A 115,343-nucleotide genomic window follows, 5' to 3' on the forward strand; every position below is an offset into this window, starting at 1 on the left:
AGGAGGATCCCGGTAACCTCGTTTAATTCATTATTTTTATTGGCTTTTAATAAGAGGTTCTTCAGTGCTTTGACCGGAACATCATCACAAATATGGCTGCGGTAGAGGAGAGTAGACAGCATTGAGGATTCCATAAAATTGTTTTTATATAGACAGGATGTTGAGTGCCATGGTCTGACAGCGGTTCCAGTATAGAGGTTTTTTATTCGGATGAGAATGTTGTTCAAATTTTGACTAGCAGGTAACAGGTCAGAGAAATATAACCATGAAACGATGGAATTCTTTTCAGGCAATTAATTAAATATAATTAATACTTTCAAGAAGGTGCCGTAAATAATATTCCCGGTTTGTGCAGAATGTCTATAATGATAAAGGCACGTATAGGAAGTATCTGTATCTGCTTATTCCGGGTTTTTTGAACCCTTATCTGATGATAAAATGTTGAGTCTGGCCAGTCTGTTACGGAGGAGATGTGCAGCGCAAAGATAAAGATTATCCTTCAGAAATCTATGCGGTGATTGGCAGAGCGGTATCTGCATTGTTGGAAGCTGGCGAGCCTTTGGAAAAGAAGAATGTGTTAATCATGCTGCAAGCCCACAGCACGGCAACCCGTGATAAGCATCTACAATCTATCTATCAACAGGCTTTCCGATATCTGCTGGAAAGTTTTCATTAAACCTGAACGATAAAACCGCAATTGCTAGCAATTATTATTCACTGCTAGCAATTGATGAGTCTCTTAAGCGTCGTCTGGCGTACGGCCTACGACCACTTCCAGCGCCTGGCGGTAGATATCCAACTGAACCACATCGGACGTCGTTTCCAGCTTTTCGATTAGCTTGAGGATAATGGCCTTGTTATTAACATGCTGTCCTTTGGTGGCAATCTCGCGGATTACCATGCCGATGACAGCCGTTTCCTGCGCGAGGACATCACCTTCTGCTTGAAAAAACGAGAGGATTTGGGATTCTGTGCTTTGCTGTTGCATGTGTAAGTCCTTATAAAGTGACAAAAACTGGCGTAAAGCCAGCGTAAAATTAATTCAATGTTTTTTGCTGCCGTCTGGTGGCCCTTGATTTACAAGGGGCCGTTTCTTGTCACGATTGTGAACTTGATGACGGGGTAGTGGTGTGCCGGCAGAAGCATAGTTTCTCACTTCACTTACCGCCAGTCGGTAAGCGCGCTTTTGCCGCGGGTCTGTTTCCATTTCGGACTGAAGCCTCAGCTGCTTGATCAACGCAGCATTACTGATTGCCGCATCTTCCTTTAACAAGACCATCACTGCTTCGCCCAGAAGAATATCAACCCGTTTTTCTTCGTCGTTTTTATCCATACCAACATCTCTGAATCATTAAGACTGCGTTCAGCCCCGGCGGCCAAATAGCAGACCAATCAGTTCGTGGTAGTGTTGCTCCTGCTCAGGGCCTGAAGCCAGTTCCAGCCGGGTGAGCAGCTTAGAACAAAGTGATTTACGGTTAAGATTTTTGCCTGAACGCAAAATCTCCACCACTATCTGGCCCAATGTTTCCTGCTGAGAAGGCAACACGGCCTCATTAAAATAACGACTGATGTCATTTTCAGTCTTTGGATGCGATCCGCCCTGATGCATTAAGCTGCCCTCTCAGTCATAAAATTAAATTTTATCCACGTTTTCAGCGTTAAAGTTATACATCTAAAGCAAGCTTGTACAGAATTTCCGGGTTATCCAGGCAGGCTATTTTAGGCATAAAGTGCTAGCTATTTGTTATCAGGGAGTTACAAAGAGAAAATTTAGTGTTGCTGCGCCGACGACAGCGTGTTTTGCAGAAAATATGGATGTATTTCAAGCGGTGAGGGGATTTGGGCGGGGTGGGAAATACAGGGGGAAGGAGCAGTGCCGCCTCCCCGGATACAGGCTGTTTACTTTTCCGCTTCGTCAGACTGTGATGAGCGTGGTCGGTTATCTGCGCCACGGGATTCTGGATCGTTCTGGCTATCCGATGCCGTAACCGCATTTTTTGCAGGAGTGCCCGCGTGGTGGTTCTTTTGCGTAACCAGCCATTTTCTCGTCTGAGCGATCTGCAACAGCCTGTCGTCGTCGTCTTCATCAACGGCCATTACCTGCAGTTGGTGCAGTAATGCTGCCGGACTTATTTCTTGCCTGCTGAAGATAAGACTCATCGCTGCTTCGCCAAGCATAACGTGGTGCTCCTGATCTTCGTCAGTAATAGTCAAAACGAACCTCCCTCACTGATGCTGAATAATGATTAACCACTGTTATTTTAAAACAGGATTGGCAATTTGTGAAATTGGCTCACACATTGCCAAACCCTTCCAGTCAGGACTATGTTGATGGTGTATTTTCACTTTCTTCCCCGCAATAAGGATTTGTTGATGAGAGCAGTAAAGGTGTACCCGGAAGCCTGGCCATTGCATACGCCTTTTGTGATTGCCCGTGGATCACGCAACGAGGCCGGTGTGGTGGTGGTGGAACTGGAGGAAGGGGGAATTAAAGGGGTCGGTGAATGCACGCCTTATCCCCGTTACGGAGAAACTGAAGCGTCGGTGCTGGCGCAAATTGCGGCGTTATACACCCAGCTTGAACAGGGAATGACCCGCGAACAGCTTCAGCAGGCGCTTCCTGCTGGCGCGGCGCGTAATGCCATTGACTCCGCGCTGTGGGATTTGCAGGCCAGAAAGCTGTCCACTAACCTCTGGCATCTGACCGGGACCACGCAACCCTTCATTATCGATATGGCGCAAACCGTCAGTATTGATGCGCCTGAAATGATGGCCAGCTCGGCGCTGGCGCTGTGGGAAAATGGCGCCAGGCTGCTGAAAATCAAAATGGATAATGCGTTGATCACCGAAAGGCTGGTGGCGATCAGAACCGCCGTGCCGCAGGCAACGCTGATTGTTGATGCTAACGAATCCTGGCACAGTGAAGGACTGGCTGCGCGCTGTCAGCTGCTGGCTGACCTTGGCGTGGCGATGCTGGAGCAACCGCTGCCGGCGGGCGATGACGCCTCGCTGGCAAACTTCATCCATCCGTTGCCGATTTGTGCCGATGAGAGTTGCCACACCCGTGAAAGTCTGGCGGGGTTGAAAGGTCACTATGAGATGGTGAATATCAAACTGGATAAAACCGGCGGTCTGACTGAAGCGCTGTCCCTGGCGCAGGAAGCCCGAGCGGCCGGTTTTGAGATCATGCTGGGATGTATGCTTTGTACGTCACGTGCTATCGCCGCCGCGCTACCGTTGGTTAATTCGGCCCGTTTCATCGATCTGGACGGGCCCACCTGGCTGGCGGTGGATGTGGATCCGGCGCTGCCTTTCAGCTGCGGCCGGATCGCTTTTTAAGGCTGCCAGCTGAGGAGATCGACCATGGCGCCGAGATATTTCTCCGTGGATTCGTCGGCGGAGATCGGCGGCAATTCAGCGGTGATCACCGGCAGGCTCAGGTCGGCACACCAGCTGCCAAAAGAACCCGGCGTGGCATAACCGACGCTGGTAACCAGCGGCAGCTCCATCTTCTTCGCCAGCCAGTGACCTAACGGGCTGGTATCCGGATCTTCAATGCAGGCCAGCGGCTCGTGGAACGTGACGATCCAACTCGGCTTCAGCGCATGAATCAAATCACATAGGGCCTGAGTTTCAGGTTCCGATGCCGGTTTTTCGCCGGTAGACAGCACAACATCCCGCTCATCGGCCTCGCTGTTCCAGCGATAAACCGTATCGCCCGGCTGCCAGTTAGCCGCGGGGAAGTTGCGGTTCAAATCCACGCCGCGAGAATTGGCCCGCAACCCAAGCTGGCAACCGTCGGGATTCACCGCCAGCACCACATGATGTCGGCGATGCGGTTCCAGCAAGGTGCGCATCGCACAGGAGAGTGTCACCACCGCAGCCGTCTCATCACCGTGCGTTCCCGCCAGGATCAATCCGCTGTCTTCGTCAGCCGCCGGAGCCGGAAACCATAACAGCGGCGCACCGAGTACCGAGGCACCATAAACCTTACTGACTGCATCAAGCTTGCCGCGTAACGGGCGCGGATGGATCGGGGACATGATTTTACACTCCTGGATGGTATGTCTAACCTGGAAGGTTTGTCTAACCTGGACGGTTTACTTAAAACTAGCGTAAACGCGCCGGGAACAAAAGGGTTGTCAGGTCACGGTTTTCCGAACCCATGACCAATGTAGCGAAAAATGCTATTTATCTATCAACGATTTGCGCTAAAGTCGGAATATCTGCCCGTTTAATTGCCCCTACGTTGAGGTGTCCTGATGAACAATTCCTCCCGTTTCACGCTGGCTATGCTGGCGCTGGCTGTCACTGCTTCTGTCTCTGCTGCTGAGGTTCCACCCGGAACGGCACTGGCCTCACGTCAGGAAATTGTCCGTCATATAAAAGACGAGCCTGCCTCGCTCGATCCGGCAAAAGCGGTCGGCCTGCCCGAAATTCAGGTGATCCGCGATCTGTTCGAAGGCCTGACCAATCAGGATGCCAAAGGCAACATTATTCCCGGCGTGGCAACGCAGTGGCAGACCACCGATAACAAAACCTGGATTTTCACCCTGCGTAAGGACGCCAAATGGTCGAATGGCGATCCGGTCACCGCCAATGATTTCGTTTACAGCTGGCGCAGGTTAGTCGACCCGAAAATCGGCTCTACGTTTGCCTGGTTTGCGGAGCTGGCCGGCATCCAGAACGCCGGGGCGATCACCAAAGGGCAGATGACGCCGGATAAGCTTGGCGTCACCGCACTGGACAATCACCGTCTTAAGGTCACGCTGGATAAACCGGTACCGTATTTCGTCAGCCTGACCGCCAACTTCAGCCTCTATCCGGTACCGGAAAAGGTGATTGAGAAAGCAGGGAAAGACTGGGTGCAGCCGGGCATGTTGGTCGGCAACGGTGCGTATACGCTGCAGGAGCGCGTGGTCAATGAAAAGCTGGTGCTGGTGCGCAATGACCGCTATTGGGATAACGCCCACAGCGTGCTGACCAAAGTGACCTTTGTGCCGATCAACGAAGAATCCAGCGCCACCAAACGCTACCGCGCTGATGATATTGATATCACCGAATCCTTCCCGAAAAATATGTACAGTATGTTGAAGAAAGATCTGCTGGGCCAGGTCTACACCCCGGATCAGCTGGGCACCTATTACTATGCGTTTAATACCACCAAAGGACCCACGGCCGACGTGCGCGTGCGTAAGGCGCTTTCGTGGAGCATCGACCGCAAAATCATCGCCGAGAAAGTATTGGGAACCGGCGAGAAACCCGCCTGGCACTTTACGGCTGATGTGACGGCGGGCTTCAAACCAAAACCCGGTTTTCTGCAGCAGCACTCGCAGGAAGAGCTGAACGCACAGGCAAAAGCGTTGCTGGCCGCAGCGGGCTATGGCCCAACCCATCCGCTGGATTTGACCTTACTGTATAACAGCTCGGAAAATAACCAGAAGGTGGCCATCGCTGTTGCCTCCATGTGGAAAAAGAATCTTGGGGTGTCGGTTAAGCTGCAAAATCAGGAATGGAAAACCTATATCGACAGCCGTAACACCGGCAACTTTGATGTGATCCGCGCGTCCTGGGTGGGGGATTACAACGAGCCTTCAACGTTCCTGAGCCTGCTGACGTCTACTCACAGCGGCAATATTGCTAAGTTTAACAGCCCGGAATACGATGCGCTGATCGATAAAGCCAGCCGGGAAACTAACAGCGACGCGCGTAACGACGATTACAACCGTGCCGAGCAGATCATTGCCGATCGGTCGCCGATTGCGCCAATTTATCAGTACACCAATGGACGTCTTATTAAGCCATGGGTGAAAGGCTATCCCATCACCAACCCGGAAGATGTGGCCTACAGCCGCACCATGTACATCATTAAGCACTGATGACCGGCCGGCGCGGGGCTTTCGCTACCGCGCCGGAAAGATGATTGTGTAATAAGCCAGCAAATTAGCCAATTGTTCATGGCATCGGATGAGATGTTGATAACGGATACTGTTCCGGTCAACGTTGTTCTTCAACCCGGATCAGGTACTTTATGCTGAAGTCAGTTTGCTTACTTACTGCGTCTCTGTTGCTGTCAGGCTGTGCCCTGAAGCAATATCCTTCCTCACCTCCCGTCAGTAACGTTCAGGCGACCACGCTGGACTGCACCGGCATCGAGTCACAAATTGCCTCGCAGCAACAAACCCAGGCAAAAATCGATAAAACCGGCGAGTTCGATGGTCTTACGGTGCTCGGATTTATCGGTGATTTTGGCATCGGTAATGGGGTGGCAAAAAGTCTGGCACAAAAGCATGCTGACCAGCGCATGACCCAGCTGAAAGCGCTGGAGCAAACCAAGTGTCAGAACCGCGCTCAAAGCTGACAGCTTCTGCCAGCCATTACTCAATATCTCCCTTTCGCTGCTCGGGTTCCCGGGCAAGCGCGGGTTTATTCGCATATTGACATGCTTTTTAACGCTCCCAGGAATATGGTCGTTTTGCAACGACGAGCGGGCAGGCTAGACTGTATCGTATTGATTATGCTTAATGCGGAGCAGTTGTGGACGTTATTGAAGGCAAGGCGTTACAGATATCGGATGCCATAATTTCCTGCCAGCTGGATGGTAAGGGCGGGTTAATTCCCATTGACGACAAAGATGTGATTCATTGCGACAGGCCCTGCTGGTTGCACTTGAATTACACCCATCGTGAGAGTGCCGACTGGCTGGTCTCCACGCCGCTGTTGCCCGACTCGGTACGCGATGCCCTCGGCGGCGACAGTATGCGGCCCCGGGTAAACCGCCTGGGCGATGGCACGATGATCACGCTGCGCAGCGTCAATCTGAACAGCGAATCCCGCCCCGATCAGCTGGTGGTCATTCGGGTGTTTATTAATGACAAGCTGATCGTCTCTACCCGTCAGCGCAAGGTATTCGCCATCGATGAAGTGCTGACCGATCTGCAAAACGGTAACGGTCCGTTAAACGGCGGCGGCTGGCTGGTGGACGTGTGTGATGCGTTAACCGATCACACCAGTGAATTTATTGAAGAACTGCACGATAAAATTATCGACCTGGAAGACGCGGTGGTCGATCAACAGATCCCACCCCGTGGTGAACTGGCGTTAATTCGTAAACAGCTGATTATCATGCGGCGCTATATGTCGCCGCAACGTGATGTGTTTTCCCGCATCGCCAGCGAGCGTCTGCCGTGGATGAGCGACGACGACCGCCGCAGAATGCAGGATATCGCAGACAGGTTAGGGCGCGGGCTGGACGATCTGGATGCCAGCGTGTCGAGAACCGCGGTATTATCGGACGAAATCAGCACGGTGATGGCAGAGTCGATGAACCGCAGAACCTACACCATGTCGCTAATGGCGATGGTGTTCCTGCCAACCACCTTCCTGACCGGATTGTTTGGCGTGAACCTCGGCGGCATTCCTGGCGGAAGTTGGGGATACGGATTTGGCACCTTCTGCTTCCTGCTGGTGGTGCTGGTGCTTGGCGTTGCGTGGTGGTTAAAAAGACGTAAATGGTTGTGAGATGATGAAAAAATCAGCCTGAAAAAGATGAAAAAGGACGCTCAAAACTGACCCAAATCAATATTCACCGGCCAGCGTTGGGGCAAACTCTTTCCCGCAGGTGAATGCAACGTCAAGCGATGGGCGTTGCGCTCCATATTGTCTTACTTCCTTTTTATTTGAATTACTGCATAGCACATTGATTCGTACAAGCCGGGGATTCCCGGCTTTTTTTTGTCCATTTGCCAGCTCAGGCTAGGGTGCCTATGCTTTACGTACATGCCACGACTGAGGAGGAAGACATGTTACTCAACACTATGGACACTCCACACGCATCCGATCCCATTCCGACCGACCCGGTCCCGATCCCTGAACCGATCCCAACCCCGCAGCCGATGCCGGATCCGCCGATCGATCCCGATCCGATTTTAGATCCGCCACCGTATGCCTGATGGCGATGCCTGCCCCTCACCGGGCAGGTTGGCTGACAGGGACGTCTCCTTATCTTCTGGCGCTGCCCGCCGCCAGGATTATTTAAACCTGCACTAAAAACCCGTATACTCCCCGCCAGAAAAGTGTCCAACCAGGAAATCGACCGTCGACCCGCTTCGACGTTATGAGAAGTCGCTATGAATCAAACAGATACAAGAAAAGAATCGCTCGAATACAACAAGTTGCAGAAACGTCTGCGCAGAAACGTTGGCAACGCCATCATCGACTACAACATGATTGAAGAAAATGATGTGGTGATGGCCTGTATGAGCGGCGGCAAAGATTCATTCGCCATGTTGGATATCCTGCTGAATTTAAAAAAGGTTGCCCCTATCCATTTCGACGTGGTTGCGGTTAACCTTGATCAAAAACAACCCGGTTTCCCCGAGCACATTTTGCCCGAGTATTTCGATAAACTGGATATTCCTTATTACATCGTTGATAAGGACACGTATTCCGTCGTCAGAGAGAAGATCCCGGAAGGCAAAACCACCTGTGGGCTGTGTTCCCGCCTGCGCCGTGGCACGCTTTACTCATTTGCTGAGCGGATTGGCGCCACCAAAATCGCGCTGGGCCACCATATGGATGACATTGTTGAGACGCTATTCCTCAACATCTTCCACGGTGCGCGTATGAAAGCGATGCCGCCGAAACTGCGTTCAGACGACGGACGTAACGTGGTGATCCGCCCGCTGGCCTACTGCCGCGAGAAAGACCTGATTGAATACTCGGAACACAAAGCCTTCCCAATCATTCCGTGCAACCTTTGCGGGTCGCAGGAAAATCTGCAGCGTCAGGCGATCAAATCGATGCTGACCGAGTGGGACAAGAAAGAGCCTGGACGCGTGGAAAGCGTGTTTAAATCGATTCAGAACGTCAGCCCAAGCCAGCTGGCTGACCGCAATCTGTTCGACTTTGTTAACCTGCCGCTGGATCGTGAAGGCGAAAGGGAAGAGTACGCGTTTACCGAAGCGACGGTTTCTTCGACCAATATCGACAAATCCATGTTTATCGATGTGACTAATCTCTAATCTTTTTATTAAGCGGCGACGGTTGCCGCTTAATCTTCCTTAGCTGGCCGGTTACCCACCCGGCCGCCACCTGCGGGCAGGGTTTTCTGCTACACTCAGCGCCAATCCGCCCGCCGGTTTTATCAGAGAGTAATGTGTGACTTCTTTTGCAACCCTGACAGCCCTGCCAGCCAGCCAGATCGAGAATCTGAATGAGCTTGGCTACCATACGATGACCCCAGTTCAGGCGGCCGCTTTACCGGCGATCCTGGAAGGGAAGGACGTTCGCGCTCAGGCCAAAACCGGCAGCGGAAAAACGGCCGCCTTTGGCCTTGGTGTGCTGCACCGCATTGATGTGACCCAGTTTGTCACGCAATCGCTGGTGTTGTGCCCAACGCGTGAACTGGCTGACCAGGTGGCGAAAGAGCTGCGTCGTCTGGCCCGTTTCGCCGCCAATATCAAAATCCTGACGTTGTGTGGCGGTCAGCCAATGGGTGCTCAACGCGATTCGCTGGTGCATGCGCCGCACATTGTGGTCGGTACGCCAGGCCGTATCCTTGATCACCTTAAGCGTGAAACGCTGAAACTGGATCAGATCGCCACCCTGGTGCTGGATGAAGCGGACCGGATGCTGGAAATGGGCTTCCGCGAAGATATTGAAGAAATCATCAAATACTGTCCGGCATCGCGCCAGACGCTGCTGTTCTCGGCAACCTGGCCGCAGGATATCGCGCGTATCAGCCAGAATATTCAGCGTGAGCCGGTCGCGGTTGAAACCGACGTGGTATCTGATTTACCGACCATCGACCAGCGCTTTTATGAAGCCGGTGCGCGTGAAAAGTTAACCGCGCTGATCGGTCTGTTAAGCGATCAAAAACCCAGCTCCTGCGTGGTGTTCTGTAACACCAAGCGCGAATGTGATGACGTCGCCTATGCGCTGGAAAGCGCCAAAATCAGCGCGCTGGCGCTGCACGGCGATTTAGAGCAGCGCGATCGTGACCAGGTCCTGATTCAGTTCGCTAACGGCAGCTGCCGCGTGTTGGTCGCCACCGATGTTGCCGCGCGTGGGCTGGACATTAAATCGCTGGCGATGGTGGTTAACTATCAGCTCTCCTTTGACCCGGAAGTGCATGTCCACCGTATTGGCCGTACCGCACGTGCCGGCGCAGAAGGGTGCGCAATCAGCTTTGTCGCGCCAGATGAGATGGTGCGAGCCCATGCGCTGGAGGATTTCCTGCAGATGAAGCTGAGCTGGCATAAGGTGTCCGAGCTGAAATCGGTGGCCGCACAGCCGCTGCTGGCCGAAATGGCGACCCTGAGCCTGGATGGTGGCCGTAAGGCGAAAATCCGTCCTGGCGACATTCTCGGGGCATTGACCGGTGATGCCGGTCTGAGCAGCGACGTGATTGGTAAAATCGATATCGCGCCAACCCAGGCGTATGTCGCAATCCGTCAGGACACCGCGCGTCAGGCGATGAAGCAGTTACAGCAGGTGAAAATCAAAGGCAAATCTTGCCGGGCGCGCTTGCTGAAATAGCCGCTTTATCACCCGCAATAAAAAAGGCCTGAGCGAATCAGGCCTTTTTTTTCAGTCAGTAAACATCAGATTTTATGCACTTCAGGCGGTTGCGCCAGCAACGGTTCGGCGTCGGCCATCAGCGTTTTGAAGTGCGGCTGTCCGCCATGAATTTCGACCGCTTCGGCATTTTTCCAGGTTTCATGGAACAGAAACACGTTCCCGTCTTCCACACTGCGATACAGATCGTAATGGAGGCAACCCGCTTCAGCACGGGCCGGTTTCACGCCGTTATTCAGCACTTTTTTTAACTCATCCGCCTTGCCAGGCCGGGCAGTGAACTTTGCTACGATGAGGATATTTTTATCGGTCATCCACTTCTCCTTTTAGTTACCTTGCCAGTCAGGCCGGAAATCCCACCTGACCCTGTAAACTGCTGCCTTAGATACGCATTCTTTGCCATCTTCAGTCACTTTCAGGCGATGCATCAACGCATCATGCCACATTTGTCAGGCGACTACAGGCCGCGTGCGCACAGGCTGATAAATTGGCAGGCGTTTATTGCATCTCGACCGACGTCACGCCTTTAATCTCTAACAACGCGTCATAAATCTGATGCGGAGCGATATTGCGTGACAATGTCACGTCGATTGTCATTTCACACAGTCCGGTTTCAACATCCCGGTTAACCACCGATACCTGACCGGTGCGAACGCGCTCCTTTTCTAACGCGATTAGCACCAACGGCACGCTTTTGGGCTTAAGGTGGAAGATCAGGGTGTGGTGGCGGCCAATAAGCCAGTGGCTGATGCGGCGAAAGGTCTCCAGCACAATCAGTGCCAGCAGGGTGCCATAAATGCCAATTTCATACAGTCCGCTACCAATCACCAGACCGATGGCGGCGGTAACCCACAGCCCTGCCGCGGTGGTCAGGCCTTTGACCACCTGCTTTTGAATAATGATGGTGCCGGCACCGAGGAAGCCCATGCCGCTGACGACCTGAGCGGCGATACGGCTGGGATCCAGACCAATATGCGTCTGAGCAATAATGTCATCAAATCCGTACTTAGAGACGATCATAAACATCGCGCTGCCAATGCCGACGAGAATATGGGTGCGTAAACCAGCCTCTTTAGCGCGGAGCTGGCGCTCAAGGCCGATTAACCCTCCCAACGCTCCCGCTAAGGCGATACGCAGCAGCAGATCCATTAACATAGATTATCCTTCTGATTTGTAGGCATTTGCAGTTGCTTAATTTTACCCGAGATAAAATGAGACGGCAGGCTATTGCTATTTCAGGCATTTTAATTTGGTAAATATTCGTGACAGCTATCGACCCGCCTGGGATCGTAGCTTATGCTGGCTTTCTGCATAATTACCGTTCCCCGGAGAATAAATGAAACCAGCGACCTTTCTGCTTGTTGGTTGTGCGCTGTTGCTGTCCGCTTGCAGCAGCAATGAAGCCGACAACGAACCGCCGCAACAGGCTACCAGTGCGCATGTGCCACCTCGCGTGGTGATGTCCGACTTAGCGTCCAGCACCTGTGCAAACGCCGGGGGAACCTTAGCCTTATCACGTCAGTTAGACGGCAGCTCCGTGGGCATGTGCCAGCTGGCAAATGGCCGACGCTGTGGTGAAAATGCGCTGGCAAGCGGCACCTGCGCGCGTTAATACCGGCCAGGGATCCTGACCGGTTCAGCGCATTTAGTCCGCGGTTAGCTCATTCGGGCAGGGGTGATTATTGGTCAGCTGCCTGAGGTTTTCCAGCGTGGTTTCCGCAATGCTGGTCAGCGCTTCAGCGGTCAGGAACGCCTGATGACCGGTAAACAACACGTTATGACAGGATGAGAGACGGCGGAAGATATCATCCTGAATCACGTCATTCGATTTATCTTCAAAGAACAGATCGCGCTCGTTCTCATAGACGTCCATTCCCAGCGAACCAATCTTTTGCAGCTTCAGTGCATCAATCGCCGCCTGCGAGTCAATCAGCCCGCCGCGGCTGGTGTTGATAATCATCACACCATCTTTCATTTTCTGAAATGCTGACATATCCAGCAAATGATGATTTTCTGGCGTTAACGGGCAGTGCAGGGAAATAACGTCGGATTGCTTAAACAGCGTGTCGATATCGACATATTCGGCACCCAGCTCGATGGCCAGTGGATTCGGATAGGGATCGAACGCCAGCAGCTTCATGCCAAAGCCTTTCAGGATGCGCAGCGTGGCCAGACCGATCTTACCGGTACCCACCACACCGGCGGTGCGTCCGTGCATATTGAAGCCAATCAACCCTTCCAGGGAAAAGTTAGCATCACGGGTGCGCTGATAGGCGCGGTGGATACGGCGGTTAAGCGTCATCATCATGCCGACGGCATGTTCCGCCACCGCTTCCGGGGAATAGGCCGGTACGCGGACGACCTTAATGCCCAGCTCTTTCGCCGCAGCCAGATCGACGTTATTAAAGCCGGCGCAACGCAGTGCGATAAACTTGATCCCCAGTTCGGCAAGCTCTTCCAGCACCACTCGGCTGCCGTCGTCGTTAACGAAGATGCAGATGCCATCGCAGCCCACCGCCGTTTTGGCCGTTTTCTCAGTCAGCAGAAAGTCGAAAAATTCCAGTTCATAGCCGTAGTCTTCATTGACCTGCTCAAGGTATTTCCGGTCGTACTGTTTCGTACTGTACACCGCAAGTTTCATGATCTCTCTCCTGTGACCGTAAAGGGAATAGCGCTGACAGCATAGTAACAATAATTCTCAATACGCGGCGACCCTGAGATGACGGACGGCGGATATTTGCGCTGAATGCGTTGATTATCTGTTAAAAACTTCTCCCTTGTGACATTCCGTGCCATCATTTCACCCTATGATATTCACGGATGGAGCGGAATGTTGACTGGCCTTTCGCGTGGCTGGCAGATAGCGATAGCGATCGTGCTGGTCGTTGTGCTGCTGATTGCCAGCCTGTTGCTGACTGTAACCCACTGGCTTCCCCGGCTGGCCGGGGTGTGGCTGCCTGCCAACACCGCTCTGGTTCTGGACAACAATCCCCGCTGGCAGTCCGGTAAGCTCCAGATCCCGGGCGTGCGCTACCGCGTCGGCGACTGTGAACTTGCCGCCGTTCAGGATCTGTCACTGGGCCGCGCAAACGGACGCTGGGCGGTTAATGCCGGGACGGTGCAGGTCGACAGCACCTGCGCCAGCCAGCTCCCGGCCAGTGAAACCCCTTCGGCACCGCGTTCCATCGCCGACTGGCAGGCCATGCTGCCGGGTGCCGATATCGCCATCAACAATCTGACCATCTCGCCGTGGCAAAGCTGGGGTGGAGAGCTGAAGCTCAGCCTCGACAGTGCCCGACAGCTCGTCCGCTACAGCAGTCCGAACCTCACGCTGGATGCTGAACTCAGCGGCCAGCAGCTGGCGATCCATTCGCTGACCGTTAAAGCCCCAGGCGTCCCCGACCCGATTACGATTGCCGGCACGCTGACCCTGCCAAAAATCCCTGACACCCTGCCTGATGCCGGCAAACTGACTGCCGATATGACGCTGCAGGGCATTCCTGCGCCGCTCAACGTCAATCTTGACTGGCAACAGCAGCAGGGGCAACTGGTGGTGCATCAGCAGGGCGATGATGCGCCGCTGGTGACCTTGCCCTGGGCCATCTCAGACCAACAGATCCTGATCCAGCAAGGGCTATGGCGCTGGCCTTATGCGGCGCAACCGTTGTCCGGCGGCATCACGCTGGCACTGAAAAACTGGCAGCAGGGGGTTGCGGCAACCGAGATCACCGGCCGACTTAACGTGTTGACCCAGGGAAGAGGCGGCAAAGGCAACGTGGTGCTGTCGCTGGGGCCAGGCCATCTTGACTGGAGCAACAGCCAGCTGCCATTTCGCTTAACCGGCGAAAGTAAACTGGCGCAACTGCAATTCTACGCCGGGCTACCTGGCGAGGTTCAGGGGCCGCTGCTCGATCCTACGCTGTTGTTACAGCCGGGTGCATTATTGCGAATGCGCGGACGTTTGCTTTCGACGCTGGAAGTGGATGAGGCGCGCTGGCCGCTGGCCGGGGTGAAAGTCTCATCAGCCGGCATTGACGGACGTCTGCAGGCCATTCTCACCGCGCACGATCCGCAGATGGGGCGATTTAAGCTGCATCTGGATGGACGGGCAAACGACTTCTGGCCGGATAAAGGTCAGTGGTTCTGGCGCTATTGGGGCGAGGGCTATATGGCGCCGCTGTCGGCGGAATGGGACATGAATGGCAAGGGCCGCTGGCAGGATTCGCTGATTGAGCTGACCTCGCTATCAACCGGCTTTGACCAGATCAGTTATGGCAACGTTAACGTCCGTGCGCCGCGTTTAACGCTGGCGGCGCCGGTATCGTGGCAGCGCGATGTTGCGCATCCTGCCTTTGCAGGGAAATTCCGTCTGGATGCGCAGCAAACCACCTTCAGCAGCGGCGGTTATCTGCCGCCTTCGACGCTGACCCTGGCGGTGAAAGGTCAGGATCCGGCGGCGTTCCTCTATAACGGCAGTTTGCAGGCGGAGGATATTGGCCCCGTTCGCGTTCAGGGCCGCTGGGACGGCGTTCGTTTGCGCGGTCAGGCCTGGTGGCCGCAACAATCGCTGTCGGTTTTCCAACCGCTGCTCAGTAATGACCTGAAGATGAAAATCCAGGGCGGAACGCTCAAGGCGCAGGTTGCCTTCTCCGCCGCCGCCGATCAGGGCTTCGAGGCCGGAGGTCACTGGGTGGTGAACAACGGCAGCGTTTGGATGCCGGACAACGAAATTAACGGCATCGACTTTTCGCTGCCGTTCAGGCTGAAGGCGCACCAGTGGTATTTCGGTGCCAAAGGGCCGGTGTCGCTGCGAATTAAAGAGGTGAAAAATCAGTTTGCCTTGCAGAATATCACCGCAGATTTGCAGGGCTGGTATCCATGGAGCGATCGCCAGCCGCTGCGCTTAAGTAACGTTGCGGTTGAGGTGCTGGGCGGGCAGCTCAGCATGGAAAGTCTGCAAATGCCGCAGACCGAAGCCGCGACGCTGCGCTTACGAAATATCAGCATGAGCGAACTGGTCACAGCGATGAAGCCCAAACAGATTGCCATGTCCGGTCATATTAATGGCGCACTGCCGCTGTGGCTGACCAACTCCCACTGGCTGATTAAAGACGGTTGGATTGCCAATAACGGCCCTCTGACCGTCAGGATGGATAAGGATTTTGCCGATGCCATCGCCAGCAACAATATTGCGGCCGGCGCCGCCATAGACTGGCTGCGCTATATGGAGATCACCCGCAGCTGGGCGACCGTCGATATTGATAATCTGGGGGCGATGACCATGAAGGCGCAGGTCAACGGCACCAGCCGCTTTAGCGACAAAAACCAGCGGGTGACGCTGAACTACACCCAGCGCGAAAACCTGTTCCAGCTGTGGCGCAGCCTGCGCTTTGGCGATAATTTGCAATCGTGGGTAGAGCAAAACGCTGCACTGCCGACTCAAAAGGAAACGACCGATGAAACGCATTAGCCTGCTGATGCCTGCCGGGATTTTGCTGCTTAGCGGCTGCGTCCCGCGTATTGAGGTGGCTGCGCCAAAAGAGCCGATCACCATCAATATGAACGTGAAAATTGAGCATGAGATCCATATCAAGGTCGATAAAGACGTTGAGGCGCTGTTAAAAAATCAGAGCGGACTGTTCTGAGGGGACGATGATGAAAAAGCTAAAAGCGCTGGCGCTGATGTTCCTTTTGCTGTCACCGGCAGCGATGGCCCTGACGCTGGATGAGGCCCGTCAGCAGGGGCTGGTCGGCGAAACCTTAAGCGGCTACATCGCTGCCGTTACCCAGAACGCTGACGCTCAGGCGCTGGTCGATCGTATCAACCAGGGCCGTCAGCAGCAGTATCAGGCACTGGCACTGCGCAATAATATGACCGCCGCTGAAGTCGGGCGCATCGCCGGACAAAAGCTGGTTGAGCGCGCTGCCGCCGGGCAATACGTGCGCGGCATCAACGGTCAGTGGCTGAAGAAAGGGCAATAAAAAACCGGTCCCTTGCGGTGACCGGCTTTATTCAGGCATACCCTTTACGGCAAGCTCACCACTTAAGCAGCAACAATCTGCTTGAGCACGTCTTTTGCATCGTTAGCGGCTTTGGTCGCCACTTCCGGACCGTAAGCGATGCCTTCAGCGAAGACGAACTCAACGTCTGACATGCCGAGGAAACCAAGGAACAGTTTCAGGTAAGGGGTCAGCAGATCGCTTGGGGTATCTTTATGGATGCCACCACGGCTGGAAATCACCACCACTTTCTTACCGGTAATCAGGCCTTCCGGGCCGTTTTCGCTGTAGCGGAACGTCACGCCAGCACGGGCAACCAGGTCAAAGTAGTTTTTCAGCTGCGTTGGGATGTTGAAGTTGTACATGGGGGCAGTGATCACGATGGTGTCGTGAGCCTGAATTTCAGCAATCAGTTCGTTGGACAGATCCAGTGCTTCCTGCTGACGTGGGGTCAGAGTGGCATCAGAAGGACGCAGCGCGCCAACCAGTTCGCCATCCAGTACCGGGATTGGGTTCATCGCCAGGTCACGAACGGTGATTTCGTCGCTACCGTGAGCGGCTTTCCACTCTGCAATAAAGTGATCGGCCAGCTGGTTTGACTGAGAATAACCGGCCAGAATACTGGATTTCAGAACTAAAACTTTGCTCATGATAATTTCCTGTGTGATACGTGAAAGGGATTTCACTCAATGATTTACACTCTAGGGGTAAACATCCCTCAGTGATAGTGCAATATTCTGAGGCCTATGTTCGAATTTACTGAACAAGGTTAACGGCAGAGAGTCATGGCTAAGTGGTTGTCTGTGCTACACTACGCAAAATTTTTATCCTTCGAATCATCTGTTGTTTGCCGGAGTGACGGCGATTAGCGAGTTTATACCCTTATGTCGACAACACCTCAATCTCCCCTGACCGCGCTCTTCCCACGCCTGGATTCGCTGATGCTGCGCGATCGCCAGCGTCTGCTGAAGCGCCTGCACGGGGCTAAAAAAGTCAGCAGGCCTGCGGCGATGCAGGCGATTGCTGACGAGCTGGCGGCGGACATTACCGTTGCTGAACAGCGTGTGGCCAGCCGTCGTGCGGCCACGCCGACGATTCGTTACCCGGAAAATTTGCCGGTCAGTCAGAAGAAGCAGGACATTGCCGACGCGATCCGCGACAACCAGGTAGTGATCGTCGCCGGTGAAACCGGCTCAGGTAAAACCACCCAGCTGCCGAAGATTTGTCTGGAGCTGGGGCGGGGCATTACCGGGCTGATTGGCCACACGCAGCCACGGCGTCTGGCGGCGCGTACCGTGGCCGATCGCATCGCCGACGAGTTGGAAACCAGCCTCGGCGGCTGCATTGGCTATAAGGTGCGTTTTAACGATCAGGTCAGTGAGACCACTCAGGTCAAGCTGATGACCGATGGTATCCTGCTGGCGGAGATCCAGCAGGACCGGCTGCTGTTGCAGTACGACACCATCATTATTGATGAAGCGCATGAACGCAGTCTGAACATCGACTTTTTACTCGGCTATCTGCGTGAGCTACTGCCGCGTCGCCCGGATTTAAAAGTGATCATCACCTCGGCGACCATCGATCCGCAGCGCTTCTCCAAACATTTTCACAATGCGCCGGTCATTGAAGTCTCTGGCCGCACCTATCCGGTGGAGGTTCGCTATCGTCCGGTGGTGGAAGACGCGGACGATACCGATCGCGATCAGCTGCAGGCCATTTTCGATGCGGTCGATGAGCTGGGGCAGGAGAGCCGTGGCGATATCCTGATCTTTATGAGCGGTGAACGGGAAATCCGCGACACGGCGGATGCCTTAAACCGCCGCGATCTCCCGCATACCGAAATTCTGCCGCTGTATGCGCGCCTGTCGAATGCCGAGCAGAACCGCGTGTTCCAGTCGCATACCGGTCGCCGTATCGTGCTGGCTACCAACGTGGCGGAAACCTCGCTGACCGTACCGGGCATCAAATACGTCATCGATCCCGGTACCGCGCGTATCAGCCGCTACAGCTTCCGCACCAAGGTTCAGCGTCTGCCGATTGAGCCGGTCTCGCAGGCCTCGGCCAATCAGCGTAAGGGCCGTTGCGGGCGTGTCTCTGAAGGGATCTGTATTCGTCTCTATTCAGAAGACGATTTCATTAACCGCCCGGAATTTACCGATCCGGAAATTCTGCGCACCAACCTGGCGTCAGTCATTCTGCAAATGACCGCGCTGGGGCTGGGCGATATCGCCGCGTTTCCGTTTGTCGAAGCGCCGGACAAGCGCAACATCCAGGATGGCGTCAAGCTGCTGGAAGAGCTGGGTGCCATCACTCAGAGCGAGGATCAGCATTATAAGCTAACCCCGTCGGGCCGCTCGCTGGCGCAGCTACCGGTTGATCCACGACTGGCCAAAATGGTGCTGGAAGCGCAGCGCTATGCCTGTACGCGCGAAGTAATGATTATCACCTCGGCGCTGTCCATTCAGGATCCGCGCGAGCGTCCGGCAGATAAGCAGCAGGCGTCAGACGAGAAGCATCGCCGCTTTGCCGACAAAGAGTCCGATTTCCTCTCCTTTGTGAACCTGTGGGATTACCTGCAGGAGCAGCAGAAGGCGTTGTCGTCCAGCCAGTTCCGCCGCTTATGTAAGATGGAATACCTTAACTATCTGCGCGTGCGCGAGTGGCAGGATATCTACACCCAGCTGCGTCAGGTGGTGCGTGAACAGGGGATCCCGTTAAACAGCGAACCCGCCGATTTCCGTGGCGTGCATACCGCGCTGCTGACCGGTTTGCTGTCGCATATCGGTCAGAAAGACGCCGATAAGCAGGAATATACCGGCGCGCGTAACGCCCGTTTCTCGATCTTCCCTGGCTCGGGGCTGTTTAAGAAGCCGCCGAAATGGACCATCGTCGCGGAGCTGGTGGAAACCAGCCGGTTGTGGGGCCGTATTGCCGCGCGTATCGATCCGGAGTGGATCGAGCCGGTGGCTCAGCATCTGATCAAACGCAGCTACAGCGAACCGCACTGGGAGAAGGCGCAGGGGGCGGTAATGGCCAGTGAAAAAGTCACCCTGTATGGCTTGCCGATAGTTGCCGCGCGCAAGGTGAACTACAGCCAGATCGATCCGATCCTGTCCCGTGAACTCTTTATCCGTAACGCGCTGGTGGAAGGGGAATGGCAAACGCGTCACGCGTTCTTTAAAGCCAACCTCAAGCTGCGTGAAGAAGTGGAAGAGCTGGAGCATAAGTCCCGCCGTCGCGACATTCTGGTAGATGACGAGACGCTGTTCGCCTTCTACGATATGCGCATTCCGCAGGACGTGGTGTCAGCCAGGCATTTCGATAGCTGGTGGAAGTTAACCAGCCGCGAACAGCCGGAACTGATGAACTTCGCCAAAGAGATGCTGATTAAAGAGGGCGCCAGCAACGTCAGCAAGCTGGATTATCCGAACGTCTGGCAACAGGGCAACCTTAAGCTGCGCCTGAGCTACCAGTTTGAGCCCGGCACCGAAGCTGATGGCGTGACGGTGCACGTGCCGTTACCGTTGCTGAATCAGGTTGAGGAGAACGGCTTCGAGTGGCAGATTCCGGGCGTGCGCCGCGAGTTGATTATCGCGCTGATCAAATCGCTGCCAAAACCCGTTCGCCGCAATCTGGTGCCTGCGCCCAACTATGCGGATGCCTTCCTTGGCCGGGTGACGCCAATGGAATTGCCGCTGCTGGAGTCGCTGGAACGCGAATTCCGCCGCATGACCGGGATCACCATTGACCGTGAAGCCTGGCAGTGGGATCAGGTGCCCGATCACCTGAAAATCACCTATCGGGTGGTGGATGAAAACAACCGCAAGCTGAATGAAGGCCGCGATCTCGCCGCGCTGAAGCTGGCGTTGAAAGGAAAAGTGCAGGAAACGCTGTCGCTGGTCGCTGATGACGGGCTGGAGCAGAGCGGTCTGCATATCTGGAGCTTTGGCGACCTGCCGGATCATTTCGAGCAGAAGCGCGGAAATTACAGCGTGAAGGCCTGGCCGGCGTTGGTGGATGAGAAAGACAGCGTGGCGATCCGCCTGTTTGACTCCCAGCATGAGCAGCAGAAAGCCATGTGGCGCGGCCAGCGGCGTTTGCTGTTACTGAATATTCCGTCGCCGATCAAATATCTGCATGAAAAGCTGCCGAACAAAGCCAAGCTGGGGCTCTATTTCAACCCTTATGGCAAGGTGCTGGATCTGATTGATGACTGCATCGCCTGTGGTGTTGATAAGCTGATTGATGAACACGGCGGCCCCACCTGGCAGGAAGCGGGTTACAGCAAACTGCACGATAAGGTTCGCGCCGAGCTGAACGACACGGTGGTCGACATCGCGAAAAAGGTCGAGCAGATCCTCACCGCGGTGTTCAATATTAACAAACGTCTGAAAGGGCGCGTGGATATGAGCATGGCGCTGGCGCTGTCTGACGTTAAGGCGCAGTTAGGCGGCCTGGTGTACAAAGGTTTTGTCACCCAGAACGGCTGGAAGCGACTGTCTGATACCTTGCGTTATCTGACGGCAATGGAGCGCCGGCTGGAAAAAATGCCGATCGATCCGCACAGCGATCGCGCCAGAATGCTGAAAATTGAAAAAATTCAGCAGGCCTGGTCCACCTGGTATAACAAGTTGCCCGCCGTTCGCCGCGAAGATGAAGACGTGAAGGACGTGCGTTGGATGATCGAAGAGTTGCGGGTGAGTTATTTTGCCCAGCAGCTGGGCACACCCTATCCGGTATCGGAGAAGCGTATCCAGCAGGCGATGGATGAGATCGTGATTTAACCGGGTGTGGTAAATGAAAACAGGCTGCAATGGCAGCCTGTTTTGATCGTTACCGCGCGAGCGTTTGCGCTCCCTGTCACGTTACGCCTTGTGCACCTTCAAACCTGCCAGCGTCTGACCGACTGGCATCATCTCCAGCGTATTGATATTGACGTGCTTAGGCAGATTCGCCACCCAGTATACCGCTTCGGTCACGTCTTCTGCCGTTAACGGTTCCGCGCCGTCATACACGCTGTCCGCTTTGGCATCGTCGCCCTTAAAGCGCACGTTAGAAAACTCGGTGCCGCCGACCAGGCCTGGTTCAATATTGGTGACGCGCAGCGCGGTGCCATGCAAATCGGCGCGCAGATTCAGGCTGAACTGACGCACGAAGGCTTTGGTGGCGCCATACACGTTGCCGCCGGCGTAAGGCCAGCTGCCGGCAATCGAACCGATATTGATGATGTGGCCAACATTGCGGTCAACCATGGCCGGCAACACCGCGCGGGTCATATACACCAGGCCTTTGTTATTGGTGTCGATCATCAAATCCCAGTCATCGACGTTGGCTTTATGCGCCGGCTCGATGCCCAACGCCAGACCGGCGTTGTTTACCAACACGTCGATATTGCGCCAGTCGGCGGGCAGGCTGGCCAGCGCTTCTTCAATACCGGCACGGTTGCACACGTCCAGTTGCAGGGTATAAACAGCGTCACCCAGCTCCTCTTTCAGCGCCTGTAAACGCTCCTGACGGCGGCCAGTGGCGATCACTTTGTGCCCCTGAGCGATAAAGCGGCGGGTGATATCTTCTCCGAATCCTGCGGTAGCGCCAGTAACAAATACAATCATCTCACTGTTCCTCAAGGTATTTTCAATTCCAGCCACCTTACCATTTCAAAGGTAAGCTGATAAGGACGAAAAGGTTATGATTTATTTACTTATGCGCTCTGCACACTGTTGGTGCGCTTAATCCACTAATTGCCTTTATTTAGTGCGCCTTTTTACCGCGCAGCGCCGATCGTTGCGGCGTTTAAATAATAATCCCTGGATGCAACCGTTTGCGGGGGAAAGCAACCGGTTGCGCACACGATTACCCGTCTGGCAGACATCGATTTGTCATAAATATTCATTAACCTGTTGATTCTAATTAAAAAATAGCACCATTGCGATCTGGCATAACAATTGCAATTTGAAATAAAGGTCATCACCTGCAATAACAAAAGAAAGGGTCGAACTCTTTCCCCAAGGAATCGCTATGTCAGTTACCTGTACTCAGGCTATTCGCGGAAGCTTTTTTGATATTACTGCCGTTGTGGACACGCCGACGCAGCTTCCCGAACAGGCTCGTTATATTGAAGATGGATTGCTGCTGCTGAACGGCGGTGAAATCGTATCGCTGCAGCCGTGGGAAGAAGGGCGCCTTCAGCTTGCCGACCACGTCGCCGTGCTCGACTATCGCGGCAAGCTGATCGTTCCCGGTTTTGTCGATACGCATATTCACTACCCGCAAACCGAAATGATCGGTGCCTATGGTGAGCAGCTGTTGGAATGGCTGCAGCAGTACACCTTCCCGGTGGAGAGCCAGTACCATTGCCCGCAGCACGCCGCCAAAATGTCGGCCTTCTTCCTGCACCAACTGCTGAGCAATGGCACCACCACGGCGCTGGTGTTTGGCACCGTGCATCCCGAGTCGGTCGATGCGCTGTTTACCGCCGCCGACGGGTTGGGGATGCGGCTGATTGCCGGTAAGGTAATGATGGATCGTAATGCGCCCGATTACCTGACCGAAACGCCGGAGCAGAGCTATCAACAAACGCGTGCGCTGATTGAGCGCTGGCACAACAAGGGTCGCCTTAGCTATGCGCTGACGCCACGCTTTGCGCCGACCTCTTCGCCGGAACTGCTGAGCAAGGTCAGCCAGCTTAAGGCCGAATATCCGGATACCTGGATGCATACCCACCTCAGCGAAAATCCGCAGGAAATTGCGTGGGTGAAGTCGCTGTTCCCGGCGCATAAAAACTATCTCGATGTGTACGACGCTTATCAGCTAACCGGTCGCCGCAGCGTGTTTGCGCATTGCCTGCATCTGGAAGAGGAAGAGTGGGACTGCCTGCACGAAACCGACTCCGCCGTGGCATTTTGCCCGACCTCAAACCTGTTTTTGGGCAGCGGCCTGTTCGACCTGAACACCTGCTGGCAGAAAGGGGTGAAAATGGGTATGGGTACCGATGTCGGCGCAGGGACCACCTTTAGCATGCTGCAGACGCTGGGTGAGGCCTACAAAGTGGGCCAGCTTCAGCGCTACAAGCTGGCGGCGTGTGAAGCCTTCTATCATGCCACGCTGGGCGGCGCGCATGCGCTGGATCTGGACAGCCGCATCGGCAGCTTCAGTCCCGGAAAAGAAGCCGACTTCGTGGTGCTGGATCCGGCGGTTTCCGCCTTACAACAGATGCGCCATGCCAACAGCAAAGATATCTGGGAAAAACTCTTTGTGCTGATGACGCTGGGCGACGATCGCAATATCGCTGCAACCTGGGTAAACGGGCAGTGCGTCTGGCAGACACACAGTGAGGTAAAAGCCGCATGATCCAATTTTTACTGAATCAGACGCTGGTGACCGAAGAGTCGCTGGATCCCAATCTGACCGTACTGAACTACCTGCGTCAGAATAAACGCCGTAGCGGCACCAAAGAAGGCTGTGCCTCGGGTGACTGTGGCGCCTGTACGGTCACCCTGGGCCGGGTGGAAAACGGCGAAATGGTGTATGAAACCGCCAACAGCTGCCTGACCTTTGTCAGCAGCCTGCAGGGTAAACAGCTGATCACCGTCGAGGACTTAAAGCAGGGTAATAAACTGCATTCGGTGCAGCAGGCGATGGTGGATTGCCACGCGTCACAGTGCGGGTTCTGCACGCCGGGTTTTGTGATGTCGCTGTTCACGCTGCAAAAAAACAGTGAAGGCTGGCAGCATAAGCAGGCTGAACAGGCGCTGGCGGGCAACTTATGCCGCTGCACCGGCTACCGTCCGATTGTCGATGCCGCGCGCCAGGCCTGCGAACAGCCTGAAGTTGACAGTTTCCAGTTGCAGAGTGCGGACACGGCGAAGCGCCTGAGCGCGCTGAAAAACGCGGAGCTGCAAACCCTGACCTTCAAGGGCAACCGCTGCTATGTGCCGAAAACCGTTGCACAGCTGGCGGAGTTGCTACTGGAGTCTCCGCAGGCGAAGCTGCTGGCCGGCGGCACCGATCTGGCGTTGCAGGTTACGCAGTTCTACAAGCCGTTACCGCTAATGATTGCCCTTGAGCAGATTGATGAGCTGAAAGCCTGCCAGATAGCCGAGCACGAGATTGTGCTGGGCGCCGGTGCGTCTCTGCATCATTGCTATCAGCTGCTGGCAGCGCACATTCCGCCGTTCTCCGAGATGCTGGAGCGGTTTGCCTCATTGCAGATCCGCCATCAGGGCACGCTGGGCGGCAACATCGCCAACGGTTCGCCGATCGGTGATACGCCGCCGATGTTACTGGCGCTGAATGCCTCGCTGGAACTGCAACAAGGCCAGCGCGTACGTCGTCTGCCGCTCAACGAGTTCTTCCTTTCCTATCGCAAAACCGCCTTACAGGAAGGGGAGTTTATCCGCGCGATCGTCATTCCAAAAGTGACGCCGTCACAAACCTTCGCCGCATGGAAAGTCTCCAAACGATTGGAAGATGATATCTCGGCGGTATTCGCCGCGCTGCTGGTCGACACCGACAGCAGCGGCGTGGTGACCGAAGCACGCATCGCCTTTGGCGGCATGGCCGAAATTGCCAAACGCGCCAGCCATAGCGAACAGCTGCTGACCGGTAAACCGCTGACGCTGACGTCAATCGAACAGGCCTGCGCCGCCCTTGAGCAGGACTTTAAACCGCTGAGCGATTTCCGCGCCAGTGCGGATTACCGTCTGCAAATCGCCAAAAACTTATTACGCCGTTTCTATGCTTCCCGTTCGGGTGAGCTGACGTTGTTGGAGGTATCGCGCTATGTCTCATAATCGACCGGTAGTGGCAGAAGACGTGATTGCCCGGCAATACCGGGAAGGGATCCAGAGCGGCGTGGGCAAAAGTAACAAGCACGAAAGCGCCGATAAACATGTCTCCGGTGAAGCCCTGTACATCGATGACAAGCTTGAGCTGCCGGGCATGCTGCATCTCTGCCCACGGCTGAGTGAACACGCCCATGCGCGCATTCTGCATATCAACGTTGAACCCTGCTACGCCATTCCTGGCGTGGTGCAGGTGTTAACCTGGCATCAGGTGCCGGGCGAGCTGGATATCGGCCCACTGGAGCCGGGCGATCCGCTGCTGGCGAAGGAGGTGGTGGAGTACGCCGGTCAGGTGGTGCTTGCCGTGGCGGCTGAAACGCCCGACGCGGCGCGCCAGGCCGCCGAAGCCGCCATCATCGAGTACGAGGTGCTGACGCCCATGCTCGATGTCAAGGAAGCGCTGGAAAAGCACCACTTTGTCCAACAACCGCATGTGCATCAGCGTGGTGATGCGCAGGCCGCGCTGGCGCGTGCCGCTCACCGTTTACAGGGTGAATTCCATATCGGTGGCCAGGAACATTTCTACCTCGAGACGCAGGTGGCGATGGTCATTCCCGGTGAGGACAACTCGCTGCAGGTCTTTTCTTCCACGCAAAACCCGACGGAAGTACAGAAGCTGGTGGCCTCGGTGATGGGCATCACCATGAACAAAGTCACCATTGATATGCGCCGCATGGGTGGCGGCTTCGGCGGCAAAGAGACTCAGGCAGCGGGCGTGGCCTGTTTGTGTGCCGTGGCGGCGAGGATGACCAATCGTCCGGTGAAAATGCGCCTGGCGCGGCGCGATGATATGCGCATGACCGGCAAGCGCCATCCTTTCTACGTGCGCTATGACATCGGCGTGGATGAAACCGGACGATTCTGCGGCGTGAAAATCGATCTGGCCGGAAACTGCGGCTATTCGCTCGACCTGTCCGGCTCGATTATCGATCGTGCGATGTTCCATGCGGACAACGCCTATTATCTCGGCGATGCGCTGGTGACTGGCTATCGCTGCCGGACCAATATCGCGTCGAACACCGCCTATCGCGGCTTCGGCGGTCCGCAGGGCATGGTGGCGATTGAACAGATCATGGATCACATCGCCCGTGAACTGAAACTGGACCCGCTTGAAGTGCGTAAGCGCAACTATTACGGCAAGGAAGAGCGCAATATCACCCATTATCACCAGAAGGTTGAAGACAATCTGATGGCGGAAATGACTGAACAGCTGGAAGTCAGTGCGTCTTATGCCCAGCGGCGGGAAGAGATCCGCGCCTTCAATGCGTCCAGCCCGTATCTGAAACGCGGGCTGGCGCTGACGCCGGTCAAATTCGGCATCTCCTTTACCTCAAGCTTCCTCAACCAGGCGGGCGCACTGATCCTGATCTACACCGACGGCACCGTGCAGTTAAACCATGGCGGAACCGAGATGGGCCAGGGGTTAAACACCAAGGTGGCGCAGATTGTCGCGGAAGTGCTGCAGATCGACGTCGATCAGATTCAGATCACCGCTACCGATACCGGTAAAGTGCCGAACACCTCACCGACGGCAGCCTCGAGCGGCACCGATCTCAACGGTAAAGCGGCGCAAAATGCGGCGGAAATCCTGCGTGACCGCCTGACCGAAATGCTGTGCAAGCTACACGGCTGCAGCGCCGAAGAGGTGACATTCAGCAACGGCATCGTGCGGGTGAAAGACCAGCATTTCACCTTCCCGGACGTGGCGCAAATGGCGTGGTTTAACCAGGTGCCGCTGTCGGCAACCGGCTATTACAAGGTGCCGGGCATTCATTACGATCGCCAGGCCGGGCGCGGCACGCCGTTCTATTACTTCGCCTATGGTGCGGCCTGCGCCGAGGTGATTATCGACACCCTTACCGGGGAATATCGCCTGCTGCGGGCGGACATTCTGCATGACGTTGGCGCGTCGCTGAACCCGGCGATCGACATCGGTCAGGTGGAAGGCGGTTTTGTGCAGGGCGTTGGCTGGCTGACCTGCGAAGAGCTGGTGTGGAACGACAAAGGGCGCTTAATGACCGATGGCCCGGCGAGCTACAAAATTCCCGCCATTGGCGACGTGCCGGCAGATATGCGGGTGACGCTGGTAGAAAACCGTAAGAACCCAAAAGATACGGTGTTCCATTCGAAAGCCGTGGGTGAACCGCCGTTTATGCTGGGTATTGCGGCCTGGTGCGCCTTGCAGGATGCGGTATCCAGCGTCAGCAACTACCAGCAACATCCGCTGCTGGATGCGCCCGCGACGCCGGAAAGGGTGTTCTGGGGCGCGGATAAGCTCAAAGCCGGGGTGACCGATGCGCACTGATGACTGGATTATGGTATTGGCTCAGCTGCATGAGCGGCGCGAACCCTGCGTGCTGCTCACCGTTCTGGACGAAAAAGGCTCAGTGCCGCGCGATCGCGGCAGCAAAATGGTGGTGTCTGCCAGCAAAACCTGGCTGACCATTGGCGGTGGCCATCTGGAATTTAAGTGCGTCGCCGCCGCCAGAGAGATGTTAATCGCCAGGCAGTCGCAGCCCTACAGCGAGCACTTCAATCTTGGCGCCAAGTTGGGCCAGTGCTGCGGCGGCATGACCACCGTGCTGTTTGAGCCGTTGCTGCAGATCCAGCCGCAAATCGTGGTGTTCGGTGCCGGGCACGTCGGTCAGGCGCTGGTGAATTTGCTGGCGACGTTACCCTGTAACGTATTCTGGGTGGATGAACGCCGCGAACAGTTTTCCAGCGTGCCACCAGGAGTGACGGTTTGCTGCCTTGACGATCCCACCGAGCAGGTGGATTTGATGCCGCCAGACAGCTATTTTGTGGTGATGACCCATCATCATCCGCGCGATTTAGAACTGTGTGAAGCGATCCTCAAGCGCGGCGATTATCGTTATTTTGGCGTGATTGGATCGCAAACCAAGCGTCAGCGTTTCGACTATCGCCTTGAAGGTAAAGGCTTCACCCGGCAGCAGCTGGACAGCATGCGCTGCCCGATTGGCCTGCCGGATATTACCGGCAAACTGCCGGCGGAGATTGCCGTGGCGGTGGCGGGAGAAATTATTGCCACTTATCAACGGGCTGATGCTGATTGAGTTGGCTTAGGCGGATTAACCGCCTATGCTGAAGGTCACCCATGACCAGGAGATCTGCGATGCAAGCCAATCCGTTCAGTCAGCCAAGTACACTGCCTTATCAGGCACCGCCGTTCGATCGCATTTCCGATGCCGACTACCGTCCCGCACTGGAACAGGCAATGGCCGAAAAGCGTGCGGAAGTGCAGCAGATTGCCGAAAACCCCGACGCACCGAGCTTCGAAAATACCTATGAAGCGCTGGAAAAGTGCGGGCTGATGCTGCGCCGCGTCGAGAATGTCTTTGGCGCGATGACCTCCGCCAACACCAACGCCACCTTACAGGCGCTGGACGAAGAGATGTCGCCACGGCTTGCCGCGCTGAATGATGAAATCCGGCTGAACAGCACGCTGTTTGCCCGCCTGGACAGCGTTTATCAGCAGCGGGAATCGCTGGAGCTGCCAGCCGAAGCGCTCAGGCTGGTCGAGGTGGTCTGGCAGACCTTCCAGCTGGCCGGTGCCAGCCTCAGCGACGATCAAAAAACCGCGCTAAAAGCCCTTAATCAACAATCCGCCACCTTGAGCACCCAGTTCACCAATCGCCTGCTGGCCGGCACCAAAGCCAGTGGCCTACGCCTCAGCAGCGCCGATTCCCTTGCCGGGTTAAGCGAGGCCGAGCTGACCGTGGCAGCCCAGGCCGCCGCAGAACGCGGCCTGCAGGGACAATGGTGGCTGGCGTTGCAAAACACTACACAACAGCCGGTCTTACAGGATTTGAGCGATCGTCAAACCCGCGAAAAATTATTCGATCTTGCCTGGCGTCGTACCGAGAAAGGCGATGCGAATGACACCCGCGAACCGATCGTCAAACTGGCCTCGGTCCGCGCGCAACAGGCGCAGCTGCTCGGTTTCAGTAGTTTTGCCGAATGGAAGTTGCAGGATCAGATGGCGAAAACCCCGGACGCCGCGCTGGCGTTTATGCGGGCAATCGTGCCCGCTGCCACCGCGCGCGCCAAACGCGAAGCGGCCGATATCCAGGCGGTGATTGACCAACAGCAGGGCGGGTTTGCGCTTGAGCCCTGTGACTGGTTGTTCTATGCCGAACAGGTTCGTCGGGCGAAATACGATCTCGATGAAAGCCAGATCAAGCCCTATTTTGAAGTCACCTCGGTGCTGGAAAACGGCGTGTTTTATGCCGCCACCCAGCTGTTTGGTATCACCTTTGCCCGTCGCGACGATATCCCGGTATGGCATCCCGATGTCACCGTATATGAAATTATCGACAACAATGGTTTGCCGATGGCGTTGTTCTACACCGACTTCTTTAAGCGCGAGAGCAAGGGCGGCGGTGCCTGGATGAGTAATTTTGTCGACCAGTCGAAACTGCTTGGCACCCATCCGGTGATTTACAACGTCTGCAACTACAGCAAACCGGCCGAAGGTCAACCGGCGCTGATCGCCTGGGATGATGTGATCACACTGTTCCACGAATTTGGCCATACGCTGCATGGTCTGTTTGCTGAACAGACTTATCCAACGCTGTCCGGCACCAATACGCCACGGGACTTCGTCGAGTTCCCGTCACAGATTAATGAACACTGGGCCAGCAATGAAAAAGTGTTTATGCATTACGCCCGCCATTATCAAACCGGTGAGCCGATGCCGCAGGCGCTGCGCGACAAAATTGTTAAAGCCAGCACGTTTAATAAAGGCTATGACATGACCGAACTGCTGGCGGCGGCGCTGCTGGATCTCCACTGGCACAGTCTGCGCGCGGAGGATCAGCCCGCAGACGTGGCGGCGTTTGAGCAGGAGGCGTTACAGGCGGACAACATCAATTTGCCACAGGTTCCGCCGCGCTATCGCTCAAGCTATTTCCAGCATATCTGGGGCAATGGCTATGCCGCGGGATATTACGCCTATATCTGGACGCAGATGCTGGCAGACGATGGCTTCGAATGGTTTAACGAGCAGGGCGGATTAACCGCAGAAAACGGTCAGATCTTCCGTGAGAAGATCCTGTCGAAAGGTAACAGCGAAGATTTGAAGCAGCTGTATGCTGACTGGCGCGGGCAGGATCCGGTAATTGAACCGATGCTGATTAATCGCGGCCTGAAAGAAGCCTGATAGCGGCGTTTAACCGGGGCGGGAAGGGGAAACGGCTCTCACAGTCTGAGGATGGTTTCTCCCTTGCCGCCCCTTTTTATTATCAGGCCAGCGGACCACCCTGAATGGTGTCGCACATGCCATGGATAATGCGCTCACCGGTTTCGCTCTTCAGATCGTCGTACCACTGTTGCGTGACGTCCATCTCTTTACCGTGGGTCACGTCGCAGCGTTTGCGGGCTTTCAGCACCAGATCTTTGACCCGATCCGCACGCTTAAACTGATAGCGCAGCAGCGCGTCTTCAATGCCTAATGCGTTCGTTTGCAGGCAATTCGCCAGCACCACCGCATCTTCCATCGCCGCACAGCCGCCCTGACCGATATCCGGCGTGGTGCTGTGAGCCGCATCACCCAGCAACGCCACACGACCTTTAACCAGCTCCGGGAACGGATCGATATCGTGGATCTCCACGCGGTTAGTGGTTTCCGGGTTAATCTGCCCAATCAGTTTTTGCACCGGCGCTGCCCAACCGCTGAAGTAGCGGCTGAGATCGTCACGCACGCTGCTGCGATCTTCCGCTAATCCCGCCGGTAGCGGCACGTCAAAGAAGAAGTAGAAACGGTTATTGGCCACCGGCATCAGCGACACGCGTTTACCTTCACCAACAAAGGTTGTCCACTGCTCAGCCGGCGCAATGCTTTCATCAATATCCACCAGCCCGTTCCAGTTGACGTAGCCGGCATAGCGCCGCTCAACGGTGCGGCCCAGCACGTATTTACGCACCACCGAGTGGGTGCCGTCACAGGCGATCAGCAGGTCGCCATGGGCTTCGCTGCCATCTTCAAACCAGGCGGTAACGCCGTTTTCATCCTGCTCCACGCGGGCGACGCGTTTGCCAAACTGGACTTTTTCACGACCCCAAGTGTCCAGCAGCATCGCCTGCAACTCGGCGCGGGCGACCGGATAGGGGCGTTCGCCGGAATCTGCCACCAGCGGATCGAGACTGAACTGCGTCAGCGTGGTGCCCGACTGAAAGTCGTTATACGCCATGGAACGCATCGGGCCACCCAGCATCCGCAGTGGCTCTTTCATCCCAAGGAAATTCAGGCATTTAACGCCATTCGGCCAGATTGAAATGGCAGCGCCCACCGGCTTAATCTCTTTAACAGCCTCAAAAACCTCTGCCTCAATGCCAAAACGGCCCAGGGCAATCGCTGTGCACATGCCGCCTATGCCGGCACCAATGATAATCGCTTTCATCTGTCTCTCCTTTCTGTCATAAGATTTATTAAGCAATTTCTATACCAATTTCTTATGACCGCTCAGGTGGCGTCAGCGGCGGATTTTTGCAGAAGTGAAACGATAGTTTCGCTGCAATCCTGCATTATTGTGATGCATTGCACCATGATGGTGAGTTGCGGGTGAAACGTTTGCAATTATGCCGCATGAAACGTTGGCAAATTCGGCGATCTTTGTCACAGTAATGGCAACCCTCTCCCGGAGAAACTCCCATGGCTATTATTGCCTGCCTGCATGCCGCACGAAGTAACATCGACGTATTTGAAACCGCTCTGCGTTCGCTGGATTTTGGTGATATTCAACTGCTACACCGGGTTGAGGTGGAATTATTTGAACAGGCGGTGGAAGCTAATGAGGTGACACCTGCCATCGCCGCCGCCACGCGACTGGCCATTGAGGAACTGTGCGAGCATGCCGATGCGGTGATCGTCACCTGCACCACGCTGGGCGTGGTGGCCTGGGATGCAAAGCAGTTCAGCAAGCCGGTATTGCGCGTGGATGCTACGCTGGCTAAAGTCGCCTCCCGCTATCACGGCTCGATTCTGGTGCTCTGCACCGCGCACAGTACGCTGGAAGACACCAGGCAACTTTTCGAGGCCTTTATTCCCGGCGAGCGTCTGGCCGTTGAGCTGATCCCGCGCGCCTGGGCTTACTTTAACCATGACGATATTGAAGGCTATCATCGCGAAATTGCCCACTATATTCAGCAGCGCCCCGAATGTTCGCTGGGCTGCATCGTGCTGGCACAGGCCTCTATGGCCGGGGCGGAGAAATATATCAACAGCACGCTGGCGGTGCTGACCGGGCCACAGGTCTGTCTGCAGGCCGCTATCGAAATCCTGCTGTGAAACAAAGTTAATGAAACGTTAAAAAAGTCTCAACCTGAGCCGGAAAGTGTTTTATGCTGACGGCACAACAGGTTACGCCTTACTACAGGGATTTTTTATGTTCGATCTGACGCTCTTCATTTTGCTGGTTCTGGCCGGTCTCAGCTATTTTAGTAACAACCTTACGGTGGCGATTGCGCTGCTGGTGCTGATTATTGTGCGTATGACGCCGCTGAACACCTTCTTTCCGTGGATTGAAAAACAGGGCGTGACGGTGGGGATCATCATTCTGACCATCGGCGTGATGGCACCGATTGCCAGCGGCACCATCCCCAGCACCACGTTGATGCATTCGTTCCTGCACTGGAAATCCCTGCTGGCTATCGCTATCGGGATCTTTGTTTCCTGGGTGGGCGGCCGTGGCGTCACGCTGATGAGCAGCCAGCCAAGCGTGGTTGGCGGTTTACTGATCGGCACCATCATTGGCGTATCGCTGTTCCGGGGCGTGCCGGTTGGTCCGTTAATCGCCGCAGGTCTGGTTTCATTATTTATCGGCAAAATGTAGCCAGCGTCCCGGCGGACGGTCTGCTATCATTGCGCTCTTTTTTAGATGCGAGAAACGACCGGTGAGTAATAAACAAGACAAGCGTGCGAAACGCGCCAAAACCAAAGCGAAACAGGCTAATAACAAGCGTTCGCGCGGCAAGCAGTTGGATGCCGTCGGCCGCCAGAGCTATATCGCCACGCCTGAGATGCTGGAACTGTTTGCCACGCTGCCGCCGCTGGATGAGAACGGTGAGATGCCGTTTGTTGCCGACGTTTATCGCTGGTCGGATGAAGAGTACGGCTTTGAAGGCAACGGCAGCAGTGAAGAAGACATGTTGCAGGTGGGCGCACTGTGCGTACTGTATATCCACTGGCGCACCAGCGGTCAAACCTCACTGATGCAGAACGAAATGATCGAAGCCGCTATTCGTCTGACAGAAGACAATGAGGCGTTCAAAACGCAGTATGCCGCAGCCGTTGCTGCCGCTCAGGCTGAATAAAATCACCCATCCGTAGAGGGGCAACAGGTCATGGCTTCAACTCCGACAATGACTGATATTGCCAGAGAAGCCGGCGTGGGTGTGGCAACGGTCGATCGGGTGATCAATCAACGGGCACCCGTCAAAGCCGCAACCCGTCAACGCGTGCTGGCGGCAGCCCGAACGCTGGGTTTTATCTCTGACAAAATCAGCCTCTCTGCAGATCCCTCACCATCCTGCCGCGCCACTTATATTTTGCTCGACTCCGGGGCGGTTTTTTACCGTGAGTTCAGTGAACAGCTGCTGCTGCATACTGCGCGCTGTGCTCAGCTCGCCAACGATCCCGAACTGATCTTCCTCAACGTCAATGCCACTGAAGCGATTGCCGCGACCATTGTTGCCCTGAGCGACCGGGTTGATGTGATTGGTCTGGTGGCCATCGATCATCCGCTGGTGAATCAGGCCATCAGTGTGGCCCGGGAGAAGGGTGTCCGCGTATACAGCCTGTTCAGCGAACTGACGGCCAGTGGCTGCGCCGGTTACATCGGGCTCGATAACCGTAAGGCGGGGCGTACCGCGGCCTGGGCGCTATCCCGTTTGTGCAGACAGCCGGGCAAGATTGGCATATTGCTGGGCGATCACCGCTTTCTCTGTCAGGAAACCTCCGAGATCAGTTTCCGCTCCTATTTCCGTGAAAAAACCAGCGGGTTCACGATTCTGGAACCGCTGCGTTGCCATGAAGACGATCGCCTGGCTGAACAGGCTACGCGCGAGCTGCTGGCGAACCATCCCGATCTGGTGGCGCTGTATGTGCCCAGCGGCGGCGTGGAAGGGGTGGTTAACGCCTTGCTGGCGGAAAAGCAACGCACTCACCGGTTGCTGACCGTGGTGTGCCATGGACCGATTGCCAGCGCACAGCGCGCGTTACTGGAGGGGGTGGTTGAGGTGTTTATCTGGCACCGGATGGCAACGCTGGCAGCGGGGATCACCGAAGCGATCGCGGAGGATTTTGTCAGCCAGGCGCGCGGCAATCAGCAACGCTATCTGCCGTTTGAACTGATGACCTTAGAAAACTTCTGAGGAGTCAAAGTCAGACACCGGCACGACCGGGGCTGGCCGTGGCGGTGCGCTGACACATTTAGCGGGTCCAGGCGTCGAGGCTGCTCATTGAATCCCGGGCTATCTGCCACAAATCATCTTCCCAGTGGGTAGGGCTAAGCAGTTCGGGACACCAAACGCCGTCATATCCGCTGGCTTTCACCGCGGCCACCCAACTGGCCAGATCAACGTCACCTTCTCCCGGCTGATAATCGCGCTGCACCCGTTCATCCCATTTCTCATCAGGCATCAAACGGCGTCCATCGCAAAAATGCACGCCGTAGATCAACGCCGGATCCAGCGCGGCCACTTCGTGCGGATGGGTATCGCCACCGGCATACAGGTGCCAGAAGTCGATCACCACACCAACATTATCCGCGCCAACCGCCTCTATGATCGCCAGCCCCTGTTTCAGGCTGTTAAAGGGCGTAAACGCCACCACCTCAATTTGAAATTTGATGCCATAGCGCTGACCAATTTTGGCAATGCGGCTGATATTCTCAGTCAGCACCTGACTGCGCCGATCGGCAGAAAGGTTGTCGATTTCATTCAGCGCCATAATCTGCACCACCGGACAGCCCAGCTGCTGAGCGGCATGGCAAATTTTCTCCGCCTGCACCAGCATCTGTTGCTGCGCTTCCGGCTGATGACAACCAATGCCTTTCAGCGCATTCATGCAGCTAATCTCGATCTCATACTGGCGCATCAACGCTTTATAACGTTCCAGCGTGCCGCCATGCTCCAGATAACGGAACAGATGTTCTGGTAGCAGCTCAAGGGCGGTAAAGCCGGTTTCATGCGCGATGCGCAGTTGTGTCACCGCATTGCTGTGCAACACCGAAACACCGTGTAAAGCCTTTTTCATTCTGGACTCCTTATCAGAAACCGACGCTGCGCAGGTAGTGCAGGCTGGCGGTGACATCTTTTAAGCTGCCCGCCACGTCGCGCGGATCGCGCTCCTGCTCAATAGTGATCCAACCTTTCCAGTCCAGTTCGGTGAGCAGCGCTCGCACCGCTGGGTAATCGACATCTCCACGCCCCAGAGGACACATCACGCCCGCAGCACAGGCACTGAAGAAATCCTGCTGCTGGTTGATGGCGGTTTCAAACACCGCTTTATTCACATCCTTAAAGTGCAGATAGTCGATGCGGTCGGCATATTTTCGTAACCAGCTCACCGGATCCAATCCGGCGTAATAGAGGTGGCCGGTATCGAGGCACAGTCCCGCTTCGGCCGCCGGGATATCACTGGCGATACGATCGATTTCATCACCAAACTCGATAAAGCCGCCCGCATGGGGGTGGATCACCGGACGCACGCCATATTCCTGCCAGGCAATGCGGCTTAGCTCGCGGATATGGGAGACCATTCTCTGCCAGTCGGCTTCCGGCAGGCGTTTGGCCCGATCCGACTGGCCGGCACAGCGGGCACGATCTGCGTCGCCAAAGTCGATGATCACCAGGTAAGGCGGTGGCACGTCGCTATCCGCACTGCTGACCGGAACCTTTTGCAAATTGGCGCAGATGGCATGGGTCAGTTCCACCATCTTGCTAAAGTTGGCCTCTGACATCAGGTCATCAAACAGCGTACCGGCGACCAGCGATAGCTGATGGCTTTCCAGCGCCTGTTTGAGGGCGACAGGATCGGTTGGAAGGTAGCCCCACGGACCGAGTTCGATACTGCGGTAACCTGCTTCACGGGCTTCGGTCAGCACTTTTTCCCATGGTGGCAGGAACGGGTTTTTAGGATCGTCGACGCCCCAGCTGCAGGGTGCATTAGCGATTGAATAGGTTCGTGTCATTATTCTGTCCTGTAAGGAAAAGAGTCTTAATGAAACGAGCCTATTTGATAAGGTATCAATATTCCATTTAAAGAATAAATGAAATATTAATTCTTTGAAGTTCGTCATAACTTGATAGGTTATGATGATAGTTTGATAGAAAATGATAGATTTGTTGGGTGACCGGAGCCTCTTGCCTAGCGCAGATGTGAACGTCTGAGCTGAAGCTGGTCGTGATGCTGGTATTGCCGTGGCTCGCTTTCCGGCGCGGTCAGACGGTAAACCGCTTCCTGCAACATATCGCTCAACGGCTGAGCGTAGGTTGTCAGTTGATAGCGGCTTGAGCCTGCCAGCTCGATATTGTCATAACCGACGATGCCTAAGTGATGTTCAGGCGCGGTGCTGGCCAGCGCATCCAGCACGCCAATGGCAAGGATATCGTTCTCGCAGAACATCGCCTCCGCCCAGGCCTGTTGCGGGGTTGATGTCAGATATTGACGATAAGCGTTATAGCCGCTGGCATGGTTGTAATGGTTGGCCTTCAGCAGCGTAATCCCGGCTTCGGTCACGCCAAGTTCTACCAGCCGATCGCGATAGCCTTCATAACGCAACAGCTGCGTGGATTCGGTATCCGGGCCTTTCATGTAGCTAAAGCGCTGGTAACCTTGCTGATGGAGCAGGTCGGCGGTTTGATAGCCAGCCTGATAGCCATCGGTGTTGATTATCTGGATGTAGGGGTTGTCATCGTTGCGGCACAGTTGCACCAGAGGGATGCGGTGAATATCGCGGGCGAGAGCGATCAGCTCATCGCTCAACAGCGTGCCGAGAAACAGTAAGCCATCGACCTGCAGCTGATCGGCCAGCGTCAGCACCGCTTCTTCGCTTTTTTGCGCGCTGATATTGATTAACAGCGCCATATACCCCCGCAGCTGCAGCTGCTGAGTCACCTGATCCAGCAAGGTCAGCAGGTTGGGATTGAGCATTTCATCGACCACCACGCCGATCAGATGCGAGCTTCGCTTCGACAAACTGCGCGCCAGCAGGTTAGGGCGGTAACCCAGTTCTTTCGCTGCCTGCTGCACCCGCTCCATGGCGGGTTCAGAGATCGACGCGCCATCGGTGAATGCCCGTGATACGGTCCATTTCGACACGCCGGCGCGTTTCGCCACATCGCTGGCGGTGACCTTACGTGCAGGAGGCTGTGGTGGCATTTTTTCGCTCATTGTCTCTTCTCATTTACTACCAGGACACCAGTGTAATGCACAATACGATCCGCTTTATGCACCCGGGTGCAAAATAGTTGATTACTGTGATCGGGGCTGTGAAATCATCATTCTGCCGTTTACTTCTTTCCCATCCTCCCAGAAAGTTGGGCCGTTATCTCCGCTGAGTAATCCATTTCGCACCCGGTTGCATTGCCCGTTTTGCACCCGGTTGCAAAAATCAGCCGAGAGCCACTTACCCTGTATAAACCCGATAAAAGAGGTCGTTATGTTGAATGGAGAGAAGAAAATCGCCCGTCCGCTGCGCTGGGCAATGGTTGGCGGTGGCAGATTAAGCCAGGTCGGGTACAAACACCGCTGCGGTGCGCTGCGTGATAACACCGCGTATCAGCTGGTCGCTGGCGCATTTGATATTGATGCGCCGCGCGGCCGTGATTTCGGCGTCAACATTGGCGTGGACGCCAGCCGTTGTTATGACAGCTACCCGCAAATGTTTGCCGAAGAGGCGAAGCGCGCCGATGGCATTGAAGTGGTGACCATCGCCACGCCAAACGGCACGCATTACGAGATCACCAAAGCCGCGCTGAATGCCGGGCTGCATGTGATTTGTGAAAAGCCGCTATTCTTTACCAGTGCCGAAGTAAAAGAAGTGAAGCAGCTGGCTGAAGAGAAAGGGCTAATCGTTGGCGTCACCTACGGCTATTCAGGCCATCAGATGCTGCTGCAAATGCGCAAGATGATCGCGCAGGGTGATATTGGCGACGTGCGCATGGTGGAATTGCAATATACCCACGGTTTCAGTGCCAATGACAGCGCCGACAAATTCTCCGATGCGCAGAAATGGCGGGTCGATCCGAAGATTGCCGGGCCAAGTTTTGTGTTGGGGGATCTCTCCACCCATACCTTCTATATCTCCCAGCTGGTGCTGCCGGAGCTAAAGCTGCAATCGTTGCTGTGCGACCGCCAGAGCTTTATCCCCTCCCGCGCGCCGCTGGAGGATAACGCCATGGTGCTGATGCATTATCACGGTGGCGCGGTCGGCCGCTTGTGGACCTCGGCGATTAACGCCGGTTCGATGAACAGCCAGTTTATTCGCGTGGTGGGATCGAAGGCCAGCCTGCAGTGGGGCGATTACCAGCCAAACGAACTGGTGTATGAAGTTCAGGGTCAGCCAAACCAGGTGATGCACCACGGGATGCCGTATCTGGATGAATCGGCTTTAGCCGACGATCGTCTCGGCGCGTTGCACACCGAAGGCCTGATTGAATCCTGGTCGAATATCTATCTGAAGTTTGCCGTCGCCATCGATGCGAAACAGCGTGGGGATGAGGCGGCGTTGGCTGAAATGGTCTATCCGGGTATTGATGCGGGGCTGGACGGCGTGCGTTGGGTGGAGAACTGCGTGCGCTCGGCGGACAGCGGCGCGGTGTGGGTGAACTTCGAGTAAGTAAACAGGGCGGATGACTCCGCCCTTTACGGCTTAACCTGGGTAAATTCCCCGGTCTTTACGGGCCATCAGAATGCGTTCGCAGGCGACGATATAGGCAGCGGTACGCAGGCTGCACGATTTCTCGCTGGCTTTATCCCAGACGTGGATCATCGCTTCGGTCATGATTTTATCCATGCGATCGTTGATCTCACTTTCGCTCCAGAAGAAGCTGGCCATATCCTGCACCCATTCGAAGTAACTGACCGTGACGCCGCCGGCGTTACAGATGACATCCGGCACCACGGTGACGCCGCGTGAGGTCAGCATATCGTCCGCATCCGGATAGGTCGGGCCGTTAGCGCCTTCCAGCACCAGCTTACAGCTGAGGATCTCAGCGCGCTCGCGGGTGATCTGTCCTTCCAGCGCGGCAGGGATCAGAATATCCATTTGCGTGGACCAGAACGCTTCGCTGGCAATTTCTTCCGCGCCCGGGAAGCCCGCAATGTTTTTGTTGCTGGCCTGCCACTCGCTCAGTGCGGTTAAATCGATGCCATTGGCGTTGAACAAGGTCGCGGAGTGATCCTGAATGACCACCACACGCGCACCCGCCGCCACGAACAGACGCGCAGCTTCACTGCCAACGTTACCAAAACCCTGAACGGCGATTTTCGCCCCTTCAATTTCGATGCCGGAACGGCGGGCAACTTCACGGCCGGTAATATACACACCACGGCCGGTGGCCTTTTCGCGGCCTAACGAACCGCCAAGGTGGATCGGTTTGCCGGTGACAACCCCGGTAATGGTGGTGCCGTGATTCATGGAATAGGTATCCATCATCCACGCCATCACTTTGGCGTTGGTGCCGACATCCGGCGCAGGAATGTCTTTCTGCGGCCCAATGATCAGCCCGATTTCGCTGGTATAGCGACGGGTCAGACGTTCCAGCTCACCTTCAGACAGTTTAAAAGGATCGACACGAATGCCGCCTTTGGCACCGCCATAAGGCAGGTTTACCGCAGCACACTTAATGGTCATCCACGCTGACAGCGCCATCACTTCATTCAAATCGACGTTAGGGTGATAACGCACGCCGCCTTTGCCTGGTCCGCGGGAAAGGTTGTGCTGCACGCGAAAACCTTCGAAGTGACGGATGCTGCCATCGTCCATCTGCAGCGGGATATCGACGATCAGCGCGCGTTTAGGGTGGCGGAGGGTATCAATCCAGCGGGTGAGGTCGCCGAGGTAAGGGGCGACGCGGTCGATTTGCTGCAGGTAGGTAGACCAGGCCGTTGTGCTGCCTTCTGAAACGTAAGATAGCTTATCCATAACAAACCTTTCATTAATTAGTTATATGTACTGCGAAACCAGCAAGTGGTTAGTTGATACGACTTCTTCGCGAGAGAATCTACCACTAAAACGACGTTTCCAAATCGTTAATTTAGTGTGAAATTTGTGGTTGAGGCCGGATTTGGTAGGGCTGAAGCGAATAAATACTTACCCGTCAGGGCAGTTAAACCGAGAAGGTGAGAATTATTCTCATAGTTATGCAGTAAAAGTGCATAGTCGCCGCTTTGGCTTTATTTATCAGAACTTTGAATGCGATCAAATTATGCAATTTGAGGGAAGGGCATAGAGAACACTTTGTTGGAGAAGGGCCAGGACCGCGAATGACTCAAGTAATGACACATTTCTTGTTACATTATAACAGCCATTTTTTTGCCGCTGCGTTAAACTCCGCCTTCTTTACTTTGTCTGACATTCTGCTAACGCATTTCTGTGGCAGTTTTCAGAACACTTACGCTCTGTTCCTGGCATGACATTCACCAGCATTAATGAAGAACCAGATGAAAAAACTGCATTTTCTGACCCAGCACCGGGTCTGTTGTTTTATTGCTTTATACATTGGGATCCTGCTTAACCTACCGATCTTTTTCCGCCGTTTTCACCAGCTGCAACATGACGCCATTTTGTCGACCGGCATCGAGCTGGTGGCCGCGTTTATGCTGGTCCTGTTTACCACCTTGCTGTTATCAATGACCGGGCGCTGGCTGTTCAGAATACTGACCACGCTGCTGGTGGTGTTCTCGGTGGCTGCCAGCTATTACATGATCTTCTTCAATGTTGATATCGGCTACGGCATTATCGCCTCGGTGATGGCTACCGACAGCCTGGACCTTTCGAAAGAGTCCGTTGGCTGGCACTTTATGGTGTGGGTGGTACTGGTGAGCGTCTTGCCGATATTGATGTTATGGCTGACGCCGATGCCGGAAGCCTCGTTGCGCATTAAAAACGGCAAGGCGTTTCTGCGCCGGGCTGGGGTGATGCTGGCCGCAGCTGCCTGTTGCTGGGTACCGCTGAAAGTGATGGGTGACCACCAGGATCAGCAGGATAAACAAAACAACCGCATGATGGCCAGCTATGGCGGCGTGGTTGCCGGAACCTACTCCCCGTCCAACTGGCTTTCGGGTATGGGGTTGCTGGCCTACAGCAGCTGGAGCCAGGCCGAGGACAGCCGCAATCTGTTCGACCCTGCGGCCCACTTCACCTATACGCCGCCGAAGGACGTGAAGGATCTTTACGTGGTGTTTGTGATTGGTGAAAGTGCCCGTCGCGATCATATGGGGCTTTACGGCTACGACCGGGATAACACGCCAAATCTGGATAAAGAGCCGAATCTGGCGGCATTGCAGGGCTATTCCTGCGATACCTCAACCAAACTCTCGCTGCGCTGTATGTTTGTCCGGGAAGGCGGCGCGTCTGAGGCACCTCAGCGTACGCTTAAAGAGATGAACGTGTTCTCGGTATTGAAAAAGCAGGGCTTCTCGTCAGAACTGTTCTCAATGCAGAGCGAGGCATGGTTCTACAACAAAGTGATGGCGGATGATTATGCGCTGCGCGAAACCATCCAGTCTGAGAAGCGTAACGTCGGCAAGCCGATTGATGATATGGCGCTGGTTAATGAGTTAAAAGACTCCATCGATCGCCATCCGCAGGGCAAACACCTGGTGATCCTGCACACCAAAGGCTCGCACTATCTCTATACCGAACGCTATCCACGCTCGTTCGCCCGCTACAAGCCGGAGTGCCAGGGCATTGATGACCAGTGTTCTACCGAAGAAATGGTCAATTCCTACGATAACAGCCTGCTGTACACCGACCACGTACTGGAACAGGTGTTTAACCAGCTGCGGGACAAAAACGCGATTGTGTTTTATGCCTCGGATCACGGCGAATCTATTTCGAAAAACATGCACTTCCATGGCACACCGCGTGATGTCGCGCCGATGGCACAGCGCAGCGTTCCGATTATGGTTTGGGCGTCGGATAAGTTCCTGCAGCAGCCTGACAACGCCACAGCCTTCCAGCAGTTGAAAAAGCTGGCGAAGGATAAAACCCCGGTGTTCCACGAGAAGCTGTTCGACAGCATCCTCGGGTGTATTGGTTATACCTCGCCGGACGGCGGCATCAACGAATTACGCAACTGGTGCCACGTTAACCCGTAATCTGTTAGCGTCACGTTAGTCCGTCATTTCAGGGAGGCCTTCGGGCCTCCCTGACTTTTTATCTTCTTCCATAATGTGTCTTTATCCTTTGCTATACGCTTGTCGTCACCTATCGTTGAATATTTGCTGCATGAAGAGTGAGCAAATGACGGGGCTAAACGCGATCCTTTCGCCGATAGCTTTGCCTGAACCGGCACAAGCGGGTATTCTACTGCCCATATTTACTGTGACAGTATCAATTGAGGTCGACATGATTATTAAACCACGCATCCGTGGCTTTATCTGTGTTACTGCCCATCCGGCGGGTTGCAAAGCTAACGTTGAAAAACAAATCGAGTACGTGACCAGCCACGGCAAAATTGCCAATGGTCCGAAAAAGGTACTGGTGATTGGTGCTTCAACCGGTTACGGCCTTGCTGCCCGTATCTCTGCGGCGTTCGGTTGCGAAGCCGATACGCTGGGCGTGTTCTTTGAACGTGCAGGCGAAGAAACCAAACCGGCTACCGCTGGCTGGTACAACTCTGCCGCGTTTGAAGAGCTGGCTGAAGCGAAAGGCCTGTATGCAAAAAGCATCAACGGCGACGCTTACTCTGACGCCGTGAAGCAGAAGACCATTGAGCTGATCAAACAGGACCTGGGTCAGGTTGACCTGGTGGTTTACAGCCTGGCGTCTCCACGTCGTACTCACCCTAAAACCGGTGAAGTGTTCAACTCAACGCTGAAGCCAGTGGGTAAGACCCTGACCACGCGCGGCCTGAACACCGACAAAGAAACCATCTCCGACATCACGCTGGAACCCGCAACGCAGGAAGAGATCGACGGCACTGTTGCGGTTATGGGTGGTGAAGACTGGCAGATGTGGATTGACGATCTGAAAGCAGCTGGCGTGCTGGCTGATGGCGCGAAGACCACCGCCTTCACCTACCTCGGCGAGCAGATCACCCATGACATTTACTGGAACGGCTCCATCGGTGAAGCGAAGAAGGATCTGGACAAGCGCGTTCTGACTATTCGTGACACCCTGGCGGAAAAAGGCGGCGACGCGCGCGTTTCCGTGCTGAAAGCGGTGGTGACTCAGGCGAGTTCTGCGATCCCAGTGATGCCGCTGTATCTGTCATTGCTGTTTAAAGTGATGAAAGAGAAGGGTACGCACGAAGGGTGCATTGAGCAGGTTTACGGCCTGTTCAAGGACAGTCTGTACGGCGCATCGCCAATTCTGGATGACGTCGGCCGTCTGCGCGCGGACTACAAAGAGCTGACGCCAGAAGTGCAGGATGAAGTGGTAAAACTGTGGCCAACGGTGACCAACGAAAACCTGAACGAAATCTCTGATTTTGTGGGCTACAAAACCGAATTCATGCACCTGTTCGGTTTCGGCCTGCCGGGCGTGGATTACGATGCTGACGTTAACCCAGACGTTAAGATCAAAAATCTGGTGCAGATGTAATTCCTGTTCTGCATGCATAAAAAAGCCTGTCTTCGGACAGGCTTTTTTTTTGGCTTATTGGTTTGCCCGCGTAAGCACTTCCCGATCGATTTCAAGCATGCTCGCCATCGCCTTCAGGTTTGCCGAGCCATTGCCTTTTCGCCAGATCAGCCAGATATCCAGAAGCCCGCGATCGTCGGCCACTGGCCAGGCCATCACGCTGTCTCTGCCTGGCATATTCTCCAGCATACTTTTCGGGATCATCGCCAGGCCGGCACCGGCACTGACGCACGCCACGATGCCATGATAAGACTCCATCTCGAAAATCTTGCCCGGTGCGGCGTTATCCAGTGCAAACCAGTTTTCAAACAGCCGTCGGTAAGAGCAGTTGGCGCGAAAAGCATAGATCGTCGAGCCGTTGATATCGGCTGCGCGGCTCACCGGCGGATGATTAAGGGAGGAGATCAGTACCATCTCTTCGGCGAAGGCCGCAACGCCTTCCAGCTGTGGGTGCTTCGGCGGGCCATCAATAAACACCGCGCTGAATCGGCCAGACAGCAGGCCATCGGTCATATCGCCAGACGGACCGGTAGAGAGATCCAGTTCCACCCCTGGCCACGCCTGATGATAGCGGGCGATCAGCGGAGGAAGGCGAACGGCGGCGGTGCTTTCGATGGCGCCAAGGGTGAAAATCCCGGCGGGATGCTGACTGGAGACCCGCTCACGGGCTTCCTCCGTCAGGGCAAGAATGCGGATGGCGTAATCCAGCAAGGTTCTGCCCGCATCAGTAATATGCAGGCGTAACTTCTCGCGGCTGAACAGCATTACCCCGAGTTCGTCCTCCAGCTGGCGTAATCGCGTGGAGATATTCGACGGCACGCGATGCAGTCGCTCAGCGGCAGCGGTAACGCTCCCTTCCTCCGCGATGGCGCGGAACACTTCCAGCTGGGTCAGATCCATAACATTCTCGATATGAGTAAGATATTTTCATTATTATTCATTTTTAAAGAAAGCTCCGCAAGCCTATGATGATTGCATCAACGTTAATCCCTTTGCTTCGGGCAATGTTGCCCACGGATCAGGAGAATTTTATGAACGCAACAACAGGTGCAGTTTCACGCAATCCCTTCACCGGCGATGTGTCACGTAACACGCCTTTTGCCACCGCAGACGATGTCGATACGGCGCTGCAGCAGACCTGGTCCGCTTTCCAGGACTGGCGTGTCACCGATATCTCCGCCCGCACCGCGCTGTTGCGGAATATCGCTGGCGGCCTGCGTCAACACGCCCGCGAGCTGGCAGAGATGATGACCGATGAAATGGGTAAGCCGGTGACGCAAGGTCTGGCTGAAGTCGAAAAAAGCGCGCGTCTATGCGAATGGTATGCCGAGCAGGGCCCGGAATTCCTCAACCCTGAGCCGACGCTGGTTGAGAACAATAAAGCCTTTGTACAATATCTGCCGCTGGGCCCGATTCTCGCCGTAATGCCGTGGAACTTCCCGGTCTGGCAAGTCCTGCGCGGCGCGGTCCCTATCATCCTGGCGGGCAACAGCTACCTGTTGAAACCTGCGCCAAACGTGATGGGCGCCGCGCTGCTGCTGCAATCCGTGCTGACGGAAGCCGGCGTGCCGGAAGGCTTGTTTAACGTGGTGAATGCCGATAACGACGCGGTGGCTAAAATCATTAACGATCGCCGAATTGCTGCGGTGACCTTAACGGGCAGCGTGCGGGCGGGTGCGGCAATTGCCGGTCTGGCGGGTGCGGCAATCAAGAAAAGCGTGCTGGAGCTGGGCGGTGCCGATGCCTTTATTGTGCTGGCCGATGCCGACATCGATGCGGCCGTAAAAGGGGCAATTTCAGGCCGTTTTGCCAACAGCGGACAAATCTGTATTGCCGCGAAACGCATCATCGTTGAATCTGCGGTATTCGAGGAGTTCCGTGACAAGTTTGTCGAAGCGGTAAAAGCGATGAAAGTGGGCGATCCGCGTGAAGAAGAGACCTTTATCGGTCCAATGGCGCGCTTCGATCTGCGTGATGAGCTGGATTCTCAGGTGCAGGCAACGCTGAAAGAAGGGGCGGAGTGCCTGTTAGGTGGCCATGTGATCCCAGGCGAGGCCAACTTCTATGCGCCGACCGTGTTAAGCAACGTCAAGCCGGGCATGACCAGCTTTAAGCAGGAATTGTTTGGCCCGGTCGCCTCGCTGATTGTGGCCAAAGACGCCGCTGATGCTATTGCGATGGCCAATGACTCTGAGTTCGGCCTGGGCGGCAGCCTGTGGAGCAAGGATTTGGAAAAAGCACGCGAGCTGGCGGGCCAGATTGAAACTGGCGGCGTATTTATCAACTCACCAAGCTTCTCGGATCCCCGAGTGCCAATTGGTGGCGTAAAGCACAGCGGCTTTGGTCGTGAGCTGTCCCACTTCGGCATCCGCGAGTTCACCAATGCGCAGACGGTGTGGCAGGAAGCGTAACTCCATTTGTTAACGTGATGTAAGCCGGTGGATGCCCGTTCATCGGCTTTTTTTCGGCGTTTTAATCACTTAATGTCACATTTACAAACACAAAGTCATTATGTTAACTAACCTTTTACAGTCGGGCACGTCGGCTTTTCCCTTCGCCGTGCGCATTTTGTAAAAGGAGCCTGTGAATGTCATCTCATGCACCATCCCGTAATTCCGCCCTGGCTGTTGCCCTTTATTCGCTGTTGAATCCCGTACCTCTTGGCTTTTTTGTTGCCGCCTGGATGTTCGATATTATTTATATCTACAGCACGGAGATCGTCTGGACCCGAGCCGCCAGCTGGCTGATCGCTATTGGTCTGGTGATCGCCATTATCCCCCGTCTGATCAATCTGGTTCAGGTGTGGGTGGGGCACTCCTATCCGCAGGGATCGGCAATCAAAATTCATTTCTGGGCCTGGCTGCTGGCGATTGTGCTGGCGGTATTCAACGCCTTTGTTCACAGCCGTGATGCCTTTGCCGTCGTGCCGACTGGCGCAATCCTTTCCACGCTGGTGGTGCTACTGCTGCTGTTTGCGAATGTTCAGCTGGCTTTGCGTACCCGCACTCAGGAGGTTTTATGATCCCTAAATCACTGATCCTCTCGTTGCTGGCCGTTTCAATTACGCTGGTCATTTCAGGCTGTGATGATGGCGCGAAAATCGATCCAGCCCGGCAGACCGGGGCAAATCCTGAACTTCCTGCAGCCAAAAACTTCCTGATCCCGCCGATGCAGGTGCCTGCGGGTGCCGCGTGGAAAGAGGGCGAAAAGCCGAAGGTGGCGGAAGGGCTGAACATCGAGAAAATTGCCGACGGCCTGCAACATCCACGGCAGCTTTATACTTTGCCGAACGGCGATATTCTGGTGGTTGAAGGCAGTGGGCCAAAAGCGCCGACCACCCAGCCAAAACAGCTGATCACCGGCCTCATTAAAAATGCCTCCGGCAAAGGCGGCGCGGGCGGCAACCGGATCACGCTGCTCAGAAACAGCAACGGCGACGGCAAAACCTGGGAAAAACACGTTTTCCTTCAGGGGCTCTATTCCCCATTTGGTATCCAGCTGATTGGTGACAACCTGTATGTCGCCAACGCCGATGCAATTCGAAAATATCCGTATAAAAGCGGCGAGACGAAGATTACTGATGCGGGCACCGAGCTGACCGAACTGCCTGGCGGACCAATCAACCATCACTGGACCAAGTCGCTGCTGGCCAGCCCGGACGGCAGTAAGCTGTATGCGGGGATCGGCTCCAACAGCAACATTACCGAAAATGGCATTGGGGCTGAATATCGCCGTGCAGACATTCTGGAAGTGGACGTCGCATCCGGTGCCAGCCGAATTTACGCCAGCGGATTGCGTAATCCGACCGGTCTGCAATGGGAACCGCAAACGGGTGAATTATGGGCGATCGTCAACGAACGTGACGAAATTGGTGCCGATTTAGTGCCGGACTATATGACCTCAGTGCAGGAGGGCGGTTTCTACGGCTGGCCTTACAGTTATTACGGCCAGCATCTCGATCAACGCGTTAGCCCTCAGCGTCCGGATTTGGTCGCCAAAGCGCTTAAGCCTGATTATGCCCTGAGTTCGCATGTGGCCCCACTCGGATTATGGTTCTACCAGGGCAACAACCTGGCGGACTATCGCGGCGGTGCCTTTATCAGTGAACACGGCAGTTGGAACCGAAAACCGTTGAATGGTTATCAGGTTGTCTGGGTAGCCTTCAAGGACGGCAAGCCGACAGGGCAACCTAAGCCGGTGGTAACCGGATTCCTGACCGATGACCAGAAAGAGGTGCGCGGCCTTCCCGTCGGGCTAACCATGGATCGGCAGGGCGGCTTACTGATTGCGGATGATGCCGGGAATGTGGTCTGGCGGGTGACGGCGGCGGCTAAACCCTGACTCCTGGCGGCCCGTGCAGCGCGGGTCGATTTTCTGAATTTATATCAGCCGGTGGAGCTAATCCCCGGCTTTTTTAGTGGCTGAATTCACGTGTTATCACCTGGCTGTTTTACCCGCAGGCCTCGCTGTCGATGGTCTGATGCTCAGCCTGAGGGATCAAATCAGGTCAGACTCTTTGATTTTATCTAAACCAATTTTCTGCAGGTCGATATCATAAATATCGTCTTGTTGTTGCACCAGCGTGATAACCCTATGGAATGCGGACAGATAACCGGTCTGAAAACCCTCACTACTGGTGCCTGCCGAAGCAACCTGTTGAACCTTAGCGTCCAGAGCCAGTTCGCTAAGCGCTTCTCCGAGTGTGGCAACCCAAGCTTCATATGCAGTGAATTCCATTATTTACGCTCCTTAAGAATGTCTTATAGGGTCAATGCCAATCAGCCAGCCTATCTGAAGAGAATCTTTGACCATATCGTAAACCCGATCGGCATAACCCGCTTGAGCGCGTTGCCAGGTTTGCGGGTTAGAAAATAAACGCGTTGGTAATTCGAAGGCTCCGAAATGGCTGTAGTGGCTTGGTTCAAGGTCGTAATGCTTCTTTACCCGATCCATTGCTCTGTCAGGCGACAAAACGAAAGGATAATCCTCAGGGGTTAACTCCCATTCGATATCGCTATATCTATAGAGTGAAAACATACGGCACCGGCTAATCCTTGCGGGTGAGATTGACGAGTTTTCATCCTATCTCATTTCTGGCTTAACCTAAAATACACCCTTTTAGTTATATAAATATTTGATAATAATCATAAAAAAAATAAGGTATGCAGGTGGGTCTTCAGGCGGCCCGTGCACAGCGTGAGCGAATTAGCTTGTATTCAAGATATATCATAGATATATTTTAACCCAAGCCAGTTGGCGCGTAATTACGGGTTCGCCACCCCATTTGGGAGAATGATCTTGTCTGAGTTCGCTGAAAAAAGTCGTCGCATCCCGCGCCGCGTAAGAAATGAACTGCGTTTTCGCCCATTAGAAGTGGTGTCGAAGGAATTGATTGCCGGCAACTTCTACCGCATCAAATTTGGTGGCGAAGCCCTTGAAGGCTTCACCTCACAAGGTTTTGACGATCACATCAAAGTCTTTTTCCCCGATCCTAAAACCGGTGAGTTTCACCTGCCGGAAATCACCGAAGATGGCGTGGTGTGGAAAGATGGCGTCCGGCCGGTTGCGCGTGATTACACGCCGCTGTTCTTTGATGGCCAGTCCTCGCTGACGCTGGATTTCTATCTTCATCAGTCCGGCGTGGCCAGCGACTGGGCGGCGAAAGCGCAACCGGGCGACAAGCTGGCGGTTGGCGGCCCACGCGGTTCGCTGGTGGTGCCAGAGGATTATGATTTCCAGCTCTATGTCTGCGATGAAACCGGGCTTCCCGCCTTCAAGCGCCGTCTGGCAACGATGACTGGCAGCAAGATTACGCTTTTTGCCTGGGCTGATGAAGCCACCGGCAAAGCCTACTTGCCAGAGTTGGACGGGGTTGACGTCTGCTGGTTAGGCAGCGGCAACATGAATACCGCAACCGCCACGGATTTGATCGGCAAGCTGGATCGGATCGCTTTGCCAGATGAAGACTATTTTATCTGGCTGACCGGTGAGGGCGCCGCCGTCAAACTGCTGAGCGATTACTTTACCGGCCAACGGCAAAGAGAAGCCGACTTTGTGCGCGCGGTCGCTTACTGGCATCAGAAATAAGCGCATGAAACTCTCCCCGCAATCGCCCCAGGATCCGGCCCAGCAGGAAGCCTGCGCCAAAGTGCGCAGAAAACGGCGCGAAAAAATGCTGGATGCCAGCGATATCCGGCTGCTGATCCTGCACTTTATCGCGCAGGGTGCGGCGCATGGCTACGAGCTGATAAAGTCGATTGAGGAGCTGTCGAAAGGCGAGTATTCGCCCAGCCCGGGCATCATCTATCCCAATCTGACGCTGCTGGAAGAGATGGACTGCATTCGGGTTAAGGATCCGCAGGCCGCGCGCAAGGCGTATGGTCTGGAGAAGGAAGGGGGGCGTCAGCTTGAGCAGGCTAAGGATAGCCTGCAAGCCATCATCGGCAGACTGACCTCAATGGCGGTACTGGTTAACAACCGCAGCATTCCGGAAATTGAGCGTGCCATTCATAATATGAAAATGGCTCTCAATACCCGCTTGTCCCATCCCGAGCTTTCCCAATCCACGCTGTATGACATCATCGATGCGCTGGATGAAGCGGCCAAAAAGATTGAGCGCAGCTGATCCTCTCATGACAATCATCAACGGTTAAGGGGTGAAATAAACCCTTAACTAGCCCTAATGTTACCGGTAAACATGCCGATAAATGTGATTTGTGTCACATTTAACAGGGTGCTGATATGTCAGTTTTCAACCGCATTAAAACCTCCTCTTTCCTGCTGTGTAGCATTATTGCGTTCGGCGCATTACAGCTTATCGCAGGCGCGCTCTTCCTCTCTTCCCTTAGCGACAATAAAGACAGTTTTGAAACAGCCAGTTCGGCAAACGATAAGGTAATGGCGTTAACCAATGCCTGGTATGCGCTGAACGCCGCGCGTGCCGACAGCAATCGCGTGCTGATCTGGCTGCAAAAAGACGGGCCATCGAGTAGCAAAATCGAAGGCATGGTGCAACATGGCAAGGAACAGATTGCGCTGGCAGACCGTTGGTTTAAGGATTACCAGTCAGGCCCGGCCATTCCTGGTCTGGATCCGGCGTTAAACGATCGGTTAGCCGCCACCTATCAGGTCTATTCCACGCAGTTATCGACGCTGATTGGCATTGCCGCTAACCGCGATATGCCGGGGCTGTTTGGGCTGAATATCGCCAACGATCAGCTGGCGATGGAAGCGGACTATAACCACTGGCGCGATGCGATCAGCAAGCTGTCCAAACAGGCGTCGACCCGCAGTAATCAGGCATTTGCCACCATGATGTGGCTCCTCGGTTCGATTCTGCTGATTGTGGTGTTCTTTATTGGCCTGTGCTGGCGGGTGATGAGCCGGGTGTTAATTCAGCCACTGAACCTGGCGCTGGGCCATATTCGCGCCATCGAGCAGGGCGACCTGACCCAACCAATTGAGATCGACCGCAGCGCGCGTAACGAAATGGCGCGTCTGCTGTCTGGCCTGCACGGCATGCAGCTGGCGCTGGTGAAAACCGTGGGTAACGTGCGCGCCAGTTCCGATAGCATTCTGACCGGCGTCAGTGAAATTGCCGCCGGTAACAACGACCTCTCTTCTCGCACCGAACAGCAGGCCGCCTCGCTGGAGCAAACCGCAGCCAGCATGGAGCAGATTACCGCTACCGTGAAGCAGAATGCCGATAACTCGCATCAGGCGGCAAAACTGGCGCTGTCAGCGGCGGAAACGGCAGAAAAGGGTGGAGAGATCGTCGATGGCGTCATCAAAACCATCTTCGGGCTGGAAGAAAGCTCGAAGAAAATCGCGGAAATCACCGGCGTGATCGAGAGTATTGCCTTCCAGACCAATATCCTGGCGCTGAATGCGGCGGTTGAAGCGGCGCGTGCCGGGGAAAATGGTCGTGGTTTTGCCGTGGTGGCCGGAGAAGTTCGTAATCTGGCACAGCGCAGTGCTGTCGCTGCCAAAGACATTAACACCCTGATTGCCGAATCGTCCGCGCGGGTGCAGAACGGTTCGAAGCTGGCGGGACAGGCCGAAGACTCAATGCAGGCGATAGTGGTGTCGGTGAAGCAGGTGCGCGACATCATGGACGAAATTTCTTCTGCTTCCGATGAGCAGAGCAAAGGCATCAGTCAGGTGGGGCTGGCGGTGTCAGAGCTGGATCGGGTGACGCAACAGAATGCGGCACTGGTGGAAGAAGCGTCCTCTGCCGCGCAGTCGCTGGAAGAGCAGGCAGCCCACCTTAACAGTGCCGTTGCGGTGTTCCGTCTGACGCAGGAAGCGGAATGTAAGGCGGTGTCAGTGAAATCTGCCCCGTTACGCGCGGTAAGAAAACCGGCGATGGCCGTCGCCTCAAACGCCAGTGAAAACTGGGAAGCGTTCTGATAGCAACCGGGCCGGGGCAGCTGTTTAGAGCCGCCCCAAAAATCAGTGGGCTTTACCGTGCTGAGCGGCTGATCCTGAGGCCGCTCGCTGAATGACCTTTTTTTCTTTCGCAATGCGGCGGTTCAGCTTCATGCGGATTAACGAGCCATACAGCGCCGGATGATTTAACAGGATCATATTGATCAGGCTGCCGGGCTTCAGGTCGCGTCCCAGGTACTGCACGGCGTCGAGAAGGTATTGCGGCGGGGCGGTATTATCCCAGGCGCAGAGATACATCATCAGCTTGAACTGCTGAATGGCGTACAAACGCTTAAGATAGTCGCGGTCAGGATCCTGATCCAACAGCATCAGCAGGATGTTGTATGAGCATAAAAAGGCATCATAACGTTGACGATAGAAACTGTCGTTTTTGGCGCTGTTGGTTAAGGAACCACTTCTTATACGCTGTTTATAATAGACATTCCGACTGACGAAGGCTTTGCCGCTGCGCAGAAAGGCCTCGACGGTGAAAATATGGTCTTCGTGCAGGCGACGGCTGTAGCGCATGCCGTTATCGATAATCACCGCGCGTTTCAGCGCATAGTTCCAGGTGGCCGAGGTATAGCTGTCGGTTTCCAGTAACGAAGTGAAAACGGCCCTGGCGGGCATCAGGCCAAAGCGCTGATGGACCATTTTAGGCTGGGTTTTGGCTTCCGCATCATCATCAAACATCACCGAATTAAAACAGAATATCTCCACATCAGTATGCTGATTGGTCACCCTGTTAAGCTCATCAAAGAAGCCGGCACCCAATACATCATCGGGATCGCAACAGAAGACAAATTCGCCCATGGCCATGCGAATGCCATAGTCACGTGCCTGGCCCAGTCCACCATTGGGAATGGTAAACACCTTAACGTTACTCAGGTGGCGATAATGCATTTCGACCAGCGCTAACGTATTGTCGGTAGAGCCATCATTAATAATGATTAATTCATTCGGTGCGGCAATCTGCATAAGTAGAGAATCAATGCACTCCACAATATACGGTGCGACATTATAGGCAGGGATGATTACGGATAGTTTCATTGAAATTCCCATCGGGCTGCGTTGGTTTTAATAATTCTATCAAGCCCGTTACCGTGGAATAAGTCAACTCTTTGCCCCAATGGCCAATGTTAATCAGAGGATTCGCACGGGAGAACGCTATTGCATCATAGTCGCTAATATTTTTACTTAACTTACGCTGGGCGTAATTCCTGAGGTAAATCCGAGGGTAATTTTAAAAGCGGTAAGCTAATATGAAAAAAACGCATAAGAAATAATTACAATTATCTGTTTTTATTGGTTTTTTTGTTGGTGCATTTTCTCTTGTCGCTGCCTTTCCCGTCGTGTGCCCATTCAGTTATTTACCATTATTAAAAACAATCGCCGAGAAAATCATTTGTGAGATTAACGTTAGCGAATTCACATCAAAATTAACCCGGTAATGTAGTGGTGTCAGGAATAAACGACGGGCGTGAACTATAGGAATAAACGGATGTTTACAATTTGTCATTGCTGTGGTGATGTAATGGCGATAAATATAAGAGAGCAACCGATAATGCTGTTTTCTCAAGACCGGAAGCGCAAACCTAATCGAGGTGCAGAATGATCGTCGGCATTTCTAATGATAGTTATCCTGAGAAGCGAACAATTATCGTCGACAATAATGTCGAATATATTAACTTCAAGACCAAAAACGTTTATTACTATATTAATCTTCTTAATATGAAAGTTTTGAAGAAAAGAAAGAATTTTCTCTTTAAACCCTTGAGCATCCAGGACAAGGGGAGTGTCGATATATTCCATCTTTTTAACGAGGTAGCGCAGACCGATCGCAAATGGGTGGCCACCTTTGAGACAGAATTACCGCGGGTCCTGCCGCAAAAGAGCGGTGATAAAAGCGACAACTTTCCTGAACTGGATCGCCTGGCGCCGCTGCTGGCCGCCGACAACTGTTTAGCGCTGATTGCGCTTTCCGGCGCGGCTTACAAGATGGAAAGCAAGCTGTTTCAGCGCACACCTGAGCTTGCGAAGGCGATTCTGGCTAAAACGGTGGTGATGCATCCGCCGCAAAAACTCACCCTGGCACACCGCCAAGCGCGCGATCCTGCTCAACCGATTCATTTTGTCTTTATTGGTAATGAGTTTTACCGTAAAGGCGGCGGTGAGGTGGTTCGTGCTTTTAGCGAACTGGTGGAAGAAAACCTGATTAACCCAGAGCAGCTTAAAGTTACGCTGATTGGTGACCTGGAAAAAAAACATAACTACGCGCATGGCCAATATCAGGACGACCCGCTGTTTGCCAGCTACACAGAATCGGTTATTGCCCGCCACAGCTGGATTGAACATGTCGGCTTTATGCCGAACGATCGGGTGCTTGAGTTGTTGCAGCAGGCGGATGTCGGGCTGTTGCCGACCTGGGCTGAGACCTACGGCTTTTCGGTACTGGAAATGCAGTCCTGCGGCTGTCCGGTTATCACCACCAATGTCCGGGCACTGCCGGAGATTAATCCTGAACAGGCTGGCTGGCAGGTCATTAACACCCTGAATGACGATCTGGATTACAGCGTGAAATCCATTCAGGAACGAAATTATGTGCGTACGCAAACCATCGAACAGCTCAAGGCTATTATCCTGTCGATCTTCGCCGCGCCGGAACAGATTAACCAGAAAGCGAATGCGGCTATTGCGAGAATTAGAAATGAACACGATATATTAGCCTATCAACAACAGCTTCAAATGCTTTACCACCGCTAAAAGCAGGTCGTTAAAGCCGGTGTTGTCAAAATTTTGTCCAATAAGCCTCTGTAAAAGAGGCTTTTTTATGCCCAAAACCTGCCTCCGTCCCCGATCCTCCAGCACCTGTAAAGTACTAACGCACTGAAATAATAACCTGCTATACATTAAATAAATGGGTTTTATTTCTAATTTTTTTTTAGTTAAATTTGTGTTGTCGAATTGTAAGGGTTCGTAAGGATAATATTTATCCATTCGTATACATTGAGAGATGAAAATGATTAACAAATTGACGAGTATCGTTATAGCGATTGTGGGTCTCGCTATGCTTTACATGGGTGGTCAGTTGCTGATGATCGGCGGCTCACCATTTTATGCCATTATGGCAATCGGACTGCTGATTACCGCAGTTGCGCTGTTCAAGAATAAAAAGATTGCCTTAACCATTTACGCCATCCTGATGTGGATTGTTCTGGCGTGGATGATTTATGAAGTCGGCTTCGACAAATGGCAGTGGATCCCTCGCGGCGATCTGATTGGCCTGATCGGTGTCTGGCTGGCCTTACCCTGGGTGGTTCGTCCGCTGTCGAAAGCACAGAACCCTGCAAACCCTGCCAAATTCCATCCGTTCCTGGGCACCACCGTTATCATCATGATTGCCATTGTGATTGGCCTGATGTTTTACGATCCGTATCCGAAGGAAGGGAACATCACTAACCAGCGTGCGCCAGCCGATACTGACGTGGCGGGCAATGACTGGACCGCGTACGGTGGCACCAACAACGGTGCGCGTTTCTCCAGCCTGAAGCAAATCACCTCTGACAACGTCAGCAATCTGGAAGTGGCGTGGACCTACCACACCGGCGACCTGCGTGATGCGAAAGATGCGTCCGAATACACGTTCGAAGCTACGCCGCTGAAAGTGAACAACAGCATCTACTTCTGTACGCCACATAATGAAGTGCATGCACTGAACCCGGAAACGGGCGCGCTGAAGTGGAAATATGAGCCAACCAAAGATCGCTCTTATCTGCAGCAGCATCAGACCTGTCGTGGCGTAAGCTACTACGAAGCGCCAGAAGCGGCGGCCACCAATGCCGTGCAGCCAGCTGCTGTGGCTAACTCCCCAGCGATCTGCCGTAAGCGTATCTTCAACGCCGCGAACGATGCCAAACTGCTGGCGCTGGATGCCGATACCGGCAAGCTGTGTGCTGATTTCGGTAACAACGGTGTGGTCGATCTGCGTGCCAACATGGGCGAAATCCGTCCGCATGCACTGATGCAAACCGCAGCACCGCTGGTTGCCGGTAATCTGGTGATTGTTGGTGGTTCCGTGATGGATAACGGCTTCAACGCCGGCAACCCATCGGGCGTTATTCGCGCCTATGACGTGATCACCGGTCGTCTGGTGTGGAACTTCGATCCGGCTAATCCGGAAAACACCCAGCCGATTGCCGCGGGCCAGACCTATCCGCAGGATACGCCGGTTGCCTGGGGCACGCTGAGTGCTGACATGAAGAATGGCCTGGTGTATGTGCCGTTTGGTAATGCTTCCCCGGACGAACTGGGTATTGAGCGTGATGCCAACAGCAACACCGAGAAATTCCGTGACACGCTGGTGGCGCTGGATCTGAAAACCGGTCAGTTCAAATGGCGCTTCCAGTCATCCAAACACGACCTGTGGGACCGTGATAATCCCTCGCAGCCGTCGCTGCTGGACATCGATTATCAGGGCAAAAAACAGCCGGTGGTTATTCTGCCAACCAAGACCGGTAACCTGTTTGTGCTGAACCGTCTGACTGGCGAAGCGGTGTACCCAATCAATCAGGTAGATGTGTCGACCAAAGGCATTGCCGGTGAGAAGTATTCACCGACTCAGCCAGTGTCTTCGCTGAACTTCCTGCCAGACCCACTCAGTGAGAAATCCATGTGGGGCCTGACGCCGTTTGATCAGATGGCCTGCCGCATCGACTTCAAATCCCTGCGTTACGATGGCAACCCATGGACACCGGCAACGGAAGGCGGCTCGATCATCTTCCCGGGCAACATTGGTGTCTTCAACTGGGGTTCCGTTACTGTGGATCCGCAGCGTCAGATCCTGATCGCCTCGCCTGTTCGTCTGGCGTACAAATACAACCTGATCAAACGCACGCCAGAAACGGCGACCCAGCGTCTGTTCACCAAGGATGGTACGCCTTACTGGAACGAGAACTTTGATGGTGACTACGCCATCCATATCCAGCAGCTCTCCTCAAGCCTGGGTATTCCGTGTATCGCGCCACCGTGGGGCCGTATGGTCGGTGTGGATCTGAAAACCGGTAAAACCGAGTGGCTGCGCCGCGTGGGCACCACCAAAAACCTGAACACCACCTTCCTGCCGGGCCGCTTCCCAATTGGCTTCCCAATGGGCATGGTGGCACACGGTGGTCCACTGACCACAGCAGGCGATGTGGTATTCCATGCTGCAACGGCAGATAACTTCTTCCGTGCGTATGACACCAGCACCGGTAAGCTACTGTGGGAAACCGAGCTGCCAGCCGGTGGTCAGGCAACGCCGTCTACCTATATGGGCGCGGATAACAAGCAGTACGTGGTTATTGCAGCGGGTGGACATGGTTCACTGGGCACGAAAACAGGCGATGCGGTTGTCGCATACCGTCTGAAGTAATACACTGAGGGCGGAACGCCAGTTCCGCCCTGATTTACCCGCCTGATGACTTTTTCCGGTCAACCATCCCCGCCTTATTCAGAATTCATATCTTAAAAATGAGATATTGGTCACACTTTTATTGAATAAAATTCAAATAGACCTACACTATTGCGCTTTCGGACGTCTTTCTTTCATCCAGGAGCTGCACGCTATGTCTGATTTGTTAGCCGTTTCGCGCAAGGTTGCCTGGTCCAGGGTTTTGACTCTGGCAGTTGCCGCCTTCGTGTTCAACACCACCGAATATATCCCTGTTGGTTTGCTCTCTGACATTGGCCGCAGTTTCGGCCTCGCGTCGTCGCAAGCCGGCATAATGATGACCGTCTACGCCTGGATAGTGGCGTTAATGTCGCTGCCGCTGATGCTGGCCACCAGCCAGGTGAATCGCCGCACGCTGCTGATCGTGCTGTTTATCCTGTTCGCCGGCAGCCATTTGCTGTCGTTTTTTGCCTGGAATTTTGACGTGCTGCTGATCAGCCGCGCGGGCGTGGCGCTGGCGCATGCCTTGTTCTGGTCGATCACCGCGTCGCTGGCGGTGCGACTGGCACCGGCCGGTAAACGGGCTCAGGCGTTAAGCCTGCTGGCGATGGCGACCGCGTTAGCGTCGGTACTCGGCCTGCCGTTAGGGCGCGTGATCGGCCAGTTTGCCGGCTGGCGTTATACCTTCCTGATCATCGGTGCCGCCGCGTTGGTACTGTTGTGGATGATTATCCGCGTGATGCCGTCAGTGAAGTCTGAGCAAGGCGGTTCGGTGAAAAACCTGCCGACGCTGCTGCGTCGTCCGGCACTGATGAGCCTGTACGCGGTGACGGTGGCGATTGTCACCGCCCATTTCACCGCTTTTACCTATATCGAATCCTTTGTGGTGCAGGTGGCCGGTTTCACCGAAGGCTTTGCCACGCTGCTGCTGTTCCTGATTGGCATCGCCGGTATTGCCGGCAGCGTCATCTTCAGCCGGATGGGCGATCAGCGTCCTGCGCAGATGCTGACGGTGTCGATTGGGGTGATTTCGGTCTGCCTGCTGATCCTGCTGGCGGTGTCGGTCAGCGAATATGGCACCATTGCGGTCTCGATGCTGTGGGGCATGGCCTTTATGATTGTCGGCATGAGCCTGCAAATGAAGGTGCTGACGCTGGCACCGGATGCCACCGATGTGGCGATGGCGTTGTACTCCGGTATCGTCAATATTGGTATCGGTGCGGGCGCATTGCTGGGGAACAAGGTGAGCATGGATCTGAGCGTGTCCTCGGTTGGCTACATTGCCGCCATTCCGGCCATTGCTGCGCTGGTGGGTACCGTTGCGATGTTCCGTAAATGGCCATCCCGCACCGTCGAGAGCGGCCAGCAGATGGGCGCGAAGTCGGAAGCCTGAGACTCTTCTGCTTAAACAGAAAAACCACTCCATAGCGGAGTGGTTTTTTTATGCGCGAAACCTTACACCTTCACTACCTTCAGCAAATGATCCGCCAGCCGCAGGCTTAACGCCGCGCCGGTCAGCGTCGGGTTCATGCAGGAGGCCGATGGCATCACGCTGGTCCCGGCGATAAACAGGTTAGGGTGGTCGTGGGTCTGGCAGTTGCTGTCGACCACCGAGGTGTTGGCATCGTTGCCCATAATGGTGGTGCCCATAATGTGCTGACGATCCTGATAGCCGGTATCGATTTTCGACACGTCGGCATTCAGCAGACGGGCGAAATTATCGAAATCTTTTAACCCCTCGGCTTTGCCGGCATGCCAGTAATCGGTGACGCTGTAGTAAATCTCCGGCAGCGGCAGGCCAATCGCATCCTTTTTGGTTTTGCTGGGCACAATGCGGTTTTCGGCCAGCGGCAGCGTTTCAAAATCGATGGCAAAGTTCAGCGACCGCGCTGACAGGGTTTTCAGCTGTTGATCCAGCTTCGAGCCCAGCACGCCTTTTTTAATCAACCCGGCGGCATAGTCCGCGGTCGGCACGGTATTGCGCACCTTGATCTTATAGCTGGGGAAATCCTTCCTGAACGCGCCATCGCGGTTATTCAGGTACACCAGCAGCTCGGTCGGTCCCTGACCCGGCCAGACGTCCTCTTTCATCATCACGTTCATGCTGATCCCGGTATGGCCCATCAGGTTGCGGCCGACCTGATCGGAACCGTTGGCGATGCCGTTCGGATAACGTTCGGAGGTGGACATCAGCAGCAGCTTGGGCGACTCGATGCCATATGCCGCCAGCACAAAATAATTGGCGCTCAGATGATGCTCAGAACCGTCCGGCTTCTTGTACCAGATGCCGGTGATTTTCCCGGCATCATCGGCCTCGATACGATACACCACCGAATTATCCAGCAGCTGTGCGCCATGCCGTTCGGCCTCGTCGATGTGCATTGAGCCATCATATTTGGCGCCAATCGGACAGACCGGGTTGCAGTTGTTATTCCCGGCACAGACCGGACGCTTACCGTAAGGACGCGTGGCCCGTCCGTTCGGCTCCATCACCGGGTGGTAACCGCCGTTGCCTAACAGTTCCGACAGGCGCTTGAACAGGTAGCTCGGCTCCAGACCGACCATCGGAAAAGGCGTGGAGCGCGGCGGCCAGGCCTGGCCTCCGTGGCCACTCTCATCCTGGCCATCCATGCCGGAAACCCCGAGTTCCGCTTCCGCTTTGCCGTACCAGCTTTCCAGCTCGTCATAACCAAACGGCCAGTCACGACCACGGCCATACAGACTTTGCAGCCGGAAGTCGTTGGGGATCATCCGCCACAGGGCGGAACCGAAGTGCCAGGTGGTGCCGCCGACCACCCGCAGATATTTGGTCGGGTATTTCACCGGACCGGTTTGTTGCAGATACTCGCCATAGGTGGACGGCACATGCGGCAAATCGGGATAGGGCGAACCGACCCCTTGCAGCTTCATATTGGTCAGCGACATTTTGAACGGCGAATTGCGGAAGCGTTCGACAATCTCCTGGCGCTTAATGCGCGGACCGGCCTCAACGATAATCACCGATTTTCCCGCCTTCGCCAGCTGGGTTGCCACCAGACCGCCCATCACGCCGGAACCAATAATGATCACATCGGCATCGACTTTATTCATGCTGTTGCTCCTTTCTCTGTCTGCGGGTCAACGGGCTTGCTACCCCAGGAATCCGGGCCGCCGCCATAGGTCGGGACCACCAGAATCCCTTTGGTAGGCAGATACATCATCGCCTCGGAATAGGCGATCAGTTCGCTGTCCGCGCCTTCACCGACCACGCCGGTATACCAGCTGCCGATGATCAATGCCGCCGTCTGGTACAGAGCATCATCCGGCCTAACCGCCTGTAAAAAGTCATCCACATGGGCGAAATTATGCGTTTTCAGGGTGTCCGAAAGCGCAGCCAGCCGTGACGGGAAGTCAGGATAGTGACGTTGTAACGCATGATAATAGCGTTGGCTGAGGATCGGGCTGGTTGGGCGGCTGACTAAAAAGGCCGACAGGCCCGCAAAGCCGCTGTCGACGGCCTGTTGTGCTTCGGCCATTTGTGCCGGAAACAGCGAGGCGCAAACCGCGCTGGCAGACAGCACCGCCATTCCTTGCAGCAAGCGGCGACGGCTTATCCCGGCAGGCGTATTACGGTTTGCGGGCATGTTGCCTCCTGTTTCTGATCCAAATACCCATCAGGCCGAGCAACACCACAACCACTACCGCGCTCACCAACACAGCAGGACGCGTCAGCCTTACCAGCAACGGCGTGTCACCGCCTTCACGCAGGGTTTTCACCCGCGCCTCGGTCACTGTCACCTGCGGGTTGCCGTAATTTTTCAGCACATAATTGCTGACATCGGCAATCTGCCTGTCGCTCAGACGGGTAGTGAAATCGGCATCCGCTCCAAAGGCCGGCATGGAAATGGCTTCGCCGTTCACCGTCCTGTGCACGCCATACAGGATGGCGGAGACCAGGTTATCGGGATTTTCAGCGCCGGTGGCCGAGTTGTGGAACAGCGAGGGGTAACGCGCGTTGCCCTGACCATCAGGCTGATGGCAGTTGGCGCAGCTGCCGCTGAACACCGCCCAGCCAGCGTCGGCAGTGCCGCGTTGGCCACGTACCTGCTGCTCAGTTTCTGACGGCGCGCCGTAGCTGTCCCTCGGCATCACCGCGCCGTTGCTGACGGCGGGGATCTGGCGCAGATACGCCACCATCGCCTGGATATCGCTGTCAGACAGATATTGCAGGCTGTGTTCCACCGCTTCCGCCATCGGACCGGCGGCCTGAGCTTTGCCGGCAATATGCCCGGTTTTCAGGTACTGAGCCAGCTCCGTAGCTGACCAGTTGCCGATCCCGGACTGCGGATCGGGGGTGATATTGGGCGCGTACCAACTGCCGAGGCTGCCCCCCGATAAGGCCCGATCGTTTTGCTGACCCATCAGCACATTGCGCGGCGTGTGGCAGGTATCGCAGTGCGCCAGCGCGTTCACCAGATAGTCGCCGCGATTGACCTCAGCCGAGGCGCCAGGCGTCGGCGTCCAGGGTTTGTCTCCGGCAAACATCAGATTCCATACCGCCATCGAACTGCGGATGCTGAACGGGAAAGGCAGCGCAGTGTGGGTCGGGGCAATATCAACCGGTGCCACGCCATGCATAAAATACGCGTACAGCGCGTGAATATCGTCATCGCTGATTTTTGCATAGGAGGGATAGGGCATCGCCGGGTAGAGATGTTGCCCTTGCTTGTTGATCCCTTGCCGCACGGCGCGGGCGAAATCTGCCTCGCTGTAGTGGCCGATGCCATCGCTCAGTGAAGGGGTGATGTTGCTGGCATAAATACTGCCCATTGGGGAGGAGATTGCGACTCCGCCCGCCATCGGTGCACCCTGGTGAGGTGACGTGTGGCAAGCCCCGCAGTCGGCTGCGGTCGCGATAATTTTTCCTTTCGCTATCAGATCGGGCGACGGCAGCGCAGCAACGCTGGCGGCCGACAACAGGCTCAGACTGATGGCGAAAGGCAGACATAATCGTCTCACCTGACATGCTCCTTAAAAAAGAAAACGGTTTTTTTATACAGGGTGCAAAGGGCGCCTCTGCGTGCGCCTCAGGGTTAAAGCAGTTCGTAATCGTTAAAAATCAGCGGGGTCTCGCCGCCGTTGGTTAATTCGATTTTGCCTGGCTGGGTCAACATCGCATCGCCACGGTGGATCCACTGCTCTTTGTTGCGATTGGGCTGGCCGGGAACGGCGGTCAGCAGGCGGCCTTCGGTAAAGAACACCCTGACGCCGGGGCCATGCTGGGTATACAACGTGGTGCTTTCACCGGGTTGCAGCGTGACCTTCCAGCCTCTTACCGTTTTCTGATCCAGCACCTGTTGGAATGCTGGCAATGCGGGACGGGTTGCGCCGCCGAAATTCAGCGGACCGGCCTGTTTGATCTCAAAAGAAACCTGATGATTCAGCGTGGTGCCGGTATTGGTGACCTTATCGGTTTCGGATTTACCCTGATGCGCGCCAAACTTGACGTTGCCGCTTTTCATCTCGGTATCTTTGGCCGGTTTATCCGGGTAGGAGATATTCACCAGGCTGCCGTTGACGTGGGTATTCACATAATCAAGATGCTGTTCATGAAACATCGTCGACTCGCCCGGACGCAGCATTACCCGCATCACGGTGACATATTGGTTCTCAAGGATAACGTGATGGAGCGGCTCAAGATGGGTGGCAATCACCTGTTCGGCGGCCTGACTGGTTGGGATAGCGCTAAGCGCCAGCGAGCCCGCAGCGAGCAGGGCGGAAAGGGTTGAACGTTTCATAATGACTCCAGTTAGTGCAGACGCAGCCCGGCCAAAATCAGCGCGCCGGGCCCCAATGAATGTTTACTCTTCGACCATGGTCACCCAGTTGGCGCCTTTGCCTGTCGGATAGCGCCCGACCAGCGTCAGCGCACCGGTGGTCCCGTTGATGGTGTACAGCGAAAGCTGGGTGGATTTCTGACCCGACTCGATCAGGAAGCGCCCGGTTTTATCGATGGCAAATCCGCGAGGCTGCTGCTCGGTCTTGATGCTGGTGATATAGGTCAAATGCCCGTTTTCAGGATCGACGGAAAAGGATGACAGGGTACTGCTGGTGCGCTCGGTCGAGTAGAGATAGCGGCCGTCCGGCGTCAGATGCAGGTCGGCCTGCCAGATGCGCGGTTTATGCGATGGCGGCAGGTCGTCATCACCGGTCAACGGACGCGCTTCACCGCGCTGCAGGTCTTCTTTCGGTGAGACCGAGCTGACGTCTTCCACCGGCGTCGCGGTGCCATCCTTATTCAGCGTCAGGCGGGTAATGTTGCCCGCCATCTCGGTCAGGATGTACATATTCTGCTTGCCTTGCCCGTCCCGCTTCGGCGCGAGGACAAAGTGGCGCGGGCCGGTGGCGGCTTCGCTCTGAATATTGATAAACGGCGGCGTGTTTGGCGTGACGTGGCCGGTTGCCGCATCAAAATGGTACTGAAGCAGCTGGTCAGCGCCTAACAGCGTGACGTACAGATAATGATTGCTCGGATCTACCTGAATGGCATGGGCGCGTTTACCGGTGTGCACCACCTGCACCGGTTGAGCCTCGACCTGGCCGTTGCTCTGGATGCGGTTGATGCTGAACAGATCGCCGCCGTAAGAGGCGCTCAGCAAATAGTGCCCGGTTTTATCCATCGACAGATAGGCCATGCTATCCGGCAGCGGCGACTGTCCTGCTTTTACCAGCTTGCCGTCCGGCTGGATATCGAAGACCACCACGTTGTAAGGCTTGCTGCGCACCGAGACATAGAGTTTTTTCTTGTCCGGGGAAACCACGGAAGACATCGCCTTACTGCCCACCGGGAAGGTACCGGTCGGCAGCAGTTTCATCTGCTGTTTATCCAGCTGATAGCCGGTAACCGTTCCGCTGTCGGCATTAGAGACATACAGCAGGCTCTGGGCCTGACTGCCTGCACTGATCGACATCATCGAGACCAGTGCGCCTGCGTAAATACTGCGTTTCATGATCAATCCTTGCCTTTGTAGGAGAGAGGGAAGCCGCCGTCATTAGAGTTATGGGATCAGGCCTGACGGTCGGCAGGGATGGCGTTAGTCACCCCGGGCTTTTTTTTCAGCTCAAGCGGCTCAACCTTGCCCATGATGAACAGGAAGTTAAAGGCGCCGAACAGGCATATCCCACCGGCAACCAGCAACGGGATGACAAAGGAGCCGTGGCTCAGCGTCAGCATCACACCGGTGAAGGAGGCGGTGACGATGCCCGCCAGATTGCCGGCAAAGTTCTGGATGCCGCCGAGGGTGCCAACGTAACCGGAGCTGGGCGCCACATCGGCCGGTAGGGTCCAGATATTGGCGGCGGTAAAGGCCAGCCCGGCATAGGTCAGCGAGAACAGGGTGAGGATCACCGTAATGCTGTCGGTAAAGGCGGCAAACGCGATCACCGATGACAGCAACATGCCGGCAATCAGACAGGTTTTACGCGCGGTAGTCAGCGAGTAGCCTTTGCGGTACATCCAGTCGGAGGCCAGGCCACCGAGCAGGCTGCCGGGGATGCCCATCAGCGCAGGGATCGCGCCCAGCGTACCCAGTTCCTTCAGGGAGAAGCCGTGCGCCATGGTCAGATAGGTCGGGAACCAGGTGACGAAGAAGTAGGTGGCGAAGTTCATGCAGAAGAAGCCGATCATCATTCCCCACACCGTTCTGTAACGGAACAGGGCGCCGATGTGCACTTTTTCGCTCTTATCGACCACATGCACGCTGCGATCTTCCAGCAGATTCTGGCGCTCCTGCTCGTCCAGACCTTTCATCTCTTCCGGTTCGCGGTAGAACGCCAGCCAGACGCCGACCCAAATCAGCCCCAGCGCACCGGTAACGATAAACGAGGTTTCCCAGTTCCAGGTGCTGATCAGCCAGGCCACCAGCGGCAGGGCGATGGCGCTGCCCGCACGCGGACCGGCATCGAAGATCCCACTGGCGGTGGCGCGTTCTTTTTTAGCAAACCAGGAATAGACCACTTTGGCGCAGCCCGGATAGCCACCGGATTCGCCGAGTCCGAGCATCAGGCGTGAGGCGAAGATTGAGGTGAAGCCTTTACCAAAGGCGGTAAACACCGTGAACAGTGACCACCAGCCCACGGCAATCGCCAGGCCGGTACGGGCACCCACGCGGTCAATCAGACGGCCAGCCGGAATTTGCATCAGGGCATAGGTCCAGAAAAAAGCCCCGAGGATCAGACCCATGCTGGTGTCATCCAGCCCCAAATCCGCTTTAATGTGAGGTGCCGCGATGGCCAGATTAATGCGGTCTATATAGTTGATGGCGATGGCGAGGAAACAAAACGCGATCATCAGCCAGCGGACCCGTGGGTATCTACGCATGGTGAATTCCTTTATTATCTCGGTGCTTTTAAGGGCGAGGCCGGTGTCAGAGGAGGGTGCTCCGGCACGGCTCGTTGTTATCATTTGGTGAAACCAGACGCTATATTTGATAATATGATGTTAAAAGTAAGCGATTACAAAAATCAGTCAAGCTAAAAGTAAGCGCTTTCAAAATGAATCTTTGCCTGTCTGCAAACTTTGTGGACGACGTCACTAATTTCAGCCTGGAGTCCGATCATGTCCGATAAGCCTTTACCTCCGTCGAGGGTTTCACTGGAAGATGTTGCGCTGCGTTCGGGGGTCTCCACGGCGACCGTTTCCAGGGTGCTGAACGGCAGTACCACCGTCAGGCAGTCGCGCCGCGAGGCGGTGGAGCAGGCATGTGAAGAGCTGGGCTACGTGATCAACCGGGCCGCAAGAACGCTGGCCTCGCGCCGCAGTATGACCATCGGCGCGGTGGTGCCGACGCTGGCCACAGAGACCTTTTCCCGCCCGCTGGCGACCTTCCAGCAGCAGATCCACCAGTCGGGTTATACGATGCTGTTGGCGAATTCTGACTTCGATCCGGACACCGAGCTGAAGGAAGTGAACAAGCTGGTGGAGTACGGCATTGATGCGCTGATGCTGGTGGGGAATTCGCACCATCCTAAGTTGTGGGATCGGATCACCCAGCAGAATATTCCCTGTATTCAGACCTTTTCGGTCGACCAGCGCTATCCCAGCGTGGGCTATGATAATGAGCTGGCGGCGGGCGAGATGACCGCCCATCTTCTGGCGCTGGGGCATAAAAATTTCGGCGTGATTGTCGGTACGCCGCCGTCCAACGACCGCGTTTCCGATCGGATTACCGGCACGCGTCAGGCGCTGGCGGCGGCGGGTCTGAGCCTTGACGATCGCAATCTGTTTAACCGCGCGTTTTCAATGAACGATGCGCGTCAGGCGATGTTCCAGCTGCTGGATGGTCCCAATCCGCCAACGGCGGTGATTTGCGGTAACGATTTGCTGGCGTTTGGTGCGATGCGGGCGGCGGGCGAGCGTTATCTGCGTATCCCCAATGATATTTCGATCACCGGCTTTAACGACTACGAGTATTCCGAGCATCTGGAGCATCCGCTGACCACCATGCGGGTGGAGCTGGATGAGATTGGCGTGCGCGCCGCAGAGTTTTTGCTGGCGGAATTAAACGGTGAGACCGGCGTGCGCCAGACGATATTGAAACCGGAATTGATTGTACGCGGCAGCACCGGCTCGGCGCCCCGCGTGGTAAGCAAGTAACGGTCGGCTAGTTACGCCACTGCAGTCCAAAACTTTCAAACGCCTCGCGGGCCGCCGCGGTCCGCAGGCTGTTCAGCAACAGTGCAGCACCGTCTGGATTGGCGGCATCGGTAAACACCCCGCCGGAAAACGACAGCACCTTTTCTGCGCCAGCCGGCAGCGGTCCAATCACCCTGATGCCTTTCACCATCAACAGCTCGCTGATTTGCTGCACGGCGATATCCGCTTTGCCTTCCAGCAGCAGGCTGGCGGTGAATCCTTCCGGAATGGTGGTCGCTTTCGCGTTCACCTGCTGTTCTATCCCCAGGGTTTTCAGCAGCGTCTGGAAATAAAGCCCACTGGCACCGGCCAGCGAATAGCCCACCGAGCGTGCATTCAGCAGCGCTATTTTTAGCGACGCGACGCTGCTGATGTCTGGCACCCTCGCATCGGGCAGCATCGCCAGCCCCACCTGCGAATCCACCAGTTCTACCCGGCTACCCGGCACAATCCGGCCGTCGGCGATCAGCTTGTCCATCGCCGGTGCGGTCACAATGGTGCCATCGGCCCGTTCGCCGCGCGCCACCTTTTCCTCAATCACCGTGGTCGGGTTCCAGTCAATCAGCAACGGTTTATCAGCATGCTGTCGTTCCCATTCAGTCTGCAATTCAACAAAGGGTGCGCGGATTGCCAGCACGTTGAACAGGCGGATCGGAAGTGCAGAAGTCATAGTCAATTTCCTTACAGATCAGGGCATACGACGGAGGTAGCTGCTGTCCAGCTCGCCGGGGGTGCGCACGCCGATTAGCGCCAGGTCACGGTCAATTTCATCGCGCAGGATATGCATCGCATGTTCGACGCACGCCTGGCCGCCAATCACCGCGCCATACAGGAACGGTCTGCCAAGAAACACAAAGTCTGCACCGAGCGCCATCGCTTTCATCACGTCGGTACCGCGACGAATACCGCTGTCGATAATCACCTTCATCGCGCCTTTTTTCGCGGCAATTTCTTCCAGTGAATAGAGCGGTGGGAAGGTGTAATCCAGCTGACGACCGCCATGGTTGGAGAGGATCACCGCATCCGCGCCCAGATCACGGGCGATAAAGGCATCTTCTGGCGACATCAGGCCCTTAACCACCAGATTACCGCGCCATTTTTTACGGATCGCTTCGACGTTTTTCCAGTTCAGCTTGTCACGCGCCTGGGTGTTTCGCACTTTACTCGACATCATCGGTGGCCCGCGTTCGGCATCGGTATTTTCGAAGTGTGGCGCGCCGTGGCGTAAAAAGGTTTGCGCCACGGTTCCCAGCAGCCAGCGAGGGCTCATGGCGCTTTCGAACGCCACTTTTGGCGTGATTTTAATCGGCATGCTGAAGCCACTGCGGGTGTTGTGCTCACGGTTGCCCAACATCGGCGTATCGCCGGTGACGACCAGCGTTTTATAGCCTGCTGCGGCAACCCGATCGATCAGACGATCGATGCGCGGCTGATCGCCGGCCAGATAGGCCTGAAACCAGGCATCGGGGTTGGCCGCATGCACATCTTCCAGCTTCACCAGCGAAGACGCGCTGAGGATCATCGGCACATTCATCTCGCGGGCGGCTTTCGCTAACGCCACATCCGCCTGATAGGCGACAAACGACGCGCCGCCCAACGGTGCCACGCCGAAAGGGTGCTGATACGTATGGCCGAAAAGGGTGGTGCGCTGGTCGCGTCCGGAGACGTCGCGGAACATGCGGGGCAGGAAGGCATAACGCTGATACGCCTCAAAGTTGCCGGCGATGCCCCGGCCAGTTTCCACGCCACCCGCGACATACTGATAGATCATGTTCGGTAAACGGCGGCGGGCGTGGCGCTCAAAGTCATCCAGCGCCAGCAGATCGCGGAAGTGGCGCGGCAGTTTTTTTACCGCCGGATTACTGTCAGCCTTTGCCGGACTGGCGGCAGCGACATTGGGTAAAGATGAAGAGTTGGCAGGTGATGTCATAAGGCGTTCTCACACTCCGTCAGTAGCGTCCCGGCAGACAGGAGGAGCCTGCCTTGCCGGAGTGGAATTTATTTTGTAAGCGCTATCAATTTTGGTCAATACTCACTAACATTTCAATAACACCTTGCCGCTAACCGCGTGCTTTTATGTGATCCACTTCACTTTACAGACATATTTGTAAGCCCTTACATTAGTGGCACGCTTACAGATGCCAACCCGGAGTCAGTCATGACCACACGAATTGTATTACTGCATGCCACACCCGTCGCCATGGAGCCGATCCATACGGCTTTCAGAGAAGAGTGGCCAGAAGCCGAGCTGGTAAACCTGCTCGACGATGGTCTGTCTTTGGATCGTTCAAGGGCATCGGAGCTGAGTGAACCAATGATTGAACGCTTTGTTCGCCTGGGCCAGTATGGCTACGACATGCAGGCCGACGGAATTTTGATTACCTGTTCGGCATTTGGTCCGGCTATCGACAGACTGGCAGACAGCGTGCCGATCCCGGTGCTCAAGCCCAATGAAGCGATGTTCCATGAAGCGGTGGCGCAGGGCAAAAATATTGGCATGCTGGCAACCTTCGGCCCGTCAGTTGAAACCATGACCGAAGAGTTTAATGACTATGTTGCTGAGCATGGTTCGTCAGCGACGCTGACCACGCTGCTGGTGGCGGATGCCATCGATCTGATGAAAAAAGGGGATGCGGAAGGGCATAACCGGCTGGTGGCGGCCCGAGCCAACGAGCTGGCTCACTGTGATGTGATTATGCTGGCGCACTTCTCCACATCACGCGCCGCGGCGGACGTCCGTGCACAGGTGACGGTGCCGGTACTGACCGCGCCTCATGCGGCGGTGAAAAGAATGAAGGCCAGCGTGCTGGCGCAACAAAACCGGTAAACGGTAGCCGGTCAGGCAATCTTGCTCTTCAACGCCGTGGCGTACTTGCTCATCAGCCTGACCAGCTGCTCAACATCCTCATCCTGCCAGCTGGCGAAGATCTCCTTCGCCATTCTTTCCCTCGCCGCATCAACATGATCGGTCATGGTTTTGCCTTTCGGCGTGATAACCGCTTCTCTGACCCGACGATCGGCTTCGCTGGGGCGACGCTCTACCAGTTCACTGTTCTCTAACTTGGCCACCTGGCGACTGACGGTGGTGTAATCGCGCCCAACCCGTTCGGCCAGTTCCACCACGCCAATCGGCCCAAAGCGTTCAATTCCCACCAGTAACGGGAACAGGGCGCGCTCAAGGTTGATCCCGGCTTCTTTAATCAGCACCTCATCGCCCTGAGGACGGTTGATCACCGCGACAATTTCCAGTATCGCCCGATGCAGCTTATGCAACTGCTGGCTGATATGTGTATTTTGCACATTATTAGTTGACGACATACGATCTCCCATTTAATGTGTGCATTATACACCTAATTATTCTCACTGACAGAGGGAAATCGATGAAAGCCGCCATAGTAACAACAGCAGGGCAGTTACCGATTTACGGGGACTATGCAGAACCGGTCGCCACGGCCAATGCTCAAAGGATCGTGGTGAAAGCCGCGGCGTTGAGTCATCTGGTAAAAAATCGCGCGTCAGGCAAGCATTACAGCGCCAGCGGGCAATACCCGTTTATCGCCGGAATTGATGGCGTGGGTATTCAGGACGACGGGCAGCGGGTCTATTTTATCAAGCCGGTAGCGCCTTACGGCAGCATGGCAGAGCAGACCTTAGTGCCTGCCGCGCAGTGCATCGCGCTGGCGGATGATCTCGACGACATCACTGCGGCCGCGATTGCCAATCCCGGAATGTCTTCCTGGGCGGCGTTAACGGAACGGGCGCAGCTGCAGATCGGCGAAACGGTGCTAATCAATGGCGCAACCGGCATATCGGGCAAGCTGGCGGTGCAGATTGCCCGCTACCTTGGGGCCAAAAAGATTATCGCTACCGGACGCAATCCCGCCGCGTTGGAACAACTGACGCTGTTAGGGGCAGATGTGGTGATCCCGCTGACGCAGGAAGAGGAAGCGTTAAACGCACAGTTCGGCGAACAGTTTGCGCAAGGTGTCGATGTGGTGATCGATTATCTGTGGGGAAAATCCGCCGGACAGTTGCTGACATCCGCCGCAAAAATGGCGGAAGACGGCAAGCCAGTGCGCTTTGTGCAGGTCGGGTCAATGAGCGGCAATGAGATCCCTTTATCCAGCGCGATCCTGCGTTCAAAGGCAATCGCCCTGATGGGCAGCGGATTGGGCAGCGTGTCCGATCGGGGATTACTGCGTACACTGAAAGGATTGTTGAAAGCGGCCGTACCGGCGGGATTCCAGCTCGCCACCAACCCAGTGGCACTTTCACGCGTTACGGAGGTTTGGGAAGCGGATGACAGCGCTTCGCGCACGGTGTTTACGGTTTAACGGGGTTGGAACAATCATCAACATAATCAAAACGTCCGGATAACGGGTGTTTGCCGGACGTTTTTGATATGAACATCATTACTCAACACCCATAAAAAAGCGTTTCATATAAAATCTTTTTTTACTGGATAAACCCAGCGACAAAGAGGATAGCCAGCAATATTATTATTGCAATATAAACAATGCTAATTGTATAGAAAAAATACCCGATAAATATCGCCAGAAGAACCGATAACAATATTGGCGCAAGAATACAACTTAAAAATACCATTTTTTCTAAAAACCACGTTAAGTCGATTTTAGTCATGCTTGTTTAATCCGACTGTAATTTTAATTATACCAAACAACCTGAGGTGTTCTCATGCGCAGACACGCTGGTTCCAGGTGTCACGGTAGATGATATTGGCATGTCATAGACGACGTTACTTTTCTGAAGGAGATAGATAACGCCATTTTTGAAACGGATATCTTCGTTCTTCTGCCGCTGGCAGACGTCCTGATACTCATCAGTAAAGCAGGATGTATAATACAACAGCCGCTTAGCCCCAGCGCCTGTGGTTTCAATCTGGTTTAATACCGCCTTCCCCACGCCCGACAATGCGTGGTCCAGCTTTAATGCGAGGATGTTATTAGCCTGTAAATAACGTATAACTTCATCTCTGTAGCACATCACTCAATCCCTCAGTTATTGATTCCTTTCCCGGCAGAATACTTTCCCTTTCTACCGACGGTCAGCTCTGCTGACCAGATTTTCTCCAGCTATTTATTACTTTAATTAAAAGTAACGGTATACACCCCAGATTCAGACCCAGGAAAAATGCAAGAGTTCAAAATAAACGCGGTGGTTTGTAATGCCGAAATTATTAAACTTCGGCATTACAAACGAATAACATTGTGATGAGACAATAACTAATAATCAGCAACCGCCATTGGCTACCAACTCAGCTGCTTGCCAGCATAATCAATATAATGATGGCCGCCTTTACCAGACCAGAGTTCGAGCTGATCCACTATTCCAGCGGTACTTTCTTTTACGGTCAGAGTGGCGTTTTCTCCGCCCATATCCGTTTGCACCCAGCCCGGATGAACATTTAACAGCGTCTGGCCGGTGGTCATTTTGGCCGCTAACGTGCGGGACAGCATATTCAGCGCCATTTTGCTGGCGGAATAGAGCGGGTAGGTCGCGCTGGTATTTTCGTTCAGGCTGGCTAACTGAGAGGTCATCAACGCCAGGATGCCGGTTGAAGAGAGCAGCGGCTGTAATTCCATACCGCAGCGCACCGGGGAGATGGCGTTAGTCAGGAACAGTGCGGCCAGCTCATCATCTTTAGCCTGTTCGATATCCTGATGATCTGGCCCAAACACACCGGCGTTGACGAAGATCAGATCAAAGCTTTGCTCTTCAATGGCATTCTTCAGCGTCTGTCGTTGGGTGGGCTCGTTGATATCAGCGGTCAGCCAGTAGATGCCTGAATCGGAAAGAGGGGCGTTATTGCGGGTGGTGGCCGTCACTTTCCAGCCGCGCTGCGCCAGGGTGTTGGCCAGACCCAGTCCAATGCCGCGTGAAGCACCGATAATCAGCGCCTGTTTTGAGGTTTCCATATGCTTTCCCTTTAGTGAAGAAAAAAAACCGGTGCCCCAACTGTAGCAGATCGGGGTAGCATTCAGTGACTGGCAGCAGATAATGCAGAACTGTCTTGTTGATTCATCACTTTCTGGCAGGCCTGGCCTGCTGAGTCTTTCTGATTAAAACAGACCCACGGTCTGAAAGGAGTCGGTATGTTTAAAGCACTTATGGTCCGCAAAGATGACGAAGGCTATCGGGCGGGCATCGAAACCCTGGCGCCGTCGGCCTTTCCGGCGGGTGACGTGGTGGTTGACGTTGAATACTCCTCGCTGAATTACAAAGATGCGTTAGCGATCACCGGGCGCGGCCCGATCCTTAAATCCTTCCCGATGGTGCCAGGGATTGACCTTGCCGGCACGGTAAGTGAAAGCGACAGCGCCGATTTCAAACCGGGCGATAAGGTGCTGCTCACCGGCTGGGGCGTCGGCGAAAGCAGCTGGGGTGGTCTGGCGCAGAAAGCGAAGGTTGCCAGCCAGCATCTGGTGCCGCTGCCATCTTCGTTAACGGCCCAACAGGCGATGTCGATTGGCACCGCAGGCTTCACTGCCATGCTGTGTGTGGAAGCGCTGGAAGCCTGTGGTATCACTCCTGCGCAAGGTCCGGTGCTGGTGACCGGCGCGTTGGGCGGCGTAGGCAGTTTTGCCATCAGCCTGCTTTCGGCGCTGGGTTACACCGTTGAAGCCTCGACCGGGCGGGTTGAGGAGAATGACTGGCTGCTGAAATCGCTGGGTGCTTCGACGGTGATTAACCGTGATGAGCTGAACGCGCCCGGCAAGCCGTTGCAAAAATCCCGCTGGAGTGCGGCGGTAGACACCGTTGGCAGCCATACGCTGAGTAACGTGTGTGCCAGCCTGCATTACGGCGGCGTGGTGGCCGCCTGCGGCATGGCTCAGGGAATGGATCTGCCCGCCACCGTCGCGCCCTTTATTCTGCGTGCCGTGACGTTGAAAGGGGTCGACAGCGTGCGCTATCCGGCAGAGCGTCGCGCAGCCGTCTGGGAGAGACTGGCGTCCTTACTCTCAAAAGAGCAGCTGGCTGGTCTTGCCGGAGTTTGTACGCTGGACGAGGTGGCGGAGAGAGCCGTTGAGCTGCTGGACGGTAAGGTGCGTGGCAGACTGGTGGTGGATTGCCGCTGATAAGAAAAAGGCATCGTGGCAGATTGGTGCCTGCAGAGAGTGCCCGGGATGGCGATCCCGGGCGGTGAGCATTAACTAAAGGTCAGCTGGACTTTGGCGGCCTGGCTTTTATCGCTGGCCATCTCCAGCGCTTTCACCACGTCCTGCTGCGGGAACACCGCAGAAAGCAGCGGCAGAGGATTAATTCGACCACTCTCCAGCCAGCGCACGGCAATGTCGAACTCATTGATAAAGCGGAATGAACCAACCAGCTCAATCTCTTTCACCAGCATCAACCCCAGCGGGAAGTCGACCGTTGCGGCACCCATGCCGAGCTGAACAATCCGGCCTTTCGGACGGGTAAAGCCCACGGTGGAAGCAATGGCCGCCGGCGCGCCAGAGGCCTCAAAACAGACGTCAAAATAGCCGCTGCTTTCCTGCCATTTACCGGTGACCTCGCCATCGGTTGGATCGGCCGCTTGCGATGCGCCCATGTCCAGCGCCAGCGCACGGCAACGATCGCTCATATCGGTGGCGATAATCTCTGAGGCACCCGCCGCAAACGCCGCCGCAATCACCAGACAGCCAATCGGCCCGGAACCGGTCACCAGCACTTTTTTGCCGACCAGGTCACCCGCCTGATGCACCGCATGGATTGCCACGGCCAACGGCTCGGCGAAGGCAATCACCTTCGCATCGGCCTTATCGGAATAGGGCACACATTGCGCCGGGGTGACCGCGACAAAGCTGGCAAAGCCGCCCTGAACGTGCGGGAAGAACTGCGCGCTGCCCATAAATTTCATGGTGCGGCACAGGTTCTGCTTACCGGACAGGCAGAATTCACAGGCGTTACAGGGTTGGGAAGGGTTCACCGCCACGCGCTGACCGACCTTCAGGCCGCTGTCTGCCGGGGCTTCCGCAATGCGGCCGACAAATTCGTGGCCCAACGTCATTGGCTCTTTCAGCACTGACATCCCCGCACGGCCATGCTGGAAGTAGTGAATATCCGAGCCACAAATTCCGCCGCGTTCAACCTGTACCAGCACCTTGTCATCCGCCCATTCAATGGTACGCGACTGGTTGCTGACGTCATGCGCGGCACTGACCACGCTGGCAACTATCTCTTTCTGCTTCATAACAAATCCTCAGGCTTTGGACGGTTTTTTGAACGGTTTCTGTGGCTCTTTTTCTTGCCCCCGATCGTCCGGCAGCGAAATCACCTCAATTTTACCCACCAGTAATAAGTAGGCGAGAAAACCGATCAGCGCCACGGCGGCGATATACCACATGGCGTACTGGAAGTTTTGCGTGCGTTGCAGGATCACGCCAATCACTATCGGGCTGATAATCCCGGAAAGGTTACCGAAAATGTTGAGGAATCCACCGATGGTGCCAATCAGATGACGGGGGATCACATCACTGCATACCACCCAACCCAGATTGGAAAACGCATTGGCAAAAAAGGCGACCGACAGAATGGCGATGGCGATGGTCGGACTGTGCTGGAAGAAATTCACCAGTGCGATTGACGTGGTGACCAGCAAACCGGCCATCACCGGCAGCTTGCGGGCAAAGGTGCGGCTGCGGCCTTTTTTCAGCAGCATGTCGCTCAGGGTTCCACCGCACAGCACGCCAGCCATCGCCATCAGGTAAGGGAACATCGCGCCGATCCCGGCTTTGGCAATCGATAAGCCCAGTCCTTTCTCCAGATAGACAATAAACCACGTCAGAAAGAAATAGAGTGTGGAGGAGGCCGCAAACTGGGCAATAAACAGTCCCCAGACGGTGCGCTGACGCAGAATGTGCTTCACGCTGGCCCAGTTTACTTTGCCATTTCCCCCTTGCTGATTGGACGAGCCGTAACCGCCACCGTCACGTATGTAGGCCAGCTCAGCGTCGTTAACCTTTTTACTGTCCTGCGGATCGCGGTAGGCAATCAGCCAGTAGATGCCAAAAATAATTCCCACGCCGCCCGACAGATAGAACGAGGCTTCCCAGCCATATTCGGCCACGATAAACGACAGCAACGGCGTCAATAAGGCCAGGCCAATATACTGCGCGCTGGAGTAAAACGCCGTGGCGCGCGCCCGTTCGTGGTCCGGGAACCAGCTGGCAATGATTTTGGTATTGGACGGGAACGAGGGTGCTTCCGCCACGCCAATTAACGCCCTGCAGACCAGCAGCATCGCAAAGGATGCGGTCGCGGTGGCGAATATATGGTGAGACGCAAAGCCCATCACAAAGGTGAAGACGCTCCACAGCACGATAGCGCTGCCGTACAGGATCCGGGAGCCTACCCGGTCGAGAATATAGCCCACCGGGATCTGGCTCATGGCATAAAACCAGGTAAACATCGAGAACAGCAGTCCGAGTTGCGTCGGGGACAGCTCAAATTGTCCCTGAATATGGGAACCGGCCACCGAGAGATTAGCGCGGTCCATATAATTTATCGCCGTCACCACAAACAGCATCATCAGAATGCTCAGGCGTGAAAGGGTGGGTTTTATGGTCATTTTTACCTCCCGGTGGTCAGTAAGCTGACGTGGTTTTGGCCACGACCGGCGTCTGACTGCTGAACCGGGTCAGAGCGGTTAGCAGCACCGCAAACACCAGCGATCCGCCCATAAAGACATAAGACGCATCCGGGCTGCCGGTGACGCCATTCAGATAACCGACAATCCACGCGCCGACGAAGGAACCCAGCGCCCCAAAGCACACCACAAAGGACATGGCGCCAGCGACCACGTTACGCGGGATCATTTCAGGGATGGCGGCAAAAAACGGACCGTACGGCGTGTACATCGCGCCGCCGGCAATCACCAGTAGTGACCAGGAGAGCCAGAAGTGCGACGCACCAATGCTGAACGAGGCAATAAAGCAGACGGCCCCCAGTCCCAGGAACAACACCACGATCAATTTACGTTGCTGGAATTTATCGGAGAACCAGGATGCGGCGAGCATCAGCGGAATGGCAAGCACATAAGGGGCGGCAGAAAGCCAGCCGGTAGCGACGATGCCGAGGCCGGACGCGGATTTGAGCATCGACGGCAGCCACATAATGAAACCGTACATGCCGATATTCCAGAAGAAGTGGATAAAGGCCAGCGCCAGCACTTTGGGTGAACGAAACGCTTCACGGTAGTTTTTCACCGGCTTGATATTTTCCTGCTCAGCCGCCAGCGCTTCTTCTATGGATCGCTTTTCGCTGTCGTTCAGCCATTTAGCATCGCGCGGTCGGTCGGCATACACCGCCCACCAGATAAAGGCCCAGAGGATAGCGGGCACCCCTTCGATAATAAACATCCCGCGCCAGCCAAAGGCATTGACCAGATAACCGGAGAGGATTGACATCCACAACACGGTAATCGGGTTGCCGAGGAACAAAAAGGTGTTGGCTTTCGAGCGTTCCGCGCGGGTAAACCAGTGGCTCAGGAAGATCAGCATCGCCGGCATCACCACGCTTTCCGCCACACCGAGCAGGAAGCGGATGGCCGCCAGCAGGGCAATGTTGTGCACCATGCCAGTGGCCGCAGCCAGAATTCCCCAGAGGATCAGGCTCCAGAAAATCAGACGCTTTGCCGAATGCTTTTCCGCATAAATCCCGCCAGGCACCTGAAAGAAGAAGTAGCCGAGGAAGAACAGGGCGCCCAGCAGGGAAGAGATGCCTGGGGTGATATTCAGATCTTCTGCCAGTCCGGCCGCCGCACCAAAGCCATAATTGGCGCGGTCCAGATAGGCGAGACTGTAAGTGATAAAGGCGATGGGGATCAGTTTCCCCCAGCGGCTGGCGGGCAATGTCCCTGCAAGGGTCTGGTTCATGGTAGTACCTCGGCGTTTTCGAACGGTAGGGCACGAGGCCAGGTCTTATTGCCTGGCAGGATTATTATGTTGTGCTCGTGAGACGGTTAAAGCGTGGCCAGCCAGCCACCATCGACATAGATGATCTGGCCGTTGACGTAATTAGAGGCATCAGACGCCAGGTACACGGCGGTGCCAATCAGTTCATCGGGTTTTCCCCAGCGACCGGAAGGGTTGCTGTTGCGCACCCATTGATCGAACTCAACGTTATCGACCAGCGCCTGGTTCATATCGGTAAGGATGTAGCCGGGACCAATCGCATTACTCTGGATGTTGTACTGCGCCCATTCAGCAGCCATTGATTTGGTCAGCAACTTGATGCCGCCTTTCGCCGCGGTATAAGGCGCCACGGTGGCGCGGGCAGCCTCGCTGGTCAGCGATCCGATATTGATAATTTTGCCGCCGGTTTTACGGGCGACCATACGTCTGGCGGCGGTTCGGCCAATCAGAAAGGCGCTGGTCAGGTTGACGTCCAGCACGCGCTGCCAGTCACTTAACGCCAGCTCTAACATCGGCTGACGGAACTGAATGCCGGCGTTATTGATCACGATATCGACGTGAATATCCCGATCGTCCAGCTCTTTAAACACCGCTTCGACCGCGGCTTCATCCGCCACGTTGAACAGGAAGCCATGCGCATTGGCACCCTGTTCCTTTAGCGCGGCCAGCGCGGTCTGCATATGGCTTTCCTGGGTGCCGTTCAGAATGACCGTTGCACCGGCCGCGGCCAGTCCCTGTGCGTAGGCCAGGCCCAGACCGCGAGTTGAACCGGTAATCAGCGCGGTTTTGCCGCTGAGAGAGAACAGTGAAGACATGATGACTCCTGTAAGCTTCATGTAACATGACTAACAGGCTGTAGATTTACGTGAGGCGGTATGGTTGAGCAATCTACAGGTTAAGAAATTGTAGCCCCGATCACAATAATCTGCGGTGTGGCCACTTTACACCTTTAATATAGCCTTTAAAATCAGGGTTATGGGTCTGTTTTGTGATTTACTTCACAGTCTGGCTCAGTGAAAAACTAATCCTTGCCAGACGGATAGTGGCAGTGCTAAAAAGAGATTCTGACTTGTAGGACAAGCTGATGGTCGACGTTAATCATGCTGTTTTGTTGGTATCAGCAAGCCAGCAGAATAGAATGGCGACATTAACCAGCAACAGGGGAAAGACGTGACACTGGAAAGCGTGCAGAAGCATAACGTGGTGAACGTTATCTACGAGCAAATGAAAAAGAATATCCAGGACGGCGTCTGGGAGCCCGGCTGCAAGCTGCCTTCCGAGTCAGAGCTGACGCAGACCTTTAACGTTAGCCGCGTCAGCGTTCGTAGTGCCGTGCAGAAGCTGCGCGATCTGGGCGTGGTGATAACCCATCAGGGTAAGGGCACCTATGTTACCCGTGAGATCGCCCGCTATGGCGCGTTCAGTGACAACCAGCCGATTCTGCATCTGTCGCAGGAAGAGTTTGATGATATGCGGGTGTTTCGTCAGACCGTGGAATTCCGCTGTATGGACCTGGCGGTGGTCAAGGCGACGGATGAGGACATCCGCCAGCTGGAGCAGGCCTTAAACCGTATGCTGGTCAGCAAAGACGACTATAAGAAGTACTCGCAGGCCGACTATGATTTCCATCTGGCGATCGTTAAGGCGTCGCATAACAAGGTCTTCATCCATGTGATGGAGTCGCTTAAGAACATTTATATCCATTACCTTGAAGAGTTAAACCGGGTACTGGGGATCACGCTGGAAAGTGTCGAAGCGCATATCAAAGTGTTTATGGCACTGAAGAATCGCGACGCGACTACCGCCAGCGAGACGTTAAACAATGCCATGGCCCACAACGTGGACGCGATTACAGAAGTGAAGCTGACAGAGAAATAACCTTAACAAAACCTCGTCATGAGGTTTTTATTTACCTCTAACATGTAGGACATCATACATCATTGCGGTGATCCGGAGAGACTTATGGAAACGTTGAAAATTACCAACATCAAAACGCTGCTGACCGCCCCGGGTGGTATCGACCTGGTGGTGGTGAAAGTGGAAACCAATCAGCCGGGATTGTACGGCCTGGGCTGCGCCACCTTTACCCAGCGCATTTTTGCCGTGGAAGCCGCAATTGAAAACTATATGAAGCCGTTCCTGATCGGTAAGGATCCGCTGCGCAATGAAGATATCTGGCAGTCGGCGGCGGTCAGCGGTTACTGGCGCAGCGGCCCGGTGATGAACAATGCGCTTTCGGGCGTGGATATGGCGCTGTGGGATATCAAAGGGAAGGTGGCCGGCCTGCCGGTGTACCAGTTGCTGGGCGGGCGTTGCCGCGATGGCATTCCGCTCTATCGCCACTGCGATGGTGCCGATGAAGTCGAAGTGGAAGATAACATTCGCGCCAGAATGGAAGAGGGTTATCAGTATGTCCGTTGCCAGATGGGCATGTACGGCGGTGCCGGCACTGACGATCTCAAGCTTATCGCCGGCAAACTGGCGAAGGCGCGCAATATTCAGCCGAAGGTCTCACCGCGTTCGCAGACGCCGGGCATTTATTTCGATCCGGATGCTTACGCCCGCGCGGTGCCGCGTCTGTTCGACCATCTGCGCAACAAGCTTGGCTTTGGCGTTGAATTTATCCACGATGTGCATGAACGCATTACGCCAGTCGCGTCGGTGCAGCTGACCAAGAGCCTGGAGCCCTATCAGCTGTTCTTCCTCGAAGATCCGGTTGCGCCGGAGAATATCGACTGGCTGAAAATGATCCGCGCACAGAGCAGCACGCCGATCTCGATGGGGGAGCTGTTTACCCACGTCAACGAGTGGAAGCCGTTGATTCAGCAGCAGTTGATTGATTATATCCGTTGCCACGTCAGCACCATTGGCGGCATTACCCCGGCGAAAAAACTGGCCACCTATGCCGAGATCCACGGCGTGCGCACGGCCTGGCACGGGCCGGGTGATATCTCGCCGGTGGGCGTGGCAGCCAATTTGCATCTGGATATGAGCGTCACCAATTTCGGTATTCAGGAATACACGCCGGTGAATGATGCGCTGATGGAGGTGTTCCCGGGTTGTCCTGAAATCGATCGCGGCTATGCCTACCTGAGCGACCGTCCGGGACTCGGCGTCGATATTGATGAAGAGAAGGCGAAACGCTTCCCGGTGACCGGTGGCTTGCCGGACTGGACTAACGCACGTTTGCCGGACGGCACCGCCGCCCGACCATAACGCTTAGCGATCCTGAGGTATCGTGGTGTCGCCTTCACCCAGCGTGCATTGCATCATCACGGTATCGACCCAGCGGCCATGCTTAAAGCCCACGGATTTTAACACGCCGGTCAGCTCAAAACCCAGCGAGCGGTGCAGGGCCAGTGAAGCCACATTTTCACTGTTGCCGACGACGGTCATCACCTGCCGGAATCCGGCTTCCTGCGCCTGGCGCAGGCCTTCACCGAGCAGCGCGCGGCCAATACCGCGTCCGGCGCAGTCAGGATCGAGATAGATCGAATCCTCCAGCGTAAAGCGATAAGCATAACGCGGGCGATAGGGCGCCAGGTAGCAATAGCCGACAACCCGGTGCTCTTCTAATGCCACCAGCCAGAACCCTCCGCTTTCCTGTACTTTGGCAAGCCTTGCCAGCATCTCTTCGGCCGTTGGCGGTTCGGTCTCAAACGTGGCCAGTCCATTAAGGACGTGCCACGCATAAATCTGCTGTATTCCTGCAACATGAGCGGCTTGCGCCGTAACAATTTCCATTAGTTTCTCGTCGGTTGGCTGGTCTGCGGACTATCGTAACGCTAATCGGTTTTTTCCGGCAGAAGTGGCACTCATAGGAAATTCTTATGATGTGGATCGGGCTAAAGACCGGGGTCTGAGAGCCGGACATTTCCGGTTGCCTCAGAATTTCACTGTGGTAGGGTATACCCCGTTAAATATATTGCGGCACTCCCTGATACGTTATTCATGAAATAACCCTCACTCAGCGCAGCGAATATTTACCCTCAAACTGCCAGAGTGGCTGTTGTTATTTGTAAGAGAGTGGCGTGATTTTTTCTTCTATTTTTAGTGTTAACACCCTAAAAAAATAAAAAGGACTCATCATGCGAACCAGCGGAATTTTGACGTTAGCCATTACAACCCTTGCCAGTGCATCTCCAGCGTTCTCAGCCACGTTACCAGGCAAAGGTGTAGTGGTTAACGCCGTACAGAGTAGCTTGCCGGAAGAAACCTTCCAGACCGAGCTGGTTAACCGGGCTTTACAGGCGTTAGGTTACGACGTTCAACCGATCAAAGAAGTGGATTACAACGTTGCCTACACGGCGATTGCCAGCGGTGATGCCACCTACATGGCGGTTAACTGGGACCCGCTGCAAAAGGACATGTACGCCTCAGCAGGTGGCGACAATAAATTCTATCGCCAGGGCACCTATATTTCCGGTGCGGCGCAGGGCTATCTAATCGATAAAAAGACCGCGGATAAATATCATATCCACGATATTTCGCAGCTGAAAGATCCCAATGTCGCCAAATTATTTGATGCCGATGGCGATGGAAAAGCTGACCTTGCCGGCTGTAATCCTGGCTGGGTATGTGGCTCGGTAATCAGCACCCAGATTGAAGCGTATGGCCTGAGTAATACGGTGGTGCAGAATCAGGGAAATTATTCCGCGATTATCGCCGATACACTCACCCGAGTTAAGGCCGGCAAGCCGGTACTTTATTACACCTGGACGCCTTACTGGGTTAGCGATGAACTTAAGCCAGGGAAAGATGTGGTGTGGTTAACGGTGCCGCATTCTGCCAATCCGGGTAGCCAGAAAGATCTGGATACCACTTTACCGAACGGCAAGAATTACGGCTTCCCGGTGAATAACGAACATATCGTCGCCAACAAGGCCTGGGCCCAGGCGAATCCGGCCGCGGCGAAGCTGTTTGCGGTGATGAAGCTGCCGCTGGCGGACGTGAATGCGCAAAACCTGCGGATGCATGAAGGACAGGGCAGTTCCGATGATATCGACCGTCATGTGGATGGCTGGATTGCCTCCCATCAGGCGACGTTCGATGGCTGGGTAAAACAGGCTGCTGCTGCCGCCAAATAACGCCGTTTCGCCGTGCGTTAAGACAAAAAAATGGCCTTCGCAATGAAGGCCATTTTGTTATTTAAGACGAATTAGCTGCGTTTCGCCCGTTCGTCAGTGACCTGCTGGGCAATGCGGTCGCCGATGGTCTGGTCGATATTGCGCCAGTATTCAAAGGCGCGCGACAACACCGGTTCCTCAACGCCATTCAGCAGATGGCCGGTAACGTTACTCACCAGACGATCGCGTCCCGCCTGGTCCATCACCTTATTGATCAACGTATTGGCCTGGCCAAAATCGTCATCATCGCGGCGCAAGGTGTAAGGCGCGCGCACCATCTCACCGCTGGACGGCCAGGTGGAGTCTGTCGGATAACGATCGCCATCCGCCACCGGGCCACCTTTGGAGTTAGGAGCATAGACCGGATCGGACACCGGATTCATGCGCATGGCGCCATCTTTGCTGTAGCTGTTCACCGGCGAGTGGGGAGCATTAACCGGGATCTGCTTGTAGTTGACGCCCAGACGCGCACGGTGCGCATCAGCATAAGAGAACACGCGGCCAATCAGCATTTTATCCGGGCTCAATCCAATGCCGGGCACCAGGTTGTTCGGCTCAAAGGCGGCCTGTTCAATCTGCGCATGGTTATCCGTTGGGTTACGGTTAAGGGTTAATTTGCCCACCGGGATCAGCGGGTAATCGCTGTGCGGCCAGACTTTGGTCAGGTCAAACGGGTTGAAGCGGTAGGTTTCCGCTTCGGCAAACGGCATGATTTGCATATGCAGCGTCCAGCTTGGGAACTGGCCGTTTTTGATGGAATTGAACAGATCGCGGGTATGGTAATCACCGTCTTCACCCGCCAGCTTATCGGCTTCTTCCTGGGTCAGGTTCTCGATGCCCTGATCGGTGTGGAAATGGTATTTCACCCAGAACTTCTCGCCCGCCGCATTCACCCACATATAGGTATGGCTGGAGTAGCCGTTCATATGACGCCAGTTTTTCGGAATGCCGCGGTCGCCCATCAGATAGGTGACCTGATGCGCTGACTCGGGTGACAGCGACCAGAAATCCCACTGCATATCGTTATCGCGCAGGTTGTTATCCGCCCGACGCTTTTGCGAGCGAATAAAGTGCTGGAACTTCATCGGATCACGAATAAAGAACACCGGCGTGTTGTTGCCCACCATGTCGTAGTTGCCTTCGGTGGTGTAGAACTTGATCGAGAAACCACGCGGATCGCGCCAGGTATCCGGGCTGCCGCGTTCACCGGCAACGGTAGAGAAGCGCATCACCACGTCGGTTTTGGTTCCCGGCTGGAAAACGGCGGCCTTGGTGTACTGGCTGACATCATGGGTCACTTCAAAGTGGCCAAAGGCACCGCTGCCTTTCGCATGCGGCTGGCGTTCCGGAATGCGTTCACGGTTAAAGTTCGCCATCTGTTCAATCAGATAGTGATCGTGCAGCAGAACCGGGCCATCCGGGCCGACCGATAATGAGTATTCATCGCTGGCTACCGGGATACCAGCATCAGTGGTGGTGGGCTTACGTGGATCATTGCTCATTGTTGTCTCTCCGACTTATCGTTTCATCTTGCAGATAAAGATAGAAGAGATAAACGGGAATGCACATCCACAAACAGATTAAGGGCATTCGCTGGGCAAAATTTTAAAAAAAGTGGGATCGGCGCGACGCTCATCGCCCAATTTTCTCGCTAAGTCTTTACAAAGTATGTCTCAACTTGTTTTGCATCAGATTGTTTGCCAGGTTTAAGCCATTAAGGTCTAACCGAACCAGCAACAGGAATAAATGATGAAACGCGATGTGCTGAGTGAAGAGTATTACGATGAGGTGTGCCGGGTGATCGGCGATGCGGTGATTGTGCTGGCAGAAGGGGGTTTCGACACCGATCGCAAGGTGTTGTCGAATCTGCTGTTGAAGACCCGGCAGGAACGATCGGATGCCGACCGTGATGAACAGAAAGTGTTGGAACACGCTATCCGGCTGGTGAAGCCGGACTGATCACCGCCGCGCCGTTAGCCTCTCCAGCGCGACTGGCGGATCACCTGACAGAAATTTCCCGGCGTAAAGCCTGCTTCCTTATCTTTAATCACGTCCGCTTTCACGTTGCCGAAGGTGGTTTGCGGCTTGTGCTTAATGCCGTCATAAAAGGCCTGAATGATCGCTTCCTTAAAGGCCTCAGGACGAGGATGCAACGCGGTGACCGCCGCGATTTGCTGCTCGCTGTAATTCTCATATCCCATTCCCAGCACATCCATCTCCACGCCGGCAGTGACCAGTGCGATCTCTGGCGCCATAAATTCCGGGATACCTGGCGTGGTGTGCAGGGCAATCGCCGTCCAGACCTTATCAATATCGGCCTGTTCGATGCCGTGACGCTGCAGGAACTCCCGCGCTGCGTTGGCACCGTCCACTTCAAAACGTTTGTCGCAGCTACAGTGATCGTGAGTTAACCCCATATCGTGGAACATGCAGCCGACGTACAGCAGCTCGCTGTCGACCTTCAGCCCGCGCTGTTGTCCCGCCAGCGCACCCCAGTAGTAAACGCGGCTGGAATGGTGAAACAGCAGCTCGGATTCGGTATCGCGCACCAATTCGGTGACTTCATTCGCCATCTGACTGTCTGGAACGTTAATTGTCTGGTTCATGATTTTCTCGCCTTGGGATTGTGTTTAAGCAGTATGCTGTGCATCATAAATGACTCAAAGCGACTGATTACGACGATACGGGACATTCCGGCAAACCCGGACACCGGAGGAATAATGAACAGTGACATTGCCATTCTCGCCGTGCCTGGCGTGCAGATGCTGGATGTCTGCGGCCCGCTGGACGTGTTTGCCGAAGCGAACCGCATTCTGCAACGCCAGGTGTATACGCCGGTAGTGATGTCATTTTCCACGCCGATGCTGCGTTCCTCTTCCGGCGTTCGCCTGACCGCCGATCGCCTGCTCAGTGAATCCGCGGATTACTCACCGCAGACCTTTTTAGTGGCTGGCGCGCCCGGCATCACCGACATCATTGCCGAGCCTCAGCAACTGGACGCGATTACCGGCCTGTGCCGGCGAAGTCAGCGATTTGGTTCGGTGTGCAGCGGAGCATTATTGCTGGCACAAACGGGTTTGTTGCAGGGCAAGCGGGTGACCACGCACTGGGCCTGCGCCAGCGAGTTGGCCAGCCGTTTCCCGCAGATAAGCGTCGATGCCGATGCGCTGTATGTTGCCGATGGCCCGATCCGAACCGCAGCGGGCGTCACTTCAGGTCTCGATCTGGCGCTAAGGCTGGTGGAGGAAGATTTGGGGCGGGACGTCGCGATGGAGATCGCCAGTAACCTGGTGATGTTCTTCCGCCGACCGGTGAGTCAGAATCATTTTATGCGCGGTGACAATGTCACTCTTTCCGGCCGTTCATCCTTTCAGGAGTTGCTGCGTTGGAGCGCCAGCCATCTCGATAAGGTGAAAAATGTCGCGGTGATGGCAGAGCATATGAACGTCAGCGAGCGCCACCTTTCCCGGTTGTTTCGTCAGACGTTGGCTCTTTCCCCGGCGCAATGGCTGGAAAGGGAGCGCGTGGCCCGAGCGAAACAGCTGCTGGAGCAGGGGATGGCCAGCAAAATCCTGGCCGGAGAGTGCGGCTTCGCCAGCGTCGACGTTATGCGCAGAGCCTTTGTCAGAGTCACCGGCATGACGCCGGGTGTCTATGGGCGGTTGTTTACGCGCGCTGAGGCCCAGGTGCACGAGAATGGTTACCCGATAAAAGATTGATACAGTCAAAAGCTTGCAAGCTAAGGGTATTCAGCTTCATTCTGTCGTACGCATTACCACTTTTAACTCTGAAACAAGGCACTCCGGTCATGAAAAAAATTGGGTTTCTGTCATTTGGACACTGGACGCCGTCACCGCAGTCGGCGACGCGATCGGCTTCTGATGCGCTGTTGCAATCCATCGATCTGGCGGTGGCAGCAGAAGAATTAGGCGCTGACGGCGCTTATTTCCGCGTTCACCACTTTGCCCGCCAGCTGAGCGCACCGTTCCCATTGCTGGCTGCGGTTGGCGCGAAGACCAAACGCATTGAGATTGGTACCGGGGTGATTGATATGCGCTATGAGAACCCGCTGTATATGGCCGAAGATGCCGGGGTGGCCGATCTGATCAGCGGCGGCCGTTTGCAGCTTGGTATCAGCCGTGGTTCCCCTGAACAGGTGATTGAAGGCTGGCGTCATTTTGGCTATGTCCCGCAGGAAGGCGAAAGCGATGCGGATATGGGGCGTCGTCATACCGAGCGTTTGCTGGAAGTGTTGAGCGGCGAAGGCTTCGCGAAGCCGAATCCACAACCGATGTTTCCTAATCCTCCAGGCCTGTTAAGACCTGAACCTTTCTCCGAGGGCCTGCGTGAACGCATCTGGTGGGGCTCCGGCTCTAATGCCACCTCGGTTTGGGCGGCGAAACTGGGTATGAACCTGCAAAGCTCGACGCTGAAAGATGATGAAACCGGCGAGCCGTTCCATATTCAGCAGGCTAAACAGATCCGTGCCTATCGCGCCGCATGGCAGGAAGCAGGGCACACGCGGGAGCCGCGCGTTTCCGTCAGCCGCAGCATCTTTGCCTTAATGAATGCCACCGACCGCGCCTACTTTGGTGCCAGCCGTGAAGCTGGCGATCAAATCGGTTATCTGGACGAGAAAACCCGCGCCATCTTTGGCCGTAGCTATTCAGCTGAGCCGGAAGCGTTGATTGCGCAGTTAGCGAAAGATGAAGCGATTGCCGAAGCGGATACGCTGTTGTTGACCATCCCGAATCAGCTGGGCGTCGATTACTGTGCGCACGTGATGGAATCAATTCTGAAACATGTCGCGCCGGCATTGGGCTGGCGCGACTAGGTTCGAACAAATCTGAAAAAGGTTGCGTGCTGAAGGCTATTGCCTTCAGCCAGCCTTGCCGGATCCACAATCCCGACACCGTGACCGAATTATCCGTTAGTAGAGGACTCAGTGGTCTCGACTGGCGTGGTGGTTGAGCTGCCAGAGCTTTGCGCGTTTTCCGTATTGCTGGTCGCTGAATGCGTTGTCTCGCTATCAGTACTCTTCGACGTTTCAGTGGTGGTCGTTGCCGGTTTGGCTGACGATTCCGTTGCGCTTTGCGTGGTGGTGGTCGTGGTCGCAGGCTGACTGGTTGTTGCCGCATTCTGTGTGGTGGTGGTCGACGCGGTTGCCGGTGCCGTGGCTGTCGTACTCTGCGGGGTGTCAGTTGAGGTCGCAGCCGGTGTTGCCGCCGAACTCTGACTGGTTGTGGCAGGTGTAGTAGTACTCTCAGTGGCCGTTGCAGGCGTTGACGTGCTCTGAACGGTAGCAGCAGGTGTGGTCGTCGTCGCGGTGATGCTTTGCGTCGCTTGAGTCCCGGTCGTTACGGGCACCGCAGCCGGTGGCGTGGCGGCAACCGTCGGAATGGTGGCTGAGGTTGCCGTTGCCGCAGTCTGGTCGGTCTGCGCTGGCGCAGCCTGTTCTGCCGGCGCTGCAGCCGGTGTCGCAACCGGTTTAGGCGGCAGCTTGGTGACACCTTCTTTCGCAAATACCGGCTTGTCGCGGGTGACCGAATAGGCCAGCTGCGTCACTTCTCCCGGTTTGGTTGTCACATCGACAGACTGAATCGTCACACGACCCAGACCGAGCAGCGTCTGAGCATAACCCCCGACTTTGTGCTTACCGGCCGGAATATGCAGCTCGGTGTTTTTACCGGCAACCAGTGGGCCCGCGTCATTACCATCAACCGTCAGAAAAATGGCGGAACCATCGTCCGCACGGGTCACAACATGAGACACATTGATTTGGGTCGGGCCATTGAAGAAATCTTCTGGCGCGCCGGGCTTCTGTTGTTTGGCGCAACCGGTGAGCGTTATGGCGGCCGTTATTGCGGCCAGGGTGAAACGATAAGACATTATACCTCGCTATCCAGCGTTGCTTTGAGACGACCATTTTAACGCTACTGGCCGGAGTAATACAGCAGCGTAGCGTTAGGGTTCGTCTCAAAAATTAACAGCAAGTATGTCAAGCGGGCGATCTTTGTTCGCAATCCACGCGTCCTGAAAATTCAGCGCGCGCATTTATCCGTTTTTGAAAAAAGCCGATAGCGGCAGTCTCTGCTGGCCATCAGCAGTGAAGTTTGCGGCTGAGAGCCAGCCAGACAGTGCGGCCGCGATCGCCGGCCATTCGCCATCGATGATCGACAACCAGTCGGTGTCACGGTTGCGCTGCTTGCGGGTCATCGCCTGACGGAAACAGCCCTCGAAGGTAAAGCCGATCCGCTCAGCCGCGCGGCGTGAGGCGAGATTGGTGGAATCACAGCGCCAGGCCACGCGGCGATAGCCTAGGGAAAAGGCGTGGGTCAGTAGCAGAAACAGGGCCTCGGTGCCGAATACCGTGCGCTTCATCAGCGGTGACCAGGTGACGTGCCCGATTTCGCAGGCGCCGTTTACCGCCTCAATCTTGGCAAAGCACACCGCGCCAACCGCCTGCTGGCTGCCATTGTCGACCACGGCGTAACTCACCAGCGCGGGATCCTGACTTTTATGCGCGATCCATTCACTCATCTCCGCCAGTGAGGTCGGTTTTTGCGCCCCCAGCCAGGTCCAGTCGCGATCGTCTTCCGCCAGCGAAAAGGCCTGAAACAGGGCTGCGCTATGCTTTTCGTCAAGCGGGTCGAGCGTGCAATATTGCCCCGTTAACGGACTGCGCGGAAAAGGGCGCGCAGGTTGCCAGTCGGGTAACGCAAATCCCACCTGTTGACCATATTGATTGATGTTTACCTTCGCGTCTCCCGTCATCGTCAGTTCTCCGCTACGTCTCAAATCTAAGCCTGTTAGTTTCTATACTACGATAAAGTCACTACTTTTCTGTGCTGAGCTTACGCGTAACACTGGCTGTCACACAACCAGGAGGCTATCTGATGCTTGTATTTCTCACTGGCGCGACAGGGTTTATCGGCTCGCGCATTGTCACCGAACTGCTGGCTGCCGGACATCAGGTCCTTGGCGTCACCCGCTCAGACGCTGGCGCGAAAGCGCTGAAAGCCGCAGGCGTGGAACCGTATCACGGCACGCTGGAAGATCCCGACAGCCTGCGTGCCGGGGCGGCCCGGGCGGATGCGGTGATCCATACCGCGTTCGATCATAACTTCGATAACTTTGTCGCCAACTGCGAAAAGGATCGTCGGGTGATCGAAGCGTTGGGTGATGCGTTGAAAGGTTCTGACCGTCCGCTGATCATCACCTCGGGCACCGGGATTGGCGATGCCGGCGACGGCAAACCGGCGTCTGAGTCAGTGTTCAATCCTCACCATGCTAACCCGCGCATTATGTCCGAATTAACCGGCAATACGCTGCTGGACGCGGGCGTCAACGTGCAGGTGGTCAGGCTGCCACAGGTGCACGATACGGTGAAGCAAGGTCTGATCACCCCGTTTATCGCCATCAGCCGGGAAAAGGGCGTGGCAGCCTATGTTGGCGAGGGAACTAATAGCTGGCCAGCCGCGCACGTACTGGACGTGGCGAAGCTCTATCTGCTGGTGCTGGAAAAGGGCGAGAAAGGCCGTCGCTATCATGCGGTGGCTGAAGAGGGCGTTTCTGCCAAAACGATTACGCAGGTGGTTGGCGCAGGTCTCGGCATTCCGGTGGTGTCGTTGCCGCCGGAAGAGGCCGCGGCGCACTTTGGCTGGTTTGCGATGTTCGCCAGCATGGATTTACGTGCTTCAGGCAAATGGACGCAGCAGCAGCTGGGCTGGCAGCCCAGGGAACGGGGATTGATAGCCGACTTGCAGGCAATGGATTACAGCCGCCAGTAAAACCGCCATTTTTGAGGCAATAAAAAAGCCGGTAACATCGCTGTTACCGGCTTTTCTGTTAATGCGGCGAAATTACGCAGCGATTAACGTTTGTGCCGTGCTTTCAACCAGCGCCAGCAGGATTTTGATGTCCTCAAGCGTGACGGTCGGATTCAGCAGAGTCATCTTCAGGCAGGTGACGCCATTTGATTCGGTCACGCCGACGTTGGCCCGGCCAGAATCCAGCAGCGCATCACCAATTTTCTGGTTCAACAGCGCAATCGCCGCATCCGTGGCGAACGCAGACTGCTGCGGACGATAACGGAACAGCACGCTTGCCAACTGCGGCTTCATCACCAGCTCCAGCGCCGGCTGCTCAGCAACGTAGCTGGCAACCTGTTGCGCCAGGGTCACGCCGTGATCGATGATTTCAGCGTATTGCTTCTGACCTAATGCTTCCAGACCCATCCACAGTTTCAACGCATCGAAACGGCGGGTGGTTTGCAGCGATTTGGATACCAGATTTGGCACGCCCTGCGCTTCATCAAACTCGGAGTTCAGGTAAGCCGCCTGATAGCGCATCAGCTCATAGTGGCGGGCTTCTTTCAGCAGGAACGCGCCGCAGCTGATGGTCTGGAAGAACTGCTTGTGGAAGTCCAGGGTAATGGAATCCACCAGCTCAATGCCGTCCAGATAATCGCGATACTTCTCAGACAGCAGCAGCGCGCCGCCCCAGGCCGCATCAACGTGCACCCAGATTTGCTGTTCCGCCGCCAGTGTTGCGATCGCGCGCAGCGGATCGATAGCACCGGCATCGGTGGTGCCTGCGGTGGCCACAATCGCCAGCACCTGCTCACCGTTGGCTTTCGCCGCCGCCAGCTTCCCGGTTAAATCGGCCAAATCCATACGGGCGAATTCGTCGGTTTTAACCAGCGTCACGGACTGATAACCCAGACCCAGCAGCGCCATGTTCTTTTGCACTGAGAAGTGCGCATGTTCAGAACAGAACACTTTGATCTTCTTCAGGTTGCCCACCAGGCCATCCTGCTGAATGGAGTGCCCCTGACGGGCAAAGAAGGCATCACGCGCCAGCATCAGGCCCATCAGATTGCTCTGGGTGCCGCCGCTGGTGAATACGCCCGCATCGCCCGCCTGATAGCCCACCTGGGTACGCAGCCATTCAATCAGCTTCATCTCAATGATGGTGGCTGACGGGCTCTGATCCCAGGAGTCCATGCTCTGATTGGTGGCGTTGATCAAGACTTCCGCCGCCTGGCTAACCACCAGGCTTGGGCAGTGCAGGTGCGCCACACACTGTGGGTGATGCACCGACAGGCTGTCTTTTAAGAAGAACTCAATCGCACGCTCAATAGCGGCCTGGTTACCCAGGCCCTGAGGATTAAAATCCAGCGTAATGCGTTCGCGAAGCTCAGCAACAGTTTTCCCCTGATACATCTCAGATTGTTGCAGCCATTGCACTACCGCCTGGCTGCTCTGCTCGATCGCCTGCTTATATGCTTCTGTGCTCTGCGCAGAAGCCGCCAGAATAGGGTTTAATCCGGACATCAACTTCACTCCACTCAGACGGGTTTTACGCCAGCAGCTAACAGGGCGTTTTCAAATTTATCCAGGAACACGGTCAGCTCTTCCTGCGAAATCAGCAGGGAAGGCAGCAGACGCAGCACGCAACCGTTACGGCCGCCGCGCTCCAGGATCAGACCCGCCTGGAAGCATTTCTTCTGCAGCAGTGCAGAAAGTTCCGGATCGGCAGGGTAGCAACCCATATGATCCTGCGCTTCACCTGGCTTCACGATCTCAATACCGATCATCAGGCCCAGACCGCGAATGTTACCGATCACCGGGAAACGTTTCTGCATCTCAGCCAGCTGGCCTTTCAGCCATTCGCCCTGTGCAGCGACTTTTTCAGCGATGTTATTTTCGGTCAGATGCTTCAGCGTGGTCAGGCCGGTGGCCATCGCCAGCTGGTTGCCACGGAAGGTGCCGGTGTGGTGACCCGGTTCCCAGGCATCAAATTCTTTCTTAATACCGAGCACCGCCAGCGGCAGACCGCCACCCACAGCTTTAGACATCACAATGATGTCTGGCTCAATGCCGGCGTGTTCGAAGGCGAACAGCTTGCCGGTACGGCAGAAGCCAGCCTGAACTTCATCGATGATCAGCAGGATGCCGTGCTCTTTGGTGACTTTACGGATGCGCTGCAACCACTCAGCCGGCGCCGGGTTAACGCCGCCTTCGCCCTGAACGGCTTCGAGGATCACCGCCGCAGGTTTGCGAACGCCGCTTTCCACGTCGTTGATCAGGTTTTCGAAGTAGTAGGTCAACGCTTTCACGCCAGCTTCACCGCCAATACCCAGCGGGCAGCGATAGAGATGCGGATAAGGCATAAACTGCACTTCAGGCATCATGCCGTTGACGGCTTCTTTCGGCGACAGGTTACCTGTTACCGCCAGCGCGCCATGGGTCATGCCGTGATAGCCGCCGGAGAAGCTAATCACGCCAGTACGACCGGTATGTTTTTTCGCCAGTTTCAACGCCGCTTCGACGGCATCCGCGCCAGAAGGGCCGGTGAACTGCAGGCAGTACTCTTTACCCTGACCAGGCAGCAAAGAGAGAAGATAAGCGGAGAACTCATCTTTTAATGGCGTGGTCAGATCCAGTGTATGTAACGGCAAGCCGCTGGTAATGACACTTTGTATGCTTTGCAGGACGTCAGGGTGGTTGTGGCCAAGAGCCAGGGTTCCCGCGCCAGCCAGGCAGTCAAGATAGTGATTATTCTCAACGTCGGTAATCCACACACCCTGTGCTTTTGCGATAGCAAACGGCAACTTGCGCGGATAACTCCTGACATTTGATTCAAATTCAGCTTGTCTCGCCAAATAGGTTTCATTGTTTGCATGTGAAGACTTTGCATTTAAAGTATCAATACGGACTTTATCCGTCATCATATCTCTCCTACAACCGGGGGCATCGTTGGCACCCTGATTGAAACTGGTTAAAAAAGTAGCAACTCTGTATAAAAGCGCGCCCAATATAGGGCTTTTCCCCCCTGAGCTCAATGATTAATTTTGTTAAGATTTGTTTACTATTTTTCTTTATGAATCATACCGTTGTAGTGACCTTTTGCCGTGTGTGGTTATCACGCAGATGTGATCTATTTGTTAAACCGCACAAAAGGGAGATTAAGACCGGCTAAGAAGAGGGTTGTTTAAGCAGAAAACGGCCAAAAGATACGCAAACGCTTACCTTATGTAACCTTTGTTTAAAATTCATTTATTCACTAACGCCTGATAACGGGTGCTGCGTCCGCCGCCGGGCAGTTTTTCCAGGCAGCCTTTTTCCAGCAGATCTGTTAAATGGCGGGTTGCAGTGGCCTTACTGACTTTGGCCACTTTTTGATATTGGCTGGCGCTGATCCCCGCTGCAAACCCCTGATCGCCGCCATCCAACAGGCGGTTCAGCACTTTGATTTGTTCCTTACTCAGCGCATCAGACTGATGGCGCTGCCAGAAGCGGGCTTTAATCTGCGTACGCTCAACGCTGTTAATGGCTTCGCGGATGCTTTCCTGCAACGTCTCCAGAAACCAACCCAGCCAGTCGGTGATATCCAGGCCGCCTTTTTGCGTCTGTTCAAGGATATGGTAATAGCTTGCGCGGCGCGCCAGGATTGCCGGTGACATGGCATACAGTCGGATGGTCTGGTTGTCCGCCTGCGACAGTGCCAGGTCGGTTAATGCGCGGGTGATTCGGCCGTTGCCATCATCAAAGGGATGCAGGGTGATAAACCACAAATGACTGATGGCCGCACGCAACAGGGGATCGAGCAGCACATCCTTTTCGCTGGCAGTAAACCAGTCAATAAAATGGGCAAGCTGCGCGTCCAGCCCTTCGCGAGGCGGGGCGATAAAGTGGATCACCGGTTTATCGATGCGCCCGGAAACAACCTGCATCGGTTCATCACCGCGTAGTTTGCCCACGCCAAGCGAATGGATTGATAATCCATCCTGCGGGAAGATCCACTGATGCCACTGGCAAAGGCGCTCGACACTCAGCAGATGTTGCCGGTTATCGATGGCATCCAGCATCATCGCCGCCAGGCCTTCAGAGCGATCGGAAACCGGCCAGGGATGGTCTTCCGTCACGCCCAGCCGCCGGGCCAGTGACGATCGCACCGACTGCACACTGATTGACTCTTCTTCAATCGCGGAAGATGAGAGGATATTGGCCAGCAGGGTATCGAGGGTTTGTACCTCATCATCAGGCAGCAGGCCCGCGCGTCCAAGCAACAGACCGCGTTGCTGCTGAATATCGCGCAGACGTGGCAATAATGCCGCCTCATCCCAGCGAAAGTGGGGCCAGTCCGGCTGTTGCCAAATCCATTCTGAAGTCATATTTTTGCCCGCGTTAATGAAGTGATGAGCCGATTAACCTGACTATTCGGCTCACTGAATGAGCCGAATATAGCAAACAATCGGCTCACGGGCGAATGGGGTTTGTGATCCTCTCCTGAGCTTGCAGTCAGGCGGTGCATTTTTATATCCCCGCCTTATTTATTCCCTTTTATCGTTATTACGTTGGCCCTGACGACATTATTTACAGCTATCGGCTGAACTGAATTTACCCCTTAGCCATTAGCAATCAAACTCCCCCGTTGAAAACCAGCACCAGAAATTATTAGAGGGATGACGGGAGCATTCTGAATTAGGGTTTGTTAAACGATATTTCATCGCTGCTATATAGACGTTCATCCGCGAAAATGGTGATATTGCGCTGGCGTTTTATTTGCACATCAAACGACACAACAACTCATCATAAAAAACACCTGAACATGCTTTTAAGTGTGGCAGGTGGTATTGCATTTTTTCTTTGGAGGAAATGATCTTGTTTAAATTACATCCGGTTTTTATTAGCCTTGTTACTGCCTATGGATTAATGAACCCGGCCACCCAGGCCTGGTCAGCAGAGCTTAAACCCTTTACCCCTGAATTAAATGACAATCGGGTCGGCGTTTTTTGTATTTGTAATGGCACGACGCAAACCCTGAGTGGCAACCCGCAGTTTGCGCCGGGATTAAGCGGCACCGTCGATGTCACGCTGGCACAGCTGCAGAGCAGCGGCCGGATTATCACCGATGACAATGCAATCGGTGCCGATCGCCTGACGCTGGGCAGCCAGGATTACGATGTCATTGTCCATGACCCGGCGACTGATACCTACAGCGTGTTCCAGACCTATAATTCCGCCGAGATTAGCGCACTGGCACCGGTCGATCTTAATGCCGTCGTGCCGGACTATGTGAATGTCGGCGACGCGCAATATATTAATGCCCGGGTCGCTCAGGTCAGTAACGGTACAATTAACGTTAATATCGGTGAGCAGGGTGCAGGGACGACTGCCGCCACCAATGGCTGGATAATGGCGGCGAAACAGAGCCAGTTATTTACTGCCAGCGGCACGGGCACAATGAACTGGGATTCTGATAACCGCATTACCTTTAACAGTATTACCCCACCCCCAGGCGATCGTCTGGCTTATCAGATTAATGATATTGTTAACTATAGCGGGACATTTACCGTCACCACATTGGATAATAATACCACCTCTTTTAATGTCACCAACCTCAGCGAATTGCAAAGTTATAATAACTGGCTGATCGACCAGTTAAGCAGCGGAAACCTCAGTGCCAACAGCTATAACAGTGACTTCAATAAGGCACTGACCCTCAAAACCGGTAGCGTGGTGTATACCATGAGCGCTAACGATCCGGATGATGATGTGGCGCAAGCGATCGGCGACCGTGTCGTATTAAGCGCCGATGGCCCGCACGCGAAAGTCACGGTGCAGGCAGGTAAAACCCTGGAAGTGGTCAATGCCAGCAATGGCGCGGTGCGCGGTACCAACGGCGCAACGGTGGTGATTGACGGTAAGCTCGCCAGCAGCGGCAGCACGGCCAGTGACAATAATGCCATTGAACTGACCAACGGCAGCAAAGCCACCAATAACTGCGTGATCAATGGTGGCTTCTTTAATCAGGCCGATGGCAGCGGTGTGGATGCCTCCGCGCTGGGTTATAGCGGCAAAACAGTCTATCTGCTCGGCAACAGCCGGTTCGTCAATAACGGCGTCATCAACACTGCTCTCAGTGAGTATGCGCCAGCAGCGGACAGTGCGGCCATCTGGCTGGCAGGATCCAGCGCGGTGAATAACGGCAATATCAACGTTGGCGTAGCCAATTCCACCGCCAGCCAGGCGGCAGCAGGGGTGGTGCTGAGTACCGACGATGCCAGCTTTATCAATGCGGCGGGTGGCACGCTGTATATCGGCCGCACGCCGCAAAACAGCCTGACGGAGAGCACCTCTGACGTCGCCCTCAACCCGGGCGGGACGATCAGCGGCACCTCGCAGGTGTTGAATTCTTCGGTGATCAATAACGGCCATATTGTGATCGGGTCCGGGGTGCAAAACGCCGTGGCGATGAAAGTACAGAGCGGCCCGCAGGCGACGATGCTGAATAATGGCACCATCGATATTAATGGCCGGGCCCAGTTCCAGCCTGCGGAAAATATCGGCATGTTGGTGATCGACTCCGGCACGGGCGGGTTAATTGGCAACACCGGCACGATCAATCTTAACGGCGATAACAGTACCGCTATCAAAGTGATCGCCACTGACGGCAACAGCGCCAGCGCGTTTTCAAATGGCACGATTAATGTGACGGGCCGGGCGGATGACGCAAACGGCACCCGCAATACCGCCGTTTGGGTAACGGGACAGGACGGTGGCAACGCGTCGGCAACGTTGACTGGCCCGATCGCTCTGAGCGGCGAAGCGGCGATTGGCATCCGCGCCGATGGCAACGCCACGGTGAACGTCGCCCGTACGGCGGTGCCCAGTTCGGGTGGCGGCCAGTATCAAATCAATTTCCTGGCAACAGGCCCAAATGCAAACATTACGCTGCCCGTTGACGGTAACTACGCGGTGTCCAGCTGGCATTCCACCATTTTCCGCTATCAGGACGGGGCCGACTTTGATGGCGCCGGCTTAACCTTTACCCCGGACGCCTCGTTCTCCACCGGGGTGATGGGCAGTGGCACCGGCACGGATATCACGACCCACGGTGCAACGATCAATATCGGCCTGTATTCCACCGGGGTGCTGGTTGAAGGTGGCGCGCAGGGCACCATTGATGCGGCAACGACGCTGAATATGAACAGCATCAATTCAAACGCGGCAACGGTGGATGGCAATAAGCACGCTCTGAACGGGGTAATAACCAACAGCATCGCCCATCCTTACGCCAACACCTCGCTGACCAACCATGCGGCGATCAACGGCGTGTATGACGGCCAGCTGGGGTTGATTGCGCTAAACCAGGCGCAGTTGACCAACACCGGCGACATCAATCTGGGGGGTAACAGTACCACCGGGATTTCTGCCCTGTATGGCGCCAGCGTGGTCAACAGCGGTGATATCAGCGTCAGTAACAGCGGGACGGGGATTTATGCCTATGGCGATAACATCTCGGGCGATGGCATGACGCCAACCGTGGTGACCAACAGCGGTACGATCAACGTGGGCGGCACCACGGATGCCATTCTGCGGACTGTTGGCGTGGTGGCCAATGAATCGGCTGCGGTGATCAACCAGAACGGCACGCTGAATCTCTATGGCGCTAACGTGCTCGGTGGCGAAGCCGTTTATGGCGGCACGCTGAACCTCGGCAGTGGTTCAACGGTGGTGTTCCACGATCCAAATCAGACCGGCTATGAGTCCGTCGAAGGCGGCGGCAATATTGTCAGCAACGGCAGCACTTATGATGTCAGCACGGCCGGTTCAACGCTGTATCGCCTGGCGGGCGGTGCAATCTTCTATCCGCTGGCAACCAGTAACATCACTCTGAGCGGGGCAAATACCCTCGGTATCTCCGCTTCCGGCGTGGGCACCACGCTGTTTGGCAGCGATAACTATACGGTAAATGGCGAGGGCGCCACGGCGGTCAGGATCGCCAATGGGGCGCTGGGCACCCTGAGCAATGCTGTCACCCTGAATGGCACTAACAGCACCGGCGCGGTATCCGAATCCGGTGGCGCGGCGCTCTATGCATCGTCCTCTGTCACCGGTAACGGGGCGAATATCACCGCCTTCCAGGTGGGCGATGGGGCGAGAATCGAGAACCGTGGGCAGGTGGATCTGAATGGGGCCAACAATACCGCCGCGCGCTTGTACAACGGCGGTAATTTTATTAACTACGGCTCGATGCGCGTGGCGTCAGGGACCGGGGTGGATGTCACTGAGGGGTATGGTCAGTACGTGCCGTATGACAGCAATCTCAGCGTGGTTGACGGCAGAGCGGCCATGCGGGTGGGCAATAATGCCGTGCTGAACGTGATTGGCGATGGCCTGTATCACAGCACTGTCGCAGGGGGAGGAAGCGCTGACGGTATCCTGGTCGACAACGGTGCGCTGGGATTAACGGCCAGCGACATTGTTATCGGAGCCTCCGGGACGGGCAGCGTGATTAACAACCGCGCTGAAACCGACCAGATATCCCTGAACAACGTCTTTCTGGATGTGGGGGCGGGCAACGGCATTCGTTCAGCTACCTCGTTCGATTATAACGGCCGGGCTTACATTAACGTCACCGGCGGCGGCACGGGATACCGGTTTGCCAATGCCGATGGTTCCACCACCAGTAACGATCTGGTGATAGGGCCGGACTACACCATCTTTGTCTCCGGGAATGGTACCGGTGTGCGTGCCAATACCACCGGCCGGGTGATCAATGACGGCTTTATCGCGATGTATGACCTGAATGGCGGTTCAGCCATTGTCACCAGTACTGCCAGCGAGGTGATTAACCGCGGTTCGATCTTCTCCTTCAGCACCGTAGCGCCCATCATTGATTTGCGCGGCGGGAACGCGGTGTTTATCAATGAAGGACAGCTGACCGCACCTAACCCGGAAACGGTGGTAGTGGCCGGGGGGGCAGGCAGCGATCGGATGGCACTGGTTGGCGGCCAGGTGGTCGGTGATGTGAATACCGGTAGTGGCACGGATACCGTCGCCATCACCGGCGGCACCCTTAACGGCAGCGTGACGCTGGGAAGTGGCGAAAATAATCAGGCGCTGGTGAAAGGCGTGGGCCTGGCGAACGTCAGCCATATCACCAGCGGCGGTGGCGCTGGCAGCACCTTAACGCTTGTTGATATCGACGCCCGGGGGGGATCGTTCAACGGCGACGACGACCCGAGCAAAGGGGTTAACCTCGGTGCGGGATGGAGCACGCTTAACTTCAGCCATACCGACTGGACGCTAACCGATAATCTGAAGCTGGCGCACAGCACGATCAATATCGATCCCGACTCCACGCTGTATGTGGGCAATAGCGTGAATCCCGTATTGCAGGGTGGCAGCAGCGATTCACTGGTGGTAAATAACGCCGGGACGCTGGATTTGACCAATGGAAATGGCGCGCCGGTCAATCGTCTGACCATCGACGGAGAGCTGGCTTCAGCAGGCGGCAGTATCAAAATGCGAACGCTACTCAACGCGGGCGGCGCATTGAGCCTCCAGCAAAGCGATACCGTGCGTATCAATGGCACAGCATCGGGAACCACGCTGATTGATGACGCTATCACCCAGGGCAGCACCGCGCCGTTGACCGATGTGAATCACAACGGGGTGATTGAGGCCGGGGAAGGGATTTCACTGGCACAGGTATCCCGTGATGCCAGCAGTCACAGTTTTGCCCTGAAAGGCGGTTATCTGGCGGCCGGTCCGTGGCAATACAGCCTGTATAGCTTTGCTCCCGGGAGCAGCGATGCCAGCCAGCGTCAGGTGAATGGCACGGGCGATCAATATTGGGATTACCGCCTGGCCAATACCTTTGTCAGTGAGGAGGGGTCGCTGTTCCAACCGCAGGCGGGCACCCGCCAAACGGCCGCACGTCCTGCGGTTGTTCCGCAGTTGCCATCGTACCTGTCGGCACCGGTAGGCCTGGCTTATTACGCCATGGCCACTGTTGACGATCTGCATAAACGCCTTGGCGAGCTGCGCCATGAAGAAAACAGTGCCAGCGGGACGGGAGGTGAGATGTTTATCCGCTATAACGGTGCCAATCTGACCTACAAAACCAATCTGGATCTCAGTCACTATGGCTATGACTTCGACCTTGATTACAGTTCGGTGCAGATCGGTGGCAACTTACTGAAGCTGGATGGCGAGAAGGACAGCTTACGTGCGGGCATTGCTTATACGCGCGGGAATACCCGTATCCGTCCTCATGCGGCGGATGGATACAGCTCCACGACGTTCGACAGTGACAGCGTCGCGCTGTACGGCACATGGCAGCATAATAAGGGCTTCTATCTGGATGGTGCGCTGTCAATGGACTGGCACCGCGGGGATACCGATATCGCGCGGCAGAAAGACGTGGCGAAAGTGAAGGGGAAGGGCTGGACGGCCTCACTGGAAAGCGGCTATCCGCTGGCGCTGGGAAGCGGGGTGCGACTGGAGCCGCAGGCGCAGGTGCTGTATCTGCACCTGAATATGGATAACCTGACCGATGAGGATGGAGCCACCGTCGATTACGGCAACTACGATCAAACCATTGGCCGGGTTGGTGCAAGGCTTGACCGTACCTGGCAGGATGAGGCTGAACGTCAGTACACGCCGTATCTTCGCACTCACCTTTCCCGTGGCTGGGGCGGCACGGCAAAAGCCACGGTTGGCGCGCAAAATACGGATATTAGCCAGAATTTTTACAGTGGCAAATTTGGGCAGATGTGGGACATCGGCGTGGGGGGCACCACCACCTTCAAGAATAATGTCTCGCTGTATGCCGAAACCAACTACCAGAAAGAGATCGACGGTAACGGTGCTAAAGGCTGGAACTACAATGCAGGCGTACGCTGGACGTTTTGATCTGACGGGAAAGAATAAAACGCGTTAACAGAGGATGAAAAAGAAGGGGGTGTTTTTTGCAGCCCCCATTAAAATTCAAATCCCGCATTGTTTACGTATTCAACTGGTTAGACCTTTTAGGCTGGTCAATTTCCGGCATTAATTTTCACGTTTGAAAAGTATTAAAATTTAACGGCAGTAAGCGTGTTATACTCGATCTATTACCACTTTCTCTCATTTGGTTTTAACGAAGACCCCTTCGTTTGTTACCTCATTATTTCCATGAGGATTATTTTATAATAATCAAGAAAGGAAATTCAATGATCGCTTATTTTATTCTTGCACACCGTTACCCTCACCAGTTTAAACGTCTGTTTAAATCGATCTATCATGCGGATAATCATTACCTGATCCATATTGATAAAGGTGCAGAGGCTGAAACGGTTGATGACATCACCCTGTTCCTGAAAGACTATGATAATGCGTCGATATTAGAAAGCAAAGATGCGATCTGGGGCGGCTATAGTCTGGTGGATGCAGCATTACGCGGCATTAAAAAACTGGTCAATATGGACGTTAAATGGGAATATTTTATCAACCTCAGCGGGCAGGACTTCCCGTTGAAAAGTCAGGGACAGATACTGAGCTTCCTGAATCTGCATAAAGGCGTTGAATTTATTAAGGTTGCCGATCAGGCCAAAATCCGCCCGGAAACCCTGCACCGCATTAAAGACTATGTGCAGGAAGTGGGGGATAAATTAGAAATCGATCCGCTAGCCAACCGGATGTTTTTAAAAGGTGTAACGCCCTATATTGGTAATCAATGGATGATCCTCAGCCGGGCGTTCTGTGAGTTCATTACCTACAGTCCTGAACTGAAAAAGTTTGAAGATTTCTACCGGAATACGCTGATCGCAGATGAAGGTTTTTTTCAGACGGTATTGATGAATACCACCTTTAAATCAGTGATTGTCTCCGACGATAAACGTGAAATTGACTGGGTCGCCAGTGACGATATTAAGCTGCGTCCACGTGATTTTGTGCGAAAAGATTCAGTGGTTTTGCTTAACAGTAAAAACTTATTCGCCAGAAAGTTCGATGAACAGGTCGACAGCGCCATTCTGGGAATACTTGAAGACAGCTTGACCAGCCTGCCGGTAAAAGAACTCAGCGCCGTCACGGCTAAATTCCATCTGGTCAATTAGCTAAACGTGTAACCTAAATTGGCTTTACGTCATCTGGTGTTTCTTTATTCATCAACCAGATGACGAATATTCCACTTAATCGACTAATTCGATCCCCAATCCTGCCAGCAAATTCACGGCTTCAAGCCGCGAAAATTTCGCCCGTGCGACGGTATTGTGCATTACGTCGATGGTGAAGTTCCAGGAGTCGGTAAAATCCGCCGCCCGCAGATTGGTGTTGTTAAATAAACTGCCAGCAAGGTCGCAGCCGGTAATCGTTGCGTTGGCTAAATCACACTCGCGAAAATCCACCTCATGCAGCTTGCACTCGTCCAGCGTCAAACCATTCAACTTCAATCCCTGAAACGACGCGTTGGTTAGCAGGCATTGGGTAAACTGCAGCTCAGGATCGAGATTGAAGGTCGGCCACTGTGCGCGCGTCCAGTCGATGCCGCTTAGCTTGCACGCATTGAACGCCACCTCATAAAACGTCGACCAGCTGATGCCCGTCACGCTGAGGTTACAGTGGTTGAAGGTACATTGGGTGAACTTACAGCGGATGAGCTGCGCCGAGGTGAAGTTACAGTTATTGAACACGCATTCTTCAAAACGCGCGCTTTCCAGCGTGGCTGAAATGAGATCCAGCTTGTCGAAGGTTTGCTGAAAATAGTCTTGATTGCTGACCGGGTGTTCCATGATGATGCTCCTTGAGTCTTGATATTATCTATCGCCATCATCAGCAGGAGAGTCTGGCATGTCAGAGGCAGAGATCGGCTACAAAGTTAATGAACCTATCACCGAAGCGCAGTTTATCAACTTACTGAAAGAGACCTCGCTAGGCGAGAGAAGGCCAATTGCCGATCGGGATCGCATCGCCGATATGCTGAAACACAGCAACCTGCTGGTAACCGCCTGGATTGGCGACCGGCTGGTGGGCGTGGCGCGATCGCTGACCGACTTCAGCTTTTGTTGCTATCTGTCCGATCTGGCCGTATCCGAGACGGTACAAAAGTCCGGGCTGGGTAAGAAACTGATTTCTGTTACCGCCGCTCAGCTTCATCCAAAATGCCGCGTTATCCTGCTTGCCGCGCCGCTGGCGGTGGAATATTACCCAAAAATCGGTTTTGAACAGCATCCCAGCGCCTGGAATTTACTGGCGGAACAGTTTAATTAGCGTCCCCAGCGTGAGTGCAGATACTCGACCGCTTTCTGCGTCTGCGGTTGATTAAGGTAGCTCTCCCTGAACAGGATCGTGCCGTCAATCTGCGACACGGCATCGTTGAGATCGAGCTGTTTTTTCAACTCGGGCACGCCGCCTTCAATCATCCAGTCCGGCTCCATCTTCGACGGTTCACCGATTTTATACAGCGCCACGCCGATATAGAGTTTGGTCGGGGTGTTTTTCACCACGTTAGCCCACCAGTTTGCCAGCACATCATAGCGCGCTGCGTCTCGCGCGAAAGGCCAGTACAGCTGAGGCGCAATATAATCCAGCAGGCCCTGTTGCACCCAGCGGCGGGTATCGGCATAGGATTCGTCATAGGCGGCGGCACCCCGAGTCGCTGAACCAGCCGGATCGTGCGAAATATTCCGCCAGACGCCGGCCGGGCTGACGCCAAACTGTACATCCGGTTTCAGCTGCTTAATGGTGCGCGACACCTGCTCGATCAGCAGCTGGGTGTTATGTCGCCGCCAGTCCGCTTTCGAGGCAAACCCCTGACCATAACGGCTGTAGGTTTGATTGTCGTTCAGGGCAGAGCCAGGCGATTCGGTATAGAAGTAATCATCAAACTGCACGCCGTCTATTGGGTAACGGGCAACCACTTCGGAGACGATGCTGGTGATCCAGTCCCGCGCTTCCGGAATGCCCGGATCGAGGACGAAGCGATCGCCTGAGGTACGGATCCAGTCGGGATGCAGCACAAACACGCTGGCGGGATGTAACGACACGGTGCGGTTTAACTCGGCAACCGTCGACGCTTTGGTGTTGACCGACACGCGGTAGGGGTTAAACCAGGCATGCACCTTAATGCCGCGCTTGTGCGCTTCATCGAGCATAAACTGCAGCGGATCGTAACCCGGATCCTCGCCAATCTTGCCGGTCAGCATATCTGACCACGGCAGGATTTTGGAGGGCCACAGCGCGGTGGCATCCGGTTTAACCTGGAAGAAGACGGTATTGATGCCGAGGCTTTTCAGCTTATCCAGCTTGTCCTTCAGCGCCTGTTGCTGCTGGCTAATACGCAGCGCCGCACTGCTAACGTTCACCGACGAGACCGGGGGCCAGTCAAGTCGCGATACGGTGGTCAGCCAGACGCCGCGCATCGGCTGCGCGGTAAGTGACGGTGTCACCTGAACCGGTTGCTTTGTTACCGGTGGAAAGGGCGTTACCAGCGATTTGGGTGGCTGTGAGGCGCAGCTGGCCAGCAGCAACGCGGTGCCAACCAGCGCCAGCGCGCTGAATTTTTTCAGATTGGTGGCCGGGAAAACGCGGCGAGAAAGGGCGATGATAGCCTCCGTGCTGACGTAAAAAGTTGCCGTATCTTACCCTAATCAGGCGTCTCAGAGACACCTGATTACCGGCGGTGATTACTTCGGTGTGTAAGAGATATAGCCGGCGATGCCGCCCGCGCCGCCGTCTTTGGGGTGATTAAGGCCATCAGAAACCGGGACCGGGGAAAAGTCGAAAGGCGTAACGCCGTCAATGCAGGCGACGTTGATGCCGTAAAATTCCGGATTCGAACGCCGTTGGTGGAAGGTGTAGATACCGCAGGTTTTGCAGAAGAAATGCGCGGCTTCGCCCGAATTAAAGCGGTACTCGGTCAGTATATCCTGCCCTTTGATCACCTCAACCCGATTACCCATCGCCATCACCGCGCCACGCTTCGCGCACAGGGAACAGTTGCAGCGAAGCACGCCGTTAAAGCCATCGATAAGCTCAACGTTAAACACGACGGAACCACAATGGCACTGTGCTGACTTAATGTCTGACATGACGACCTCTGAGTAGTGTTGATTTATCCCCCACGGACCGAGCCACGCCATACCACGCTGGCTTCATACAGGCATTTGTCGCTGGGCCGATCGACGCGAGGGTTCAGTTCATGGCTGCTTTTATCCTGAGTAACCAGCCACTGTACCGCCTCGCGGGAAAAGGTTTCCATCGGCGGGGCGAAGGTGGTGAGGTTGTAGGATGACCAGCCGCTTTGCGCAATATTGTCGTAGCCCACGATACACAAATCTTCCGGGATGCGTAAGCTGAAACGGGTTCGCGCTTCGTCCATAAAACCACAGGCCACCAGATCGGTAACGCAAAATACCGCATCGGGCCGCTTCTGCCGGGTCAGCAGGCGATGCGCCAGTATCTGTCCGCTTTCATACGAGGTGGTGCCGAAGCGCTCAACGTCCACCGTCAGGCCGGCGCGCTCGGCCGCGGCCAGAAAATCTGTTTCTCGTTTCATCAGGCTGGGGGTACCGGCCAGCGAATTGGCAAAGGCCAGATGGCGGCAACCCGCGCGCACAAAGGCGCTGATGGCGGTATCGGCCGCCTTGCGGGAATCCAGATTGATGCTCAGCGAACCGGGCAGGGATTCGTCACGGTTAATCAGAATCAGGTGCTGACCGTGCTGATAGCAGAGCTGAGTGATGCCGCTGTCCGGCATGCCGGAAAGAATAATCGAGGCATCGGCGCGAAAGTTGATCGCCTGCTGCAGGGCCGCCGAGACGCTGTTATCGGAAAGATCGGTGTTAATGATCATCGCCACCTTGCCGGCTTCCTGCAAAAAATGCGTCAGCCAACTGACCAGGCTGGCACGGTAGGGCGTGGCAACATCGGAGACGATCAGACAAACGATGCCGCTGCGGTTACTGACCAGGCTGCGGGCCAGATGATTAACGTGATAGCCCAGCTCTTCTGCCGCTTTCATCACCCGGTTGCGGGTACTTTCCGACACGCTGGCACCCGGCGTAAAGGTGCGCGAAACCGCCGATCGGGACACGCCGGCACGCAACGCAACATCATAGGCATTAATCCCCGTTTTACCCTGGCTCACATTTTTTCTCCCGCTGGCAACACCGCCGAACTGACTATTCCACCTTTTGCACAAGTGTGCAAAATAATATGCCCTGATTATGTTGCAATTTTGTGACACTGCCAGTCAATTCGGCACCAAGGTGATTGAGGGGCGAAATTATGTACTCTATCACTTTGCACACATGTGCAAGATGCTTGTTTTATCAGCAACACAAATAACAATCAAGGAGAATACCTATGCGTCACACCTTGTTGATCACTGCCCTGACACTTTGCGGATCGAGTCTGCCGCTCGCAGCCAGCGCCGCCGGGAACCTGAATATGATTTGTTCGGCAGATGTGGTGGTCTGCGAACATATGACCGATATCTTCAGCAAGTCGCATCCTGACATTAAAGTCAGCATGGTCCGACTCTCCGCCGGGGAAGCCTATGCCCGCTTGCGCAGCGAGGCGCGTAACCCACGCACCGATATCTGGTGGGCAGGCACCGGCGACCCGCATATGCAGGCCGCATCAGAAGGGCTGACCCAGGTGTATAAATCGCCGCTGTTGCCGCAGCAGCAAGACTGGGCGCAAAAGCAGGCAGAGATTTCCGGTTATCGCACCGTCGGTATCTACGCCGGTGCATTGGGCTGGGGCTACAACACCAAATTACTCGCCGAGAAGAAAATCAAAGCGCCAGCCTGTTGGGCGGACCTGCTTGACCCGGCCTTCAAGGGCGAAATCCAAATCGCTAACCCGAACTCCTCCGGCACCGCCTATAACGCCTTAGCCACCCTCGTGCAGATCATGGGCGAAGATAAGGCGTTCGATTACCTGAAAAAGCTCAATGACAATATCTCGCAGTACACCAAATCCGGCTCTGCGCCGGTGAAAGCGGCGGCGCGCGGTGAAACCACCGTCGGCATCGTCTTTATGCATGATTCGGTGGCAATGGAAGTCGATGGCTTCCCGGTGAAAACGGTCGCGCCTTGTGAAGGCACCGGCTACGAGATTGGGTCGATGTCGATTGTGAAGGGCGCACGTAACCTGGCCAGCGCCAAAGTCTGGTATGACTGGGCGCTGAGCGCAGAAGCCCAGTCGCATATGAAAGAAGCCAAATCCTTCCAGCTGCCGTCCAATACCAAGGCTGAAATCTCTGAATACGCGCCGCGCTTCGAAAATATCAAACTGATTGATGACCGCCGCCGGATCGACGCTGCTGGGACTGGCATTTGCGCTGGCGGTCTCGCGGACCGGCTTGCCGTGTAAAAAAGCGCTGCGGATGCTGACTATCCTGCCGATCACAACGCCGCCGTTTGTGATCGGGCTGGCTCTGATCCTGCTGTTTGGGCGTTCGGGGGTGGTCACCACGCAGCTCGCCGCGCTGTTTGGCATTGAACCGGGACGCTGGCTGTATGGCATGACCGGCATCTGGATTGCGCAGGTGCTGTCGTTTACGCCGGTGGCCTTTATGGTGTTAATTGGCGTGGTGGAAGGCATCAGCCCGTCACTGGAAGAAGCGTCTCAAACGTTGCGCGGCAACCGCTGGCACACCTTTTCGCGGGTTTCGCTGCCGTTAATGGCGCCGGGACTGGCCAACGCCTTCCTGATCAGCTTTATCGAAAGCATGGCGGATTTCGGCAACCCGATGGTGCTGGGCGGCAGTCACGGCGTGCTTTCTACCGAGATTTTCTTCTCGGTGGTCGGTGCGCAGAACGATCCAAGCCGGGCCGCGGTGCTGGCGATGATCCTGCTCTGCTTTACCTTATGCGCCTTTATTATTCAGCGCGTGTGGCTCTCCGGCAAAAGCTTCGCCACCGTCACCGGCAAAGGGGATGGCGGCCGCCATGCGCAGTTACCGAAACCGATGCGGATTGGCGTGTATGGATTGGTGATCCCGTGGGGGCTGTTCACCCTGGTGATCTACGGCATGATTATGATCGGCGGTTTTGTGCAGTCCTGGGGACTGAACAATAACCTGACGCTGGAACATTATATTCGCGCCTTCAGCATCACGCTGCAGGACGGGCATCTGCTGTGGACCGGCGTCGCCTCGAACTCGTTCTGGACCACGTTGGAAATCGCGCTGATCGCCGCACCTCTGACGGCCATCGTCGGCCTGTTAACCGCCTGGCTGATCGTCCGGCAGAAGTTTGCCGGTCGTCAGGCGTTTGAGTTTGCGCTGATGCTGAGTTTTGCCATTCCCGGCACGGTGATCGGCGTTAGCTATGTGATGGCTTACAACCTGCCGCCGCTGGAGATCACCGGAACCGCGTTGATCCTGATCGTCTGCTTTGTCTTCCGCAATATGCCGGTCGGCGTGCGCGGAGGTATCGCGGCGATGAGCCAGCTCGACCAGAGCCTTGATGAAGCCTCCTTAACCCTTGGGGCCAACAGCTTCCGCACGCTGAGAAAAGTGGTGCTACCGTTGTTGAAACCGGCGATCAGCGCCGCGCTGGTGTATGCCTTTGTCCGGGCGATCACCTCAATCAGTGCGGTGATTTTCCTGGTCAGCGCACAGTACAACATGGCGACTTCGTACATTGTTGGGCTGGTCGAAAACGGCGAGTACGGTGTGGCCATCGCCTATTCTTCGGTGCTGATCGTAGTGATGCTGGCGATCATTGCCGTATTCCAGTTGCTGGTCGGCGAACGTCGCCTGAGCCGGGCAAGTAAAACCACGCAGGTGGCGACGATAGCACCGTCTGCCGCTGCCTTAACCCAGGAGAATGCCGTATGAGCGCGTTAAAAGCCGGAACCGTGGTGTTTGAACATGTCTCAAAGCGCTTTGCCGGATTCACCGCCGTTCCCGACCTGTCGCTGACGGTTGAGGCGGGCACGCTGGTGACGCTGCTGGGGCCTTCGGGCTGCGGCAAAACCACCACGCTACGTTTACTGGCCGGACTGGAACATCCCACGTCCGGCACCATTCGCATCAGCGGCAAAGACGTGACCAATCTGCCGGCCAATGAGCGCGACGTGGCAATGGTGTTTCAGTCTTACGCGCTGTTCCCGCATATGTCGGCTCTGGACAACGTGATGTACGGCTTGCAGGCTGGCGGCATGAACAGGAAGGAGGCGCAGGACCGCGCCAGAGAAGGGCTGAAGATGATCGGTCTGGAACATCAGGGCAACCGGCTGCCTTCGGAACTCTCCGGCGGACAGCAGCAGCGTATTGCCGTTGCTCGCGCGCTGGTCCTGGAACCGCAGGTGCTGCTGCTGGACGAGCCGCTGTCTAACCTCGATGAACGCCTGCGCCGTCGGGTGCGGACGGATATCCGCGATCTGCAACAGCGCCTGGGCTTCACCGCCGTGTATGTCACCCACGATCAGGAAGAAGCGCTGGCCGTTTCCGATAAAATCATCGTGATGCAGGAGGGGAATATTGCCCAGCAGGGTGCGCCGGAAACCCTGTACCGCTCGCCGAACTCGGTGTTTATCGCCGATTTTATGGGTGAAGCGAACATCCTGCCGTGTGAAGTTGAAACATTGGAAGGGGATAATGCCCTGATCCGCCTCGGCAGCCAGCGTTATCGGGTGCAGGGGAACGGCGCGCGGCCGGGCAAGGCTCAACTCTCGGTGCGTCCGCAGTTCATCACCGTCTGCCCGTCTGGCGAAGGCGCGCTCGACGGTGAAATTATGCATACCACCTGGCTTGGCGATCATATTGAATATGAAGTGAAAACTGACCTTGGCGCGCTGTTTATCGTTGATACGCAGATGGAACAGCGGCTGCCGCCTAATGCTCGGGTGAAGCTGGATTTTAAACCGCAAGGCCTGGCGCTGATTGCCCTTAAACCTGGATGTAAGGAACAACTATGACTGAGTTAGATAACGGCGCGCTGATGGCGCGTCTGGCCCTGGCAGAAAAAGCCGCCAGAACCGGCGGCGCGCTGGCCCTGAAGTGGTTCAATCAGCGTGAACGTTTAGTGATTGAAACCAAGAAAGATCTGCAGGATGTGGTCTCGATTGCCGATCGTGAAGTCGAACAGCATATCGACGATTTGATCCGTACGCAGTTCGCCAACGACGGTTTTCTGGGGGAAGAAACCGGGTTACAAACCGGCACCTCAGGCTTCACCTGGGTGGTCGATCCCATTGACGGCACCAGCCCGTTTCTTAACGGCATGCAGAACTGGTGCGTCTCCGTCGCCGTTTTATTTGCCGGGGAGCCGGTGATTGGGGTGATTTACGCACCTTGTTTTGATGAGTGCTACATTGCCGCCAGCGGCAAGGGCGCAACCTTAAACGGCGTCACCCTGAAGGTCGATCCGGCCAGAACCTTGCAAAATCATGTGGTCGGTTTTGGTGCCAACAGCTACGTGACGCCAAAAGAAGTCGGCGAGTTGTTGAGCGCCGTGCTGGAAGCGGGCGGCAACTTTATTCGTATCGGATCGGGCGCATTGATGCTGGCGTGGGTCGCTGCCGGTCGCGTGGTCGGATATTTTGAACCCTATATGCATGCCTGGGATTGCCTGGCCGGATACTGCCTGGTGAAAGAAGCGGGCGGCTGGTATTTACCGTTTAACACCGAAGGCGATCGCATAACCAAGGGCGCTAAGGTTCTGGCGGTTGCACCGGGTGCGGAAGAAGAGCTTAAGCGGATTGCCGGGGTTGAATAAGTTAGCCAGCCGGTAAAGGGCAGAAGAAAAGGGCGCAAATAACCAATTTGCGCCTCTTTTTTGGTGTTGCTACGTGAATTCTGCAAGGCCAGTGCCTTGATAGATTGGCAGAATTTACGTAGCGCGATCACACGTCCAGTCGGTGGATAACGCTAACAAACTGGCTGACGCCGCTGTTGATTTCCTTCAGGCTGCGCGACAGGTCGGTGATTTTATCCTGCTCGGAGGTGACGAACTGTTTCACCGCATCGAGCTGCTTATACATCTGCTGGATCAGATCTGAGTTCAGCTCCACCACGGTGGTGATTTTTTGCGTGGCGCTGGCGGTTGACGCCGCCAGCCGGCGAACTTCCGCCGCAACCACGCTGAATCCCCGTCCGGCTTCACCCGCGCGGGCGGATTCAATGGCGGCATTCAGCGCCAGAATGTTGGTTTGTGCGGCAATCACGTTAATAGTATCAACCACTTCACTGATGCTTTTGGCCGAGGCATTGAGCTGTGCACCAATCTCTGTTGCGGCATTCACCTGAACCGCAACCAGTCCGGAGTTGCGCACCGTTTCATCCAGCACTTCGTTGGCATTGTGGGTGATCTGCGAGGTTTGCTCGGAGGTGGTGACTGCAATGTCGGCCACGCGTTTAGCCGCTTCCACACGGGCGGTGATGTCCGAGGCGATCTTAATGACCTTAGACACATGACCATCGGCGTCATAAATCGGGTTGTAGCTGGCTTCCAGCCAGATGCGTTCGCCGCTGGCGGTTTTACGTTCAAAGCGACCGACAAAGTGCTGGCCTTTGCCAATTTTCTGCCAGAAATCAGGGTTTTCCCGGTAGAAGCTGTCATAGCAGAAGATGCGATGATGCTGCCCGACGATATCAGACAGGCTGTAGCCCATATGGGTGAGAAAGTTGCTGTTGGCCGTCAGGATTTTGCCATCCGGCGTAAACTCAATCACCGCCATCGACAGATCCAGCGCGGTGATCACCGCTTCTTTTTGTTCCAGTTCCTGATGGCGGGCGGTGATATCACTCGCCACTTTGATCACTTTATAAACCTGGCCTTTATCATCGCTGACCGGGAAGTAGGTGGCGCTGAGATAGAAACGCTGGCGGAGTTTACTGAAGCGTTCAAAGATGCCGGTAACGGACTCGCCGCTGGCTAAAGTTTGCCAGAAGGCGGCATAAGCGGATGAGCGACTGTAGTCTGGCTTACAAAAAATTCGGTGGTGCTTGCCCTGAATCTCACTGAGCGTGTAGCCGGTAACGTCGAGGAACTGCTGATTGGCGCTGAGGATCTCTCCATCGGGCAAAAACTCAATCCATGCCACATGCTGTTTGATCGCATCAATATCCCTTGCGATGCTATTACTTTTGGACGAGGGCAGAGAAAAAGCCGATTTTTTCACACCAAACATAGAACACCTCAGGAAGTTAGCAATAGCGCAATGATTCCGTTGCGGGCGCGGCGTCTGGCCACGTCCATCATAACGAAATTCTGTTCGGCAAGCCCAGATTGGCTGTGCGTAATTTTCCCTGCTGGACACTTGATCCAACGCCCTTAAGGCGACGGACGTCTCTCTTTACGCACTGAGGTGCGCATGCTGGGATGATAAATGGGTCATTTTCCTGATGTTCTGTAAAAAGTGCCGGGCAGGCGAATGCCTGTCTTAAATGATATCGGCAGCGCTGGGAAAAGGATGAGGGTAACATGCAGATCATTTACGTGTTTTGTGCGCTGGAGGGGGTTATGGATAAACAGAACGGCAAGGTTAAGAGGCGAGGGAGCTTGGCGGGTCTGTGGTGGGCAGATTCTGAAACGTGGGAGCCGTTGATGTCAGTCTGCAATTTTACTCATGTTGCGTGGGGTTTTCGTTTATTCAGAGGCATGCAATGTGCATCATAACCAGATTGTACCGGCCAGAAGATTTGGATGCAGCGATTGCCGTGTTCCAATGTGCGGTGCGTGGCATCGCCAGCAAGGATTATGATCAACAGCAGATTCTGGCGTGGAGTCAGGTCGATCGTCAGCGCTGGGAGCAGCGGTTAAATGACAGCAAAGCTTGGCTGGCGGAAATCGATCGTTGCATTATCGGCATCATCAGTCTGGAAGCAGATGGTCATCTGGATTTGTTGTTCACCGATGCGGAGTATCAACGACGCGGCGTGGCGACAGCGCTGTACAGAACAGTTGAGCAATGGGCGAGGGAAAACGGCGTGACGACGATGGAGACTGAAGCGAGCATCACGGCAAAACCGTTTTTCATTTATCACGGGTTCAACACGATTGCTCAACAGCAGGTGCAGGTGCGGGGACAAGCGTTTATCAATTACAAAATGGAGAAGATGTTGTGATGATCAAGTGGCGTCCCAGGTTGATGGCCAGCAGAAAGATTGGCAACGGTAAGCCACCAGATGAACAACAGAGGGAAGGTAAGGAGTTTATCAATGGGCGATTCGCGGGTTAATATTCAATTTAACATAATATACATTATGCGAACCTAAGTATCGGTACGCGGAATCTGTCATTTTGAGCCGCCATTGGCTTTGGTGGCCTTTTGCCGCGATTCTGGCTCTTCCATGGCAAGCTTCAGATAATGACTGATGAAATCGACCTTCCTCTGCTGATACCGCTTTATGTCATTCCTACAAACTGCGGCCGCGTTCTGTTTCAGCTCCGAGTAAGCTTCTGCCACTTGCGGGTTCTCTATCAGATAATCTCTGAACGCCAGATGTTTAACGATTTGCTCATCACCCACCTTAAACGCATGCACCTGATGACTCCGACGATCTCCGCCTTTGGTGAAGTATCTTCTGCCGGCAATGCCGTTTTCACCCCGTGCATCAAAACCTGACGCAGCCATGGCTTCGTTGCATTTATCCAGCTCACTCAGGTCTATGACTTCCAGCAAAATGTCTATCACCGGCTTCGCCATCAATCCCGGTACTGATGTGCTGCCGATATGATGACTGGCCACCATCACTGACTTCAGCACAG

At 55.2% G+C, this 115,343-nt stretch carries 98 protein-coding genes and 4 pseudogenes (2 of these 102 only partly in view); 53 read left to right on the top strand and 49 right to left on the bottom strand.

Features of this window, described 5'->3' with window-relative positions; genetic code table 11:
* Positions 1-122, bottom strand: partial view of a diguanylate phosphodiesterase gene (locus tag AC1UKS_RS10600; RefSeq protein WP_482436779.1) — the 5' end (the start) only. Its footprint begins 1,096 nt before the window's first position; only the first 122 of its 1,218 coding nucleotides appear in the window; it begins with the start codon at positions 120-122; its stop codon lies beyond the left edge, outside the window.
* Positions 123-472: 350 nt separating this feature from the next.
* Here AC1UKS_RS10600 and AC1UKS_RS10605 point away from each other — a divergent pair, with 350 nt between their 5' ends.
* On the top strand, positions 473-676 hold the full coding sequence (locus AC1UKS_RS10605) for a hypothetical protein (RefSeq protein WP_482436780.1): 204 nt from the start codon (positions 473-475) through the stop codon (positions 674-676).
* Between the two features lie 63 nt (positions 677-739).
* Here AC1UKS_RS10605 and AC1UKS_RS10610 read toward each other — a convergent pair whose 3' ends face one another.
* The 4 genes from AC1UKS_RS10610 to AC1UKS_RS10625 form a co-directional block, all read right to left on the bottom strand.
* Positions 740-988 carry a biofilm/acid-resistance regulator YmgB/AriR gene (locus AC1UKS_RS10610; protein ID WP_482436781.1) on the bottom strand — a complete coding sequence of 83 codons (249 nt, stop codon included), beginning with the start codon at positions 986-988 and terminating at the stop codon, positions 740-742.
* Positions 989-1,042: 54 nt separating this feature from the next.
* Entirely contained in the window at positions 1,043-1,333 is a 291-nt protein-coding gene (locus tag AC1UKS_RS10615) for a hypothetical protein (RefSeq protein WP_053142934.1), read from the bottom strand.
* Positions 1,334-1,363: 30 nt separating this feature from the next.
* Positions 1,364-1,609, bottom strand: coding sequence for a regulatory protein YcgZ (ycgZ, locus tag AC1UKS_RS10620; RefSeq protein ID WP_013202313.1), 246 nt, complete (start codon positions 1,607-1,609; stop codon positions 1,364-1,366).
* 290 nt (positions 1,610-1,899) lie between these two features.
* On the bottom strand, positions 1,900-2,214 hold the full coding sequence (locus tag AC1UKS_RS10625; RefSeq protein ID WP_134824221.1) for a hypothetical protein: 315 nt from the start codon (positions 2,212-2,214) through the stop codon (positions 1,900-1,902).
* 159 nt (positions 2,215-2,373) lie between these two features.
* On the opposite strand from AC1UKS_RS10625, the gene ycjG reads away from it, so the two are divergent.
* A complete protein-coding gene (gene ycjG / locus AC1UKS_RS10630) occupies positions 2,374-3,339 on the top strand; it encodes an L-Ala-D/L-Glu epimerase (protein ID WP_482436782.1) in 966 nt (321 codons plus the stop codon).
* On the opposite strand, the gene mpaA is transcribed toward ycjG, so the two are convergent.
* A complete protein-coding gene (gene mpaA / locus AC1UKS_RS10635) occupies positions 3,336-4,043 on the bottom strand; it encodes a murein tripeptide amidase MpaA (RefSeq protein ID WP_013202310.1) in 708 nt (235 codons plus the stop codon). The two genes, ycjG and mpaA, sit on opposite strands and share 4 nt — an antisense overlap.
* Positions 4,044-4,262: 219 nt before the next feature.
* On the opposite strand from mpaA, the gene AC1UKS_RS10640 reads away from it, so the two are divergent.
* From AC1UKS_RS10640 to dbpA, 6 genes and pseudogenes are all read left to right on the top strand, one after another.
* A complete protein-coding gene (locus AC1UKS_RS10640; protein WP_482436784.1) occupies positions 4,263-5,879 on the top strand; it encodes a peptide ABC transporter substrate-binding protein in 1,617 nt (538 codons plus the stop codon).
* A 152-nt stretch (positions 5,880-6,031) separates the two neighbouring features.
* On the top strand, positions 6,032-6,361 hold the full coding sequence (locus AC1UKS_RS10645; RefSeq protein ID WP_265910579.1) for a hypothetical protein: 330 nt from the start codon (positions 6,032-6,034) through the stop codon (positions 6,359-6,361).
* Between the two features lie 176 nt (positions 6,362-6,537).
* Entirely contained in the window at positions 6,538-7,521 is a 984-nt protein-coding gene (zntB, locus tag AC1UKS_RS10650) for a zinc transporter ZntB (RefSeq protein ID WP_013202307.1), read from the top strand.
* A gap of 281 nt (positions 7,522-7,802) precedes the next feature.
* On the top strand, positions 7,803-7,952 hold the full coding sequence (ynaL, locus tag AC1UKS_RS10655) for a proline-rich small protein YnaL (protein WP_013202306.1): 150 nt from the start codon (positions 7,803-7,805) through the stop codon (positions 7,950-7,952).
* 177 nt (positions 7,953-8,129) lie between these two features.
* A pseudogene (gene ttcA / locus AC1UKS_RS10660) lies at positions 8,130-8,918 on the top strand (tRNA 2-thiocytidine(32) synthetase TtcA); the annotation flags it as partial.
* Positions 8,919-9,159: 241 nt separating this feature from the next.
* Complete coding sequence (dbpA, locus tag AC1UKS_RS10665) at positions 9,160-10,539, top strand: ATP-dependent RNA helicase DbpA (RefSeq protein WP_265910577.1); 1,380 nt, start codon at positions 9,160-9,162, stop codon at positions 10,537-10,539.
* Between the two features lie 65 nt (positions 10,540-10,604).
* Here the strand turns inward: dbpA and AC1UKS_RS10670 are convergent, their stop codons facing one another.
* The gene (locus tag AC1UKS_RS10670; protein WP_013202303.1) at positions 10,605-10,892 is read right to left on the bottom strand and encodes a putative quinol monooxygenase; all 288 of its coding nucleotides are present in this window, start codon (positions 10,890-10,892) and stop codon (positions 10,605-10,607) included.
* 184 nt (positions 10,893-11,076) lie between these two features.
* Positions 11,077-11,733 (bottom strand): MgtC/SapB family protein, encoded by a 657-nt coding sequence (locus tag AC1UKS_RS10675; RefSeq protein ID WP_013202301.1) that lies wholly within the window; start codon positions 11,731-11,733, stop codon positions 11,077-11,079.
* A gap of 181 nt (positions 11,734-11,914) precedes the next feature.
* Here AC1UKS_RS10675 and AC1UKS_RS10680 point away from each other — a divergent pair, with 181 nt between their 5' ends.
* Positions 11,915-12,190 (top strand): putative hemolysin, encoded by a 276-nt coding sequence (locus AC1UKS_RS10680; RefSeq protein WP_482436786.1) that lies wholly within the window; start codon positions 11,915-11,917, stop codon positions 12,188-12,190.
* 33 nt (positions 12,191-12,223) lie between these two features.
* Here the strand turns inward: AC1UKS_RS10680 and AC1UKS_RS10685 are convergent, their stop codons facing one another.
* The gene (locus AC1UKS_RS10685; RefSeq protein WP_482436787.1) at positions 12,224-13,219 is read right to left on the bottom strand and encodes a 2-hydroxyacid dehydrogenase; all 996 of its coding nucleotides are present in this window, start codon (positions 13,217-13,219) and stop codon (positions 12,224-12,226) included.
* A 189-nt stretch (positions 13,220-13,408) separates the two neighbouring features.
* Between AC1UKS_RS10685 and AC1UKS_RS10690 the strand changes: the two genes are divergently transcribed.
* The 3 genes from AC1UKS_RS10690 to AC1UKS_RS10700 are packed head-to-tail and all read left to right on the top strand — an operon-like array spanning position 13,409 to position 16,560.
* Positions 13,409-16,048, top strand: a complete 2,640-nt coding sequence (locus tag AC1UKS_RS10690) for a YdbH family protein (RefSeq protein ID WP_482436788.1) — start codon at positions 13,409-13,411, stop codon at positions 16,046-16,048.
* Positions 16,035-16,223: a YnbE family lipoprotein gene (locus AC1UKS_RS10695; RefSeq protein WP_041692015.1), complete on the top strand. Its 189-nt coding sequence runs from the start codon at positions 16,035-16,037 to the stop codon at positions 16,221-16,223. Before AC1UKS_RS10690 ends, AC1UKS_RS10695 begins: the two co-directional genes overlap by 14 nt.
* Before the next feature lie 10 nt (positions 16,224-16,233).
* Positions 16,234-16,560, top strand: a complete 327-nt coding sequence (locus AC1UKS_RS10700) for a YdbL family probable chaperone protein (RefSeq protein WP_482436790.1) — start codon at positions 16,234-16,236, stop codon at positions 16,558-16,560.
* A 62-nt stretch (positions 16,561-16,622) separates the two neighbouring features.
* On the opposite strand, the gene AC1UKS_RS10705 is transcribed toward AC1UKS_RS10700, so the two are convergent.
* On the bottom strand, positions 16,623-17,228 hold the full coding sequence (locus tag AC1UKS_RS10705; protein ID WP_013202295.1) for an FMN-dependent NADH-azoreductase: 606 nt from the start codon (positions 17,226-17,228) through the stop codon (positions 16,623-16,625).
* 234 nt (positions 17,229-17,462) lie between these two features.
* Here AC1UKS_RS10705 and hrpA point away from each other — a divergent pair, with 234 nt between their 5' ends.
* Positions 17,463-21,362: an ATP-dependent RNA helicase HrpA gene (gene hrpA / locus AC1UKS_RS10710; RefSeq protein WP_482436792.1), complete on the top strand. Its 3,900-nt coding sequence runs from the start codon at positions 17,463-17,465 to the stop codon at positions 21,360-21,362.
* An 81-nt stretch (positions 21,363-21,443) separates the two neighbouring features.
* Here hrpA and ydfG read toward each other — a convergent pair whose 3' ends face one another.
* Entirely contained in the window at positions 21,444-22,190 is a 747-nt protein-coding gene (ydfG, locus tag AC1UKS_RS10715; RefSeq protein ID WP_482436794.1) for a bifunctional NADP-dependent 3-hydroxy acid dehydrogenase/3-hydroxypropionate dehydrogenase YdfG, read from the bottom strand.
* 406 nt (positions 22,191-22,596) lie between these two features.
* On the opposite strand from ydfG, the gene guaD reads away from it, so the two are divergent.
* The 5 genes from guaD to dcp are packed head-to-tail and all read left to right on the top strand — an operon-like array spanning position 22,597 to position 30,600.
* On the top strand, positions 22,597-23,928 hold the full coding sequence (gene guaD / locus AC1UKS_RS10720; protein ID WP_482436795.1) for a guanine deaminase: 1,332 nt from the start codon (positions 22,597-22,599) through the stop codon (positions 23,926-23,928).
* Complete coding sequence (gene xdhA / locus AC1UKS_RS10725) at positions 23,925-25,370, top strand: xanthine dehydrogenase small subunit (RefSeq protein WP_482436796.1); 1,446 nt, start codon at positions 23,925-23,927, stop codon at positions 25,368-25,370. The genes guaD and xdhA overlap by 4 nt, the downstream gene beginning before the upstream one ends.
* Positions 25,360-27,726, top strand: a complete 2,367-nt coding sequence (gene xdhB, locus AC1UKS_RS10730) for a xanthine dehydrogenase molybdopterin binding subunit (protein ID WP_482436797.1) — start codon at positions 25,360-25,362, stop codon at positions 27,724-27,726. Before xdhA ends, xdhB begins: the two co-directional genes overlap by 11 nt.
* The gene (xdhC, locus tag AC1UKS_RS10735) at positions 27,716-28,495 is read left to right on the top strand and encodes a xanthine dehydrogenase accessory protein XdhC (protein WP_482436798.1); all 780 of its coding nucleotides are present in this window, start codon (positions 27,716-27,718) and stop codon (positions 28,493-28,495) included. The genes xdhB and xdhC overlap by 11 nt, the downstream gene beginning before the upstream one ends.
* A gap of 59 nt (positions 28,496-28,554) precedes the next feature.
* Positions 28,555-30,600, top strand: coding sequence for a peptidyl-dipeptidase Dcp (gene dcp / locus AC1UKS_RS10740; RefSeq protein WP_482436799.1), 2,046 nt, complete (start codon positions 28,555-28,557; stop codon positions 30,598-30,600).
* 82 nt (positions 30,601-30,682) lie between these two features.
* On the opposite strand, the gene hpxO is transcribed toward dcp, so the two are convergent.
* Entirely contained in the window at positions 30,683-31,840 is a 1,158-nt protein-coding gene (hpxO, locus tag AC1UKS_RS10745) for an FAD-dependent urate hydroxylase HpxO (protein WP_265910567.1), read from the bottom strand.
* Between the two features lie 251 nt (positions 31,841-32,091).
* Here hpxO and AC1UKS_RS10750 point away from each other — a divergent pair, with 251 nt between their 5' ends.
* The 4 genes from AC1UKS_RS10750 to AC1UKS_RS10765 all read left to right on the top strand — a co-directional run bounded on the left by AC1UKS_RS10750 (position 32,092) and on the right by AC1UKS_RS10765 (position 34,811).
* Entirely contained in the window at positions 32,092-32,727 is a 636-nt protein-coding gene (locus AC1UKS_RS10750; protein WP_482436801.1) for a hypothetical protein, read from the top strand.
* 97 nt (positions 32,728-32,824) lie between these two features.
* On the top strand, positions 32,825-33,271 hold the full coding sequence (locus AC1UKS_RS10755; protein ID WP_013202285.1) for a DUF441 domain-containing protein: 447 nt from the start codon (positions 32,825-32,827) through the stop codon (positions 33,269-33,271).
* 61 nt (positions 33,272-33,332) lie between these two features.
* Positions 33,333-33,752: a hypothetical protein gene (locus tag AC1UKS_RS10760; RefSeq protein WP_482436802.1), complete on the top strand. Its 420-nt coding sequence runs from the start codon at positions 33,333-33,335 to the stop codon at positions 33,750-33,752.
* Positions 33,753-33,782: 30 nt separating this feature from the next.
* A complete protein-coding gene (locus tag AC1UKS_RS10765) occupies positions 33,783-34,811 on the top strand; it encodes a LacI family DNA-binding transcriptional regulator (RefSeq protein WP_482436803.1) in 1,029 nt (342 codons plus the stop codon).
* 58 nt (positions 34,812-34,869) lie between these two features.
* Here the strand turns inward: AC1UKS_RS10765 and AC1UKS_RS10770 are convergent, their stop codons facing one another.
* The 3 genes from AC1UKS_RS10770 to AC1UKS_RS10780 all read right to left on the bottom strand — a co-directional run bounded on the left by AC1UKS_RS10770 (position 34,870) and on the right by AC1UKS_RS10780 (position 37,833).
* Positions 34,870-35,694, bottom strand: a complete 825-nt coding sequence (locus tag AC1UKS_RS10770) for a sugar phosphate isomerase/epimerase family protein (RefSeq protein ID WP_482436804.1) — start codon at positions 35,692-35,694, stop codon at positions 34,870-34,872.
* 13 nt (positions 35,695-35,707) lie between these two features.
* Entirely contained in the window at positions 35,708-36,631 is a 924-nt protein-coding gene (locus tag AC1UKS_RS10775; protein WP_482436806.1) for a TIM barrel protein, read from the bottom strand.
* 176 nt (positions 36,632-36,807) lie between these two features.
* Entirely contained in the window at positions 36,808-37,833 is a 1,026-nt protein-coding gene (locus AC1UKS_RS10780; RefSeq protein WP_482436807.1) for a LacI family DNA-binding transcriptional regulator, read from the bottom strand.
* Between the two features lie 268 nt (positions 37,834-38,101).
* On the opposite strand from AC1UKS_RS10780, the gene AC1UKS_RS10785 reads away from it, so the two are divergent.
* Entirely contained in the window at positions 38,102-39,280 is a 1,179-nt protein-coding gene (locus AC1UKS_RS10785; RefSeq protein ID WP_482436808.1) for a Gfo/Idh/MocA family protein, read from the top strand.
* A gap of 33 nt (positions 39,281-39,313) precedes the next feature.
* Here the strand turns inward: AC1UKS_RS10785 and AC1UKS_RS10790 are convergent, their stop codons facing one another.
* Complete coding sequence (locus AC1UKS_RS10790) at positions 39,314-40,588, bottom strand: Glu/Leu/Phe/Val family dehydrogenase (RefSeq protein ID WP_013202278.1); 1,275 nt, start codon at positions 40,586-40,588, stop codon at positions 39,314-39,316.
* Positions 40,589-41,106: 518 nt separating this feature from the next.
* Between AC1UKS_RS10790 and eptB the strand changes: the two genes are divergently transcribed.
* Together eptB and fabV are read left to right on the top strand one after the other, a co-directional pair.
* On the top strand, positions 41,107-42,765 hold the full coding sequence (gene eptB, locus AC1UKS_RS10795) for a kdo(2)-lipid A phosphoethanolamine 7''-transferase (RefSeq protein WP_265910560.1): 1,659 nt from the start codon (positions 41,107-41,109) through the stop codon (positions 42,763-42,765).
* A 250-nt stretch (positions 42,766-43,015) separates the two neighbouring features.
* On the top strand, positions 43,016-44,212 hold the full coding sequence (gene fabV / locus AC1UKS_RS10800; protein WP_013202276.1) for an enoyl-ACP reductase FabV: 1,197 nt from the start codon (positions 43,016-43,018) through the stop codon (positions 44,210-44,212).
* Between the two features lie 54 nt (positions 44,213-44,266).
* Here the strand turns inward: fabV and ptrR are convergent, their stop codons facing one another.
* Positions 44,267-45,151, bottom strand: a complete 885-nt coding sequence (ptrR, locus tag AC1UKS_RS10805; protein ID WP_482436809.1) for a putrescine utilization regulator PtrR — start codon at positions 45,149-45,151, stop codon at positions 44,267-44,269.
* Between the two features lie 131 nt (positions 45,152-45,282).
* Here ptrR and AC1UKS_RS10810 point away from each other — a divergent pair, with 131 nt between their 5' ends.
* The 3 genes from AC1UKS_RS10810 to AC1UKS_RS10820 all read left to right on the top strand — a co-directional run bounded on the left by AC1UKS_RS10810 (position 45,283) and on the right by AC1UKS_RS10820 (position 48,592).
* On the top strand, positions 45,283-46,662 hold the full coding sequence (locus tag AC1UKS_RS10810) for an NAD-dependent succinate-semialdehyde dehydrogenase (RefSeq protein ID WP_482436810.1): 1,380 nt from the start codon (positions 45,283-45,285) through the stop codon (positions 46,660-46,662).
* 176 nt (positions 46,663-46,838) lie between these two features.
* Positions 46,839-47,273 (top strand): DUF2231 domain-containing protein, encoded by a 435-nt coding sequence (locus AC1UKS_RS10815; protein ID WP_482436812.1) that lies wholly within the window; start codon positions 46,839-46,841, stop codon positions 47,271-47,273.
* The gene (locus AC1UKS_RS10820; protein WP_482436814.1) at positions 47,270-48,592 is read left to right on the top strand and encodes a PQQ-dependent sugar dehydrogenase; all 1,323 of its coding nucleotides are present in this window, start codon (positions 47,270-47,272) and stop codon (positions 48,590-48,592) included. Before AC1UKS_RS10815 ends, AC1UKS_RS10820 begins: the two co-directional genes overlap by 4 nt.
* Before the next feature lie 156 nt (positions 48,593-48,748).
* Here AC1UKS_RS10820 and AC1UKS_RS10825 read toward each other — a convergent pair whose 3' ends face one another.
* Together AC1UKS_RS10825 and AC1UKS_RS10830 are read right to left on the bottom strand one after the other, a co-directional pair.
* The gene (locus AC1UKS_RS10825) at positions 48,749-48,988 is read right to left on the bottom strand and encodes a hypothetical protein (RefSeq protein ID WP_482436815.1); all 240 of its coding nucleotides are present in this window, start codon (positions 48,986-48,988) and stop codon (positions 48,749-48,751) included.
* 12 nt (positions 48,989-49,000) lie between these two features.
* Complete coding sequence (locus AC1UKS_RS10830; RefSeq protein WP_482436816.1) at positions 49,001-49,288, bottom strand: DUF8093 domain-containing protein; 288 nt, start codon at positions 49,286-49,288, stop codon at positions 49,001-49,003.
* Positions 49,289-49,543: 255 nt separating this feature from the next.
* Here AC1UKS_RS10830 and AC1UKS_RS10835 point away from each other — a divergent pair, with 255 nt between their 5' ends.
* The 3 genes from AC1UKS_RS10835 to AC1UKS_RS10845 all read left to right on the top strand — a co-directional run bounded on the left by AC1UKS_RS10835 (position 49,544) and on the right by AC1UKS_RS10845 (position 52,660).
* Entirely contained in the window at positions 49,544-50,338 is a 795-nt protein-coding gene (locus tag AC1UKS_RS10835) for a siderophore-interacting protein (protein ID WP_482436817.1), read from the top strand.
* A 4-nt stretch (positions 50,339-50,342) separates the two neighbouring features.
* Positions 50,343-50,876, top strand: a complete 534-nt coding sequence (locus AC1UKS_RS10840; RefSeq protein ID WP_482436818.1) for a PadR family transcriptional regulator — start codon at positions 50,343-50,345, stop codon at positions 50,874-50,876.
* Positions 50,877-50,992: 116 nt separating this feature from the next.
* Positions 50,993-52,660 (top strand): methyl-accepting chemotaxis protein, encoded by a 1,668-nt coding sequence (locus AC1UKS_RS10845; RefSeq protein WP_482436819.1) that lies wholly within the window; start codon positions 50,993-50,995, stop codon positions 52,658-52,660.
* Between the two features lie 42 nt (positions 52,661-52,702).
* Here the strand turns inward: AC1UKS_RS10845 and AC1UKS_RS10850 are convergent, their stop codons facing one another.
* Positions 52,703-53,728 (bottom strand): glycosyltransferase family 2 protein, encoded by a 1,026-nt coding sequence (locus tag AC1UKS_RS10850; RefSeq protein WP_482436820.1) that lies wholly within the window; start codon positions 53,726-53,728, stop codon positions 52,703-52,705.
* Positions 53,729-54,289: 561 nt separating this feature from the next.
* Here AC1UKS_RS10850 and AC1UKS_RS10855 point away from each other — a divergent pair.
* From AC1UKS_RS10855 to AC1UKS_RS10865, 3 genes are all read left to right on the top strand, one after another.
* Entirely contained in the window at positions 54,290-55,441 is a 1,152-nt protein-coding gene (locus AC1UKS_RS10855) for a glycosyltransferase family 4 protein (RefSeq protein WP_482436821.1), read from the top strand.
* Between the two features lie 256 nt (positions 55,442-55,697).
* Complete coding sequence (locus AC1UKS_RS10860; RefSeq protein ID WP_482436823.1) at positions 55,698-58,088, top strand: membrane-bound PQQ-dependent dehydrogenase, glucose/quinate/shikimate family; 2,391 nt, start codon at positions 55,698-55,700, stop codon at positions 58,086-58,088.
* A gap of 193 nt (positions 58,089-58,281) precedes the next feature.
* Positions 58,282-59,499, top strand: a complete 1,218-nt coding sequence (locus tag AC1UKS_RS10865; protein ID WP_265910548.1) for a sugar transporter — start codon at positions 58,282-58,284, stop codon at positions 59,497-59,499.
* Positions 59,500-59,561: 62 nt separating this feature from the next.
* Here AC1UKS_RS10865 and AC1UKS_RS10870 read toward each other — a convergent pair whose 3' ends face one another.
* The 6 genes from AC1UKS_RS10870 to AC1UKS_RS10895 all read right to left on the bottom strand — a co-directional run bounded on the left by AC1UKS_RS10870 (position 59,562) and on the right by AC1UKS_RS10895 (position 66,465).
* Positions 59,562-61,196, bottom strand: coding sequence for a GMC family oxidoreductase (locus tag AC1UKS_RS10870; protein WP_482436824.1), 1,635 nt, complete (start codon positions 61,194-61,196; stop codon positions 59,562-59,564).
* On the bottom strand, positions 61,193-61,729 hold the full coding sequence (locus AC1UKS_RS10875) for a sugar dehydrogenase complex small subunit (protein ID WP_482436826.1): 537 nt from the start codon (positions 61,727-61,729) through the stop codon (positions 61,193-61,195). The genes AC1UKS_RS10870 and AC1UKS_RS10875 overlap by 4 nt, the downstream gene beginning before the upstream one ends.
* Positions 61,713-63,104: a c-type cytochrome gene (locus AC1UKS_RS10880; protein WP_482436828.1), complete on the bottom strand. Its 1,392-nt coding sequence runs from the start codon at positions 63,102-63,104 to the stop codon at positions 61,713-61,715. Before AC1UKS_RS10880 ends, AC1UKS_RS10875 begins: the two co-directional genes overlap by 17 nt.
* Positions 63,105-63,178: 74 nt before the next feature.
* The gene (locus AC1UKS_RS10885; RefSeq protein WP_482436829.1) at positions 63,179-63,883 is read right to left on the bottom strand and encodes a hypothetical protein; all 705 of its coding nucleotides are present in this window, start codon (positions 63,881-63,883) and stop codon (positions 63,179-63,181) included.
* A gap of 63 nt (positions 63,884-63,946) precedes the next feature.
* Entirely contained in the window at positions 63,947-65,095 is a 1,149-nt protein-coding gene (locus AC1UKS_RS10890) for a lactonase family protein (RefSeq protein WP_482436830.1), read from the bottom strand.
* Between the two features lie 56 nt (positions 65,096-65,151).
* Positions 65,152-66,465 carry an MFS transporter gene (locus AC1UKS_RS10895; protein ID WP_265910542.1) on the bottom strand — a complete coding sequence of 438 codons (1,314 nt, stop codon included), beginning with the start codon at positions 66,463-66,465 and terminating at the stop codon, positions 65,152-65,154.
* A 237-nt stretch (positions 66,466-66,702) separates the two neighbouring features.
* Here AC1UKS_RS10895 and AC1UKS_RS10900 point away from each other — a divergent pair, with 237 nt between their 5' ends.
* Entirely contained in the window at positions 66,703-67,740 is a 1,038-nt protein-coding gene (locus AC1UKS_RS10900) for a LacI family DNA-binding transcriptional regulator (protein ID WP_482436832.1), read from the top strand.
* A gap of 7 nt (positions 67,741-67,747) precedes the next feature.
* Here AC1UKS_RS10900 and AC1UKS_RS10905 read toward each other — a convergent pair whose 3' ends face one another.
* Positions 67,748-68,449 carry a molybdate ABC transporter substrate-binding protein gene (locus AC1UKS_RS10905; protein WP_482436833.1) on the bottom strand — a complete coding sequence of 234 codons (702 nt, stop codon included), beginning with the start codon at positions 68,447-68,449 and terminating at the stop codon, positions 67,748-67,750.
* Between the two features lie 18 nt (positions 68,450-68,467).
* Positions 68,468-69,709, bottom strand: coding sequence for an alpha-hydroxy acid oxidase (locus tag AC1UKS_RS10910; protein ID WP_265910539.1), 1,242 nt, complete (start codon positions 69,707-69,709; stop codon positions 68,468-68,470).
* 228 nt (positions 69,710-69,937) lie between these two features.
* Between AC1UKS_RS10910 and AC1UKS_RS10915 the strand changes: the two genes are divergently transcribed.
* The gene (locus tag AC1UKS_RS10915; protein WP_482436834.1) at positions 69,938-70,606 is read left to right on the top strand and encodes an aspartate/glutamate racemase family protein; all 669 of its coding nucleotides are present in this window, start codon (positions 69,938-69,940) and stop codon (positions 70,604-70,606) included.
* Between the two features lie 11 nt (positions 70,607-70,617).
* On the opposite strand, the gene AC1UKS_RS10920 is transcribed toward AC1UKS_RS10915, so the two are convergent.
* Entirely contained in the window at positions 70,618-71,097 is a 480-nt protein-coding gene (locus AC1UKS_RS10920; RefSeq protein WP_482436836.1) for a MarR family winged helix-turn-helix transcriptional regulator, read from the bottom strand.
* A 62-nt stretch (positions 71,098-71,159) separates the two neighbouring features.
* Here AC1UKS_RS10920 and AC1UKS_RS10925 point away from each other — a divergent pair, with 62 nt between their 5' ends.
* Entirely contained in the window at positions 71,160-72,113 is a 954-nt protein-coding gene (locus AC1UKS_RS10925) for a quinone oxidoreductase family protein (protein WP_482436837.1), read from the top strand.
* A gap of 406 nt (positions 72,114-72,519) precedes the next feature.
* On the opposite strand, the pseudogene AC1UKS_RS10930 reads toward AC1UKS_RS10925, so the two are convergent.
* A pseudogene (locus tag AC1UKS_RS10930) lies at positions 72,520-72,783 on the bottom strand (hypothetical protein); the annotation flags it as partial.
* A gap of 263 nt (positions 72,784-73,046) precedes the next feature.
* Positions 73,047-73,715 carry an SDR family oxidoreductase gene (locus tag AC1UKS_RS10935; RefSeq protein WP_482436838.1) on the bottom strand — a complete coding sequence of 223 codons (669 nt, stop codon included), beginning with the start codon at positions 73,713-73,715 and terminating at the stop codon, positions 73,047-73,049.
* A gap of 177 nt (positions 73,716-73,892) precedes the next feature.
* On the opposite strand from AC1UKS_RS10935, the gene acuI reads away from it, so the two are divergent.
* Positions 73,893-74,876 carry an acrylyl-CoA reductase (NADPH) gene (gene acuI / locus AC1UKS_RS10940; protein WP_482436839.1) on the top strand — a complete coding sequence of 328 codons (984 nt, stop codon included), beginning with the start codon at positions 73,893-73,895 and terminating at the stop codon, positions 74,874-74,876.
* A gap of 71 nt (positions 74,877-74,947) precedes the next feature.
* Here acuI and idnD read toward each other — a convergent pair whose 3' ends face one another.
* From idnD to AC1UKS_RS10960, 4 genes are all read right to left on the bottom strand, one after another.
* Entirely contained in the window at positions 74,948-75,991 is a 1,044-nt protein-coding gene (gene idnD, locus AC1UKS_RS10945) for an L-idonate 5-dehydrogenase (RefSeq protein ID WP_482436841.1), read from the bottom strand.
* Between the two features lie 9 nt (positions 75,992-76,000).
* On the bottom strand, positions 76,001-77,368 hold the full coding sequence (locus AC1UKS_RS10950) for an MFS transporter (RefSeq protein WP_482436844.1): 1,368 nt from the start codon (positions 77,366-77,368) through the stop codon (positions 76,001-76,003).
* Between the two features lie 16 nt (positions 77,369-77,384).
* Positions 77,385-78,674 carry an MFS transporter gene (locus tag AC1UKS_RS10955; RefSeq protein WP_265910533.1) on the bottom strand — a complete coding sequence of 430 codons (1,290 nt, stop codon included), beginning with the start codon at positions 78,672-78,674 and terminating at the stop codon, positions 77,385-77,387.
* Positions 78,675-78,760: 86 nt separating this feature from the next.
* Positions 78,761-79,528, bottom strand: a complete 768-nt coding sequence (locus AC1UKS_RS10960; RefSeq protein WP_482436846.1) for an SDR family oxidoreductase — start codon at positions 79,526-79,528, stop codon at positions 78,761-78,763.
* A 355-nt stretch (positions 79,529-79,883) separates the two neighbouring features.
* Here AC1UKS_RS10960 and AC1UKS_RS10965 point away from each other — a divergent pair, with 355 nt between their 5' ends.
* Positions 79,884-80,591: a FadR/GntR family transcriptional regulator gene (locus tag AC1UKS_RS10965; RefSeq protein WP_151037412.1), complete on the top strand. Its 708-nt coding sequence runs from the start codon at positions 79,884-79,886 to the stop codon at positions 80,589-80,591.
* 84 nt (positions 80,592-80,675) lie between these two features.
* Positions 80,676-81,929 (top strand): enolase C-terminal domain-like protein, encoded by a 1,254-nt coding sequence (locus AC1UKS_RS10970; protein ID WP_482436848.1) that lies wholly within the window; start codon positions 80,676-80,678, stop codon positions 81,927-81,929.
* 3 nt (positions 81,930-81,932) lie between these two features.
* Here the strand turns inward: AC1UKS_RS10970 and AC1UKS_RS10975 are convergent, their stop codons facing one another.
* Positions 81,933-82,457, bottom strand: a complete 525-nt coding sequence (locus tag AC1UKS_RS10975; RefSeq protein WP_265910530.1) for a GNAT family N-acetyltransferase — start codon at positions 82,455-82,457, stop codon at positions 81,933-81,935.
* A 344-nt stretch (positions 82,458-82,801) separates the two neighbouring features.
* Here AC1UKS_RS10975 and proX point away from each other — a divergent pair, with 344 nt between their 5' ends.
* The gene (proX, locus tag AC1UKS_RS10980; RefSeq protein WP_482436849.1) at positions 82,802-83,800 is read left to right on the top strand and encodes a glycine betaine/L-proline ABC transporter substrate-binding protein ProX; all 999 of its coding nucleotides are present in this window, start codon (positions 82,802-82,804) and stop codon (positions 83,798-83,800) included.
* Positions 83,801-83,871: 71 nt separating this feature from the next.
* On the opposite strand, the gene AC1UKS_RS10985 is transcribed toward proX, so the two are convergent.
* Positions 83,872-85,341, bottom strand: coding sequence for a catalase (locus AC1UKS_RS10985; RefSeq protein WP_265910529.1), 1,470 nt, complete (start codon positions 85,339-85,341; stop codon positions 83,872-83,874).
* A gap of 247 nt (positions 85,342-85,588) precedes the next feature.
* On the opposite strand from AC1UKS_RS10985, the gene AC1UKS_RS10990 reads away from it, so the two are divergent.
* Positions 85,589-85,798: a DUF2767 family protein gene (locus tag AC1UKS_RS10990; protein ID WP_265911347.1), complete on the top strand. Its 210-nt coding sequence runs from the start codon at positions 85,589-85,591 to the stop codon at positions 85,796-85,798.
* A gap of 14 nt (positions 85,799-85,812) precedes the next feature.
* On the opposite strand, the gene AC1UKS_RS10995 is transcribed toward AC1UKS_RS10990, so the two are convergent.
* Positions 85,813-86,445 (bottom strand): HD domain-containing protein, encoded by a 633-nt coding sequence (locus AC1UKS_RS10995; RefSeq protein WP_482433516.1) that lies wholly within the window; start codon positions 86,443-86,445, stop codon positions 85,813-85,815.
* Positions 86,446-86,559: 114 nt separating this feature from the next.
* Here AC1UKS_RS10995 and AC1UKS_RS11000 point away from each other — a divergent pair, with 114 nt between their 5' ends.
* A complete protein-coding gene (locus tag AC1UKS_RS11000; RefSeq protein ID WP_482433518.1) occupies positions 86,560-87,558 on the top strand; it encodes a GlxA family transcriptional regulator in 999 nt (332 codons plus the stop codon).
* 89 nt (positions 87,559-87,647) lie between these two features.
* Positions 87,648-88,673, top strand: a complete 1,026-nt coding sequence (locus AC1UKS_RS11005) for an LLM class flavin-dependent oxidoreductase (RefSeq protein WP_482433520.1) — start codon at positions 87,648-87,650, stop codon at positions 88,671-88,673.
* 89 nt (positions 88,674-88,762) lie between these two features.
* Here AC1UKS_RS11005 and AC1UKS_RS11010 read toward each other — a convergent pair whose 3' ends face one another.
* On the bottom strand, positions 88,763-89,728 hold the full coding sequence (locus tag AC1UKS_RS11010; protein WP_482433522.1) for a hypothetical protein: 966 nt from the start codon (positions 89,726-89,728) through the stop codon (positions 88,763-88,765).
* Positions 89,729-89,893: 165 nt separating this feature from the next.
* Positions 89,894-90,613 (bottom strand): GNAT family N-acetyltransferase, encoded by a 720-nt coding sequence (locus AC1UKS_RS11015; RefSeq protein WP_482433523.1) that lies wholly within the window; start codon positions 90,611-90,613, stop codon positions 89,894-89,896.
* 122 nt (positions 90,614-90,735) lie between these two features.
* Between AC1UKS_RS11015 and AC1UKS_RS11020 the strand changes: the two genes are divergently transcribed.
* Positions 90,736-91,629 (top strand): SDR family oxidoreductase, encoded by an 894-nt coding sequence (locus AC1UKS_RS11020; protein ID WP_482433524.1) that lies wholly within the window; start codon positions 90,736-90,738, stop codon positions 91,627-91,629.
* A gap of 72 nt (positions 91,630-91,701) precedes the next feature.
* On the opposite strand, the gene AC1UKS_RS11025 is transcribed toward AC1UKS_RS11020, so the two are convergent.
* From AC1UKS_RS11025 to AC1UKS_RS11035, 3 genes are all read right to left on the bottom strand, one after another.
* The gene (locus tag AC1UKS_RS11025) at positions 91,702-93,174 is read right to left on the bottom strand and encodes a pyridoxal phosphate-dependent decarboxylase family protein (RefSeq protein WP_482433526.1); all 1,473 of its coding nucleotides are present in this window, start codon (positions 93,172-93,174) and stop codon (positions 91,702-91,704) included.
* Positions 93,175-93,188: 14 nt separating this feature from the next.
* Complete coding sequence (locus AC1UKS_RS11030) at positions 93,189-94,574, bottom strand: diaminobutyrate--2-oxoglutarate transaminase (RefSeq protein ID WP_482433527.1); 1,386 nt, start codon at positions 94,572-94,574, stop codon at positions 93,189-93,191.
* Positions 94,575-94,895: 321 nt separating this feature from the next.
* Positions 94,896-96,017, bottom strand: coding sequence for a DUF4172 domain-containing protein (locus AC1UKS_RS11035; protein ID WP_482433529.1), 1,122 nt, complete (start codon positions 96,015-96,017; stop codon positions 94,896-94,898).
* 484 nt (positions 96,018-96,501) lie between these two features.
* Here AC1UKS_RS11035 and AC1UKS_RS11040 point away from each other — a divergent pair, with 484 nt between their 5' ends.
* Complete coding sequence (locus AC1UKS_RS11040; protein ID WP_482433531.1) at positions 96,502-102,549, top strand: autotransporter outer membrane beta-barrel domain-containing protein; 6,048 nt, start codon at positions 96,502-96,504, stop codon at positions 102,547-102,549.
* 299 nt (positions 102,550-102,848) lie between these two features.
* Entirely contained in the window at positions 102,849-103,733 is an 885-nt protein-coding gene (locus AC1UKS_RS11045; protein WP_482433533.1) for a beta-1,6-N-acetylglucosaminyltransferase, read from the top strand.
* A 75-nt stretch (positions 103,734-103,808) separates the two neighbouring features.
* Here AC1UKS_RS11045 and AC1UKS_RS11050 read toward each other — a convergent pair whose 3' ends face one another.
* Positions 103,809-104,408: a pentapeptide repeat-containing protein gene (locus AC1UKS_RS11050; RefSeq protein WP_265910518.1), complete on the bottom strand. Its 600-nt coding sequence runs from the start codon at positions 104,406-104,408 to the stop codon at positions 103,809-103,811.
* A gap of 58 nt (positions 104,409-104,466) precedes the next feature.
* On the opposite strand from AC1UKS_RS11050, the gene AC1UKS_RS11055 reads away from it, so the two are divergent.
* Complete coding sequence (locus tag AC1UKS_RS11055; RefSeq protein ID WP_265910517.1) at positions 104,467-104,886, top strand: GNAT family N-acetyltransferase; 420 nt, start codon at positions 104,467-104,469, stop codon at positions 104,884-104,886.
* Here AC1UKS_RS11055 and AC1UKS_RS11060 read toward each other — a convergent pair.
* The 3 genes from AC1UKS_RS11060 to AC1UKS_RS11070 form a co-directional block, all read right to left on the bottom strand.
* Positions 104,883-106,184: a glycoside hydrolase family 10-like protein gene (locus AC1UKS_RS11060; protein ID WP_482436923.1), complete on the bottom strand. Its 1,302-nt coding sequence runs from the start codon at positions 106,182-106,184 to the stop codon at positions 104,883-104,885. The two genes, AC1UKS_RS11055 and AC1UKS_RS11060, sit on opposite strands and share 4 nt — an antisense overlap.
* 117 nt (positions 106,185-106,301) lie before the next feature.
* The gene (locus AC1UKS_RS11065; protein ID WP_482433535.1) at positions 106,302-106,706 is read right to left on the bottom strand and encodes a GFA family protein; all 405 of its coding nucleotides are present in this window, start codon (positions 106,704-106,706) and stop codon (positions 106,302-106,304) included.
* A gap of 23 nt (positions 106,707-106,729) precedes the next feature.
* On the bottom strand, positions 106,730-107,764 hold the full coding sequence (locus AC1UKS_RS11070) for a LacI family DNA-binding transcriptional regulator (RefSeq protein WP_482433537.1): 1,035 nt from the start codon (positions 107,762-107,764) through the stop codon (positions 106,730-106,732).
* 218 nt (positions 107,765-107,982) lie between these two features.
* Here AC1UKS_RS11070 and AC1UKS_RS11075 point away from each other — a divergent pair, with 218 nt between their 5' ends.
* The 4 genes and pseudogenes from AC1UKS_RS11075 (at position 107,983) to AC1UKS_RS11090 (ending at position 112,349) form a co-directional block, all read left to right on the top strand.
* Complete coding sequence (locus AC1UKS_RS11075) at positions 107,983-108,996, top strand: ABC transporter substrate-binding protein (RefSeq protein WP_482433539.1); 1,014 nt, start codon at positions 107,983-107,985, stop codon at positions 108,994-108,996.
* A pseudogene (locus tag AC1UKS_RS11080) lies at positions 108,920-110,467 on the top strand (ABC transporter permease); the annotation flags it as partial. The gene AC1UKS_RS11075 and the pseudogene AC1UKS_RS11080, both read left to right, overlap by 77 nt.
* Positions 110,464-111,549 (top strand): ABC transporter ATP-binding protein, encoded by a 1,086-nt coding sequence (locus AC1UKS_RS11085; RefSeq protein ID WP_482433541.1) that lies wholly within the window; start codon positions 110,464-110,466, stop codon positions 111,547-111,549. The pseudogene AC1UKS_RS11080 and the gene AC1UKS_RS11085, both read left to right, overlap by 4 nt.
* Positions 111,546-112,349, top strand: a complete 804-nt coding sequence (locus AC1UKS_RS11090; RefSeq protein WP_482433543.1) for an inositol monophosphatase family protein — start codon at positions 111,546-111,548, stop codon at positions 112,347-112,349. Before AC1UKS_RS11085 ends, AC1UKS_RS11090 begins: the two co-directional genes overlap by 4 nt.
* A gap of 127 nt (positions 112,350-112,476) precedes the next feature.
* On the opposite strand, the gene AC1UKS_RS11095 is transcribed toward AC1UKS_RS11090, so the two are convergent.
* Positions 112,477-113,763 (bottom strand): methyl-accepting chemotaxis protein, encoded by a 1,287-nt coding sequence (locus AC1UKS_RS11095; RefSeq protein WP_482433545.1) that lies wholly within the window; start codon positions 113,761-113,763, stop codon positions 112,477-112,479.
* A gap of 475 nt (positions 113,764-114,238) precedes the next feature.
* On the opposite strand from AC1UKS_RS11095, the gene AC1UKS_RS11100 reads away from it, so the two are divergent.
* A complete protein-coding gene (locus AC1UKS_RS11100; RefSeq protein ID WP_482433546.1) occupies positions 114,239-114,700 on the top strand; it encodes a GNAT family N-acetyltransferase in 462 nt (153 codons plus the stop codon).
* A 170-nt stretch (positions 114,701-114,870) separates the two neighbouring features.
* On the opposite strand, the pseudogene AC1UKS_RS11105 reads toward AC1UKS_RS11100, so the two are convergent.
* Positions 114,871-115,343 (bottom strand): annotated as a pseudogene (locus tag AC1UKS_RS11105) (GrpB family protein) (it continues 75 nt past the right edge of the window).

The sequence above is a fragment of the Erwinia sp. AK-PDG3-5 genome, from assembly GCF_056821705.1.

Bases quoted from the DNA above. Each gene is read 5' to 3' on its own strand.
- AC1UKS_RS10610 (WP_482436781.1), bottom strand. From the start codon at position 988: ATGCAACAGCAAAGCACAGAATCCCAAATCCTCTCGTTTTTTCAAGCA.
- AC1UKS_RS10615 (WP_053142934.1), bottom strand. From the start codon at position 1,333: ATGGATAAAAACGACGAAGAAAAACGGGTTGATATTCTTCTGGGCGAA.
- ycgZ (WP_013202313.1), bottom strand. From the start codon at position 1,609: ATGCATCAGGGCGGATCGCATCCAAAGACTGAAAATGACATCAGTCGT.
- ycjG (WP_482436782.1), top strand. From the start codon at position 2,374: ATGAGAGCAGTAAAGGTGTACCCGGAAGCCTGGCCATTGCATACGCCT.
- mpaA (WP_013202310.1), bottom strand. From the start codon at position 4,043: ATGTCCCCGATCCATCCGCGCCCGTTACGCGGCAAGCTTGATGCAGTC.
- AC1UKS_RS10640 (WP_482436784.1), top strand. From the start codon at position 4,263: ATGAACAATTCCTCCCGTTTCACGCTGGCTATGCTGGCGCTGGCTGTC.
- AC1UKS_RS10645 (WP_265910579.1), top strand. From the start codon at position 6,032: ATGCTGAAGTCAGTTTGCTTACTTACTGCGTCTCTGTTGCTGTCAGGC.
- ynaL (WP_013202306.1), top strand. From the start codon at position 7,803: ATGTTACTCAACACTATGGACACTCCACACGCATCCGATCCCATTCCG.
- AC1UKS_RS10670 (WP_013202303.1), bottom strand. From the start codon at position 10,892: ATGACCGATAAAAATATCCTCATCGTAGCAAAGTTCACTGCCCGGCCT.
- AC1UKS_RS10675 (WP_013202301.1), bottom strand. From the start codon at position 11,733: ATGTTAATGGATCTGCTGCTGCGTATCGCCTTAGCGGGAGCGTTGGGA.
- AC1UKS_RS10680 (WP_482436786.1), top strand. From the start codon at position 11,915: ATGAAACCAGCGACCTTTCTGCTTGTTGGTTGTGCGCTGTTGCTGTCC.
- AC1UKS_RS10685 (WP_482436787.1), bottom strand. From the start codon at position 13,219: ATGAAACTTGCGGTGTACAGTACGAAACAGTACGACCGGAAATACCTT.
- AC1UKS_RS10690 (WP_482436788.1), top strand. From the start codon at position 13,409: ATGTTGACTGGCCTTTCGCGTGGCTGGCAGATAGCGATAGCGATCGTG.
- AC1UKS_RS10695 (WP_041692015.1), top strand. From the start codon at position 16,035: ATGAAACGCATTAGCCTGCTGATGCCTGCCGGGATTTTGCTGCTTAGC.
- AC1UKS_RS10700 (WP_482436790.1), top strand. From the start codon at position 16,234: ATGAAAAAGCTAAAAGCGCTGGCGCTGATGTTCCTTTTGCTGTCACCG.
- AC1UKS_RS10705 (WP_013202295.1), bottom strand. From the start codon at position 17,228: ATGAGCAAAGTTTTAGTTCTGAAATCCAGTATTCTGGCCGGTTATTCT.
- hrpA (WP_482436792.1), top strand. From the start codon at position 17,463: ATGTCGACAACACCTCAATCTCCCCTGACCGCGCTCTTCCCACGCCTG.
- ydfG (WP_482436794.1), bottom strand. From the start codon at position 22,190: ATGATTGTATTTGTTACTGGCGCTACCGCAGGATTCGGAGAAGATATC.
- guaD (WP_482436795.1), top strand. From the start codon at position 22,597: ATGTCAGTTACCTGTACTCAGGCTATTCGCGGAAGCTTTTTTGATATT.
- xdhA (WP_482436796.1), top strand. From the start codon at position 23,925: ATGATCCAATTTTTACTGAATCAGACGCTGGTGACCGAAGAGTCGCTG.
- xdhB (WP_482436797.1), top strand. From the start codon at position 25,360: ATGTCTCATAATCGACCGGTAGTGGCAGAAGACGTGATTGCCCGGCAA.
- xdhC (WP_482436798.1), top strand. From the start codon at position 27,716: ATGCGCACTGATGACTGGATTATGGTATTGGCTCAGCTGCATGAGCGG.
- dcp (WP_482436799.1), top strand. From the start codon at position 28,555: ATGCAAGCCAATCCGTTCAGTCAGCCAAGTACACTGCCTTATCAGGCA.
- hpxO (WP_265910567.1), bottom strand. From the start codon at position 31,840: ATGAAAGCGATTATCATTGGTGCCGGCATAGGCGGCATGTGCACAGCG.
- AC1UKS_RS10750 (WP_482436801.1), top strand. From the start codon at position 32,092: ATGGCTATTATTGCCTGCCTGCATGCCGCACGAAGTAACATCGACGTA.
- AC1UKS_RS10755 (WP_013202285.1), top strand. From the start codon at position 32,825: ATGTTCGATCTGACGCTCTTCATTTTGCTGGTTCTGGCCGGTCTCAGC.
- AC1UKS_RS10765 (WP_482436803.1), top strand. From the start codon at position 33,783: ATGGCTTCAACTCCGACAATGACTGATATTGCCAGAGAAGCCGGCGTG.
- AC1UKS_RS10770 (WP_482436804.1), bottom strand. From the start codon at position 35,694: ATGAAAAAGGCTTTACACGGTGTTTCGGTGTTGCACAGCAATGCGGTG.
- AC1UKS_RS10775 (WP_482436806.1), bottom strand. From the start codon at position 36,631: ATGACACGAACCTATTCAATCGCTAATGCACCCTGCAGCTGGGGCGTC.
- AC1UKS_RS10780 (WP_482436807.1), bottom strand. From the start codon at position 37,833: ATGAGCGAAAAAATGCCACCACAGCCTCCTGCACGTAAGGTCACCGCC.
- AC1UKS_RS10785 (WP_482436808.1), top strand. From the start codon at position 38,102: ATGTTGAATGGAGAGAAGAAAATCGCCCGTCCGCTGCGCTGGGCAATG.
- AC1UKS_RS10790 (WP_013202278.1), bottom strand. From the start codon at position 40,588: ATGGATAAGCTATCTTACGTTTCAGAAGGCAGCACAACGGCCTGGTCT.
- eptB (WP_265910560.1), top strand. From the start codon at position 41,107: ATGAAAAAACTGCATTTTCTGACCCAGCACCGGGTCTGTTGTTTTATT.
- fabV (WP_013202276.1), top strand. From the start codon at position 43,016: ATGATTATTAAACCACGCATCCGTGGCTTTATCTGTGTTACTGCCCAT.
- ptrR (WP_482436809.1), bottom strand. From the start codon at position 45,151: ATGGATCTGACCCAGCTGGAAGTGTTCCGCGCCATCGCGGAGGAAGGG.
- AC1UKS_RS10810 (WP_482436810.1), top strand. From the start codon at position 45,283: ATGAACGCAACAACAGGTGCAGTTTCACGCAATCCCTTCACCGGCGAT.
- AC1UKS_RS10815 (WP_482436812.1), top strand. From the start codon at position 46,839: ATGTCATCTCATGCACCATCCCGTAATTCCGCCCTGGCTGTTGCCCTT.
- AC1UKS_RS10820 (WP_482436814.1), top strand. From the start codon at position 47,270: ATGATCCCTAAATCACTGATCCTCTCGTTGCTGGCCGTTTCAATTACG.
- AC1UKS_RS10825 (WP_482436815.1), bottom strand. From the start codon at position 48,988: ATGGAATTCACTGCATATGAAGCTTGGGTTGCCACACTCGGAGAAGCG.
- AC1UKS_RS10830 (WP_482436816.1), bottom strand. From the start codon at position 49,288: ATGTTTTCACTCTATAGATATAGCGATATCGAATGGGAGTTAACCCCT.
- AC1UKS_RS10835 (WP_482436817.1), top strand. From the start codon at position 49,544: ATGATCTTGTCTGAGTTCGCTGAAAAAAGTCGTCGCATCCCGCGCCGC.
- AC1UKS_RS10840 (WP_482436818.1), top strand. From the start codon at position 50,343: ATGAAACTCTCCCCGCAATCGCCCCAGGATCCGGCCCAGCAGGAAGCC.
- AC1UKS_RS10845 (WP_482436819.1), top strand. From the start codon at position 50,993: ATGTCAGTTTTCAACCGCATTAAAACCTCCTCTTTCCTGCTGTGTAGC.
- AC1UKS_RS10850 (WP_482436820.1), bottom strand. From the start codon at position 53,728: ATGAAACTATCCGTAATCATCCCTGCCTATAATGTCGCACCGTATATT.
- AC1UKS_RS10855 (WP_482436821.1), top strand. From the start codon at position 54,290: ATGATCGTCGGCATTTCTAATGATAGTTATCCTGAGAAGCGAACAATT.
- AC1UKS_RS10860 (WP_482436823.1), top strand. From the start codon at position 55,698: ATGATTAACAAATTGACGAGTATCGTTATAGCGATTGTGGGTCTCGCT.
- AC1UKS_RS10865 (WP_265910548.1), top strand. From the start codon at position 58,282: ATGTCTGATTTGTTAGCCGTTTCGCGCAAGGTTGCCTGGTCCAGGGTT.
- AC1UKS_RS10870 (WP_482436824.1), bottom strand. From the start codon at position 61,196: ATGAATAAAGTCGATGCCGATGTGATCATTATTGGTTCCGGCGTGATG.
- AC1UKS_RS10875 (WP_482436826.1), bottom strand. From the start codon at position 61,729: ATGCCCGCAAACCGTAATACGCCTGCCGGGATAAGCCGTCGCCGCTTG.
- AC1UKS_RS10885 (WP_482436829.1), bottom strand. From the start codon at position 63,883: ATGAAACGTTCAACCCTTTCCGCCCTGCTCGCTGCGGGCTCGCTGGCG.
- AC1UKS_RS10890 (WP_482436830.1), bottom strand. From the start codon at position 65,095: ATGAAACGCAGTATTTACGCAGGCGCACTGGTCTCGATGATGTCGATC.
- AC1UKS_RS10895 (WP_265910542.1), bottom strand. From the start codon at position 66,465: ATGCGTAGATACCCACGGGTCCGCTGGCTGATGATCGCGTTTTGTTTC.
- AC1UKS_RS10900 (WP_482436832.1), top strand. From the start codon at position 66,703: ATGTCCGATAAGCCTTTACCTCCGTCGAGGGTTTCACTGGAAGATGTT.
- AC1UKS_RS10905 (WP_482436833.1), bottom strand. From the start codon at position 68,449: ATGACTTCTGCACTTCCGATCCGCCTGTTCAACGTGCTGGCAATCCGC.
- AC1UKS_RS10910 (WP_265910539.1), bottom strand. From the start codon at position 69,709: ATGACATCACCTGCCAACTCTTCATCTTTACCCAATGTCGCTGCCGCC.
- AC1UKS_RS10915 (WP_482436834.1), top strand. From the start codon at position 69,938: ATGACCACACGAATTGTATTACTGCATGCCACACCCGTCGCCATGGAG.
- AC1UKS_RS10920 (WP_482436836.1), bottom strand. From the start codon at position 71,097: ATGTCGTCAACTAATAATGTGCAAAATACACATATCAGCCAGCAGTTG.
- AC1UKS_RS10925 (WP_482436837.1), top strand. From the start codon at position 71,160: ATGAAAGCCGCCATAGTAACAACAGCAGGGCAGTTACCGATTTACGGG.
- AC1UKS_RS10935 (WP_482436838.1), bottom strand. From the start codon at position 73,715: ATGGAAACCTCAAAACAGGCGCTGATTATCGGTGCTTCACGCGGCATT.
- acuI (WP_482436839.1), top strand. From the start codon at position 73,893: ATGTTTAAAGCACTTATGGTCCGCAAAGATGACGAAGGCTATCGGGCG.
- idnD (WP_482436841.1), bottom strand. From the start codon at position 75,991: ATGAAGCAGAAAGAGATAGTTGCCAGCGTGGTCAGTGCCGCGCATGAC.
- AC1UKS_RS10950 (WP_482436844.1), bottom strand. From the start codon at position 77,368: ATGACCATAAAACCCACCCTTTCACGCCTGAGCATTCTGATGATGCTG.
- AC1UKS_RS10955 (WP_265910533.1), bottom strand. From the start codon at position 78,674: ATGAACCAGACCCTTGCAGGGACATTGCCCGCCAGCCGCTGGGGGAAA.
- AC1UKS_RS10960 (WP_482436846.1), bottom strand. From the start codon at position 79,528: ATGTCTTCACTGTTCTCTCTCAGCGGCAAAACCGCGCTGATTACCGGT.
- AC1UKS_RS10970 (WP_482436848.1), top strand. From the start codon at position 80,676: ATGGAAACGTTGAAAATTACCAACATCAAAACGCTGCTGACCGCCCCG.
- AC1UKS_RS10975 (WP_265910530.1), bottom strand. From the start codon at position 82,457: ATGGAAATTGTTACGGCGCAAGCCGCTCATGTTGCAGGAATACAGCAG.
- proX (WP_482436849.1), top strand. From the start codon at position 82,802: ATGCGAACCAGCGGAATTTTGACGTTAGCCATTACAACCCTTGCCAGT.
- AC1UKS_RS10985 (WP_265910529.1), bottom strand. From the start codon at position 85,341: ATGAGCAATGATCCACGTAAGCCCACCACCACTGATGCTGGTATCCCG.
- AC1UKS_RS10990 (WP_265911347.1), top strand. From the start codon at position 85,589: ATGAAACGCGATGTGCTGAGTGAAGAGTATTACGATGAGGTGTGCCGG.
- AC1UKS_RS10995 (WP_482433516.1), bottom strand. From the start codon at position 86,445: ATGAACCAGACAATTAACGTTCCAGACAGTCAGATGGCGAATGAAGTC.
- AC1UKS_RS11000 (WP_482433518.1), top strand. From the start codon at position 86,560: ATGAACAGTGACATTGCCATTCTCGCCGTGCCTGGCGTGCAGATGCTG.
- AC1UKS_RS11005 (WP_482433520.1), top strand. From the start codon at position 87,648: ATGAAAAAAATTGGGTTTCTGTCATTTGGACACTGGACGCCGTCACCG.
- AC1UKS_RS11010 (WP_482433522.1), bottom strand. From the start codon at position 89,728: ATGTCTTATCGTTTCACCCTGGCCGCAATAACGGCCGCCATAACGCTC.
- AC1UKS_RS11015 (WP_482433523.1), bottom strand. From the start codon at position 90,613: ATGACGGGAGACGCGAAGGTAAACATCAATCAATATGGTCAACAGGTG.
- AC1UKS_RS11020 (WP_482433524.1), top strand. From the start codon at position 90,736: ATGCTTGTATTTCTCACTGGCGCGACAGGGTTTATCGGCTCGCGCATT.
- AC1UKS_RS11025 (WP_482433526.1), bottom strand. From the start codon at position 93,174: ATGTCCGGATTAAACCCTATTCTGGCGGCTTCTGCGCAGAGCACAGAA.
- AC1UKS_RS11030 (WP_482433527.1), bottom strand. From the start codon at position 94,574: ATGATGACGGATAAAGTCCGTATTGATACTTTAAATGCAAAGTCTTCA.
- AC1UKS_RS11035 (WP_482433529.1), bottom strand. From the start codon at position 96,017: ATGACTTCAGAATGGATTTGGCAACAGCCGGACTGGCCCCACTTTCGC.
- AC1UKS_RS11040 (WP_482433531.1), top strand. From the start codon at position 96,502: ATGATCTTGTTTAAATTACATCCGGTTTTTATTAGCCTTGTTACTGCC.
- AC1UKS_RS11045 (WP_482433533.1), top strand. From the start codon at position 102,849: ATGATCGCTTATTTTATTCTTGCACACCGTTACCCTCACCAGTTTAAA.
- AC1UKS_RS11050 (WP_265910518.1), bottom strand. From the start codon at position 104,408: ATGGAACACCCGGTCAGCAATCAAGACTATTTTCAGCAAACCTTCGAC.
- AC1UKS_RS11055 (WP_265910517.1), top strand. From the start codon at position 104,467: ATGTCAGAGGCAGAGATCGGCTACAAAGTTAATGAACCTATCACCGAA.
- AC1UKS_RS11065 (WP_482433535.1), bottom strand. From the start codon at position 106,706: ATGTCAGACATTAAGTCAGCACAGTGCCATTGTGGTTCCGTCGTGTTT.
- AC1UKS_RS11075 (WP_482433539.1), top strand. From the start codon at position 107,983: ATGCGTCACACCTTGTTGATCACTGCCCTGACACTTTGCGGATCGAGT.
- AC1UKS_RS11085 (WP_482433541.1), top strand. From the start codon at position 110,464: ATGAGCGCGTTAAAAGCCGGAACCGTGGTGTTTGAACATGTCTCAAAG.
- AC1UKS_RS11090 (WP_482433543.1), top strand. From the start codon at position 111,546: ATGACTGAGTTAGATAACGGCGCGCTGATGGCGCGTCTGGCCCTGGCA.
- AC1UKS_RS11095 (WP_482433545.1), bottom strand. From the start codon at position 113,763: ATGTTTGGTGTGAAAAAATCGGCTTTTTCTCTGCCCTCGTCCAAAAGT.
- AC1UKS_RS11100 (WP_482433546.1), top strand. From the start codon at position 114,239: ATGTGCATCATAACCAGATTGTACCGGCCAGAAGATTTGGATGCAGCG.